Origin of the sequence: Brevundimonas sp. (assembly GCF_032055285.1) — a bacterium.
Lineage (GTDB): Bacteria > Pseudomonadota > Alphaproteobacteria > Caulobacterales > Caulobacteraceae > Brevundimonas.
Genome location: NZ_DAMBRE010000001.1, coordinates 717,544 through 828,419, shown reverse-complemented (window position 1 = coordinate 828,419; position 110,876 = coordinate 717,544). Strand labels below are relative to the sequence as shown.

Sequence of the window (110,876 nt, the reverse complement as noted above, 5' to 3'; positions counted from 1 at the left end):
GCCGCCGCTGCGGAAGCCCAGGCCCGCGCACGCGCGGCCCAGGCCGCCGCTGCTTTGGCCGCCACGCCGCCGCCCGCCGCCGCAGCTCCGGCTGCCCCGCCTGCTAGATGAATCGTCGCGGACCGCGACTGATGTCGTGGTTTTGCCGTCGTTCCTCGCCTATGTTCCGCGCGACATGAGCGACCATTCCGAACTCGGCCACATCCGTCCCTGGCGCCACATCGAGCGCCGCAAGAGCCGCCAGATCATGGTCGGTTCCGTCCCGGTCGGCGGCGACGCCCCGATCAGCGTCCAGTCGATGACCAATACGCCGACGACCGACGCGGCGGCGACGCTGGAGCAGATCCGTCAGCTGGAAGAGGCCGGGGCCGACATCGTCCGCGTCTCCTGCCCCGACGTGGAGTCGACCACCGCCTTCAAGACCATAGCGCGCGAGGCCCGCGTGCCGCTCGTGGCCGACATCCACTTCCACTACAAGCGCGGCGTCGAGGCCGCCCAGGCGGGCGCTGCCTGCCTGCGCATCAACCCCGGCAACATCGGCTCGATCGACCGGGTCAAGGAGGTCGTCCAGGCCGCCCGAGACCACGGCTGCTCCATGCGCATCGGCGTCAACGCCGGGTCGCTGGAGAAGGAACTGCTGGAGAAATACGGCGAGCCCTGCCCCGACGCCATGGTCGAGAGCGCGCTGAACCACGCCCGAATCCTGCAGGATCTGGACTTCCACGAGTTCAAGATCTCGGTGAAGGCGTCCGACCCCTTCCTGACGGTGGCCGCCTATCAGCAGCTGGCCGAGGCCATCGACTGCCCCCTGCACCTGGGCGTGACCGAAGCCGGTCCCTTGCGCACCGGCACCATCAAGTCCGCGATTGGGATGGGAAGTATGCTGTGGGCCGGCATCGGCGACACCATCCGCGTGTCGCTGGCCGCCGACCCGGTTGAGGAGATCAAGGTCGGCTTCGACATCCTCAAGTCCCTGGGCCTGCGTCACCGGGGGGTGAACATCATCGCCTGCCCGTCGTGCGCCCGTCAGGGCTTCAACGTCATCGAGACGGTGGCGATTCTGGAAGAGAAGCTGGCCCATGTCTCGACGGCCATGTCGCTGTCGATCATCGGCTGCGTCGTCAACGGCCCGGGCGAGGCCCTCTATACCGACGTCGGCTTCACCGGCGGCGGGGCGGGCTCGGGCATGCTGTATCTGAACGGCAAGATCGCCCACAAACAGGCCAATGACGGCATGATCGACGAGATCGTCGCCCAGGTCGAAGCCAAGGCCGCCGAACTGGACGCCGCCCGCAAGGCCGCCGAGTAAACATGAAACTCTACATCACCACCCCTTCGCCCTTCGCGCGCAAGGTCCGCATCGTCGCCCGTGAGAAGGGCCTCTCCGACCGCATCGAGGAGATCGCCGTCGATCCCTACGCCAATGCGCCGGAGCTGCTGGCCACCAATCCGGTAGTGCAGGTGCCGACCCTGATCGCCGAGGACGGCCTGCCGCTGACCGACAGCCCGGTCATCGCCGAGTATCTGGACGCCATGGGGGCCGGCCCGCGCCTGTTGCCCGCCGAGGGGCCTGAGCGCCTGCGCGTCAAGCGGCTGGAGACCCTGGCCAACGCCACGCTCGAAATGGGCGTCAAGCTGGTGCTGGAGAAGCGTCGGCCCGAACACGAGCGCTCGCCGTCCTGGATGGAGCGCTGGACCTTCAACATGGGTCGGGCGCTGGACGCGCTGGAAGCGGCCGCGCCGGACGCCGAGGACTTTAACATGGGCGTGCTGAGCGCCGGGATCGTCGTCAGCTGGGTCAGCTTCCGCCACCCCGACTACGACTGGAAGACCGGCCGTCCCAACCTGGTCGCCCTGCAGGCCGCGCTGGAACAGCGACCCAGCTTCCAGGCGACCACGCCGGTCTGACTACGGCGAGGATGTGAAATGAAGGGGCGGGGCGGGCTTGAGCGCGTCCCGCCCTTTGCTATTTGCCGATCAGTCCGGCCAGTTGCGCGCCCTGGAAGGCGGCGAGGATCAGCAGCAGGAAACCGACGGCATAGGCCAGGACCTTGCGGGGCACCTTCTTGACGATCAGTCCGGCGAAGGGTGCGGCGATCAGGCCGCCGACCACCAGACCGGCGACGGCGGCGGCGTGGTTCTCCAGTGCGCCTGCCTCTTCCCAGTGGCCGGTCACCAGGGCCCAGACGAAGGTGGCCGAGATGGCGACCGTCAGGAAGAACTCGGCGGTGTTGACGGTGCCGATGGCCTTGCGCGGATCGTGACCGGCGCCGACCATGGTCGAGGACACCGTCGGCCCCCAGCCGCCGCCGCCGATGGCGTCGAGGAAGCCGCCGACCACGCCGATGGGGGCGGTGATCCAGGCAGGCAGGTGGCGATGGGGGATGTCATGCCCTGCGCGCCACAGGATCCAGACGCCGACCAGGGCCAGATAACCGATGATGAAGGGCTTGATGATATCGCCGTCGATGCCGGTCAGGACATAGGCGCCCAGAACCCCGCCGATCACGCCCGCGATGGCCAGCGGCAGGAACAGCCGCCATTCGACATTGCGGTGCCAGGCATGGCTGCCCGCCGAGGCGGCGGTGGTGAAGACCTCGGCGGCGTGGACGCTGGCCGAGGCCGTGGCCGGCGGCACGCCGAAGGCCAGCAGCACCGAGGACGAGATCACGCCATAGGCCATGCCCAGAGCGCCATCGACTGCCTGGGCCAGGACGCCCACCATCAGGAACAGAAGAAAGGTGTCCATTCAGCCCTCAGCCTTGCTTCGCATCAGGCGCATTGCGCGGCCGTCTTGGCAATGGCCGCGCATCGCTTTTGATCCCGGACGCCGGGGGATCAGGCGGCGGGCTCCAGTCGCGCCAGGGCGTCCAGAACGTCGCGACCCGTATAGGGCTTGATCACCATGGCGGCGGCCAGTTCGGCGTTGGCGGCGGCGGCGCTGACGTCGCCTGACAGGAAGATGACCGGGGTTCCCCACCGCGCCTTCAGGCTGCGGGCCAGATCGACGCCGGTGGCCTCGCCCGACAGGTTGATGTCCAGCAGGGCCGCGTCGATGGGGTGCAGGGCGGTCGCCGCCTCGGCCGCTTCGGCGCTGTGGAAGGGGCCGACGATCCGGTGTCCGGCGGCGTCCAGGGCCTCGGTCAGGGCGGCGGCGGCGTCCGCGTCGTCCTCGACCAGAAGCACGGTCAGGGGCTCGACCTGGGGCGCCGAGGCGGGGGTTTCAGCCGGCGCCTGGCGCACCAGGACGGCGCGCAGATAGGGCCATAGCTCGGCGGCGGGGCGTTCGGCGTCCAGGTCGAAGATCTTGGCCAGGGCTCTCAGCTCGGTCTCGGCCTCGGCGGAAACGCTCGCGTCCGGGGCCTCCAGCAGCCCGTCGTAGAGGGCGCACAGCCGCGCCACATTGGCGTCTGCGCCGGCGGTCGAATCCGCGTTTCCATCGAACATGCCTGTCTCCTGTCAGTTTCAGCCCTGGTGGAGCTAGGGTGTTTGCAGGTGCGAAGAAACTGACCTGACGGGCTTGTGACGGCTGTTCACAATCGCTCCATCTGCGCGTGTTCAGGCCTTTTCATCGACAGGAGGCGGCCCGGCGGGTAAGGCTCCGCCCTCGATTTTCCCTTCAAAGGACGCTCCCTTGCGACTGCCCCAGGCCCGGCTCGATCAGGTGCTCGACCGCTTCCATCAGGTGGAGGCCCGCATGGGCGCGGCGTCGGACGGCGCCGAGATCGTGCGCCTGTCGAAAGAGCATGCCGAGCTTAAGCCGGTGGCCGACGCCGTTCAGACCCTGGCCCGCGCCCGCGCCGAGGCCGAGGACCTGCAGGCCATGGCTTCGGACCCGGAAATGGCCGCCATGGCCGCCGACGAACTGGAGGCCCTGAACGCGCGCCTGCCCGAGCTGGAGCGCGAGGTCGCCCTGCTGCTGGCCCCGCGTGACGCTGATGAAAACGCCTCGGCCGTACTGGAAGTGCGCGCCGGCACCGGCGGGGACGAGGCGGCCATCTTCGCCGGCGACCTGTTCCGCATGTATTCGCGTTACGCCTCCTCGCGCGGCTGGCGGGTCGAGATCGACAGCATCGCCGAGGGTGACGCAGGCGGCTACAAGGAGATCGTGGCCACGGTGACGGGTGACGGGGTGTTCGGCCGCCTGAAGTTCGAGTCCGGCGTTCACCGCGTCCAGCGCGTGCCGGCCACCGAGGCGCAAGGCCGCATCCACACCTCGGCCGCCACCGTCGCCGTCCTGCCCGAGGTCGAGGACGTCGAGATCGAGATCCGCGATCAGGACATCCGCATCGACACCTTCCGCTCGTCGGGCGCGGGCGGCCAGCACGTCAACAAGACCGACTCGGCCGTGCGCATCACCCACCTGCCCACCGGCATTGTGGTGACCTCGTCGGAGAAGTCGCAGCACGTCAACCGCGACAAGGCGATGAAGAACCTGCGCGTGCGCCTCTACGACATGCAGCGCCAGGCCAAGGACGCGGCTCGCTCGGACGCGCGCAAGTCGCAGGTCGGTTCCGGCGACCGGTCGGAGCGCATCCGCACCTACAACTTCCCCCAGGGGCGCGTGACCGATCACCGCATCGGCCTGACCCTGCACAGCCTGCCGCAGATTCTGGAAGGCGACATCGACCCCCTGCTGAACGCCCTGATCGCCGAGGACCAGGCCGCGCGTCTGGCCGATCTGGAAGCCGAGCTCGGCTGACGTAGATTTCTCCCTCCCCATGATGGGGAGGGAGAGGCGTTGCTTTATCTGCGTTTGACGCGCCGCTTCAGCACCCGGTCGCCCAGGGCCTCGGCGTATTTCAGCGTAAAGGCCAGGGCCGCCGGGTTGCCCCGGCGCGGGCCGACCGAATCCGCCATGATCGCCCCGCGCTCGCCGATGGGCCGGGGCGCGCCGGTGGTGGTGTCGATGGCGGTCTGATGCTCGATCTCGGCGTTCAGCCGGGCGCCCATCAGGATCACCTGCACGGAAAACCAGGTCCATAGCAGGAAGCCCATGGCCGCCGCGAGCGGACCATAGGAATCGGTGCGCACGAAGTTGGTCAGGAACCAGCTGAACAGGAAGGACACCAGCAGGCTGAGCGCCGCCGCGAACAGGGCGCCTGGCGTCAGCCAGCGCCAGCGCGCCTGCGCCCGACATGGCCCGATGCGATAGATCAGGGCCAGGGCCGCCACATAGCCGAGATAGAGCAGGGGCCAGCGCAGCGGCGCCAGATGGGCCCATTCCTCTTCCAGCCCGAACACGGACAGGACGACCGGCACGCCGACCACCAGGGCCGAACTGAGCAGCACCGCCAGAAGGCCCGAGACGGTGATCCCCATGCACAGCAGGTTGTAGGTGACGATGTTGCGCCGCTCGACCTCGTGATAGGCGAGGTTGAGGCCGTAGAAGAGGGTCTTCACCCCGCCGTTGGCCGCCATCAGCGACAGGGCCAGGGTCCAGACCAGGGTGAAGGTCAGCTCGCCGGTCGAGCCGCCCGCCAGGCGGGTCATCTCGGCGCCCAGGAACTGGGCCACGTTGGAGGGCAGCACCTCATAGAGGAAGCTCAGCTGGTTCCAGGCGTCGGCCGGATCGGCGAACAGGCCGTAGATGGTGACGAAGGCGCCGAGCGTTGGGAACAGGGCCAGGAGCATGAAGAAGGTCACGCCCCCGGCGACGAAGCCGACCCGGTCGCCGAAATAACCCATGGTCGTGCGCCAGGCGATGTCGATCCAGCCCTTGCGCGGAATGTGCGCCGGATGCTGGGCCAGCCGTCCGCGACCGGGTTCCTTGGCGTCATAGTCCTCTGGCGTGGGGTCGCGCGGGGGCAGGGGTTCGGGCCGCTTGGGGCGCAACTCGACGCCGTACTTGTGGCCTTGGGTATAGAGCAGGTGCGCCGCCGTGGCGCCCGCCGCCAGGCCGCCCGCCGCCGCGCCGAGATAGCGCCAGATCGCACCGCCGTTTCCACGCCGTCGCTCAGGCCGTTTCAGAAGGTTCTGCATCCCCATCCGCCCCACAACGGCCACGCTGACCGCCCGTTCCCGGACCGCTTGCGTCTTGAATTCCCGTGCGGCAATCGCCAATCAGCCTTCATGTCCGAAAACGCCCCCGCCGCCCCGACCCTGCTGACCGCCTGGAAAGGCGCTCAGGCCCGCCTGAAAGCCGCCGGGATCGACAGCCCGTCGATCGACGCCCGCCTGCTGTTGGAGGCCTCGACCGGGGCGGGCCGCGTCGACATTCTGACCGATCCCTACCGCGTCGTCGACGCCGACAAGATCGCCGCTCTGGAGGTCATGATCGAGCGTCGGCTGAAGCGCGAGCCTGTGTCGCGCATCCTGGGCAAGAAGGGCTTCTGGAAGATCATGCTGAACGTCACCCCCGACGTGCTCAGCCCGCGCCCGGACACCGAGACCCTGCTGGACGTCATCGTCCGCGCCTTCCCGCCGCAGCGCGCCTTTGAGATGATCGACCTGGGCACCGGATCGGGCGCCATCCTTCTGGCCACCTTGATGGAGCGCGCCGGGGCGCGCGGCGTCGGCACCGACATCTCGACCGAGGCCATCGCCGTGGCGCGTGAGAACGCCGCTAACCTGGACCTGAACGGCCGCTGCACCTTCATCCGCACGGACTGGGCCGCGGGCTTCGCCGAGGACAGCTTCGACCTGGTGGTGTCCAATCCGCCCTATATCCCGACCGGCGATATTCCCGGCCTGGACCCGGAGGTGCGCGAGCACGATCCGCATCTGGCGCTGGACGGCGGGCCGGACGGCCTGCAGCCCTATCGCGACCTGGCCCCCGAGATCGCCCGCATCCTGCGTCCCGAAGGCGTCTTCGCCGTCGAGATCGGCTGGGACCAGGGCGAGGCGGTCAAGGCCCTGTTCGAGGCGGCGGGCTTCACCGGGGTCAAGGTGGTCAAGGACCTGGGCGACCGGGACCGCGTCGTCACCAACGGGCCGGACCCGCGCGTCGATCCCATTCCCGAAGCCTGATCAGGGCTGCGGGGGGCGCGCAACAAAAGCCTTGGAAACGGCGCCATCGCGCGCTAAGTCGTTTCTTGTCTCCCACTCAAACGCAGTCTTTTCGGGCAGGTTTGCTCGCTCAAGCGCGTCTGGGCCAGTGACGGTCGGGCCGGTCGGTCCGGCGGACCACAGGGCGGCGAACGGTTTTCCGAGCACATCGATACGGGGATTGGCCCCGACCGAACGGAACGACGAACTGGGTCCTGCCCGTCCTTAACCGACGGCGGCCCGCACCAGCACGGTAAGCTCCGATGAGAGATTTCAAGGGCATGAAGCGTCAGCGCGGACGCAACCGGAAGCCCGGCGGCGGCGGCAACAACGCCAATGCGACCAACCCGAACCGGTCATGGGACTCGCAAGGCCCGGAGAACATCAAGGTCCGCGGCAACGCCCAGACCGTCTATGAGCGCTACATGCAGCTGGCGCGCGACGCCGCCGCCGCCGGCGACCGGGTCCTGGCCGAGAACTACACCCAGCACGCCGAACACTATTTCCGCGTCCTGCGCGCCCTGCAGCCGCAACGTCCGGTGAGCGAGATCGCCCAGCGCGAACTGGCCGGCCAGGGCTTCGACATCGACTTCGAGGACGAGTCCGGCGCCCAGGCCGCCGCCATCATCGCCGCCGCCGCCGCTGAGCAGCAGAAGGCGGAGGACGAGGCCCGCCGTCAGGCTGAGCGCGCCGAGCGCGACGCCAACCGCGACCGGGATCGTGACTACAACCGCGATCGCGACAACAACCGCGACCGTGATCGCGAACCGCGCGCCGAACGTGAACCGCGCGCCGACGACCGTGAGCCTCGCGCCGAGGGCGACCGCGAAGGCGGCCGCCGCGAGACCCGCCGCGAACGCTGGGAGCGTCGCCGCGAGGAACGCAACCGTCGCTTCGAGGCTGGCGAGGCCACGCCGGAGGACGAAGCCCGCGCCCTGGCCGAGGCTGAGTACGCTCCCGACGCCGCCGAATCTGTCGTCGGCGAGCCCGCGCCTGTCGCCGGAGAGGGCGAGGCTCGTCCGGCCCGCGCCCCGCGTCGTCCGCGCGCCGAACGTGCCCCGGCCGAAGCGCCCGCCGACGGCGAAGTGAGCGACGGCATGGGCCTGCCCGGCTTCCTGACGCGTCCTTCGACGCCGGCTGCGGATGAGGCCGAGGCTTCGGAGGCCCCCGCGCCCAAACGCCGCGCGCCGCGTCGCAAGGTCGAGCCCGCCGCCGACGAGGGCTGATCGACGGCGCGCAACCTAAGCGCGTATTTTTACATAACAGCAATCTATGGGCGTCATTCTCGAGGCATCGGGAGGACGTGCGATGGAACTCGTTCTGGTGGTGGTGGCCCTGGCCATGTCCGGGTGCTGGGCGGGGTTGCGGCTTGCGGTCAGGGCCAAGGGCGAGGCCGCGGCCTTGCGGCGGCTCAACGCCACCTTGGAAACCCGTGCTGAACTGCGTGCCCAGGAGCTCCGCTCGGCGCTCGCCGCCGCCGAGGGGCAGGCCGCGCAGGTCGAGGCGGCGCATCGCGCCAAGGCCGAGTTCCTGGCCAGCATGAGCCATGAGCTGCGCACGCCGCTGAACGCCGTCATCGGCTTTTCCGACCTGATGCGGATGAATGAGGCGCTGGAGCCTCTGACCCATCGCCAGCATCAGGCGCTGGAGCAGATTCGCGCCGCCGGCGGTCGGTTGCTGACCCTGGTCGACGAGGTGTTGAACCTGGCCGACATCGAGGGCGGGCGTCTGGCCCTGAGCGTCGAGCGGGTCGATCCGCTGCTGATCGCGCGACAGGTCTGCGAGGCTCTTGGTCCCATGGCCGAGGCGGCGGGTATCGCGCTGTGCGCGCCGCCGCCGGTCTCCGGTCTGGCCGCCCTCGCCGACCGCGAGCGCCTTCGTCAGGTGCTGACCGCCCTGATCGCCAACGCCGTCAAATACAACCGCCCCGGCGGCGCCGTGCTGATCGAGGCGCGCCAGTCGGGCGAGGGTGTCAGCCTCAACGTTAGCGACACCGGACCGGGTCTTCCGGTCCATCGCATGGAGGGTCTGTTCCAGCCCTTCAATCGTCTGGGCCGCGAGGCTTCGGAGGTGGCCGGCGCGGGGCTGGGCCTGGCTGTGGCGCGGCGCCTGATCGAGGCCATGGGCGGTGAGTTGAACGCCGAGAGCCGCGAAGGCGAGGGGGCGGTCTTCACCGTCCGCCTGCCGGTCGCGACCGGGACGCCGCGCGCCGTGACGGCCTCGTTCGCGCCGACCATGACCCTGCCCGAGGCGACCCTGCTCTATGTCGAGGACAATCCGTCCAACATCGCCTTGATGCGCCATGTGATCACGGCCCTGGGCGGGATGTCTCTGCATGTCGCCGAGACGGGGCCGCAGGGCCTGGCCCTGGCCCGCGACCTGAGGCCGGACGTCGTCATCCTGGACATCAACCTGCCGGGCATGAACGGGTTCGAGCTCAAGGCGCGGATGGCCGAAGATCCGCTGACGCGCTGCCTGCCGGTTCTGGCCCTGTCGGCCAGCGCCACGCCCGCCGACATGCGCCGCGGGCGCGAGGCGGGCTTCGTCGAATACCTGACCAAGCCGCTGCACATTCCGGCCCTGGCGGCGGCCCTTTCGCGCGCGCTGTCGTCAGCTGCCGCGTCTGCTCCGGCCAGGCCTGTAGCGGCGGCGCCCACGGGGGCGGTCGACGCCGCCTGAGCCGTGTCGTCCCGGTCTGGCGTAACGACGGCGCCGGTCCTCGGGGTTGACGCGGGCCGCCCGGAGGGCTTCCTAGACGGCGAGGGGCTTTTCGACCCTGTGCGAGGGAGAGCCCATGTCACGTTCGTCGGCCAGGATTTTTCGTTTCCAGACGAGCCGTTCTTGCGCCTTGATCCCGAGCGTACTGGCGGCTGTCCTGGCGGGCTGCGCGACCGTGCCGCCGCCGCCGCCAGCCCCCGCCGTCCCCGCCGGCGCGGTCCTGAGCGACTGGCGCGGCGTCATCACCGCCGCCGAACGTGATCGCTATCAACGCCGCGAGGCCGCCTGGACCCTGGCTCTGCAGCAGGCCAGGCGGCAGCCTGGCTCGGGCGACATCTCCTCGCTCGGCGACCTGATCGTGCCGGGCGCGGCTCGTCCGTCAGTGACGCCGCCGGTCGGCGCCTATCGCTGCCGCACGGTCAAGCTGGGGTCGCAGAGCGGCGAGGAGGGGCTGGGCTATGTCGTCTACGGCTGGTTCGCTTGCCGCATCGAGCAGACCCCCGCCGGCCTGAAATTCTCCAAGCTGACGGGCTCTCAGCGGCCCAGCGGTCTGCTGTATCCCGAGAATGACCGCCATATGGTCTTCCTGGGGTCGATGGCCCTGGCCTCCGAGCCCGCCGCCCGCGCCTATGGCCTGCGACCTGAGCGGGACATGGTGGCGGTGGTGGAGCGCATCGGCGAGCAGCGGTGGCGTCTGGTCATCCCTTGGCCCGCGAACGAGTCCAACCTGGATCTGATCGAGCTGGTCCCCGCCGTCCCGACCCGGCGCTGACCGTCGGCCAGCCGGGCTGATACTCCGGGTGTCGGCGCCAGCGCTTGATCAGGATGTTGCCATAGGTGCCCACGGCCGGCATCGGGTCCAGCGGGTCGAAGATGGCGTGGGCGCACTGGACGGCGTCGATGGCGATGCGGGCCAGCCGTCGGGCCGCCTCGGCGGGCCTCGCATGACCGCGTCTCACCTGCTGGCGCAGCAGGGTCAGGTCGCCCTTGGTCCAGACATAGCGCACCCCGCGTCGATAGATCGCCCAGGGATCGGCGGGGGCGACGATCGCTCGGCCCGTCGCCAGTTGCAGACCCCAGACGCTGTGCGGCAGGCCCGCGCATTCCGAAATCCGCCCCAGGCTGACGCGCGGATTGATCTCCATGAAGGTGACCTCGCCCGTCGTCGGACAGACGATGAACTGGGCGCAGCCGGTCGAGGAATAGGCCAGGTGGGCGACCAGCTTCTCTACCCCCTCGCGCACCAGGGGGGTCGGCTCCACCGTCACGCCGAAGGTGGTGTAGCCGGTGCCGTCATATTCGTGGGTGCGCGCCGCCTTGATCTCGACCGCGCCCAGCAGTCGCCCGCGGTCGGCGCTGAAGATGACGCTGTGGCGCGGGCCGGTGACGTATTTCTGAACGATCAGTTCGGGGTGGATGTCCGGCCAGTGCGGCATGGCGACGGCCAGCTGCGTCTCATCGGCGATGATCAGGGCCTTGCGGTCGAACAGTTCGGCGTCGACCACGGCGGGCTTGACGATCAGGGGATAGCCGATGGCGGCGGCGGCCGCGTGAAGCCCTGTCATGTCCTGCACGCGCCGGTGGGGCGCCAGGGCGACGCCCAGGGTTTCGCACAGCTCGAACATCCGGGTCTTGTTCATGCAGGTCTGGACCGTCCCGGCCTCGGGCATGATCAGCCGCGCCCGCGCCTCGAAGGCTGCCCGGTGGCGGGTGATGAGGCGTGATCCGGCTTCGCTGACAGGCTGGACGGCGTCGACGCGGTTCCGGTCCAGCCAGTCCAGGATGACGGGCAGGGCTTCGTCCGTCCCCGGCTCCAACGGCGAGTGGCGGAAGGAGCCGCTGACGTGACGGGACCATTCCAGATAGTTGCTGGACGTCGAGACGCCGGCGAAGACCTCGTGCCCCGCCTGGCTCAGCGCCTTGGCCACGGGGAAGGCCATGCGAGCGTCGCCGACCAGAAGGATACGCAGGGGAAGGTTAGGCGAACGCGGTTCATTAATCATGACGTTCGACTAGACAGGCCGGGCTGGAGCGTAAATCGAATACACCTGCGGCGCGATGTCGCTGAGCTGCGCTTGACCGGCGCTGTCGGCGACGTCCACCCTGAAGCTCGTTTGATGAGGGGAGGCGCGCATGCGCGGCATAGGTTTCACTATCGGTTCGATCATCGCCATCGGCGTCCTGATCGCGATCGTTCTGGTCGGATTCCCGACCTACAATGTCTATTCCAAGCAGATGGCGGGCAAGGCCGCCTATGAAGAGGCGGTGCAGAACCGCCGCATCCGCGTGCTGGAGGCCCAGGCCGCCCTGGATTCGGCCAAGCTGACCGCCGCCGCCGAGATCGAGCGCGCCAAGGGCGCCAACGAGGCCAACCGCATCATGGCCGAGGCGCTCGGCGGCCCCGAGGCCTATCTGCGCTGGTCCTATATCAACATGCTGCAGGAAACCGCCGGCAAGGAAGGCCGCCAGACCATCTACATCCCGACCGAGGCGGGGATGCCCATCCTCGAGGCCGGTCAGCGTCCGGCGGCACGCTAGGCCCCAAAGCCGAGCGACAAAACGAAGAAGGGGCGGCCCGTCGGGACCGCCCCTTTTTGCTGGCCTCAGATCCGCGTCAGCCGCAGGTCCTGATAGTCATAGGAGAAGTCGATGTCGGGCGAGACGCCCTTGAGCATCGCGGTCGCCGGCTTGGCGGTCATGATGTTGAAGGTGATGAAGGCGTCCTCCTCGCGCTTGTCCGGGAAGCGGGTGCGGAAGGTCTCGCCGTCATAGGGCTCCAGCCAGCCCTGCAGCGCCGGGGTGTGGGTGAAGGCCAGCCACAGGCCGGACTTGCGGTTGCGGCCGCGCCCTTCGGTCTTCTGCTCGATGACGATGTCGCCATACCAGGGGTCACGCCAGGTCCCGACATAGGCGTCCAGCGGCATGGAGGGCGGCGCGCCCGCCGCCTGCTTGGCGTCGATCTCGACGGCGGCCTTCAGCGACTTCTCGGTCCCTTCGGCCTCGCGTTTCTTGGAGTCGGCGATCCAGTCGACGTCGACCTGGTTCATGGCGATGTCGGACAGGCCCGAGCGCAGGGCGCGCAGCAGGAAGCTCTCCTCGGCATTGGTGAAGACCGAGAAGCCGATCTTGCGGCCTGGGATCAGGACCGTGGCCGAGATGCCGCCGGGCGAGCCGCCGCCGTGCGTCGCCAGCCGCTCGCCGCGATAGTCCTGCACCTGCAACCCCATGGCGTAGGTCGAGGCCACGGCGCGGTTGGGCAGTTCCGCCGTCGGCCCGTTCGAGGACGAGACGATGATGTTGGGCTTGTACATCTCGCGCGCTGTGGCTTCGGAGAACAGGCGCGTGCCGTCGGCCAGCCTGCCCTCGTTCAGGCGCACGGCGATCCACTTGGCCCAGTCGTGGGCGCTGGCGCAGATGCCGCCCGCCGCCGCCGCTGAATCCCAGTTCCAGACCTCGACGATAGAGTCCGCGATCTGGGTCATCGCCCCCTGATAGCGTAGGGGCGGTCCGACGCGACCGTGAGGCAGGGCGGACTTATTAGGATCGGCCAGACGCGCCAGGGGCACGCTCTCGCCCATGCCCACCTTGTCGAAGATGCGGGTCTGGACGAAGTCCTCCCAGCTCAAGCCCGAAACCTTCTCGATCACCGCGCCCGCGACCACGAACATCAGGTTGCAGTAGTGGTAGTCCTCGCGGAAGCCGTCCTCGATCGGCACGAAGGCGGCCTGGGCCAGGACCTCGGCGCGCGTGCGGTCGCTGTTGGGCCAGAACAGAAGGTCCCCGGCGCCCAGGCCGAAACCGGCGCGGTGGCTGAGGGTGTCGCGCACGGTGATGCGCTCGCCGACCATCGGGTCCGACAGGGTGAAGCCGGGCAGATAGGTCTTGATCGGCTCGTCCCACTTCACCTTGCCCTCATCGACCAGGATGGCCAGGCAAGCGGCGGTGACGTTCTTGGAGTTGGAGGCGATGGCGAACAGGGTGTGTTCGTCGGCCGGTTCGGCCTTGCCCTGACGGCGCTCGCCATAGCCCTTGGCCAGCACCGTCTTGCCGTCGCGCACCAGGGCCAGGGAGACGGCGGGCTGCTCGGGCCATGCGGCCATGCAGCGCTGAACCCAGGCGTCGGCGGCGGCGGCGATCGCCTCATCCGAGCGGGTGTCAGCGCTGGTCTGGGTCCAGCCGGTCGCGGGCAGGGCGATGCCGGTCGTAGCGACGGCGGAGGAAATCAGCGCGGCGCGGCGCGACAGGTGGATGGACATCAAGGACGCTCCCGGAGACTGAACGGCGACGCTAACGCCGCCGCTTCGCCCGGCCAAGGGGCGATCCCCCATTCAGCCCGCTCATCCCGGCGGATGTCGGGATCCAGTGCCTTCAGGCGCGACGGTTTATACCTGCGAACGCGGCTCTTACTGGGCCCCGGCGGCCGCCGGGGTGAGCGGGAACCAGACCGGTCTACGCCGCCAGCCGCCACCGTTGCAGATGCTCCAGCACGTCGGCGACGATCTGGGCGCGGGTGAAGCCGGTCACGTCGCGCGGACGGGCGCCGTCGCCGGTGACGGCGCTCAGCCGCCACTCCAAGGCGCGGCGGCTTTCGGGGGCCTCCAGCGCGGTCAGAGCGGGCAGGGGGCGCGAGCGCGCGCCCAGCCGATACAGGAAGTCCCGCCCGTTGGCATGCTCGACCCGTAGCCAGACGCCGTTGTCGTCGCTCTGGACCTCGCTGTTCTCCAGCCCCTCGGCGGCCACGGCGGCGCGCACCTCTTCCAGCGCTGGGGCGCCGTGACGGGCGATCTGGCGGTCGATGTCGCGACGGCTGGCGGGCGCCAGGATGCGCTTGAGCTGTTCGCGCAGGGGCGGGGCCTCCGTCTCGACCGCCTCGCCCTTCAGGTCGGCGTTCATCTGCCGCGCCAGGCCGAAACAGGCCAGGATCATGATGACCGCAAAGGGCAGGGCCGCCACCAGCGTCGCCGCCTGCAGTGCGCCCAGGCCCCCGGCCAGCAGCAGAAGCGCTGCCGTCAGGCCCTCCATTCCGCACCAGTAGACGCGCTGCCAGCGCGGCGTCTCCTCCGCCCCGCCAGAGGCCAAGGTGTCGATCACCAGGGAGCCGGAGTCCGCCGAGGTGACGAAGAAGACCGCCACCAGGGCGATGGCCAGGACCGAGGTGATCGCCGTGCCGGGCAGGTGTTCGAAGAAGTGGAACAGGGCCGTCGACAGGTCCGCCTGCACGGCGTCTGAAATGGCGCCCGCCGCCACGCCCAGGTCCAGGCTCATGGCCGTATTGCCGAAGACCGTCATCCACAGGAAGGTGAAGCCTGACGGGACCAGCAGCACGCCGATCAGGAATTCCCGCACCGTGCGCCCGCGCGAGATGCGGGCGATGAACATGCCCACGAACGGCGACCACGAAATCCACCATGCCCAGTAGAGCAGGGTCCAGTCCGCCATCCAGGCGCGCGGCTCATAGGCGTAGAGGGTGAAGGTTCGCCCGAAGAAGTGGTCCAGATAGAGACCGAAATTCTGCACATAGGCCCGAAGCAGGAAAAGGGTCGGCCCGACGATCAGCACGAACAGCATCAGGCAGACGGCGATGAACAGGTTCAGTTCCGACAACCGCCGCACCCCCTTGTCCACCCCGGTCAGGACCGAGATCGTCGCCGCGCCCATGACGACGACGATCAGCCCGACCTGCATGATCACGTCGTTGGGCAGGCCGAAGACGTAGTTCAGGCCCGAGGTCATCTGCGCCACGCCGTAGCCCAGGGAGGTGGCGATGCCGAACAGGGTGCCGCAGATGGCGAAGATGTCGACCAGGTCGCCCAGCCAGCCGTTCACCCGCTTGCCCAGCAGGGGATAGAGGCTGGACCGCATGGTCAGGGGCAGGCCCTTCCTGTGCGCGAAATAGGCCAGGCTGAGGCCCACCACGGCGTAGATAGCCCAGGCGTGCACGCCCCAGTGGGTATAGGTGATGACCATGGCCTCGCGGGCGGCGTCTAGCGTGCCGGGCTGCGCCTCGGGCGGGGCGATGTAGTGCTGCACCGGCTCGGCCACGGCGAAGTACATCAGGCCGATGCCCATGCCCGCCGCGAACAGCATGGCCAGCCAGGAGACATAGGGGAAGTCCGGCTCGGCGTCGTCCGGCCCCAGCTTCAGCCGACCCGTCGGCCCGACAGCCAGCGCCGCGACGAACAGCATGAAGCCCGCCACGGAGGCGACGTAGAACCAGCCGAAGGTCTCCACCACCCAGGCCTGGGCGCGCCCGAACAGCAGGTCGGATGTGGCGGGGGCCATCATGGCGAGAAGGAGCAGGGCGCCCGCGATGGCGCTGGCCCCCCAGAAGACGCGGGGGTTCATCTTGGTCGTCAGCATGGGGCCGCAAACGCACGGCGACGCTTGGAGTTCCCTCATCGCCACAGAGCGGCCACAGACGCGCCATTCGGATGAAAAAGATGTAACTGCGGTATACGAGTCCCGGCTGATATGCCGCATCGGTTGAAGGGCGTTGAGGGACGTCCGCACCGGGGACGGACCAATGTCGAAACTCAAGCTTGCGCCGCTGTTCGGCGCTGTTCTGGCCCTGCCCGCTGGCGCCGTTCTGGCCCAGACGCCGCCGCCTGCGGCCGGAACTCAGGCTCCGCCCCAGACTCAGGCGCCTTCGACCCCGCAGGAAGGCAAGGACAAGGACGAGGCTGCGACTGTGAGTGACGTGGTCGTCACCGCGCGCGCCAACGACGTTCGAACCTCGATCGATTCGGTCAGCTATAGCCTGGCTGATGATCTCCAGGCGGCGAACGGCACCCTGGCCGAAGCCCTGCGCAATGTGCCCTCGGTCGATGTCGATCCTCAAGGCAATGTCTCGCTGCGCGGTGACGGCAATGTCACCATCCTGGTCGACGGCCGTCCCTCGGCGATTCTGTCCGGCCCGAACCGCGCCGACGCCGTCCTGCAACTGCCGGGCAGCCGCTATTCGCGGATCGAGGTCATGACCAACCCCTCGGCCGCCTACAGCCCTGAAGGCTCCGGCGGGGTCATCAATCTGATCACCAAGCCGGTTCCGCCGGCCGCCGCCGGGGCGCCCGGCGCGCCGGCGACGACGACCACGACCGGCTCCGTGCGGATGAATGTCGGCGACAACGGCCGCTGGAACGCCGGCGTCAGCGGCTCGCGCCAGCGCGGCAAGCTGACCCTGACCGGCGACGTCAGCTATCGCTATGACGATCAGAACTTCGCCTTCGACCGGCTGCGCGAACAGCTGGACCCGATCACCGGCGCCGTCACCTCCAGGACCACGACGGTTCAGGAGAACGACATGATCCAGAAGGGCGCCTTCGGCCGGGTCGCGGTCGAATACCGCCTGACCGACAAGACGATGCTGACGGGGGAGCTGCGCGCCAACCGTTTCGAGGCCGACGCCGAGGCCGGCGGCCTGTTTGAAACCCGTAACGCATCGGGCGCCCTGACCAGCGCCTACACCCGAGACGGGGTTGGGGGCTTCAGCATGGACGGCTGGGGCGCCACCGCCCGCGTGCTGCACCAGTTCGACGCCTCGGGCCACGAGTGGTCCAACGAGCTGCGCTACGACCGCAACGACAACGAGAACGCCTCGCTGAACGCCAACGTCTTCTCCGTGCCCGTCAGTCCGACGGTCTATGAGGACCAGAAGTTCCTGAACGCGCAGGAAACCATCGGCTTCACCAGCGCCTATACCCGGCCCATGGACGACGGCTCCAAGCTGCGCGCCGGCTATGAGCTGAGCCTCAACCGTCCGGATCAGGACGTCGTCCTGCGTCGGGGCCCGTCCGAAGCCGCCCTGAGCCCCGTGCCCGGTCTGAGCAACCGCTTTGAGGCCGAGCAGACGGTCCACGCCCTCTACGCTACCTATGAGCGCCCGTTCGGTGAGAAGCTGTCGGCCCAGTTCGGCCTGCGCCTGGAACAGGCAGAGGTCGATGTCGAGGACGTCACCAACGCCGTGCGGGCGTCACAGGACTACTTCCGCGCCTATCCGACCGGCCATCTGCAATACAAGCTGACCGACACACAGACGTTGCGCGCCAGCTATTCGCGCCGCATCCAGCGGCCCCAGCCGACCCAGCTGAATCCCTTCGTCTCCTATGGCGACCCGCTGAACCTGCGCTCGGGCAATCCGAACCTGGAGCCGCAAGAGACGGACAGCTTCGAGGCCATGTGGCAGATGCGCCAGGGCCAGAACTTCTATCAGGCCACGGCCTATTATCGCGACACGACCAAGGCCTTCACCGATGTGGCGACGGACGTGGGCGGCGGCGTCCTGCTGACCCGGCCCGAGAACCTGGGCGCGCGGCGTGACCTGGGCGTGGAACTGACCGCCAGCGGCCGTCTGCATTCGACCCTGCGCTACAACGCCAGCGTCAACGCCTTCCGTCAGGAGATCGACGCGTCCGGCATCCCCGGCGCCCGCGACCGCGAGGGCGAGATGGTGACCGGCCGCCTCAGCCTGAACTGGCAGGCCACGCCCAAGGACTTCGTCCAGGTCATGGGCTTCTGGCAGGGCGACCAGCTGCTGGCCCAGGGGACGCGCGAGAGCGGCGGGATGGTCAACCTGGGCTATCGCCGCAAGATCAACGACTCCTGGTCGCTGCAGTTCACCGCCCGCGACATCCTCAACTCCTTCGGCGGCGCCACCACCTATGACACGCCCCTGTTCCGCGAGCGGAGCGATCAGGACATCAATCTGCGCGCCTTCTATCTCGGCCTGACCTGGTCCTTCGGCGGCCCGCGCCGTCAGCCCGAACAGTTCGACTTCTCGACCGGGCCGACCGGCGGCTGATCCTTCGTTAGATTCTGTCCCGACGCCCGTCGCCCTTCATGGCGGCGGGCGTTTTCGCATGTCGGGCGTCTCGGGCACTTGCGTGTCCCATGGGCCACACCCACCTCGTTTGCGACAGCTCAAGGCGTCGCTTCCTGTAAGGGCGCATTGAGTGGAAATCCGCCTTCCGAGGGGACTGCACCGAAATGAATCTCGACCTCTATTCCGACCGCGCCAAACAGGCCGTCCAATCCGCCCAGTCGCTGGCCCTGGCGCGCCGCCACCAGCAGTTCGCGCCCGAGCACCTGCTGAAGGTGCTGCTGGAGGAACGCGACGGCCTCGCCCGCAAGCTGATCGATCAGGCCGGCGGCGATCCATCCGCCGTCGAGCTTGTCACCGAGGGCCTGCTGAAGAAGCGGCCCCAGGTCTCGGGCGGCTCGGGCCAGATCTATCTGGACGGCGACACCGCCCGTGTCTTCAGCGCCGCCGAGGAAGCCTCGAAAAAGGCCGGCGACGCCTTCGTCACGACCGAGCGCCTGCTGGCCGCCATCGCCAAGGAGGGCGGGGCCGCCGCCGAGGCGCTGAAGTCCGCCGGCGTCACGCCCAAAAAGCTGGACGAAGCCGTCGCCGATATGCGCAAGGGCAAGACCGCCGACAACGCCTCGGCTGAGGACAGTTACGACGCCCTGAAACGCTACGCCCGCGACCTGACCGAAGCCGCCCGCGACGGCAAGGTTGACCCCGTCATCGGCCGCGACGAGGAAATTCGCCGCACCATCCAGGTCCTGGCCCGGCGTACCAAGAACAACCCCGTCCTGATCGGCGAACCCGGCGTCGGCAAGACCGCCATCGTAGAAGGTCTGGCCCTGCGCATCGTCAACGGCGACGTGCCGGAAAGCCTGAAGGACAAGAAGGTCCTGTCGCTGGACATGGGCGCCCTGATCGCCGGGGCCAAATACCGCGGCGAGTTCGAGGAGCGCCTGAAGGCGGTGCTCAACGAGGTGGCCCAGGCCGAGGGCGGCATCGTCCTCTTCATCGACGAGATGCACACCCTGGTCGGCGCCGGCAAGGGCGACGGGGCCATGGACGCCTCCAACCTGCTGAAGCCTGCGCTGGCGCGCGGCGAGCTGCACTGCGTCGGCGCCACGACGCTGGACGAGTACCGCAAGCACGTCGAGAAGGACGCGGCCCTGGCCCGTCGCTTCCAGCCGGTCTTCGTCGCCGAACCCACCGTCGAGGACACGGTGTCCATTCTGCGCGGCCTGAAGGAGAAGTACGAGGTCCACCACGGGGTGCGCATCAGCGACAGCGCCATCGTCGCCGCCGCCACCCTGTCGAACCGCTACATCACCGACCGCTTCCTGCCCGACAAGGCCATCGACCTGATCGACGAGGCCGCGTCGCGCGTGCGCATGGCCGTGGATTCCAAGCCCGAGGCGCTGGACGAAATCGACCGCCGTCTGGTCCAGCTCAAGATCGAGCGCGAGGCCCTGAAGAAGGAAAGCGACAGCGCCTCGCAGCAGCGTCTCGAGAAGCTGGAGGACGAGATCGCCGATCTGGAGGGCCAGTCGGACGACATGACCGCCCGCTGGAAATCCGAGAAGGACAAGGTGGGGCAGGGCGCCCAGCTGCGCGAGACCCTGGACCGTCTGCGCGCCGAACTGGCCGCCGCCCAGCGCGCGGGGGACCTCGGTCGCGCCTCCGAGATCGCCTACGGCCAGATCCCGCAACTGGAACGTCAGCTGGCTGAAGCCGAAGCAGCCGAGAAACCGGCGGAAGGGCCCCTGACGCCCGAGGTCGTCGACGCCGAGCAGATCGCCGCCGTCGTCAGCCGCTGGACCGGCGTGCCCGTCGACAAGATGCTGGAAGGCGAGCGCGAGAAGCTGCTCAAGATGGAGGAGGAGCTGGGCCGCCGCGTGGTGGGCCAGAACGAGGCGCTGGAAGCCGTGTCCGACGCCGTGCGCCGCGCCCGCGCCGGTCTGAACGACCCCAACAAGCCGCTGGGCAGCTTCCTCTTCCTCGGCCCGACGGGCGTGGGCAAGACCGAGCTGACCAAGGCCCTGGCCGGCTATCTGTTCGACGACGACAACGCCATCACCCGCATCGACATGTCCGAGTACATGGAGAAGCACTCGGTCAGCCGTCTGATCGGGGCCCCTCCGGGCTATGTCGGCTATGACGAGGGCGGCGCCCTGACCGAGGCCGTGCGGCGCCGTCCCTATCAGGTCGTCCTGTTCGACGAGGTCGAGAAGGCCCACCCCGACGTCTTCAACGTGCTGCTTCAGGTGCTGGACGACGGTCGCCTGACCGACGGTCAGGGCCGCACCATCGACTTCAAGAACACCCTGATCATCATGACCTCCAACCTGGGCAGCCAGTATCTGGCCGACCAGCCCGAGGGCGAGGATGTCGAGGCCGTCCGCCCCCTGGTCATGGAACAGGTCCGCGCCCACTTCCGGCCCGAGTTCCTGAATCGCATCGACGAGATCATCCTGTTCCACCGCCTCGGCCGCGAACAGATGGGCGGCATCGTCCGCATCCAGCTGGCGCGCCTCGAAAAGCTGATGGCCGACCGCCGCCTGACCCTGGCCCTCGACGACAGCGCCCTGACCTGGCTCGCCGACAAGGGCTACGATCCCGTCTACGGCGCCCGCCCCCTGAAACGCGTCATCCAGAAGGAACTGGTCGACCCCATGGCCAGGAAGCTGCTGGCCGGCGAGATCGAGGATGGGTCCGTGGTGGCGGTGTCAGCGGGGCCGGACGGGCTGGAGATCGGGAAGGCGCGGGTGCACTGAGGCGCGCGGACGAGGCTTATGCCCGTCCGCGCTAGGACATCCTCGCAACGTCCTCGAGCGTCTCGAATGGCGACTTCCAGTTGGCTATGGCGTCCAAAAGCGAGGCTAGCGGTGTCTCGGAAAATGACCCGTTAGCCTCGTGTGCATCGATCATATTCATGGCGTTTAGGACTTTGTGCTTGCCGCGTGCCTCGTAGCCATGCGCGCCTTCAAAGTCCTTGCCAAACACGAACCCTAAGGCGATCACGCCATCGCTCCGAGCGGCGGCTATCTCATTCCAGATAGCTTCGTTACGGTCCCAGCCGGCTTGATCCGAGGCGCGATCACCGTGCGTCACGTCTAGATCATGGACGGCGATATACCGCTTGCCGAAATCGCGAAGGACTTTCTGCACCGCGGGCAAACTTGGCTTTCCGCCGCAATCTACAATGTGGACATCAAGGTCATGTTCGCTCAGGCCCTTCGATGCCAACGCATGGGTCAGCGCTGCAAACTCCGTCTCTCCCTCGACTAGAACGACCTTGTTCGCGAATAGACATTCGGCGACGAGGGGGTTGAGCTGATAGATCAACTTGAGCGCGTCCCTCCGCTCCTTGGGCACATTGCTTGTTTCGGACTGGTGGATCACGCTTCCGTTTTCGGTGCGTTCCACCAGCGCGACGGTCTGTTTTGGGCGCGAAAAATCGACCATTACCGGCGAGTGACTGCAGGCCATTACCTGAACCCCATCCTGAGCGGCGAGTTCATAAAGCAGCCCTCGCATGCGGCGTACGGCCGTCGGGCTTAAGAAGAGTTCTGGTTCTTCAATTTGTAGAAGGGTGTGTCCGACAGCTTCTTCGGGCGCTCCTTTTGCTTTGGCGCGTCTAGTAGCGGCAGCTAATTCTGGAACCAGAATGTTGAGCGCGCTGAGAAGGAATGCGCGTTGCGAGCCTTGCCCGTGGCGAGCAACGCTGAGTGCGGGGCTATCGGACAGCGTCAGCTCAATTTCAGCCTGCTTCTCCAGTAGCGGACCAATACCTTTGTCTGATGGAGGGTTGCGGATTTGAACGCCTAGCCCTGGGAAGACGTTGGCAGCAACGACTGAAACTCGGCCAGCTATGCCGGTAATATACTGGTCTTGCTCGATTTCGAGAGAAAGCGCGTGCAGAGCAGATTCAATGATTTTGACGTTTTCTGAGCCTGCAATGTGGCGTTGAATGATCTCCTTGAAGAGCTTTTCGAACTGGCCCTTGAGTTCGTCGGCGGCCATGTGCGGTGCCAAGTGGATCGGCTCGGGTAGGCGATTTTGGAGGATTGAATCGAAGCCTCCAAACCCGCCTTCAACCCACGCGTCTCTGCCCCAATCATAGCTGAGCTTGACCGCCTTTTGGGTTGGCGTCGCCCAAACTTTTCGGACCTTTGCTACGCGACCGTCTGAGTACCACTTGCCCGTCTTGTCATTGGCTAGGTCGTCTTCTTCTCCGGCTTGGAAGCGTAGCTCCATGATGATGGGGTGGCTGGTTTCACATCGGAAGAAATCCTCCCGAGCGGGTGCGAATCCGGACGAACGGAAGTCTCGATATGCTTGCAGAAGGCTAGTCTTTCCGCCGTTATTTTCCCCGACCACCACTATGATGTCGTTGGACATATCCAACCAATGGAAGTCCAAATTTGGATCGGATGGATGAGTGGCGGTGCCTGTTCGGCAAAATCCGCGATAATTTGAGATGCCTAGCTGAAGCAATTTCATGATCGTTCCCCCATTGGAGAACGCTACTCCACCGCCCGCTCCTGCCACAATCATAGATGGCGTATGAGCGGTGCTCTCGCTCGGCTGTAGGGTGTTAAGTTGCCTCACCCCAAGATGGGCATCACCTCCACCCCGTCGCAGGGGAAGGGGTTCATGTGCGGGTGGTTCTCGAACAGGCGGGCGGCCGCCTCGTGGCTGTCGGCGCGGACGACCATGAAGACGGTCAGCAGGTTGACCATGTCCGTCACTTCGCCGTCGTCGCCGATGCGCTTGGTCGGGCCCAGCGGGCCGCCCTGAAAGACGATGGAGTCGCGGTGCGCCGCCTCCCACTCGGCGACGGCGGCCACGCCGAGGCGGGCCGTCTCGGCCTGCTGGGCCTCGCTCATGGCGCGCCAGGCCCGCCATTTGGGGCCGGTCTTGTCGCTGGTGAAGACGGCCAGGTAATGGGTCTCGGCGCTCATCGAAGCCTCCCGTTTGCGGGAGGGTCGCCCCTTTGCGCGTGCCGGGCAAGCGGCGCCGGGCAGGGTGTTCGACGCGGCCCGCTCAACTGCGCTCAGGCAGCGAGCGACCGCGTCGCGAGCGATAGCGCCCTCAGATGTGAATGGCGTGGCCGAGCGCCCGCAGGGACGCCTCGTGGAAGGCTTCGCCCAGGGTCGGGTGGACGTGGATGGTTCCGGCCACGTCTTCCAGCACGGCGCCCATTTCCAGCATCTGGGCGAAGCTGTTGGACAGTTCCGAGACGTGCTGGCCGACGGCCTGGATGCCGAGGATGCGGTGGTCGGTCTTCGACGCGATGACGCGGACGAAGCCGCCGTCCTCGCCCGCCTCGATGGCCAGGGCGCGGCCGATGGCGGCGAAGGGGAAGACGGCCTGGATCACGTCGTCGCGGCCCTTGGCGTCGTCGACGCCGAGGCCCGCCGAGACGATCTCCGGCTCGGTGAAGCAGACGGCGGCGATGGTGACGGGGTCGAAGACGCGGTCATGGCCGGCGATGATCTCGGCGACCACCTCGCCTTGGGCCGAGCCCTTGTGCGCCAGCATGGGTTCGCCGGTCAGGTCGCCGACGGCCCAGACGTTCTTCATGCTGGTGGCGCAGCGCTTGTCGATCTTCACGAACGGGCCGTCCATGGCCACGCCCATGGTCTCCAGACCCCAGCCTTGGGTGCGCGGACGACGGCCGACGGTGACCAGCACCTTGTCGGCATCCAGCTGCATCGGATTGCCGTCCTTGTCGGTGACGTTCAGCTTGCCGTCCCCGAAGCCGCCCGCGCGGGCGCCAAGCAGCAGCTGCACGCCGTGCTTTTCCAGCCACTTGGCGACCGGGTCGGTCAGGGCCTTGTCGTAGAGCGGCAGGATGCGCTCGGCCATCTCGACGATGGCGACTTCGGCGCCCAGCTTGCGGAAGGCTATGCCCAGCTCCAGACCGATATAGCCGCCGCCGACGACGACCAGCTTCCTGGGCACTTCCGGCAGGCTCAGGGCTTCGGTCGAGGAAATGACGTCGCCGCCGAAGGGCAGGAAGGGCAGCTCGACCGGCTCGGACCCCGTGGCCAGGATGACGTGCTCGGCGGTGATGCGGATGTCGCCGTCGTCGGTTTTGACGATGCAGGTCTTGGCGTCCGAGAACTCGGCCCAGCCCTTGATGACCTTGACCTTGGCCTTCTTCAGCAGGGCGGCGACGCCGGCGTTCAGCTTGCTGACGATGCCGTCCTTCCACGCGACCGTCTTGGACAGGTCGATGGCCGGAGCCGAGGCGGTGATGCCCAGGGTGCCGTCGCCGGCGGCCTTGGCCACCGTCTCATACTTGCCCGCCGCGTGGATGATGGCCTTGGACGGGATGCAGCCGACGTTCAGGCAGGTGCCGCCGAGACCCTTTGATGCGTCCACCAGCACGGTCTCCAGCCCCAGCTGGCCGCAACGGATCCCCGCCACATAGCCGCCGGTCCCGGCACCGATGATCAGGACTTTGGTTTTCAGGGTCTGCATGATCCGAACAACTTCCGCTCATCCCCGCGGAGGCGGGGACCCAGGTTTTGGCTAGGCGTTCAACGTCTCGACGAGATCGCGCCAGCCGGGGTTCATTTCTTCAATCAGCCGCAGTTTCCACTGACGGTTCCACTTCTTGATCTGCCGCTCCCGTCGGAACGCCGCCTCGCGGGTTTCGTGGGCCTCGAACCAGACCAGCCGTTTTACGCCGTGCTCGGCGGTGAACTTTGACCCCGCCCCTTCCTTGTGCTGCCAGGCGCGCAGACCGATGTCGTCCGTCGAGCCCGTATAGAGCGTCCCATTCCGTCGGCTGGCCATGATGTAGGTGAAAAAGGCCAAGGGCGGGGTCCGAAGCTAAAGCCTGGGTCCCCGCCTCCGCGGGGATGAGCGGAAGGAAGGTGCTGGGTCTTAGTTCATCCAGAGCGTGGCCGGGTTCTCCAGCAGGCCCTTGATGCGCTGCACGAAGACCGCTGCGTCGTGGCCGTCGACGATGCGGTGATCGAAGCTGGAGGACAGGTTCATCATCTTGCGCACGACCATCTGGCCGTCCTTGACCACCACGCGTTCGGCGATCTTGTTCGGACCGACGATGGCGACCTCGGGGTGGTTGATGATCGGCGTGTGAACCACGCCGCCCAGGGTCCCCAGCGAGGTGATGGTGATGGTCGAGCCGGACAGCTCCTCGCGCTTGGCCGAGCCGTCCTTGGCCGCGCCCGAGACGCGGGCGATTTCCAGGGCGGTGGCGTAGGGGTCCAGCGCCTCGGCGTGGCGGACGACGGGCACCATCAGGCCGTTCGGCGTCTGGGCGGCGATGCCCAGATGGACCGGGGCGTGCTGGGTCAGGACGCCGGCCTCGTCGTCATAGGTGGCGTTGATCTGCGGCTGGTCGCGCAGGGCCACGACGATGGCGCGGGCGATGAAGGGCAGGACGTTCAGCTTGGGCTGGTCCTTGGCCTTGGTGGCGTTCAGGTGGGCGCGCAGCTCTTCCACCGCCGTCATGTCGATTTCCTCGACATAGGTGATGTGCGGGATGCGACGCACGCTCTCGGCCATCTTCTCCGCGATCTTGCGGCGCAGGCCTATGATCTTGACCTCGGTGGTCCCTTCGGCGCGGGCGTAGGTCGAGGACGTGGAACCGCCAGCGGCGGCGGGCAGGCTGCCGCCGCGTGCGACATAGGCGTCGAGGTCGGCGTGCTCGATGCGGCCGGCGGGGCCGCTGCCCGGCACGAAGACCAGGTCGACGCCCAGATCACGGGCGCGGTTGCGCACGGCGGGCGAGGCCAGGGCGCGCTCGCCCGGCTGACGGCCGGTCAGGGCGTGGACGGGCTTGGCGTCGGCCTTGGGCGTAGCGGCGGCTTTGGCGACCGGCGCAGGCGCGGCCTTTTCGGCCTTGGCGGCGACGGGGGTGGGGGCGGCGGCGACATTGCCCTTGCCCTCGACCTTGAAGCTGACCAGCGGCCCGCCGACGGGGACCTGCTGGCCTGCCTCGCCGTGCAGGGCGACGACCACGCCGTTGATCGGGCTGGTGATCTCGACCGTGGCCTTGTCGGTCATGATGTCGGCGAGGATCTGATCTTCCTCGACGGCGTCGCCGACCTTGACGTGCCAGCCGACCAGTTCGGCCTCGGCGGTGCCTTCGCCCACGTCGGGCAGCTTGAAGACGTAGTTGGCGCCGGCGGCGGCCGCCGGGGCGCTGACCGGGGCGGCCTCCACCTTCGGCGCTTCAACGGCGACCGGAGCGGGTTCGGATTTGGCGGCCACAGGCGCCGGGGTCGGCTCGTCGGAGGCATTGCCCGCGCCCTCGACCTCGAACTCGACCAGGGGGCCGCGCACCGGCACCATCTCTCCGGCCTGACCGTGGATGGCCAGAACCTTGCCGCTGACCGGGGCGGTGATTTCCACCGTGGCCTTGTCGGTCATGACGTCGGCGACGATCTGGTCTTCCTCGACCATGTCGCCGACTGCGACGTGCCAGGCGACCAGTTCGGCCTCGGCGGTGCCTTCGCCCACGTCGGGCAGCTTGAAGACGAAACGACCCATCTTAACGAGCCTTTCCTGCTGTTTGGCCAGACATGACGGCTTTCAGGGCGTCGGCCACGCGTTGCGGGCCGGGGAAGTATTCCCACTCGAAGGCGTGCGGGTAGGGGGTGTCCCAGCCGGTCACGCGCGCGATGGGGGCTTCCAGATGATAGAAGCAGCGCTCCTGAACCAGGGCCGACAGCTCGCCGCCGAAGCCCGAGGTCTTGGGCGCTTCATGCACGATGACGCAGCGGCCGGTCTTCTTGACCGAGGCCTCGATGGTCTCAATGTCCAGCGGCACCAGGCTGCGCAGGTCGATGACTTCGGCGTCCACGCCGGCGTGCTCGGCGCCGGCCAGGGCGACCCAGACCATGCTGCCATAGGCCAGGATGGTCACGTCCGAGCCTTCGCGCATGACGCGGGCCTTGCCGATCGGCTCGACATATTTGCCGGTCGGGACCTGGGCCAGCTCCTGCGTCTTCCACGGGCTGACCGGCTTCTCGTGCCAGCCGTCGAAGGGGCCGTTGTACAGGCGCTTGGGCTCGAAGAAGACGACGGGATCGTCGTCCTCGATGGCGGCGGTCAGCAGGCCCTTGGCGTCATAGGGGTTGGACGGAATGACGACCTTCAGGCCCGCGATGTGGGTGAACAGGCTTTCGGGCGACTGGCTGTGCGTCTGGCCGCCGAAGATGCCGCCGCCGTAGGGGCTGCGGATGGTGAGCGGCGAGGTGAACTGGCCGCCCGAGCGGTAGCGCATCTTGGCCGCTTCCGAGACGATCTGGTCGTAGGCCGGATAGATGTAGTCGGCGAACTGGATCTCGACGACCGGGCGCAGGCCGTAGGCGGCCATGCCGATGGCCGTGCCGACGATGCCGGTTTCCGAGATGGGGGCGTCGAAGCTGCGGGTCAGGCCGTGCTTCTGCTGCAACTGGTCGGTGACGCGGAAGACGCCGCCGAAGTAGCCGGCGTCCTCGCCGAACGACAGGACGTTGGGGTCCTCCGCCATCTTGGTGTCGATGGCCGAGTTGAGGGCCTGGATCATGTTCATGGGGGCAGTGGTCATGGTCAGACTCCGACCTCGCGACGTTGCTCGACCAGACGCCAGTCTTCGGTCGCATAGACCTCTTCGAACATGGTCTTCACGCTGGGGCGCGACTGACCCAGGGTGCCGATGGCTTCGGATTCCTTGGCGGCGGCGCGGACCTGTTCGACCGCGTCCTTTTCCGCCGCTTCATGCTGCTCGTCCGACCATTCGCCGATAACGATCAGGTGCTGCTTCAGGCGTTCGAGCGGGTCGCCCAGCGGCCACTTCTCGTGTTCGTCGCCGGGGCGGTAGCGGCTGGGGTCGTCCGAGGTCGAGTGCGGGGCGCCGCGATAGGTGAACAGTTCGATCACCGTCGCGCCCTGATTGGTGCGCGCGCGCTCCTCGGCCCACTGGGTCGCGGCCCAGACGGCCAGGAAGTCGTTGCCGTCGACCCGCAGGGCCGGCAGGCCGTAGCCGATGGCCTTGGAGGCGAAGGTGGTCTCAAGCCCGCCGGCGATGCCCTGGAAGGAGCTGATGGCCCACTGGTTGTTGACGATGTTCAGGATGACCGGTGCGCGATAGACGGAGGCGAAGGTCAGGGCCGAGTGGAAGTCGCTCTCGGCGGTCGAGCCGTCGCCGATCCAGCTGATGGCGATCTTGTCGTCGCCCTTGGCGGCGCTGGCCATGGCCCAGCCCACGGCCTGGACGTACTGGGTGCCCAGGTTGCCCGAGATGGTGAAGAAGCCGTAGTCCTTGGCCGAATACATGATCGGCAGCTGGCGGCCTTTGATCGGGTCGGCGGCGTTCGAGTAGATCTGGTTCATCATCGACGCGAGCGGATAGCCGCGCGAGATCAGCAGGCCCTGCTGGCGATAGGTGGGGAAGCCCATGTCCTCGCGGCTCAGGATCATGCCCTGGGCGACCGCGATGGCCTCCTCGCCGGTGCACTTCATATAGAAGCTGGTCTTGCCCTGGCGGTGAGCGCGGTGCATCCGGTCGTCGAAGGCGCGGGTCAGGATCATGGCCTTCAGGCCGCGACGCATCGTCTCGGGGTCCAGCTTGGGATCCCAGGGTCCGACGGCCTGGCCTTCGTCGTCCAGAACGCGCACCAGCTGGAAGGCGTGGTCGCGCATGTCATAGGGCGTGGTCGACACTTCGGGGCGGGTCACGGCGCCGGCGGCGTCCAGCTTCAGGTGGCTGAAATCAGGCGCATCGCCCGGACGACCCGAGGGCTCCGGCACGCGCAGCGACAGGGTGGGGGTGTTCTTCATCATGCGTCCCGTCCGGTTGATCCGTCCGCGTTTCCTCTATGAAGAGGGCATAGCATGGCGCGTCTCTGTTGGCCTTCCTAAAAATACCCTTGCCAAATGCCGATTTGGGGTATTTTATTGCGTGAAATCCCCTTTTGGAGAAACGCCTTTGGCTGATGAACTTGATCCTATCGACGCCCGCATCCTCGACATCCTGCAGCAGGACGCCGGATTGTCGGTCGCCGAGGTCGCCGATCGCGTCGGCCTGTCGGCCTCGCCGTGCTGGCGCCGGATCAAGAGACTGGAGGATAGCGGCCTGATACGCAAGCGGGTCACGCTTCTGGACGCCGGCCTGCTGGGTCTCGACTTCGAAGTCTACGCCATCGTCAAGCTGAGCCTGCCGTCGCGCGAGAACCTCGACATCTTCGAATCCGCCGTCGCAACCTGGCCGGAAGTGGTGCAGTGCGCCACCATCACGGGCCGCGAAGACTATGTCCTGCGCATCATCACCTCGGACATGCACGCCTTTGACCAGTTCCTGCGCGACAAGCTGCTGACGCTCGGCATCGTCTCGGACTGCGCCAGCCACATCGTCACGCGCGGCGTCAAGAACGTGACCACCCTGCCGCTGGGCATCATCACGCCGCACGTCAGCTAAGAGCCAATCGCTTTCCTCCCCACTCAGTGGGGAGGAAAGCTGTGTCCTGTCAGGCTGTTCTGACCGATCGGCTGGGCAGGCGCACCAGATTGCTCGCCGTCTCTCCCGCACCCTGCACTCGGAATCGACCGACCAGTTGCGTCAGGTCCGAGGCCTCCTGGTTCAAGCCCTGGCTGGCGGTGGTGGACTCTTGAGCCATGGCGGCGTTCTGCTGGGTCAGCTGGTCCATCTGGTTGATGGCGTCGTTGACCTGGGCCAGGCCCGCCGCCTGCTCGCGCGCTGAGGCGGTGATGTCTCCCATCAGGGCGTTGATCTCCATCACCCGCGCCGCGAACCCAGCCAAGGCCTCGCCCGTCTGGCCGACCAGGGCGACCCCGCCCGTGACCTGACGGCTGGAGGCCGAGATCAGCGTCTTGATCTCCTTGGCGGCCTCGGCGGAGCGCTGGGCCAGGGCCCGAACCTCTGACGCCACCACGGCGAAGCCGCGCCCCGCGTCGCCCGCCCGCGCCGCCTCGACCCCGGCGTTCAGGGCCAGCAGATTGGTCTGGAACGCGATCTCGTCGATGACGCCGATGATGTTGCCGATCTGAGTCGAGGACTGTTCGATCTCGCCCATGGCGAGGATGGCGCGCGACACCACCTCGCCGCTGCGTTCGGCCTCGTCATGGGCGGTGCGCACGACCAGACCGGCCTGATCCGCGCCCTCGGCGGATTGGCGCACGGTGGCTGTGATCTGATCCAGGGCCGCAGCCGTCTCCTCCAGGCTGGCGGCCTGGCGCTCGGTGCGCTGCGCCAGGGTCACGGCTGCCGTCGCGACCTGGCCGGCCCCGTCCCACATGGAGGTCGCCACGGCGCCCAGGCTGGTCATCGCCGCCTGCAGTTCGGCCATCGCCCCGTTGAAGTCAGCCTTTAGTCGGCCATAGTCGTCGGGGAAGGCCGCTTCGATGCGATAGGTCAGGTCGCCCTCGGCCAGGGCCGACAGCCCCCGGCCGGTCTCCTCGACGACCAGGGCCTGAACGGCGCGGATCTCGCGGTCGCGCTCAGCGGCGCGCAGGCGTTCTGCGTCGGCCTCGCGCCGGGCGGCCTCGGCGGCCTGATTGGCGGCCACGGCCTCGGCCATGACGGCCTCGGACTCGCGTCGCGCCCTGTCCGAGGTCTCGAACATCCGCACCACGCTGGCTGCGACCCAGATCAGCACCGCCGCTTCGACCAGCAGGACCCCGGCGTGCAGCCCGACCCGGCCCAGGCTGGCCGATCCGGGAAAGACCGCTTCCGGGAGGAAATAGGAAAAGGCCAGATGGTGAACCGCCACGGTCGCCGTCGCCGCCAGGATCACCCGCCAGTCGCAAAAGATGATCAGCACCGCCAGCAGGGCGAAATAGGCCATATGCAGGTCGGTCTGCCACGTATGTCCGCGCACCGAGGCCACCACCAGCGACATCTGCGCCATCAGCAGGACCCCGGACAGAATCCGCCCCAGGTCCCGCTCACCGCTGACCTTCCACAAGATGGTCAGGGCCAGAGCCAAAATCACGGCGGGCGTCAGGGACGCCAGCAGGTCGCCCCCGGTCACGCCCGACAGGATGCCGACGGCCAGGGCCAGAAGCCAGGTGATGGCCAGGACGACCAGAGCGCCCGCGTGCTGCTGGCTTTGCAGGTTTTCAGCCTGGAACATGACGGTCGTCTTCAGGAAAAATCAGCGCCGCAGAGCACTGCGGCTTCAGGGTCAAGGATCAGCCAGGCGCCCGCGCGCCTCAGCCGTTGCGGCAGGTCGGTTCCGCCATGAACCACGGCGATGGCTCCGACGCCGCCATAGGCGCTGATGGCGCCGGTCTCGCCTACGGCGTCGTCCATCCGCTGGCGGCTCCACCAGGGCGGAAAGACCGCGGCGACCTGAAAGGGATGGGCGGGGCGCGTCATCGCCCATGCCGCTGGCGCAAGCGTCGCGGCGATCGTGGCGATCACCACGCTGACGATGACGACAGGGTTCGACTGGCCGGAGCCGCGCATTTCAACACCATCAGGTTGGCCCCCAACCGCGGCGCTTCCTAAGGCCCATCCGTGTGCAGACGATTAACGCCTCCGCGCGCCTCAAAGCCCCCGCAGAAACTCCGCCAGCGCGACATTCACCTCGTCGGCCCGTTCCTGCTGCAGCCAATGCCCCGCCCCCGGCAGGACGACCTGCCCGCGCAGGTCGGTGAGCCAGTCCTTCTGCGCCGCCTCATGCGGGCCGGCGTAGTGGCGGACGGGGTCGCGGTCGCCGACGAGGAAGAACGAAGGCTGCAGGATTTTCTGGCCCTGCAGGAAGGCGGTCAGGGTCCAGTTGCGGTCGAGGCAGCGATACCAGTCCAGCGGTCCCTTGAAGCCTGAGGCGGCGAAGGCGGCGACGTATTCGGCGAAGTGCGCCTGACTCATCCACGGCGGCAGGGTGGCCTGGTCGGAAATGCTGTCTAGCAGGCTGACGCCCTCGGGCATGAAGCCGGTCGACTGATCCGTCGGGACGGTGGCGCCGTCATAGGCCCAGAACATCTTCCTCAAAGCCGTCGCCGGATCGGCGTCCAGCTCGACGTGGGCCTCGGGCGACTGGAAGCGGTTGATGTAGAGGTCGCCCAGACCCGCCCGTCTGGTGATGGCCGCCATCGCCGCGGTCGGCGGTCCCTTGGGCCGGCGCGGTTGGAAGGGCACGGACAGGCCCGCCACGGCCCGGAAGACGTCGGGGCGCATCAGGGCGCAGTGCCAGGCCACCGCCGAACCCCAGTCGTGGCCGACGACCACGGCCTGCGTCTCCCCCAACGCCCGCACCAGATCGACCATGTCCCCGACCAGATGCAGGAGGGTGTGATCCTCCGCATCGGCGGGTCTGTCGGTCCCGCCGTAGCCGCGCATGTCGGGGGCGACCGCGTGGAAACCCGCTTCAGCCAGAGCCTGAACCTGGGCCCGCCAGCTGATCCCCAGCTCGGGAAAGCCGTGCAGCAGCAGGACCAGAGGGCCCTGTCCCGCCTCCAGCACCTGTTGCGTCAGGCCGTCGGTCGCGATGCGGCGGGTCTGCATGGGCGGTCCTCCTTTTGAAGCGAGCCTATCGCGTTTTTGGTCTCTGGCGAGCGCGTTCCCGTTCCGTTTCGCGGCGCGGGGCGCTATGGATCGGGGGTGACCGACGTCTCCGCCCCTGCCAACGTCAAGCCTGCGACCGCGTTCGCGGCGGACCTGCCGCCCGCCCTGGCCACCCCGCCGGGCTCGGGGGCGGTGTGCGACGTGGCGGGCGCCAAAAAGATCGGGCGCGGCGCGGCGGAAGGGGTCTTTCTCGGCGGCGCCGTCATGGTCGCCCACGCCAGCCTGACCGCGCGCCGTCTGGGCCTCAGCCCACCGCCGCGTTCGACCGGCATGCTGGACGTGCTGGAGCTCTACGCCTTTGTGCGGCCCGCGAAATTCTGCGCCCCCTCGCCGACGGGCCTGGCCCTGGCCATGGGGCGCACCGAGCCCCGGGGGGCCGAGGCTCAGGCCCAGGCCCTGCGCGACGCCGCCGTCGACCTGCTGAACGAACTGGCCGATCCCGCCTATCCGGGGCGCGAGGACGCCTTCACCCTGGCCGGGACGCTGGACCGAGCGGGCTGGTCGTGGGGCGCGCGGGTGCTGGCGGCGCTTCAGGCCGGACCCCTGCGCGACCGGCGCGAGCGCGGCACGGGTCTGGACGTCTGGTCGCGGCTGGCTGAGTGGGAGGACGAGGCCCCGCGCGGCGAGGCCGGGTCCGCGCCGGTGGATTCTGAGAGCGCCCGCATCCGTCTGGACAAGCTGTTGCAGGCCTCGGGTCTGGACGAGACGCGCCCTGCCCAGTCCGACTACGCCGCCGAGGCCGCCTACGCCTTTTCGCCGCGCAACGAGGAGGGGCGTCCGCGCGTCCTTCTGGCCGAGGCCGGCACCGGCACGGGCAAGACCCTGGGCTATCTGGCCCCCGCCAGCCTCTGGGCCGAGCGCAATTCGGGGGCGGCCTGGGTCTCGACCTACACCCGGGCCCTGCAACGCCAGATCGACCGCGAAAGCCGCGCCCTGTGGCCCGACGAGGCCGAGCGCCGCAAGAAGACGGTGGTGCGCAAGGGCCGTGAAAACTACCTCTGCCTGCTGAACCTGCAGGACATGATGCAGGCGGCGCAACTGGGCAATGGCGACCTGATCGGCATGGGGCTGGCCGCGCGCTGGGCCGCGCACAGCCGCGACGGCGACATGACCGGCGGCGACTATCCCGGCTGGCTGCCCGGCCTGTTCGTGGCGGCCCCCAGCCATCAGGCCAGCCCGGCCAACCTGGTCGACCGGCGCGGCGAGTGCGTCCACGCCGCCTGTCCGCATTACCGGCTCTGCTTCGTCGAAAAGACCATCCGCGCCAGCCGCCGGGCCGATCTGGTCGTGGCCAACCACGCCCTGGTCATGACCCAGGCCGCCTTCGACGGCGCCCGTTCGGCGCGCGGTCTGAAGCAGGACGGCGAGACGGCGGCGCTGAAGCGCATCGTCTTCGACGAGGGGCACCACCTGTTCGACGCCGCCGACAGCGCCTTCTCCGCCGCCCTGTCGGGTCAGGAAGCCGCCGAGCTGCGTCGCTGGATCCGAGGGCCAGAGGGACGTGGCCGTCGCGGGCGCGGGCTGGAACAGCGGCTGGGCGACCTGTGCGCCGACAACGAGGCCGCCGCCAAGGCCTTGAAGGACGCCATGATCGCCGCCGCCGCCCTGCCGGGCGAGGGCGCATCGGGCCGCATCGCCCCGGCGTCGGGCGAGATCAACCCCATCGGCCCGATCGAGGCCTTTCTGGTGGCCGCCCTGGAACAGCTGCGCGCGCGCAGTCAGGAAAGCGGCGGGACCGAGTTCGGCATGGAGTGCGCCCTGCGCCCGGCCACCGAGCCGGTGCTGGAGGCCGCCCGCGCCGCCGCCCGCGCCATCGCCGCCGTCGAGGCGCCCCTGCTGGCCCTGTCGCGCCACCTTGAGGACATCCTGGACGAGGAGGCCGCCGAGCTGGACGGCGCCGCCCGCGCCCGCATCGAAGGGGCCCTGCGCGGCATGGACCGGCGCGCGCGCATGACCCTGCCGGGCTGGCGCTCCATGCTGGCGGCGCTGGAAGAGGGCGGCGACGAACCCGATCCCGACTTTGTCGACTGGCTCAGCGCCGAGGCCGCATTCGGCCGCATCCATGACGTGGCTCTGCGCCGTCACTGGATCGACCCGACCGTGCCGCTGGAAGCCGCCGTCGTCATGCCCGCCCACGGGGTGCTGGTGACCAGCGCCACCCTGTCGGACCCGGCGGCTGAGGATCCGTTTCAGTTGGCGCGGATGCGCACCGGCGCGGCGCGCCTGATCGAACCGGCGCGGACGCTGAAGGTGGACAGCCCCTTCGACTACGCCGCCAACAGCCGGATCATCGTCGTCAACGACCTGATGAAGGACGATCCGCGCCAGATCGCGGCGGCCATGCGCGAACTGTTTCTGGCGGCGGGCGGCGGAGGGCTGGGCCTGTTCACCGCCATCCGTCGGCTGAAGACCGTCTATGAGCGGCTGGGGCCGGATCTGGCCAAGGCGGGCGTCCCCCTCTACGCCCAGCACGTCGATCCGCTGGAGGTCGGGGCTCTGGTGGACGTCTTCCGCGCCGAACAGGACAGCTGCCTGCTGGGCACCGACGCCGTGCGGGACGGGGTGGATGTGCCGGGGCGGTCCCTGCGCGTCCTCGCCTTCGACCGCGTGCCCTGGCCGCGCCCCGACCTGCTGCACAAGGCCCGGCGCGAGCGCTTCGGCGGCAAGACCTACGACGATGCCCTGGCGCGCGGCCGCATCGCGCAAGCGTTCGGGCGGTTGATCCGTCGGGCCGACGACAGGGGGGTCTTCCTCATGCTGGACGCCGCTTGTCCGACCCGGCTGTTCGCGGGCTTGCCGCCCGGAACAGAAGTCCAGCGCATGGGCCTGGCCGAGGCGGTGGAGCTGACCAAGAGCTTCCTCTCTCTTTCGTCATCCTCCGGCGAGCGGAGCGAGACCGGGGGACCCAGCGGCGCCGAAGGCGATGCCTGATACGGCCGTCGCGCGTGGCTCTTGGCTGCTATGCGCCGCTCTTCGGGTCGCCCTGCGGGCGCCGCTGGGTCCCCCGGTCTGCGCCGCTGCGCGGCTTGCCGGAGGATGACGAAAGATAAGGGGGCGAGGTCAGGAATGACGGCGAGAGGAAAGCTGGGCTAAGCTTGCCGTCATGTCCAAAACCACCCCCGCGACCGTCGCCCTGACCAAGGCCGGGGTCGCGTTCGAGCTCTTCCCCTACGACTACGACCCCGACGCGCCGCGCGTGGGGCTGCAGGCGGCAGAGGCGCTCGGCTGGGCGCCGGAGCAGGTGTTCAAGACCCTGATGACCCTGGTGGACGGCAAGCCCGCCTGCGTCATCGTGCCGTCCGACTGCGAGGTCAGCATGAAGAAGCTGGCGGCGGCCATCGGGGGCAAGTCGGCGCAGATGATGAAGCCCGCCGACGCCGAGCGCCTGACCGGCTACAAGGTCGGCGGCGTCAGCCCCTTCGGCCAGAGGAAGGCCGTGCCGACGGTGATGGACGAGACGGCCATCCTGTTCGACCGCATCCTGATCAACGGCGGTCAGCGCGGCCTGTTGCTGGGCCTGCCGCCGGACGAGGCGGCGCGGGCGGCCAGTGCGACACTGGCCAACCTGACGGCCTGAGCCTTACCCTTCGAAGGTCACCACCACGCTGTCGGCCGAGCGTTCGGCCTCGCCGTGGAAGACCGCCTCGATGTTGTTGCCGTCCGGGTCCAGCAGGAAGGCGGCGTAGTAGCCGGGGTGATAGGGCCGCTCGCCCGGCGCCCCGTTGTCGGTTCCGCCCGCCGCCAGCCCGGCCTTGTGGAAGGCCTCGACCATGGCGCGGTCCTTGGCCTGAAACGCCAGATGGCCGCGCCCGGTCGGACGGCCCGCGGCGGCGATGCTGTCCACCGCCGAGACGAACAGTTCGTCGGCCCAGAAGTAGCGTTCCGCCTCGCCGCCGATCGGCACGCCCAGGGCCTCCAGCACCGCGCCGTAGAAGCGGCGGCTGGCCTCAAGGTCGGGCGTCACCAGTTGCAGATGGTCGATCAGTCGGCCGCGATGCAGCTGTTGGGTTTCCATGGGGCGTGTCTCCAGTCGGGGCTTGAATCGAACGGGCGGCAGACTGGCTCGTTCCTGCTGACAGGGCGTGTCAGCAGACGCGCGGCCTGCTAAACCGCGCCCATGACCGACGCCCACGCCGAACCTGTCCGCCACAGCCGCAAGGGGCTGATCATTCCCTTCGCCATCGTCTTCGTCGGCCTGGCCCTGTGGACCGGTTGGTGGTTTGTCCTGACCCAGCAGATCGAGAAGAAGCTGGAAGGCCGCATAGCCCGGCTGGAGCAGTCGGGCTGGACCGTGAAGCACGCAGGGCTGACCACGACCGGCTGGCCCCTGCGGGCGCGGGTGGCGATGAAGCATGTCGATGTCGTCGCCCCTTCGGGCCATGCCGTCGCCGCGCCCGAGATCGTGGCCGAGGCCAATGCCTATAACCCGACCAAATGGGTCATCGCCGCGCCGGACGGCCTGGTCATGACGCGCGGCGCCAAGGGCAAGACGGCGGTCCGGGCCGAGGCTATTCGCATGAGCATACATGGCCTGACCCAGCGCTGGCCCAACGTGGCCGTCGAGCTGACCAAGCCGGTCTTCACCGCCTTGCCGGACGCCGAGCCCTTCCCGCTGTCGAAGGCGGGTCTGGTCCAGTTCTACATGCGGCCGCACGTGGCGGGATCGAACGCGCCGACGGATGACGTGGATGTCCTGTTCCGTCTGGTCGACGGCGAGGGCCGCCCCAACGGGCCGGTCGAGGGCCTGACCCAGTCCGGCAAGCTGAACGCCCAGGTGGAGGCCGTGATCGAGAAGGCGGGCGCCCTGAAGGGCGCCGACGCGAAGGGCCTGCTGTCGGCCTGGACCGCCGCCGGCGGGCGTTTTGTGGATATGAAGGGCCAGTTGGAGGCGGGCGAAAGCCGCACCTTCCTGTCCAGCCCCGCTCTGTCGGCGGACGACAAGGGACGTCTGGAAGGCGAGGTCTTCCTGCGCGCCGAGAAGCCGCTGGCCGCCATCGTCGGTCTGGCCGGCGCTCAGCAGGGCGGGGCGCTGGATCGCGCCGCCGCCGCCCGCGCCGCCGCCGCCACGCCGCAGGGCGGGACGGGCGAGCAGGGCCAGGCGGTCGATCTGGTGCTGAACTTCAAGGGCGGGCGCACCTATCTGGGCCCCTTCGCCCTGGCCCCGGCGCCCCAGCTGTTCTGATGCTGGTCGAACCGCCCGAGGACGCGGAACGTCTGACCCTGGACCGCGCCCTGATCGCAGCGGCGCGGGCGCGTCTGGCCGCCGGGGCGCGGGGGTCCGCCGACGCCGACGCCATCGCCCTGCGTGAGCTGTTGCGCGACGTTCCGGCGTCTGAGCGCCCCGCTCTGCGCGCCGTCCTCGGCCGGATCGAGGCCGAAACGGGTCCGGCGCTCTCGACCTGCGGGCCGCTGTCGCAGGCCCTCGCCGCCGACCGCTGGGGCCTGATCGGCCGCCCCGTCGCCGAGCCGGAACAGGCGCTCCTGACCGCACGCCAGGGCGGTCGCGCCCTGATCGACCTCGGCGCCCGGCCCTGGTGGGGCAAGCTTTTGGCCCTGCCCATGCTCAAGGTCATCGCCGCCCTGCCGGATGACGCCGCCGGGACGCCCCGCGCCCTTCTGGTCTCGACCGAGGCCCCCGGCCCGACCGGCGACGACCGCACCTTCTGGGTCACGGACAGCACCGCGTCCGACGCTCGCATCGTCGCGGCCCTGGGCGAGGCGGGCCTGATCGCCGGATCCCTGGCGACGGGCGGCGGCTTGAAGCTGTTCGTCCTGACAGGCTATGTGCAGGCCGAGGACGGGCGGCTGACCGACGCCCCCGGCCAGATGAGCGGCGTCATCGGCGCCGCCCCCGTTTACTGACCATAGACTTCGAGGATGACGCCCATGACCGACGCGACCAAAACCGCGCCCGCCCCCAAGCCCGGCATCCTCGATATCGCCCCCTATGTCGGCGGCAAAGGCGCCATCGCCGGCTTCGCCGAGCCGATGAAGCTGTCGTCGAACGAGAACGCCCTGGGCGCCGGCGAGAAGGCGCGCGAGGCCTATGCCGCCGCCCTCAAGAACATCCACGTCTATCCCGACGGCCGCGCGACCAAGCTGCGCGAAGCCGTGGCCGCCCATCACGGCCTGGAGCCTGAGCGCCTGATCTTCGGCAACGGCTCGGACGAGGTCTTCGCCCTGCTGAACCAGACCTATCTGCAGCCCGGCGACAACATCGTCACCGGCCAGTACGGCTTCCTGGCCTACCGCATTTCGGCCAAGGCCTGCAGCGCCGAGGTCAAGCTGGCGCCCGAGCCGAGCATGAAGGCCGAGGTCGAGGCCATCCTCGAACAGGTCGATGAGCGGACCAAGATCGTCTACGTCTCCAACCCGTCCAACCCGACCGGCAGCTGGAACTCGGGCGAGGAAATCCGCCGCCTGCACGCCGCCCTGCCGTCGCATGTCATCCTGGTGGTGGACGAGGCCTATGCCGAGTTCGTGGTCGAGCCGGAGTGGGAGACCGCCTTCGACCTGGCTCGCGAGGCGTCGAACATCGTCGTCACCCGCACCTTCTCCAAGATTCACGGCCTGGGCGGCCTGCGCATCGGCTTCGGCTACGCCCCCCTGGCCATCGAGCAGGCGGTGGACCGCATCCGCCTGCCGTTCAACGTCTCGGTGCCGGGCCTCGACGCCGCCACCGCCGCCCTGTCGGACGAGGCGCACCAAAAGGCCTCGCGCGATCTGGTGCTGGACTGGCGTCCGCGCATGACCCAGGCCATCCGCGGCTTCGGCTTCGAGGTCTTCCCCTCGGCGGGCAACTTCATCCTGATCCGCTTCGCCGACGAAAAGCGCAACGCCGCCGCCGCCAGCGACTATCTGAACTCCAAGGGCATCATCGTGCGTCCGGTCGGCGGTTACGGCCTGCCCGACTGCCTGCGCGTCACCATTGGCACGGAAGACCAGAACCGCGCCGTGATCGACGCCCTCAGCGAGTTCGCCGCCAGCTGATCGGGCCTACTGGCCGCTGTTGAAACGGACGACCCCGATCAGGCCCGCGCGCCAGACGTGGTCGTCCGTCAGCAGGGGGCTGTCCTTGATGTCGCCCAGGCGCTGTTCGTAGTTGACGAAGGCGCCCATGCCGAAGCGGTCGCCGATCGGGATGGCCAGCAGGGCGGCGGCCCCGGCCCCCGCCGCGCCGCCGGACGGCTCATAGGCGCTGAAGCCGCTGCCCGGAACGGCCTCGGGGGCGATGCCGAAGTAGCGCTTGGCCCGCGCGTCGTCGAAGGCGCGGCCATAGGCCATGACCTGCAACAGACCGACCCGCGTCACGCGCTGATGGCCGACCGAGGCCATGACCTCCATGCCCGCATCATCGCCTGTGACGTCGTGCTGGACCCGTCCCCCGACCACCACATTCCCCGGCAGGCGCTTGTAGGCGTAGAGGGCGGCGTCGGCGCCCAGGTCAGGCCGGTCCAGCGTCGAGCCCTCGATGTCGCCCGCGGCGAAACGCGGGCGCAGTTGCGCCCCTGCATGGAAACCGTCGCGCTTGATCGCGTTCCAGCCCAGGCCGTCCAGACCATTGGCGTAAACCACGTCGCGATAGGAGGCGGACCCCCAGGCGGTGACGTTGAACTGATCGCTCTTGGCGCCGGTGGCGCTGAAGCCGCGCACGACGCCGCCGCCGATGTCGACCTTCCATGTCGTCGGGGCCTCGACCTGCTCATAGGGCTGGGCCTGGGCCAGAACGGAGGCGGCGGGCAGGGCGAACAGGGCGGTCGCGACGGCGAGGGCGTGCAGTTTCATGAGGCATCCAGACGATCGCCGGGCGGGGAGGCCCGGTTGCCGGATGCAACAGCCTAGGTTTTGGGCGCCAGCAAGGCGGTGGAGGCGGTTTCGATGCGGCTTTCCAGTTCGGCCATGAACTCGGCGCGTTTCAGACCGGCCGGGATGGGGGGCAGAAACTCAAAGATGATGGCGCCCGGATAGCGTTTGAAACCGTGCGCGGGCCAGTGCACGCCCGAGTTGGTGGCGATGGGCCAGCAAGGGCTGTCCAGATCGCGATAGAGAGCCGCGATGCCAGGCTTGTAATCGGGGACGGCGCCGATCTCGCTGCGCGTGCCCTCGGGGAAGATCAGGATCTGACGGCCTTCGGCGTGGCGGGCGCGGGCTTGGCGGACCATGTCCTTCAAGGCCTTGGAATGGGCCGAGCGGTCCACGGCGATCATCTTGGTCTTCCAGGCGAACCAGCCGAAGAAGGGCAGTGGCATCAGTTCCTTCTTCATGATGAAGCAGGCGTCGTCGAGAAAGGCGAAGGGGGCGATGACGTCCAACATGCCCTGATGCTTGCAGGCCAGCAGGGCGGCGCCGGTCGGGCGGTGCTCCAGTCCGCGCACCTCGACCTTGACCCCGGCGATCCAGCGCAAGCCGAACAGGACGAACCTGGACCAGGCCTTGATGACGCCCATGGCGACGCCGTGCGGCATCAGCAGGGCAGGCGACAGGCCGACGGCGAAGATGACCATCGACAGATAGAGCCACAGGACAAAGGTCAGCGAGCGGATGGTGGTCATGGCGTCAGGCGGCCTCGGTCTGGGTCTGGGGCGCCGATCGTTCCGGATGATGGCCCCGGATACGGTGCATCCCCTCGCGGCCCAGCACGGCCAGGTATTTCATGTATTCCAGCGTCATCCGCCGGGCGGTGACGGCGGCGCGCCACCAACCGGAATTGTCCAGGGACGGCGTCGAGACGGCGTAAGGGGTCAACTCGACCCCAGGGGCGGCGCCCCGGATCTCCAGCAGGCTGCGCGGCATGTGATAGTCGGAGGTGACGACGATCAGGCTGTCATAATGCTTGGACTTGGCCCAGGCGGCGATCTCCTGGGCGTTGCCGACGGTGTTCTCCGCCTCGAAACCCAGGTCGACGCAGCAGTTGAACAGCTTGCTGGAGCCCGGCGTCAGGGCGCGCAGTTCCTTGCGGCGCACTTCGCGGTTGACGCCCGAGATCAGAACCCGGCGGCCCTTGTCCATTTCCAGAAGGCGGATGGCGGCGTTGACGCGCTCGGCCGAGGGGCCGGTCAGGGCGACGATGGCGTCGGCGCGCGCCGGCTCGGGCGCCGGCGTCAGGCCGCGCACGCGCTCGGCGAAGGCGAACAGCCCCACCAGCCACATCAGCGCCACCACGGCGATCAGCGTCAGGAACTTCATGATGCTTAACTAGCCACGCGCGCCCAGCTTCGCCAGAGCCGTGAAGCGGGCGGCCAACAATGCGACGCCGAAGGCCAGGATCGGACAGGCGATCAGAATCAACAGGTCGCTGAAGGCCAGAGGCAGGGCTGGGGTCAGCCCGCCCTCGCCGCCGATCAGGCGCAGCAGGCCTAGCAGGAGGGCGGCTACGCCCGCCCCCATGGTCCCGGCCTGGGCCGCCAGCCCGCCGAAGCGTCGCTGGAACAGGCCGGCGATATAGCCGTCGGATGCGCCGTTCAGGCTCAGGGTCTCGATCACGCTCGCCTGCGCCGCCATGCCCGCGCGGGTGGCGTAGGCGATGACGGCAGCCGTCGCTGCTGCGATCAGCAGGAAGGCGGCGCCCGCCAGGGCCGTGATGGCTCCCGCGGAGCGCTCGACCTCGCCGCGCCACAGGCTGTGGTCGTCGACGCTGGCGTCCAGCCCGGCCTCGGCCAGGGCGCGGCTCAGCGTCGGCGCGCTGGCGGGGGCCTGCGGGTCCAGGCGCACCGTGACCAGATAGGGCAGGGGCAGGTCAGGCAGGGCCGCCTCGCCGACCCAGGGGCGCAGCAGGCTTTCGGCCGCCTTGCGGTCCATGGCCTCGGCCTCGGCCACGCCCTTGACCCCGGCCAGGGTTTCGGCGGCGCGGGCGGCGGCGGTCGGGCCGGTTTCATCCACGCGCGGGCGGACCTGAACCGTGGCCTCGCCACGTAGTTGATGCGCCCAGCCATGGGCCGCGCGGTCGGCGGCCAGAGCCCCGACGGCGGTGATGGAGGCCAGGAAGCACAGGACGGCGACCACCACCATCAGCCAGCGCTCGCCCCCCGCCTCACGCGACAGCAGGGCGGGGCCGCCTCGGAACAGGGCGCGGATCATGCGGTCTCTCCTGCCGGCGCGATCTGGCTCAAATGGCCATTCTCCAGCCGCAGCATGGATGCGCCGACCCGCTCGGCCAGGGCCTCGTCGTGACTGGCGATCAGGACGGTGGCCCCCAGCTTGTTCAACGACTGGAACAGCCGCATCAACTTCTCGCCCATGGCGCGGTCGACGCTGCCGGTCGGCTCGTCGGCAAGGATCAGGCGCGGGCGGGTGATGACGGCGCGGGCGATGGCCAGGCGTTGTTTCTCGCCGCCGGAAAGGGCGGGCGGCAGGGCGTTCATGCGTTCGCCCAGGCCGACCCAGCGCAGCATCTCGGCCACATCGGCGGCCTGGTCCGCCGTCTTGCCCCCCGCCAGGGTCAACGGCAGGGCGGCGTTTTCAAAGGCGGTCAGGTGATCCAGCAGGCGGAAATCCTGAAACACGACCCCCATTCGCCGTCGAAAAGCGGGCACGCCGCCGCGCGGCAGGTCGGTGACCTCGCGTCCGAACAGGCTGATTCGCCCCGTCTGCGGCCGTTCGGCCAGGGTCAGCAGACGTAAAAGCGAAGACTTTCCCGCGCCGGACGGTCCGGTAAGAAAGTGGAAAGAGCCCTGCGGCAAACTAAGGTTAACGTCGCGCAGGACGTCGGGCCTGTCCGCATAACCGAAACCCACGCCCCGAAGGCGGACGGTGTCGGGCGCGGAATCAGGGTCGGCGGCGCGTCGGGTCGAGTTTGGCATTCAGGTTTCGTATTGGACCGGGGCGTTGCGGGCGCCTCGACAGGAGGGGGCGTCGAGCCTCGCAGTCAGCTGACATGATACTGACCTGCCCCGCCTGCGCCACCAGCTATTTTGTTCCCGATGAAGCCATCGGCTCGAACGGCCGTCGCGTACGCTGCAGGTCCTGCGGCCACGACTGGCGCGCGACCCTCGAAGACGAGCCCTTGGAACTGTCCGCCGCTGAGACGCCGGCGACGGTGGAAGGCGGTTTCGGCAAACGTGAGGATGCGCCGGAAAGCCTGGCCGAGACCCCGGCCCCCGAACTGCCGCGCGCCTTCCGCGCCAAGGCCGAGCAGCAGCGGCGAATGCGGCGTGCGGCGACGCAAGGCGCCGCCTGGGCCGCCCTGGCGGCGATCGTTCTGGCCCTGATCGTCGCCGCAGTCGTCTTCCGACTGTCGATCGTTCAGGCCTGGCCCCAGGCCGCGGCCGCCTACAAGCTCGTCGGCGCCCCGGTGAATCTGGCCGGGCTGGAGTTCGAGGCCGTCGGCATCCGCCTGGCTCCCTATGATCCTGGCAAGGTCATCGTCTCGGGCGCTCTGCGCAATATCCGCGACAACGAGGTGGTGGCGCCGCCGGTGCGGGTGGCTCTGGTCGATGCGGCAGGCGTGGAGGTGGGGCATCGGATCGTGCGTCTTGAGACTGCGCCGGTCCTGCCGGGCAAGGTTCAAGGCTTCGCCGTGGTCGTGCCGGACCCTGAACGCAAGGTCGTCAGCGCAGGCTTCGACTTCGTGCTTGAGACCCGGAAAAGGCAGGCGAAGGCGCCGGCCGCTCCGCGCATCGAACAGGCCGCCGCCCGTCCGGCGCGTCGCGTTCCGCCCCCCGCCCCGGAGGAGGGGCTGCGCCGCGCCACCGCCTATGATCTGGCGCCCGTCGACGCCCAGCCTCTCGACAGCCGCCCCGCCTAGGGGGTATCCGCCGGTCATGGCTGATCACGACCCGACGCCCGCCCCGACTGTTCTTCTGCCGCAAGCCGAGATCGAGGCGATCGTCGCTGACCTCGCGCGACGCATCGCCCCCGTCATCGACGACGAGACGGTGGCCGCCGTCCTGCTGACAGGCGGACTGTGGTTCGGGGCCGACCTGACCCGCGCCCTGTCGCGCGAAGGCCGCAATGTTCGCTTCGACGCCCTGTGGCTGGCCTCCTACGGCGACGAAACGACCAGCCGCGGCAAGATCGACGTCTATGCCCCCTACCAGCGGCCCATCGCGGGCAAGCGCGTCCTGATCCTCGACGACGTCTTCGACACCGGCCTGTCGCTGGCCGAGGCGGTGCGGATCACCAAGGAGGCCGGGGCGTCCGAAGTCCTGACCTGCGTCTTCGCCCGCAAGCCCTGGCCCAAGCCCCGCGCGCCCGAACCCGACTTCGTCGGCTGGGAGGCCCCCAACCGCTTCCTCGTCGGCTACGGACTGGACCACAGGGGCGGGATGCGCGGCCTGCCGGACATCTGCGCCTTGGACTAGGCCCTAAAGCCAGTCCGCCATCGGTTCGCGCGCGAACATCTGCTCATAGGTCGGGCGCGGGCGGATGACCGCCTGGCGCTCGCCGTCGACCAGGACCTCGGCGGCCAGGGGGCGGGTGTTGTACTCCCCGCTCATGACGGCCCCGTAGGCCCCCGCGCTCATGAAGACGACCAGATCGCCGGCTTCGAGCGGGGGCAGGTCGCGGTCGCGGGCGAAGGTGTCGCCGGTCTCACAGACGGGGCCGACCACGTCATAGGGGCGCATCTCGCCCGCGCGCGGCCGCACCGGCTTCAGGTCATGGAAGGCGTCGTAGAGGGCGGGACGCATCAGGTCGTTCATCGCCGCGTCCAGCACCAGGAAGCGGCGACCGTCGGTGCGCTCGTTGACCTGGATGACCCGGCTCAGCAGCACGCCGGCATTGGCGGCCATCAGGCGACCCGGCTCGAACGCCGCCTCGACGTTCAGGCCGTCCAGCACGCGTGCGGCCATGGCTGCATAGTCGGCCGGAGAGGCGGTTTCGGCGTCGCCGTAGTAGGGCACGCCCAGACCTCCGCCGAGGTCGAGGCGGGTGACGCTGAGGCCGTCGGCGCGCAGGGTCTCGGTCATCTCGCGCAGGACACGGAAGGCGTTTTCCAGCGGGGTCAGATCGGTGATCTGGCTGCCGATATGGCAGGCCAGGCCCACGGGCGTGACGTGGGGCGAGCTTGAGGCGCGGGCGTAGAGGGCCAGGGCTTCCTCGACCGGGACGCCGAACTTGTCGCCCGCGCCGCCGGTGGTGATCTTGGCGTGCCCGCCGGCGCCGATCTTGGGATTGACCCGGATGGCGATGGCCGGAGAAGCGGATTTTTTGGCCGCGACGACGATCAGCCGCTCCAGTTCCGCCGAGGACTCGACATTGATCTGGCGCACGCCGACGTCGATGGCGAAGGCCAGCTCGGCGTCGGTCTTGCCCACGCCCGAGAAGATGATGCGCTCGCTCGGAACGCCTGCCGCGAGGGCGCGCCGGATCTCGCCCTCCGACACGGTGTCGGCGCCGCAGCCCAGCTGGGCCAGGGTCGCCAGCACCGACAGGTTGGAGTTGGCCTTGACCGCAAAGGCGATCAGGGCCTCGCCCAGCGCATCCTTGTGCGCGTCGCAGGCGTCGCGCAGCAGGCCGTAGTGACGGCGCAGCGTGGCTGAGGAATAGACATAGGTCGGGGTGCCGACCTCCGCCGCCAGCGTCTCCAGCGAGACGCCCTCGGCGTGCAGAACGCCGTCCTTGAGATCGAAATAATGCACGGCGGGGAGTCCGGTCTGGAGAGAGGGAGCCGATCAGGGCGTCGGCGGCTTGCCGAACGGGTCCGAAGCGCCGCTGTCGATGGGATTCTGACGCGGCGACGTATTGATCGTCGCCGGATCGGGCAAGGACTTGGCGTTCTTGTCGCGGGGGGCTCGCTCGGTCTGAACGGCGCCGGGCGCCTCCAGATCGGCCATGCGGCCGCAGCCCGCCAAACCAGCGGCCAGCAGAAGGGCGGCGGCGCCCGCGAGGGTCAGGGTCTTTTTCACAGGCGGCTTCTCCAGTCAGCGATCCGGGCGCGGACCTGTTCCGGCGCCGTCCCGCCGAAGCTCTGGCGGCTGGCGCAGGAGGCTTCGGGCGTCAGGACTTCATACACGGCTTTGGTGATGCCGGAATCCAGAGCTTGCAATTCTTCCAGCGGCAGATCGCCCAGACCGACGCCGAGCGCCTCGGCCCGTTTGACGGCCGCGCCGGTGACATGGTGCGCCTTGCGGAAGGGCAGGTTCAGTTCGCGCACCAGCCAGTCGGCCAGGTCGGTGGCGGTCGAGAAACCGGCACCGGCGGCGGCGGCCATGCGCGGCGTATTGGGGATGATGGCGGCGACCATGGCGGTCATGGCGGTCAGGGCCAGATCGAGCGCGTCGAAGGCTTCGAACACCGGCGGCTTGTCCTCCTGCATGTCCTTGGAATAGGCCAGCGGCAGGCCCTTCATCACCGTGGTCAGAGCGATCAGGGCGCCGTTGATGCGGCCCGTCTTGGCGCGCACCAGCTCGGCGGCGTCGGGGTTGCGCTTCTGCGGCATGATGGACGAGCCGGTGGTCAGGTCGTCGGGCAGGGAGGCGAAGCCGAACATCGGCGTCATCCAGACGACGATCTCCTCGGCCAGGCGCGACAGGTGGCCCGCCGCGATCGAGGCGGCGGCCAGGCTTTCCAGCGCGAAGTCGCGATCCGATACGGCGTCCAGGCTGTTGGCCATCGGCCGGTCGAAGCCGAGGGCCGACGCCGTCATGTGGCGGTCGATGGGGAAGGGCGAACCGGCCAGGGCCGCGGCGCCCAGCGGGTTCTCGTTCATGCGGGCGCGGGCGTCGGCAAAGCGGCTGGCGTCGCGGCCGAACATCTCGACATAGGCCATCAGGTGATGGCCGAAGGTGACCGGCTGGGCCGTCTGCAGATGGGTGAAGCCCGGCATCAGGTCGCCCGCGTGCTGTTCCGCCCGGTCCAGCAGGGCGGCCTGCAGGTCCTTCAGCTGCGCCACGGTGCGGTCGCAGGCGTCGCGCACCCACAGGCGGAAGTCCGTCGCCACCTGGTCATTGCGGCTACGCGCCGTGTGCAGACGCCCCGACGGCTCGCCGATCAGCTCCGACAGGCGGGCCTCGACGTTCATGTGGATGTCTTCATAGGCGTCGCGGAAGGGGAAGGTTCCGCCGCTGATCTCGCCCTCGATGACGTCCAGCCCGCCGAGGATGGCCTCGGCGTCGGCCTGCTGGATGATGCCCTGTTGGGCCAGCATGCGGCAATGCGCCCGCGACCCGGCCAGGTCCTGCGCCCACAGGCGTTTATCGACGCCGATGGAGACGTTGATGGCCTGCATGATGTCGGCGGGCTTGGCGCTGAAGCGTCCGCCCCATAGAGACTGACCTTGAGGGGTGTTGGAAGGCGTGTCGGACATGAGCGGCTCTAAACAGACTTTGGCGGGCGTGGCGACAGTGCTGGCGCTGGCCGTCGTAATCGGCGGCGCGGCGATGCTATACGCCAATCGCGACGGCGGGGGCAAAGAGTCCGCGCCATCGGCCCTGTCCGTCCATGCGAAAGGCTCGCTGTCGAAGCTGTTGACGCCAGCCCCGACGCCCGCGCCCGACTATGTCTTCAAGGACGCCGAGGGCCGCGATGTCCGCTTCAATGACTTCAAGGGCCGTGTGGCGGTGGTCAACCTGTGGGCCACCTGGTGCGCGCCCTGCAAGATCGAGATGCCGACCCTGGCGGCTCTGGCCGAACACTACAAGGATCGCGACGACCTCGCCGTCGTCACCATCAGCATGGACGTGGACAAGGCCGTGCCTGAGGCCCGCGCCTTCATCGCCGAGCACCCGCCGCTGGCCTATTACGCCGACCCCAAGTTCCAGCTGCCGTTCGAGTTTCCCGGCAAGGGGGCCATGCCCCAGACCATCCTGCTGGATCGCCAGGGGCATGTCCGCGCCGTCCTGACCGGCGAAGCCGATTGGGCCAGCGAGGAGGCGAAGGCGCTGATCGACGCCTTGCTGGCGGAATAGGTCCTTCTCCCCTTGAGGGAGAAGGTGTCATGCGCAGCATGACGGATGAGGGGTGTCGGCGCCGAGGCTTCTTGTCGGTCAGACAAAAGGAAAGCGCCGCGATCCTTCGACCGCGGCGCTCACACCCCTCATCCGAGCGCCTTGCGGCGCCCACCTTCTCCCTCAAGGGGAGAAGGGCATTAGCCCCAGGGGCGGAAGTGTTTCGACAGCTTCAGGCCCTGGCTCTGATAGTGGCTGCCGCCTTCGCCATAGAGGCGCGTGGGGCGTTCCGTCAGGGGCTCATAGACCAGGCGGGCGACGATCTGGCCGTGTTCGAGCAGGAAGGGGGTGTCGTGGGTGCGAACCTCCAGCACGCCCTTGGAGCCGGCGCCATGGGCCTCGTCCGTGCCGAAGCCTGGGTCGAAGAAACCGGCGTAGTGGACGCGGAACTCGCCGACCGAGGGGTCGATCGGCGTCATCTCGGCGGCCTGATCGACCGGGATCTCGACGTCGTCCGATGAGGCCAGGATGTAGAACTCGCCCGGATCCAGCAGCAGTTCGCCGCGACGCAGGGTCAGAGGCTCCCAGAAGTCGCGCGGGTCGTGGCCGTCGATGTGGTCCATGTTGACCACCCCGGCGTGGCGACGGCCGCGGAAGCCGACGATGCCGTGATCGCCTGCGCGCAGGTCGACGCCGACGCTGCGGGTCTCAAGTTTCGGCGGCTCGCCGGCCTTGAGGCGCAGCTGGTTCAGGCGGGTGCCCGGCTTGACCAGGATGGAGAAGGTCTGGGGCGCGATCTCGAGATAGAGGGGGCCGTCATAGCCCTCGTCCACGTCGTCGAAGCTGCCGCCCTGATCGGTCAGCAGGCGCACGAAGACGTCGACGCGGCCGGTCGAGCTCTTGGGGTTGGCGCGGGCGTTCAGGCCCTTGGGCAGGCTGAGACGCTCCTGCAGCCGGGCGATGTAGACGCAGCCCTTTTCCAGAACCACGCCGCCCGACAGGTCGATGGCGTGCATCTCCACGTCGTTGATGCGGTCCTCGACCTTGCGCTGGCCGGGCAGGAAGGAGGCGCGCACGCGCCAGGCCTGGTTCGAAAGGCGCAGGTCCAGGCTGGCGGGCTGCACCTGGTCGTGGTCGAAGGGGGTGTCGGACTTGATCGCGTCGACGGCGATCAGGGTCTCGATGCCCTGGAAGGGCAGAATGCCGGGCTGGGCGGGAATCTCGAAGATGCTCATGCCGTCCTGTCTCACACGGATTTTTCCATCTGTCTCGCTTCGGAATGCGACATCCGCAGCGCCAGACGGGTTGAACCCCGAGGTCGGCGGGCTGCATATAGCCTATGCACGCGCCTCCTGCCTATACCGCCGAAACCGAAGGCGTCGTCGTCCGCGTCCGCCCCACCTATCTGGCGGGCCAGTCGGACCCTGAGGGCGGGCGCTGGGTCTGGGCCTATCAGATCGAAATCGTCAACCTGACCGGATCGCCGGTGCAGCTGGTGGCGCGCCGCTGGACCATCACCGACGCCTATGGACATGTGGAGGAAGTGCGCGGTCAGGGCGTGGTCGGCGAGCAGCCGGTGATCGAGGCCGGTGACAGCTATTCCTACGCCTCGGGCTGTCCGCTGTGCGCTTCGTCCGGTTCTATGGTCGGCGCCTACTACATGACCGATGTCGACGGGCGGATGTTCGAGGCGGCCATTCCCGCCTTCAGCCTGGACGTGCCGGACGCGCGAAGGGTGCTGAACTAGCTTCGCTCCGTTGCCGTCGTCATCCTCGGGCTTGACCCGAGGATCGGGCGTAGGGGCTCCCTCGTCCTCGCCAGCGTCGAGCGGGCGGACAACCCGATCCTCGGGTCAAGCCCGAGGATGACGGCTGGTGGAGTGTCGCGCCCAAAGAAAAACCCCCGCCGAGAGGCGAGGGCGTTAGGGCTGCGTCAACCCGGATGAACCGCAGCCCCAGCCTTGTTCCCGTCCGGCGAACCGGACGGGAGAAGGTCGGTCACGCGATGCGCTCAAGCAGCGAGCGACCGCGTCGCGAGCGATAGCGCCCTTAACGCTTAGATATAACGCCGCAGGCTGCGGGCCAGTTCGGTGGCGCCGTCCTTGGACGCGCCCTTGCGGACCTGGGGCTGGTAGGCGACGCGGGCGTGTTCGCCGCAATAGACGCCTTCCGAGGCGCGACGACCGCAGAAGCTGAACTCGCGCGACGACGGGTCGCCGATTGGCCACTTGCACATGTGGGCGCCGAGGGTCAGCACCGTGGCCGTGCCCGGCAGTTCCGGGGTCGGGGCCGGCGCGACCGGCTGGGCGACCATGACCGGACGCGGGGCGGCGGCCTCGATGCGGCGGGGCGCCGAGGGGGCCTGGACTGGAGTGGCCGGGGCGGCCGGACGCGGACGGGTAGCGGCGCGGAAGGTGGTGCGGGCCGGTTGCGACGGCGCGGCGCGGCCCGACAGACCCAGGCGGTGCACCTTGCCGATCACGGCGTTGCGGGTCACGCCGCCGCCGAGGGTCTTGGCGATCTGGCTGGCCGACTGGCCTTCCAGCCAGAGCTTCTTCAACGCGCCGACGCGGTCTTCAGTCCAGCTTGCTGCGGTCATGGCCACCCTCCCGGGGATCGGATTCAATATCTTGGGTCGCCGACGAATTTCCCCGCCTCGACCTGCTACTAATCGTAAAGCAGGCCTTAAAACACGCAAGATGTGGCAATTCGGCTGTCCACAGAAACCAGATGTAGTGTGGTTAATGTCCCGTTTTGACTCAGTTTTAAGTCCGCTCGTCGAACGTCGGGCGCCTTGCGAAACCAGCTTTGCGGGCGCATCTGGGCGCCTATGAAGACCGATCTCGCTGCACATCTCCGTTCTGGTCGCCCCTCCGGGCTGCCCCAGCCGCGTCGTTACGACGGGATCAACTGGGTCGGCCTGCGCACCCTCTACCTGCGCGAGGTGCGCCGTTTCTGGAAGGTGGGCGCCCAGACGGTGGCGGCGCCGGTGGTGACGACCCTGCTCTACATGCTGGTCTTCGTGGTGGCCTTGAAGGGCGCGCGGCCGCCCTTGCACGGCACGCCCTTCGCCGAGTTCGTGGCCCCGGGTCTGATCATGATGGCCGTTCTTCAGAACGCCTTCGCCAACGCCTCGTCCAGCCTGATCCAGGCCAAGATCATGGGCACGGCCACCGACTTCCTGACCCCGCCGCTCAGCCCGCTGGAGCTGACCATCGGCTTTACGCTCGGCGCGGCGACGCGCGGGGTGGCGGTCGGTCTGGTGACGGCCCTGTGCGTCCTGCCCTTCGCCAAGCTGGGCGTGGCCAATGTCCTGCTGATCGTCTGGTTCGGCCTGATCGCATCCCTGCTGATGGGGATGACCGGCGTGCTGGCGGGCCTGTGGTCCGAGAAGTTCGACCACCTGTCGGCGGTGCAGAATTTCGTGGTCATGCCGATGACCTTCCTGTCGGGCACCTTCTACCTGATCGACAGCCTGCCCGAGCCGTTTGCGAGCATCAGCCGCTTCAACCCCTTCTTCTACCTGATCGACGGCTTCCGGGCGGGCTTCATCGGTCACGCCGAGGGCAGTCTGATGATCGGCGTGGTCATGAGCGCCGTTCTGACGGTGCTGATGGGCGCGGCCTGCTGGCTGGTCTTCCGTTCGGGCTGGCGCCTGAAGAGCTGAGCCGTTAGGCAGGGCGGATCGGCTCCGGGGAGAGGGGCCTCAGGGAGGTCCTTCATGCTGTTCCGTTCCGTTCTCGCTTCTGCCGTCGCCGCCGCTGCGCTTCTGTCCACGCCCGTGCTGGCGCAGGACGCAGAGGCTTTGAAGGCCCAGGTCGGCGCCTACGTCCAGCCGTCGAACGCCGAGCGGATGAACGTCCTGGTCAGCCAGCTGCGCGCCGCCGGCTTTACCCCGACCGTCGAGACCTTCGAGGGCGGCGGCCGCGCCGGGCCGATGCAGGGCTCCAACGTCGTCGTGACGATCGGGGATGGTCCCAAGGAAATCCTGCTGACCGCCCACTATGACGCGGTCAAGCTGCGCGACGGGACCATGTCGCAAGGCGTGGTCGACAACGCCGGGTCAGTGGTGGCCCTGATCGAGGCCGCCAAGATCCTCAAGGACAAGCCGCTGACGCACCGCGTCCGCGTCATCTTCTTCGACCAGGAAGAGTTGGGCCTGATTGGCGCCAGGAAGTGGATCGAGGCGCACGGCATCGCCAATGTCGCCGCCGTGGTGAACTCGGACGTCGCCGCCTATGGCGACACCATGATGTACGGCCAGAACAACGGGGCGCAGTCGGCCTTCGTCACCCGCGCGGTTCAGGAGCTGTGCGCCGAGCGCGCCATGCAGTGCGTCGGCTTCCCCGTCTATCCGCCGTCGGATGACCGCGCCTTCTCGGCGGCGGGCGCGCCGGTGGTGTCGCTGGGCTTCCAGGACGAAGTCGGCGCCCACCAGATGTGGCTGGCCTTCAACGGCGGCGAGGACAAGGGGCTGGCCGAGGGTTTCACGCCCAAGGTCTTCCGCGTGATCCACACCAAGGATGACGCCATTGAAGCCGTCGAGGGCGCGACCATCGCCACGGCCGGCGCCACCTACGCCGCCCTGATCCAGAAGCTGGACGCGCAACTGCGCTGACGCGATGACTGTGTTGGCTGTTCAGCCCATCTATGGATGGGGCTGGTGGACCAGAAGCGGGGAGGCTTTTGACGTGCCGGAGCCTTTCGAGTTCGATGCGTCGGTTTTGCCCTGCCACGCTGGCGCGTGGGTGGGGCTCTATCACTCGGATGGGCGGCATCCACTCTCCGGGCTATGGATCGCTTTGTCGCCTCGCAATGGTCAGGACATGAATCTGCTGGCATTGCGGGAGCGGCCTGCCGACACTGGGATTTTCGATCGCGCTGAGGTCGAGGGCGAGGTCGTCGGTTATGCCGAGGCATACGATCTGACGGTGTTGACTAAGGGCAAATAGCGCCCGACAAGTCCCTCACCCTTTTTGAAGCGGTCCCGTCGCTGATGCGTCGGGGCCGTCTCGCTTTATGGAGTCTGCCTGTGTCCGGTCATCTGATGGGTGTCTACAATCGCGCGCCGCTGGAAGTGGAGCGCGGCCAGGGCGTCCGACTATGGTCGACCGACGGGACCGAATACCTGGACTGCGTCTCGGGCATCTCGACCAACGCCCTGGGCCACGCCCACCCCAAGCTGGTGCAAGCGGTCAAGGATCAGGCGGAGAAGCTGTGGCACGTCTCCAACATCTTCAAGATTCCGGGCCAGGACGCCCTGGCTGACGCTCTGTGCGAAAAGTCGTTCGCCGACGTGGTCTTCTTCACCAACTCGGGCACCGAGGCGGTCGAGTGCGCCCTGAAGACGGCGCGCAAGTTCCACTCGGCTAACGGCCAGCCGGAACGCATCGACATCTACGGCTTCGACGGCTCGTTCCACGGCCGCACCTATGGCGCGATCAACGCCGCCGCTAACCCCAGCTACACCGAGGGCTTCGGTCCCAAGATGGAAGGCTTCCATCAACTGACCTGGGGTGACAAGGAAGCCCTGACGGCCGCCTTTGAAAACCCGACCACGGCGGCCATCATTCTGGAGCCGGTGCAGGGCGAGGGCGGCTGCCGCGCCACGCCGGACGCCGACCTGCGCTGGATGCGCGACATGGCCGACCAGTACGGCGTCCTGATCATCTTCGACGAGGTCCAGTGCGGCATGGGCCGGACCGGCAAGCTGTGGGCCCATGAATGGGCGGGCATGACCCCGGACATCATGGCCATCGCCAAGGCTCTCGGCGGCGGCTTCCCCATCGGCGCCTGCCTGGCGACGGCGGAAGCGGCCAAGGGCATGACGGTCGGCGCCCACGGCTCGACCTTCGGCGGCAACCCCCTGGCCATGGCGGTCGGGCAGGCCGCCTTCGCCGAGGTGTCGTCGGACGCGATCATCGCCAACGTCAACGAAGTGGCCGGCTATCTGAAGCAGCAACTGCATGGCCTGGCCGAGCGCTTCCCCGACGTGATCGTCGAGGTGCGCGGCAAGGGTCTGCTGGTGGGCGTCAAGCTGGTCCCCAACAACCGCGAATTCATGGGCTGGGCCCGTGATGAAGCCAAGCTGCTGGTCGCCGGCGGCGGCGACAACCTGGTCCGCATCCTGCCGCCGCTGAACATCACCCTCGAAGAGGCCCGCGAGGCCGTCGAGAAGTTCGAAACGGCCTGCGAGTTCGCCCGGGCGAAGCTGACGGCGTAAGTGCTTTCTCCCTCCCCTTCATGGGGAGGGTGGCCGAGCCCTTCAGGGCGAGGTCGGGTGGGGACGATGTCCCTTCATTCCAGGTTTCCGCAAGGCCGCCCCCACCCGGTCCCTGCGGGACCACCCTCCCCGGAGCGGGGAGGGAGAGGCTCTGTCATGGTCCGTCATTTCCTCGACATTCACCGGCTGGACGCCGCCGACCTGCGCGCCATCCTGGACGACGCCCATGCCCGCAAGCGGGCGCGCAAGGGCTGGCCCCAGGGCCGTCCCGACGCCGATGCGCCGGGCAAGGAGCGTGTCCTGGCCATGATCTTCGAGAAGAACTCGACGCGCACCCGCTTCAGCTTCGATGCGGCCATCCGCCAGCTGGGCGGCTCGGCCATCATCGCCACCGCCTCGGACATGCAACTGGGGCGCGGTGAGCCGGTCGAGGACACAGCCAGGGTCCTGTCGCGCATGGTCGACGCGGTGATGATCCGCGCCAACAATCACGAGGACGTCGAGCGTTTCGCCCGCGTCTCGAGCGTGCCCGTGGTCAACGGCCTGACCGACCGCAGTCACCCGTGCCAGATCCTGGCCGACCTGCTGACGATCGAGGAGCACATGGGTCCGGTCGAAGGCAAGACGATCGCCTGGGTCGGCGACGGCAACAACGTCTGCCACAGCTTCATGCACGCGGCGCCCAAGTTCGGCTTCCGCCTGAACGTCGCCTGCCCGGCCGAGTACCACCCCGACCTGCGCGATCTGGAAAAGGGCGGGGCTCATGTCCACCTCACCTCGGACCCGCGCGAGGCCGTGGTCGGCGCCGACGTGGTCGTCACCGACACCTGGGTGTCCATGGGGGATCAGGACTACGAGGCGCGCCTGGCCGCCTTCGAGCCCTATACCGTCGACGAGGCCCTGATGGAGCGGGCCAACGCCGACGCCGTCTTCCTGCACTGCCTGCCGGCCCACCGCGGCGAAGAGGTGACGGATGCCGTCATCGACGGCCCGCAATCCTTGATCTGGGACGAGGCCGAGAACCGCATCCACGCCCAGAAGGCGGTGCTGGCCTGGTGTTTCTCAGGCGAGTGAAACTCGCCTTTCCTTGAAGAAGGGGCCCTAACGCCTCGCCCGCGGGGCGAGGCTGCTTGAGGGCTTTCTTCCCGTGCGCGGCGAGGTGGCGCGGGCCCCGTCTTAATAGGGCGTCGGGAAGGTGCGGCCGCTCAGCACCGTGGCCAGGTGGATCAGCAGCAGGAAGCTGAGCGCGCCCGCCACCAGCATGATGAACCGCCACGGCATCATGCGCGGCCCCTTCGTCAGGTCCGGCGGCCGCGCCCCGCGCCAGCCGGAAAAGACGGCGACGGCGATCGCGGCGGCCAGCAGGGTCAGGGTCAGCGAAGGGGTCATGGCGAGGGCAGTTGGCGTCTGCGGCGCCGCTTCGCAAGACGGAAATCTGCGAGAAGGCGAATCTAAACGCGACGTTAACCATGCTGGCGTGAAAAGCGCCTGACCGCGTTCAAGCGCTGCCGGTGATTCTGTCGCCTTGGGCGCCAGATATTGCGGTTAACGACACGTTTACACGCTTGATCTGGAGCGGTAGCGTCCCACAAAGACTCGGGAGGCGAATCAGTGAGCGCAGCAGCGCCGTGGAGCGTAAAGGGCATCGACCCCAAGGCTCGCGAGATCGCCAAGGACCTTGCGCGTCGCTCCGGCATGACGCTGGGCGAGTGGCTCAATTCCATGATCATGGACGATCCGGACGAGGACGAGGGCGTCACGCCCCTGCCGCGCCGCACGCCCATCCCCGATCCCTATGACCGCCGCAGCCGCTCGCGCCGGCTGGACGACGTCTATGGCGCCGAGGACGACGGCTTGCGCGTCGGCGCCTCGCTGGAAATCATCGCCGGTCGGTTGGAAGCGGCCGAACGTCGCTCGACCATCGCCATTCAGGGCATTGATCAGGCCGTGGCCGGTCTGGTGCGTCGTCTAGAGAAGCAGGACGAGATCGGGCTGGGCTATGCGCGCCGCATCGACGACATCGCCGATGGACTTCGCGAAGGCCACAAGCGCCTGCGTCGCTTCGAGCAGGAAGTCGGTCCCAGGACCGACGAGGGCCTGGCCAAGCTGGACGCCGCCCTCGGCGCCGTCTCCAGCCGCCTGTTCGATCTCGACGAGCGTCAGCGCACCACCATCGGCGACCTGCGCGCGCGCATGGAGGCGGTCGAGAAGGCCGCCGGTCCCGGTCCCGGCACGGAGGTCCTGGCCCAGGTCGGCGCCCGTCTGGACGAGGCCCAGGATCGCACCTCCGAAGCCCTCAAGGGGCTGGAGCGCTCGTTCGCTGCTCTGGATCAGCGGTTGCGCGACGCCGAGAGCCGGATCGAACCTGAGCATGCTCGCGAGGCCGCCCGCTTCGAGAAGCTGGCCGAGACCCTGACGCGTCAGGTCGAAGGCAGCCGCGTCGAAATGCTGCGTCGCCTCGACGTGGCTGAGACCGAAGGTCGTGTCGATCGTATCGAACGCGCCCTGGCCGCCGTCGGCGACCAGACCCGCGCCGCCGAGCAACGCTCGGCCGACGCGGTCGAGGCCATGGGCCGCGAGGTCCTGCGCATCGCCCAGAACCTGAACACCCGGGTGGAGAAGGCCGAAACCGGCGGGGCGACGGAGCAGGTCGAGGCCCTGGGGCGCGAACTGACCGAGAAGCTCGATCGCGAGATGCAGCGGCACGTCCAGGCTGTGGACCAGCGCATCACCCGCTCCGACGATCAGCACGCCCTGGCGCTGGAGCGTCTGGGCGGCGAGATCACCCGCATTTCGGACCGCCTCAGCGAACGTATCGCCCAATCCGAGCGCCGTTCGGCCCAGGCCCTGGACGACATCGGCCGTCGCCTGTCCGAAAACGCCGACAAGATCGAGCAGCGCCATGAGCGGGCCTCGGGCGAACTGGGCGAGCGCATGCGCCAGAGCGAGGAGCGCACCGCGCGCCTCCTGGCCGAAGCCCGCGAGAGCATGGAACAGCGCGGGACGCGGGCTGGACGCCGCGAGACCCCGCTGGAGAGCCCCGAGCCGACCCCGTGGAGCCCGGCCGAGAGTCCGAGCGGCGACTGGCGCGCCGCCGCATTCGCCGACCGTGAGATCGAGCCTGCGGAAACGCTCTGGTCCGAGGACACCCTGGGCGGCGTTCTGGACGCCGCGCCCTTCCCGACGCCGGTGGTCAGCGACCCTGAACCTGCCTTCGCCGATCCGCTTGACGCCGAGCTTGGCGCTATGGTTGCGGAGCCGCGGGCCGAGGCGGCGCCCAGCGCCCTGTTCGGCTCAACCTCTGAGGGGGCGCGTTTCGGGGCGGTCTCGGCCCAGTTGCGCGACGAGCCCGGCCTGGCGGATTCGCTGTTCGCCGGGACGGGCGCCGACGACTTCGGCGGCGCCGATGTCCGCGATGTTCTGGGCGGCGTCGAGGATGAGAAGTTCGGCGGTCTGCCCCTGCTGGTCGACGGACCCGAGGACGATGACGAGACCGGTTTCTCGGCGGATGTCGATTTCATCGATCCGACGGCGCTGAGAGCCGGCGCCGCTGCGGGCCGGGCGTCGACGCGTGACACCCTGGACGCTGCACGCGCGGCCATGTCCGACGCTGACGAAGCGCCGCGCAAGGGCTTCGGCCTGAAGCGTGGCGGCAAGTCCAAGCTGCAGGAACGCCTGGACAAGCAGGCGGGGCGCGAAGGTTCGACCATGCGCAAGGCCCTGGGGGCTTCTGCGGTCGCGGCCCTGGTCATGGGCGGCGGTTACGCCTCACTGCAACTGGCCGAAGGCTCTGGCCTGATCCTGCCCGACATGGCGACCCTGACGGGCGGCGTAGCCCCGGCGGGAACCCCCGAGGCGCCGATCGCCGCTGTGGCCCTCGACGCCACGCCGACCGAGGCTGTCCCCTCTCCTGATGTAGCGGCGACCGAAGGCGCGGCCCTATACGCTCGCGGCGTGCAACTGATCGACAACGGCGACGACAGCGGCCTGGAGCCTTTGAAGCGCGCGGCGACCTTGGGCTATGGCCCAGCGCAGATGCGTCTGGCGGGCCTCTATCAGGAAGGCGGCGCTGGTCTGGCCCCCGATCCGGTCGAAGCTCGCACCTGGGCGCGGCGCGCGGCCGAGGGCGGTGAGGCCCGGGCCATGCATTACTACGCCATGCAGTTGTACGACGGCGAAGGCGGTGCGCGGAATCGCGCCGAGGCCCTGACCTGGCTCAAGAAGGCTGCTGAGGCGGGCCGCGTCGACAGTCAGTACAATGTCGCCCGTCTGTACGAGAAGGGCGACGAGGGCGTGGCCCCCAATGCGACCGAAGCCTTCAAGTGGTACATGATCGCGGCCCGTCGGGGCGACCAGCAGGCCTTGGCGGCGGTGCAGCGGCTGACGCCCCTGACCCCGGCCGAGACGCGCCGTGTCGCGCGTGAGGCCGCCGACGCCTTTACGGTCGATCCGGTCGCCTAGCCGGGCGTCGAAGAGGCGGGGGGTGGCGGTTCGCCGCGGCCCTCGCTAAGACCAGAAGCCTAGTCGCCTCTCCGGCGCTGTTCTGCGTTCCCTTCCAGCCGAAGGCGCGTGCCGTGGATATTTACCTGCCGATCGCCGAGGTTTCGGTGAACTGGCCGTTCCTGGTTCTGCTGGGCGCGCTGGTGGGCTTTGTCTCGGGCCTGTTCGGCATCGGCGGCGGCTTCCTGATGGCGCCCGTCCTCGTCTTCATGGGCATTCCCCCGACCGTGGCCGTCGCCAGCCAGGCCAGCCACGTCGTGGCCTCCTCGACCTCGGGCGTCATCCGCTATTCGGGCATGAAGGCGGTCGACTATCGCATCGGCGGCATCATGGCTGTGGGCGGAGCCCTGGGCGCCCTCGCGGGGGTCGAGCTGTTCCGCTACCTGCGCCTGCTGGGCCAGGCCGATCTGGTGGTGGCCGTTTCCTACCTGGTCTTCCTCGGCGCCATCGGCAGCATGATGCTGTACGAAAGCCTGACCCAGATCCTGCACCGGGTGCGCGGCGAGACCCCGCCACGGAAAGAGCGCCGTCGTCCCATGTGGCTGTACGGCCTGCCGTTCCGCATGCGCTTCCCCCGCTCGGGTCTCTATATCAGCGCCATTCCGCCGTTTGGCCTCGGCGTCTTCGCGGGCGTCCTGTCGGCCATCATGGGGGTGGGGGGCGGCTTCATCCTGGTCCCCGCCATGCTCTATGTGTTGCGCATGCGGGCTAATGTCGTGGTCGGCACCAGCCTGTTCCAGATCATCATCACCACGGCCATCACCACCATCCTGCAGGCTGGACGCAATCAGACGGTGGACATCGTCCTGTCGACCATCCTGCTGCTGGGCGGGGTCGTGGGGGCCCAGTTCGGGGCGCGGCTGTCGGGCCGCTTCCGGGCCGAGGAGATGCGGGCGGCGCTCGGCCTGATCGTCCTGCTGGTCGGCATCCAGATGGGGCTGGAGCTGTTCGTGCGGCCCAGCGACCTCTTCCTGCTGGCGCCGGGGGTCTCGGACTGATGTTCCAGGCCCTGCCGCCCGAACCCGCGCCCGTCATCGCGCCCGCGCCGCCCGGAACGATCGAGCGCTCGGTCGCCACCGAGGGCGAGGTGCGGGTCGCCGCCGCCCTGACCGACGCCCAGGTGAAGGTCGACTCCAGCTTCCGCGGCGCCTCCATCGTCCTCTATGGCGCGGTCTTCAATCCGAGCGACGTTCCCGCCGACGTGGTGGTGGTGGTGCGCGGTCCCGACGCCCCGGTGCGTCTGGTCAAGAAGACCCGCAACATGGGCGTCTGGCTGAACAGCCGCCCGGTCCTGTTCGAGGGTGCGCCCGGCTTCTACATGACCGCCTCGACCCGGCCGCTGTCGGACGTGGCGGACTTCGGCCAACTGCGCCGTCTGGGCGTCGGCGTCGATCACCTGCGCATCGACGCCCCGCAGGAAAGCCGCACGGTCACCCGCTACGGCGTGCGCGACGTGGTGGTCAGTCGACTGGGCGAGAACTATCTCGATTGGCGCCGCGCCGTGATCCGGCTGAAGGAGGCGGCGGCCCTCTACAACACCGATCCCGACGGCGTGCAGTTCGTCGACAAGGGCCTGTTCCGCGCCGAGGTCGAGCTGCCGACCGTGGCCCCGACCGGCAAGTACTACGCCGAGGTCTGGCTGTTTCAGGAAGGGGCGCCCGTCTCGGTGTCCAACCTGACCCTGACGGTCGAGAAGGTCGGGCTGGAGCGCGACATCTATGAGTTCGCCCATCGGCGACCCTGGTCCTACGGCGTGCTGTGCGTCATCCTGGCGGCCCTGACGGGCTATGCGGCGTCGCGGGTGTTCAGGAGCAGGTAGGGCTTCTTCGGGCGCTATCGCTCGGCCCGCGGGGCCTCGCTGCTTGAGCGCGGTCCTAACCTTATCGCGTCATCCCGGCCGCAGCGCAGCGGAGAGCCGGGACCGCCCAAGGCGCCGACGCTTCCTGCGGTCCCGGATAAGCGCTGCGCGCTTTCCGGGATGACGGGGAGGGCGTGCGCTTAAGCAGCAAGCGACTGCGTCGCGCGCGGTAGCGGCAAACAAAAAGGGCGGCTCTTGCGAGCCGCCCTTTCCGTTTCAGCCAGCCTTGAAGATCAGGCCGCCTTCTTCTCCGGGGCGAAGCGGCCGTAGAAGGTCTCGCCCTTGGCGGCCATCTCGCGCAGCAGTTCCGGGACCTTGAAGCGGTCGCCGTAGGTCGCGGTCAGGCGGTCGGCGGTCTCGACGAAGGCTTTCAAGCCGGTCTGGTCGATCAGGGTGATCGGGCCGCCTGACCAGGGGGCGAAGCCCCAGCCCAGGATGGCGCCCAGGTCGGCTTCGCGCGGGTCGTCGATGACGCCCTCGGCCCAGCAGCGGGCGACCTCGACGGCCTGACGATAGAGCAGGCGCGTCTTCAACTCCTCGACCAGTTCCGGGGTCGAGTCGTCGAACTTGACCGGGGCCAGTTCCGACAGGCCCGCCCACAGGGTCTTGGGCTTGGTGTCGTAATCATAGAAGCCCTTGCCGTTCTTGCGACCGTAACGACCGCCCTCGACCATCTTGGCGACAATGTCGGCGCCCTCGGACGGGACATAGGCGTCGCCCAGATCGATCGCCGTCTGCTTGGCGATCTTGTAGGACAGGTCCAGGGCGACGTCGTCGTGCATCTCCAGCGGGCCGCGCGGCATGCCGGTCATGCGGCCGACGTTGTCGATCAGGGCCGGCGCATAGCCTTCCTCGAGCATGGCCATGCCTTCCATCAGGAAGGTGGAGAAGCAGCGCGAGGTGTAGAAGCCGCGGCTGTCGTTGACGACGATCGGCGTCTTCTTGATCTTCAGGACGTAGTCGATGGCCTTGGCGATGGCGGCCGGGCCGGTCTTCTCGCCGAGGATGATCTCGACCAGCATCATCTTGTCGACGGGCGAGAAGAAGTGGATGCCGATGAAGTCCTCGGGGCGCACCGAGGCCTCGGCCAGTCCGGTGATCGGCAGGGTCGAGGTGTTGGAGCCGAAGACGGCGCCTTCAACCAGTTGCGCCTCGGCGCGCTTGGTCACGTCGGCCTTGATCTCGCGGTTTTCGAACACGGCCTCGATGACCAGGTCCGAACCCTTGATCAGGTCATAGTCGGTGGTGGCGGTGACCAGGGCCAGGGTGGCGTCGAACTTCTCCTGGGTCATCTGGCCGCGCGACAGACGCTTCTTCAGCAGCTCCTCGACGTGGGCCTTGCCCTTGTCGGCGGCTTCCTGGGTCTGGTCGATCAGGACGGTCTCGATGCCGGCCATGACCTGCACATAGGCCACGCCCGCGCCCATCATTCCGGCGCCCAGCACCGTGACCTTTTTCGCGTCCGACTTCGGCACGCCCGCCGGACGCACGGCGCCCTTGTCCAGTTCCTGCTTGGACAGGAAGAGGCTGCGGATCATGGCCTGGGCCTGCGGCGTCATCAGGGTCTTGATGAAGTAGCGGGTCTCGATGCGCAGGGCCGCGTCCATCGGGACCTGGACGCCCTCATAGACGGCCTTCATCAGGTTGGTCGCGGCGGGATAGTTGCCGTAGGTCTGCTTGCGGATCATCGCATTGCCGACCAGGAAGTTCTGGATGCCCGCCGGGTGGTAGGGGCCGCCGCCGGGCAGCTTGAAGGACTTGTCGTCCCACGGCTGCACGGCCTTGCCGCCATTCCTGATCCAGGTCTTGGCGGCCTCGACTGACTGACCCTTTTCCGCGATCTCGTGGACGATGCCCGCGCCCTTGGCGTCGTTGGGACGGAAGGACTTGCCCTCGGTCATGGCCATCATGGCGGCCTGCACGCCGACCAGGCGGGTCAGGCGCTGGGTGCCGCCGCCGCCGGGGAAGAGGCCGACCTTGATCTCGGGCAGGCCCAGCTGGATCCTGTTGTCGTTCTCGACCACGCGATAGTGGCAGGCCAGCGTCAGCTCCAGACCGCCGCCGAGGGCCAGGCCGTTGATGGCCGCAGCCACCGGCTTGCCGCAGGTTTCCAGCGCGCGCAGGGCGCCGTTCATTTTCCAACCCGCGTCATAGGCGTCCTGCAGGCTGGCGCCGCCGATCATGCCGCCGGCGATGTCGCCCAGGTCCGCGCCGGCGCAGAAGCCCGAAGCCTTGCCCGAGGTGATGACCGCGCCCTTGATGGCGTCGTCGGTCTTGATGCGTTCCACCAGCTGCGGAATCTCGGCCATGACGGACGAGGTCAGGGTGTTCATCGAGCGTCCGGGGACGTCGAAGGTGATCAGGGCGACGCCGTCGGCGTCGACGTCGATCTTGAAGTTTTCCATGGTCAGTCGCTCCCGATCAGACGCGTTCGATGACGGTGGCGGTGCCCATGCCGCCGCCGATGCACAGGGTGATGAGGGCGGTTTCCTTGTCCGAGCGTTCCAGCTCGTCCAGCACCACGCCGGTGATCATGGCGCCGGTGGCGCCGAGCGGGTGGCCCATGGCGATGGCGCCGCCGCAGACATTGATCTTGTCGTGCGGGATGTCCAGCGCCTGCATGTAGCGCAGGACGACGGCGGCGAAGGCTTCGTTCAGCTCATAGAGGTCGATGTCGGTGGACTTCATGCCCAGCTTGCCCAGCAGCTTGTTGGTCACGAACTCCGGGCCGGTCAGCATGATCGACGGCTCCGAACCGATCGAGGCGGCGCCGCGGATCCTGGCGCGCGGTTTCAGGCCCAGGGCCTTGCCGGCTTCCAGCGAGCCGATCAGGACGCCCGCCGAACCGTCGACGATGCCCGAGGAGTTGCCGGGGGTGTGGACGTGGTTGACGCGCTCGACCTCGGGGTAGCGCTGGTTGATCACGCTGTCGAAGGCCATCTCGCCCATCATGGCGAAGGACGGGTTCAGCGCGCCGAGCGTCTGCATGTCCGTGGTCGGACGAATGGTTTCGTCGCGGTCGAGGCGCACCAGACCCAGCTGGTCGAGAACCGGCACGACCGACTTGCTGAAGCGGCCCTCGGCCCAGCTCTGGGCCGAACGCTTGTGGCTCTCGACCGAGTAGGCGTCCACGTCGGCGCGGCTGAAGCCCCACTTGGTGGCGATCATGTCGGCCGAGACGCCCTGCGGCACGAAATAGGTCGAAAAGGCGCTGGACGGGTCCACCGGCCAGGCGCCGCCGTCCGAGCCCATCGGCACGCGGCTCATGGCCTCGACGCCGCCGCCGACGGCGAAGTCGGCCTCGCCGGACTTCACTTTCGCGGCCGCCATGTTCACGGCTTCCAGGCCCGAGGCGCAGAAGCGGTTGATCTGGACGCCCGCCGTGGTCTGGGCCCAGCCGGCGTTCAGCACGGCGGTGCGGGCGATGTCGGCGCCCTGCTCGCCCACCGGCGAGACGCAGCCCAGGATGACGTCGTCCACCTTGGAGGTGTCCAGGCCGTTGCGGTCGCGGATCGCCTCCAGCACCTGGGTCGCCAGCGACAGGGCGGTGATCTCGTGCAGGGACCCGTCCTTCTTGCCCTTGCCGCGCGGGGTGCGCACGGCGTCGTAGATGTAGGCGTCGGCCATGAATGTCTCTTTCTTTGGGTCCCTACCGCTCGGCGCGCGGCGCCTCGCTGCTTGAGGGACGTGCGTCGTGTCGGGACGGGTCTGGAATTGAAACTTGGTGCGTAGAAACCCGACGTTTACGTCAACGTCAAGTAACAAGGCGCGTGAGGGCGACGGCGGACGGAGGAAGCGCCTCCGCCCGCCGCGGTTTCTTTATGGCTTGGCCAGCCGCACCAGCTTGCCGTCTTCTTCGTCGGTGATGACCCAGACGGCGCCGTCGGCGGCCACGGCCACGTCGCGGATGCGTTCGTTCAGGCCGGTCAGCAGGCGTTCCTCGCCGACGACGCGGTTGTTCTGCAGCACCAGTCGCGCCAGTTGCTTGCCGCCCAGGCCGGTGACCAGCAGGTTGCCTTGCCAGCCGGGGAACATGGCGCCGCTGTAGAAGGTCATGCCGCCGGGCGCGATGACCGGGTCCCAGTAATAGACCGGCTGCTCCGTGCCTTCGCGCGCCGTCACGGCCTCGGGAATGGCCTGGCCGTTATACTCGATGCCGTAGGCGACGCCGGGCCAGCCGTAGTTCTTGCCGGCCTGATCCAGATTGATCTCGTCGCCGCCGCGCGTGCCGTGTTCGACGGTCCAGATGGCGCCCGTGCCCGGCTGGACGGCGATCCCCTGCATGTTGCGGTGGCCCAGGGACCAGATTTCCGGCCGCGCGCCCGCCTGACCGACGAAGGGGTTGTCGGACGGGACGCTGCCGTCGGCGTTGATGCGGATGGTCTTGCCCATGTGCGAGCCCAGGTCCTGGGCCTGGGGCCGCATCGGCTTGTCGGAGCGTTCGCCGAGGGTGATGAACAGCTTGCCGTCGGGCGCAAAGGCCAGGGACGAGCCGAAATGCTTGTCGCCGTCATAGACGGGCAGGGCGCGGAAGATGACCTGGACGTTCTCGACCTTGGTCAGGTCGTCCGACAGGCGACCGCGCGCGACCGAGGTGGCGTTGCCGCCTTCTCGGGGCTCGGCGTAGCTCCAGTAGATCGTCCGGTCCTGGGTGAAGCTCGGGCCGAGGATGACGTCCAGCAGGCCGCCCTGACCGCGCGCCGAGACCGCGGGCAGGCCGGCGATCGGGGCGCCGACCTGGCCCTGGGCGCTGACCACCCGCATCCGGCCGGGCTTTTCCGTCACCAGCCATTGGCCGTCCGGCAGCAGGGCCAGGCCCCAGGGATGGACCAGGCCCGAGGCGATGGTCTCGTGGCGCAGGGTTCCGGCGGTCTGGACGCCCGGCGCGCGGGTCTGACCCTCGAAGGCCGGCTTCTGATCGGGATTGTTGGCGGGGCGGGTCTCGACGGGGGCGCCTGCCGTGGCGGCGGGCGCATCCTGGCCATTGGCGCCGCAGGCGGCGGCGAGGACGAGAAGCGAGGCGGAAGCGGCGAGGGCGATGGGACGCATGGGGCTCTCCTGAACAGCTGTTGTCGCAATCCAGAATGAAGCCTTGCCGTTCCCTGCGCGAGCCGAAACCGCCCGCGACGGATCGTCCCGCGCGATTTCCCTGCTTAACCGGCTTGAACCGGACCGAAGGCGGCGATATACGCACGCCTCTCGCGCCTCCCGGTCGGTCACGGCCTTGCGCGAGTTCCCGTAAGGGGTTGGGTAGCTCAGATGGTTAGAGCGGTGGATTCATAACCCACAGGTCGGCGGTTCGATCCCGCCTCCAACCACCACGGATCTTCCGTTCAGTTTGAACTCAGCGTCCCGGAATCCGCGTGGCGGGGCCGTTGATCTGGCAGATGTTGTCGGTTTGCGGACGACCGGTCTGGGCGCCTGAAGGCGTGAGGATGCCGCCGCGCGCCGTGCATTCGGCGTCGAGCTTGTCGTACTCCTGCTGATAGGTCGGCAGGGTTCTGCCCGTGGCGCAGGCGCCGAGGGCCAAGGGGGCGATGACGGCGGCGAGGATGACTGCGGCGCGCATGATGGGCTCCTTGCGACTGAAGGCTTAACGGTTGGCCGAAGGCGAGTGTTCCGCCAGTCGCGCGAAGGATGCAAGGCGCGTTAGAGCGCCAGCACGCCCAGGTGCTCCAGCAGGATCTTGAGGCCGAGCGCGATCAGGGCGACGCCGCCGACCAGCTCGACGATCTTGCCCAGACGCGTCCCCGCGGCCTTGCCGATCAGCAGGCCGAGCGTGGCCAGGGTGAAGGTGGTCAGGCCGATGCAGGCGGCGATCAGCCAGATGTTCTCGCCCAGCAGGGCCAGGCCGACGCCGACCGCGCCCGCGTCGATCGAGGTGCCGACGGCGGTGGCGACCAGGGCGATCAGACCGCGCGAAACGGCCTTTCTCGCTTCGGCCTCCTCCTCGGCCTCGTCCTCGGGCTTCAGCGCCTCCCAGATCATCTTGCCGCCGACTGCGCCCAACAGGCCGAAAGCGATCCAATGGTCGATGGCGGCGACGAAGCCGGCGGCGGCGACGCCCAGGGCGAAACCGATCAGGGGCGTGATGGCCTCGATCACCCCGAAGATCAGTCCCGAGCGCAGGGCTTGCGCCACGGTGGGGCGATGCTGGGCTCCGCGCCCGATAGCGGCGGCGAAGGCGTCAGCGGACATGCTGAGCGACAGGATTGTAATGGCGATAGGGGTCATGAAAACATCGGCTCAGCCGGGCGCGTGACAGCACGTCCGGGCGCAGGCCGGCTCGGCCCCCGGATCGTGCTGGTCTCGCTAGGCGGATGTGATCCGCTGATCGCGCCATGCCCCCTGCGGAGGCAAGTATGTTGACGCGATCCCGGCTGATAGGCGCCGGAAGCTACTCCCCAACGCGGCGGGCTTTAGCGGCCAGGGCGGTCAGGATCAACACCCGGGCGGCGCGACAGACTATTTCCGAGCGCGCACAATTTCGGCTCCGGTCGGCTGAAGGCGACAAGTCGCCCCATTTATGATAGATGCTCCCGCCTCCCTTTCCCGCAGGATATCCAGCCTTGAGCATCACGCTCGACCTTTCGCGCGCTTCCGCCCCGGCAAAAGCCCCCGTCAACCTCAGCGGTCTGACGCGCGAGGGCCTGCGCAATGCGCTGATCGAGGCGAACATCTGCCCGCCCGAAAAGGCCAAGATGCGCGCCACCCAGGTCTGGCGCTGGATCCACCACTACGGCGTCACCGACTTCGCCCTGATGAGCGACATCGGCAAGGAGACTCGCGCGGCCCTGGCCGAGGCCTTCACCCTGGCCCGTCCCGAGATCGTCGAGCGTCAGGTGTCGAAGGACGGCACCCGCAAATACCTGATCCGCACCGCGCCGGGCATCGAGATCGAGGCCGTTTATATTCCCGACGTGGGCCGGGCCGGCGCCCTGTGCGTCTCGTCCCAGGTCGGCTGCACCCTGAACTGCACCTTCTGCCACACCGGCACGCAAAAGCTGGTCCGCAACCTGACCGCCGCCGAGATCGTGGCCCAGGTCCAGGTGGCCCGCGACGACCTGGGGGAATGGCCCTCGCCCAAGGAAGACCGCCAGCTGACGAACATTGTCTTCATGGGCATGGGCGAGCCGCTCTACAATCTGGACAATGTCGCCGACGCCATCGACATCATTTCGGACAACGAGGGCATCGCCCTGTCGCGTCGCCGGATCACCGTCTCGACCTCGGGCGTCGTGCCGCAACTTCAGGCCCTGGGCGACCGCACGGCGGCCATGCTGGCGATCAGCCTGCACGCCACCAACGACCCCCTGCGCGACAAGCTGGTGCCGCTGAACAAGAAGTATCCGCTGGACCAGCTGATGGCCGCCATCCGCGCCTATCCAGGCCTGGCCAACACCCGCCGGGTGACGTTCGAATACGTCATGCTGAAGGGCGTCAACGACAGCCCCGAGGAGGCCCGCGCCCTGGTCAAGCTGATCGAGGGCATCCCGTCCAAGGTCAACCTGATCCCGTTCAACCCCTGGCCCGGCACCGACTACGAGTGCTCGGACTGGAAGACCATCGAACGCTTCGCCGCCATCCTGAACAAGGCCGGCTACGCCTCGCCCATCCGCACCCCGCGCGGCCGCGACATCCTGGCCGCCTGCGGCCAGCTGAAGTCGGAGAGCGAGAAGCAGCGGGCGTCGGCGCGGATCAAGGCCGAGCGCGAGGGCGCAGAGGCCGCTTAACTCGGCGGCTTCATCAGTTCGCGGTAGGTGAGGCCGAGGGTCGCTCCCGCTAGCGGCAGGGTGAACGCGAAAACGAGACCCGTAGAACCCAAGGTGCTGCTGAGGACAATCGCGCCGACCAGCGTCGATATAGCTCCACCGAGCAGTCCGATCGGGAGGGCGTGATCAAGCTTCAGACGTGTCAGCCTCCGGGCTGCGGGCGCGCCCAGTATGGCAACGCCCAGGAAGAAGCAGGGAAGCGACAGGTAGAAGCCGGCGCCCGCGATGAGGCATGCGCTCGCTGCCGATCCTTGCGCCCCGAGAAGCTCGCCAACCACCGCGACGACGCCGAATTGGGCTGCGACCGTCAGGGCGGCTAGGACTGAGCTTGCAAAGACGGCGACGATCCAGCGGCCGACGACAGCGAGTTTCACGAGGCGGCCCTCTCCAGGCTGGCGTCTCTCGCCGTCATCGTCTCCGGCGTGCGCACGTTCCAGGCCAGGCCCAGCCGTTCCAGCAGTTGAATGAAGCGGAAGCCCCAATCGCTCTGGCCGGGATAGAGGCCGATCTTGGCTGAGCCGGGATAGGCGTGGTGGTTGTTGTGCCAGGCCTCGCCCATGGTCGGGATGGCGGCCCAGGGCACGTCGTGCGCCTGAACGCCCGCCTCGCGCACCAGCCAGGTCTGGGGGCCGCGCCGGTGGGCCAGATGGCCGACGAACCAGTGGCCGACGACGCTGATCGAGACGCGGGCGCAGACGCCCCAGACGACGAAGCTCCAGCCGCCCATCAGCCACAGCGCCGCCGCGACCGGCGCCTGCTGCAGCATCCAGGTCCGTTCCAGAAGCCGATAGAAGGGGTCGTTTCCGATCCGGCCCAGATCGAAGCGCGGCGGATGGTCCAGCACAAGTCGGCAATGCATCTGCCAGACGGCGTCGACCGCCATCGGCCGCCGATGCGCCAGATAGTCGTGGCAGTCGGTCTGGCGTTGCGCCCAGTCGCGCAGGTCGTGGGTGCGGATCACCCAGAAGGGGCCGCTCATGCCCACCAGCGTCCCGAACCAGACCAGCACCCGCTCCAGCCAAAGCGGACAGTCGAAGCTGGCGTGAATCAGTCGCCGGTGAAACCCGACCGAATGGCCCAGCAGCAGGGTCGCGCCCGTGGTGACGACGAAGACGGCCAGGGCACCGAGGCTGAAGGTCGCCGCGCCAAGGCTCAACGTCGTGGCCAGCATGGCGCCGTTCCACAGCGAATGGACGGGATCCCAGACGACACGGCCGCTGACCGGGCTGCTGTGCGGCGTTTCGATCAGGCTGTTGACCGCGCAGGGATCGTGCTCGCGCATAGGACCGCTTCGACAAGTTATTTAAGCAATAACTTAAACATTGAATTGTCGGTCTGGCAAGCCATTAGCAAATCACTTAAATACCGAACCATGCAGCGCGTCTTTGAAGCCCTCTCCAGCCCTATCCGGCGCAAGATCCTGGCCTATCTGGCCCATGCCGATCTGACGGCCGGCGAGATCGCGGCCAAGTTCGAGATTTCCAAGCCGGCGGTGTCGCAACACCTGTCCGTGCTGGAGGTCGCCGGTCTGGTGACCAGCGAGAAGAAGGGCCAGTTCGTCCACTACAGCCTGGCCCCGGATCATCTGGCCAACACCCTGAACGGCTATGTTCAGGAGGTCTGTCCCGTCTCCAACCCGCTGAAGCGCGAAAGCGCCGAGATCGCCAAGGGGCGACGAACCGACGCATCCTGATTCTTGACGAACGCTGTTTTCCTGTTCGGGTGTGGCGCGGGCGCCCTTGCGGAAGGGGCGGGGGATCGGGCAAGGCTCGTTTTGCTTTCGTTCTGTTTTTCCGCTGGAGGCTGCGGGCTCGCACATCATGGACTCGTCGTCTCTGCCCAGCGTGCTGTCCAGCCCGGAGGTTCAGGCCTTCGCCACCGGTTTTCCGATTCTGGTGCTGCATCTGGTCGTGACCTTCGGCCTGCTGGCGATCGGGGCGACCGTCTATGCTCTGTTGACGCCATGGCGCGAGGTGGCGCTGATCCGTCAGGGCAATCCCGCCGCCGCCGTGGCCTTTGTCGGGGTGCTGGTCGGGCTGGCCATTCCCTTGGCCGTCTCCCTGTCGATCTCGACCTCCATTCGCGACATCGCCATCTGGGGCGTGGCGACGGTGGTGCTGCAACTTCTGGCCTTCCGCGTCGTCGACATGCTGCTGACCGGCCTGCCGCAGCGCATCGAGAAGGGCGAGGTCGCCGCCGCCGTGGTTCTGGCGGGCGCCAAGCTGGCCACGGCGCTGATCCTGGCCGCCGCCCTGACCGGCTGAGGGCGGCGCCGTGATGGGCTTTCCCCGCCTTCCCGACTGGACCATCTATGCGGCGGTGATCGGCGCCCTGCTGATCGTATCCCTGGGACGTCGGGAAAAGGCCGACGCGCCTCATGTGCCTGAGGACGATGAGGCGCACGGCCCCCTGCTGGGGCCGGTCACGCCCTTCGATCCGTCGGTCACCGTCTTCGCCCCCGACATTCCCTTTCAGCCCTCGTCTGGAACGGCCTTCTCCATCGCCGGGGACGGTCGTTGGGTCACCGCGCGCCATGTGGTCGAGGGCTGCCCCCGTCCGGCCCTGGTCATCGGCGGCGGGCGAGCCCTCGCGGCCGATGTGCGGTTGGCCGCACGCGCCGATGTGGCCCTGTTGCTGACCGAGGGCGGGCCGCCGGCCCTGCCGGTCGCGACCCGGACACCGCTGCGCAAGGGTCAGCGCGCCTTCCATCCCGGCTTCCCCCAGGGGCATCCGGGCGAGGTCGCCTCGCGCCTTCTGGGCCGCGAGACGTTGAAAATTCGCGGGCGTGGCGAGCGCGACGAGCCGGTCCTGGCCTGGGCCGAAGCCGGGCGCACCAAGGGTCTGAAGGGGACGCTGTCGGGTCTGTCGGGGGCGCCGGTGCTGGACGGCCGCGGCCGGGTCCTGGGCGTGACCATCGCCGAGGCGCCGCGTCGCGGCCTGATCTACACCACGGCGCCCGACACCTTTGTTCCCGCCATTCGCGGCGAGCAGCGGGCGGATGAAAAAGCCCTGGGCGAGGCGGTCAACACCGACAACTACGGCCAGGTCGCCGACCGTTTGCGCCGGGATCTGCGCGTGGCCCAGGTGGTCTGCCTGACGGCCTAGCTCCCCCGCCGCGAACGACGAGGGAGCCGCAGCGGTCTACTTCAGCGTCGCGCTGTTCAGGTTCAGCTCGGTCAGGGGGATGACCTCGACGTTGGGGTGCTTGGCCCGCAGGCCGTCGATGAACTTGGACGCATCGCCGACGATGACCAGGCTGGCCTGATCGGTGGGCAGGTGTTCGGCGAAGGCGGCCTCGACCTGTTGCGGGGTGACCGAACGGACGCGGCCGGCGTAGTCGGCCAGGTCGCTCATCGGTAGGTCATAGAGGGCCAGGTTGGCGACCAGACCGCCCAGACCGTCCACCGTCTCCAGCGAACGGCCGAAGCCGCCGATCAGCGCGGCGCGGCGCGGCGCCAGTTCGGTCTCGGTCGCCGGTGCCGTCCCCAGCTTGCCGACCTCGGCCAGGATCAGGTCGGCCACCTCGGTCGCCGTCTCGTTCTTGGTCTGGGTCGAGGCGGTGAAGACGCCGACGTCCTGCTGGGCGCCGACCGAGGAGCGGGCGCCGTAGGACAGGCCGCGCTTGATGCGGATTTCCTGATTGAGGCGCGACGAGAAGCCGCCGCCCAGTAGGGTGTTGCCGAGCGTCAGCGGGAAGTAGTCGGCGTCCGCGCGCTTGATGCCGCGGATGGCGGCGGTGACCGCGGCCTGACCCGCGCCCGGCTGGTCGATGACGACGATGCGCGGCGCCAGGGTCTGACCGGCCTTGGCGACCGGGGTGGGGGCGGCGGTCGCCGGGTCGCGCCAGTCGCCGAAGGCGGCCTGGGCGAGTTCGCGGGCCTCGGCCGGGGTCACGGCGCCCGAGAAGACGATCGTGGCCTGCGACGGGCGATAGCGGGCGGCGTGGAAGGCGGCTACGTCGTCGCGGGTGATGGCCGGGACGCTGGTCAGGGTGCCGCCGCCAGGTGCGCCGTAAGGGGCGTCGCCATAGATGACGCGACCGACCGACTGGCCGGCGATCGAGCCGGGCTGGCTGAGGGCCACGCGCAGGCCGTCCAGGGTCTGCGACTGCTGACGCTCCAGCTCCTCGGCGGCGAAGGCCGGGTTGCGCACCAGATCGGCCATCAGGCTCAGGGAGCGGCCGAACACGTCCTTGGGCGCATTGGCGTAGACGTTGGTGAAGTCGGCGCCGGAGCCCGCGCCGATATTGGCGCCCAGCTGTTCGATGGCGGTGGCGATCTCGGGCGCCGATTTCGTCTTCGTGCCCTGGGTCAGCAGGCTGGCGGTCATGGAGGCGACGCCCGGCTTGCCTGCGGGGTCATTGGCCGAACCGGCGTTGAAGTTGAGGCGGGCCGAGACCAAAGGCAGGCCCTCGGTCGGGGCGACCAGAACCCGCATGCCGTTGGCCAGACGGAAGTCGGCGACGGCGGGGGTGGCGGGGGCGACTTCCGCGCCCGGCTGGGGCAGGCGGGCGCGCTCGGCTTCCGGCAGCAGGACGGCGACCGGGCCGGCGGGGGCCAGTTCGGCCACGGTGACGGGGGCGTCGACGTTCATCTTCTGCACGCTGGCCGGATGGGCCTCGTCGGCGGGTAGGTAGTTGATGGTGATCTGGCGCTGCGGCGTCAGATAGCGGCGGGCCACGCGCTGCACGTCGGCGGCGGTGACGGCCTGGATCTCGGCGATCTCGCGGTCGGCGGCGGTCGCGTCGCCGGTCATGATCAGGGTCATGCCGAGCGTCGTGGCGCGGTCGTCGATGCTTTCGCGGCCGCGCAGGGCGTTGGCGACCAGCTCGTTCTTGGCCTCGCTCAGTTCGGCGGCGGTGATCGGGGCGTCGCGCAGGCGGGCGATCTCGGCCTCCAGCGCGGCCTTGCCGGCGTCCACTGTCTGGCCGTCGGCCATGATGGCGTAGGCGGTCAGGTTGCCGGCCTGCTGGGCGAAGTCGGGGTTGGAGCCGATCGAGGCAGCGATCTGCTTGTCATAGACCAGCGAGCGATAGAGGCGGCTGGATTCGCCGGTCGACAGCACCCCGTCCAGCACGGTCAGGGCGGCGCGGTCGGCGTCGCGATAGGCCACGGTGTTCCAGGCCAGGACCACGGCGGGCAGGGGCACGTTGGGCGCGTAATAGGTGGCGGTGCGTGGGCCGGTCGGCTCGGGCTCTTTCACATCATTGACCGGCATGGGCGTCGCCGGGCGCTTCAGCGGGGCGAAGTATTCGTCGACCCAGGCGTCCAACTGGGCCTGATCGAAGTTGCCCGCCACGATCAGCATGGCGTTGTCGGGCCGGTAGTAGGTGGCGTGGAAGCGCAGCACGTCGTCCAGGGTCGAGGCGTTCAGCTCCTCGATCGAGCCGATGCCGGGACGGCGATAGGGGTGGTCCTGATAGATGGTTTCGGGCGTGAACAGGCCGAACAGGCGGCCATAGGGGCTGGCCAGAATGCGCTGGCGGTATTCCTCCTTCACCACGTCGCGCTCGGAGACGAAGGTCGCTTCATCGACCACCAGCGAGCCCATGCGGTCGGCCTCGGCGAAAAGGATGCGCTGCAGGTGGTTGGCCGGAACGACCTCGTAGTAGGCGGTGACGTCGTCGGCGGTGAAGGCGTTGTTCATGCCGCCGACGTCCTCGGTCAGACGGTCGAACGTCTCCGACGGCATGTTCTTCGTCGCCTTGAACAGCAGGTGTTCAAACAGGTGAGCAAAGCCCGAACGGCCGGCCGGATCATCCTTGGACCCGACGCGGTACCAGACCTGGACCGTGACGTTCGAGGTCGAGGCGTCGCGGGCCGTATAGACCTCCATGCCGTTGGCCAGCACGCGCTTGGTGAAGCCGAGCGGCGGCACGGCCACCCCGCCCTGGGCGGCGGTTGCGGTCGCGGGCGCCGCGCTTTCGGCGAAAGCAGTGGCGGGCAGGCCCAGCAGCAGGGCCGAGGCGCAGGCGGTCAGGATCAGGCGGGTCTTCATGGGCGTCAGGTTCCGGTCGCCCTCCAGCCGCGCCGGGGGCAGGTTGACCGGACCCTATCAGCGTCAAATCCCGCCGCGCACCTTACGGTGCTGTAATGAAGCGCGGCGGGTAGGGGCTCAGGTGGGCTGGTCGAAGACCTGAACCCCGATCTCGCCGTCCGTGGTCAGCCAGGCGCGCTTCATGCCCTGGCTGTTGTAGGGCTGGGCGATGTTGCCCTCGCGGTCCAGGGCGATCAGGCCGCCGTCGCCGCCCAGATCGCCGATGCGGTCGATGGTCGCCTGAGCCGAGTCGCTGAGCGACTGACCGGCGGCCACGCCGAAGGCGGTGCGGGCGGCGGCGGCGACGCGGATGAAATATTCGCCCTGGCCAGTGCAGGAGACGGCGGCGCTGTCGTCGGCCCAGGTGCCGGCGGCGGGAATGGGGGTGTCGCCGACGCGGCCCGGCATCTTGCCGAAGACGCCCGCCGTCGAGGTGGCGGCCGCCAGACGACCCTGGCTGTCCAGCACGCAGCAGCCGACGGTGCCGTGGCTGAGGCCGCCGGGCGGATGGTTGTCCTCGCCCTTGCCGGCGCGGGTGAACCAGGCTTCTTCGTCGCCGATCGGCTCCAGCCCCTGATCATGGGCGAACAGGGCGGCGCCTTCGCCGGCCAGCATGACGTGGGGGGTGCGGTCCATGACGGCGCGGGCGGCGACGACCGGGTTGCGGAAGCCTTGCAGGGCGGCGACGGCGCCGGCCTTGCCGCTCGCGCCGTCCATCAGGCTGGCGTCCAGCTCATAGGCCCCCGCCAGATTGGGCGAGGCCCCGCGTCCGGCGACATAGAGACCGGAGTCTTCCAGCATGACCACGGCCTCGACGGCCACGTCCAGGGCCGAGGCCCCGGCGTCCAGCCGCGCCTTCATCGCCTCGACCACCTGGCGCATATGCACGACCTCGGCGTCGTAGTTGCGCTCGCGCCGGGCGCCGGCGCCGCCGTGGAGGATGAGGGCGGTTCGCGCCATGCTTGTCTCCTGAAAGTCTGTTCGGCCTCTTTGCATCGGGCCGCGCGCTGATTAGCGTCGCAAACGTGTCGGCGCCATGGCCCGACGGGGGATCACGGAAGAAACCAGTATGCGCGCAGTCCTGTCCAAGGCCGTCGGCGGCCCTGATAGCCTTGTCGTCGAAGAGGTCATGGACCCCACGCCCAAGGCGGGCGAGGTGGTGATCGAGGTCAAGGCGGTGGGGATCAACTACCCTGACACCCTGATCATTGAAGACAAATACCAGTTCAAACCCGAGCGCCCCTTCTCGCCGGGCGCCGAGGTGGCGGGCGTGGTCGACGCCGTGGGCGAGGGCGTCAAGGGCGTGTTCAAGGGGGATCGCGTCATCGCCGTGCCCGGCTGGGGCGGTCTGGTGGAGCGTCTGGCGGTCCCGGCCTCCAGCCTGATCCCCATGCCCGACGGCATGAGCTTCGACGAAGCCGCCGCCCTGACCATGACCTACGGCACCAGCTACTACGCCTTGAAGGACCGGGCCAACCTGCAGCCTGGCGAGACCCTGCTGGTGCTGGGGGCCGCAGGGGGCGTGGGCGCCGCCGCCGTCGAGCTGGGCAAGGCCATGGGGGCGCGCGTGGTCGCCGCCGCCTCGACCAACGACAAGGTCGAGTTCGCGCTGGAGCTGGGGGCCGACAACGGCCTGATCTATCCCTCCGGCCCGATGGACAAGGCGGCGCAGAAGTCGCTGTCGGGCGAGCTGAAGCTGGCCACCGGCCGCGACGGCGCCGACGTGGTCTATGATGCAGTCGGGGGCGATTACGCCGAGCCTGCGCTGCGGGCCATGGACTGGAACGGCCGCTATCTGGTGGTCGGTTTCCCGGCGGGGATCCCGTCCCTGCCGCTGAACCTGACCCTGCTGAAGTCGGCCTCGGTGATCGGGGTCTTCTGGGGCGCGGCGGTGGCGCGCGATCCCAAGGCTCACGCCGCCAACATGGCCGAGCTGATGCAGCTGTGGAAGGACGGCAAGATCAAGCCGCGCGTCAGCCGCACCTATCCGCTGGAGGACGCTCACGACGCCATCAAGGCCCTGGGCGACCGAACGGCCATGGGCAAGATCGTCGTGACGACCGACGAATGAGCACCGCCCTTCTCGATCCGGCTCTGACACTGGCGGTGGGCGAGGCCGACTTCGCCGCTGCCGCCGAGCGGCTGGCCCGCACCGGCCGCACCCGCGTCCCCGGCCTGTTCGGCGAGGGTGCAGAGACCCTGCACGCGGCGGTCCTGGCGCCCGATCAGCCCTGGGTCCGCACCTTCCTCAACCCCCTGGGGGCCGACATTCCCGTGGCGACGCTGGACGCGTCCTCGCCCGAGGACCAGGCTCATGTGACGCAGCAGGCCTATGCCGGGGCGACGGAGGGGCTGCAGTTCCTGTTCGACCGCCTACGGCTGGGGCCCGCGCGCGAAGCGGGGGCGGCGACGCCGCAGATCCTGTTCGACCTGCTGGACTTCTTTAACACCGAGGCCTTTCTGGATTTCGCCCGGCGTCTGACCGGCGACGACCGCATCGCCTTTTCCGACGGTCAGGTGACCCGCTACCTGCCGGGGCATTTCCTCAACCGGCACAGCGACGCCAATCCGAAGACCGAGCGTCTCTACGCCTATGTGCTGAACCTGTCGCCCGGTTGGCGGGCGGAGTGGGGCGGTCTGCTGCAGTTCCTCGACGAGGGCGGCGACATCACCGAGACCTTCGTCCCCAGCTTCGGCGCCCTGAACGTCTTTGCGGTGCCGCAGATGCACGCGGTCTCGACCGTCGCCCCCTTCGCCGGCGGGCCGCGTTATTCCGTCACCGGCTGGTGGCGGGCCAAGCCGCTGGATCGCTAGTCCTTGGCCTCGTCGCGGACGCGCTTCAGCGCCGCCTCGGCCTGGTCGTGGTGCTTGCGCTTCACATGGGCGCCGAGCGTCGCCAGGACGGCGGCGATCACCGCCGCGTCGTCGGTGAAGCCGATCCCGGCGAAGATGTCGGGAATAGCGTCTACCGGCATGACGAAATAGGCCAGGGCTCCCAGCATCACGCCCTTGGCCGCCATGGGGGTCTTGGGGTCCTGGGTCGCGTACCAGGCCGCCAGGGCCTGACCCGCGAAGGGGATGCGCGAGGCGGTGCTGCGCAGCTTGGGCCAGAAGCCCTTCCTGACGCGCATCTCATTGACCCTCTGCACCGTCGGGACCAGGGCCTTTTCAGGATCGATGGCCTCGGCAGGGGAAGCAGGTTTGGCTTTGGCGGTCATGGCCGCTAAATCCTCGCGCAGACACTCGGTTCACCAGAATATAGGGACGATCTTCATGAAACTCGACGGTTCGATTGCGGCGGTGGTGACGGGCGGGGCTTCGGGCCTCGGCGAAGGCACGGCGCGCGCCCTGGCGGCCAAGGGCGTCAAGGTCGCCCTGTTCGACCTGAACGAGGAACGCGGCGAGGAGATCGCCAGGGAGATTGGCGGCGTCTTCTGCAAGGTGGACGTGACCTCGGACGAGAGCGTCGCCGCCGGCTTCGTCAAGGCCCGCGCCGCCCACGGTCAGGAGCGCCTGACCGTCAACTGCGCCGGCATCGCCACGGGCCAGAAGACCGTCAGCCGCAAGCGCGACACCGGCGAGATCCGCTCGCACGACATGGCCTCGTTCGAGCGCACTGTCTCGATCAACCTGTTCGGCACCTTCCGCGTCCTGTCGCAGTCGGCGCTGGGCATGGTTCAGGCTGAACCGATGGCCGATGGCGAGCGCGGTCTGATCGTCAACACCGCCTCGGTCGCGGCCCAGGACGGGCAGATCGGCCAGGCCGCCTATTCGGCGTCCAAGGGCGGGGTTTACGCCATGACCCTGCCGGTCGCGCGCGATCTGGCCCAGGACGGTGTGCGCGTGAACACCATTCTGCCCGGCATCATGTGGACGCCGATGATGGCCGGCATGGACCAGAAGGTTCAGGACAGCCTGGCCGCCGCCATTCCCTTCCCCAGCCGCCTCGGCACGCCGGCCGACTATGCCTCGCTGGCCCTGCATCTGGCTGAGAACGTCTACATCAACGGCGAATGCATCCGTCTGGACGGCGCCATTCGTCTGGCGCCGCGCTGATCCTCAGCGCGGCTGAGGCCGCTATCGCTCGCCGCGCGGCGGCTCGCTGCTTGAGCGGGTCGGTGCGGAACGATCATTCGTAGCGGTCATTTTGAGCGGCCCCGCAGCCCTCCTTTCGGGGATGCTGCGGGGGCTGTTTGCGTTTGAAATTTCAGGGCTATTCGAAAAAATGCATCGGAAAAGCGGAAAATGAAAAAAGGGGGTTGCGCCTTCTGAGAAGGGTCGGCTAAAAGCCCCTCCTCGACGGGGCGCAGCACACTGTTCCCTACGGAGTGCGGGCGTAGCTCAGGGGTAGAGCACAACCTTGCCAAGGTTGGGGTCGGGCGTTCGAATCGCCTCGCCCGCTCCATGTCGAGACTGGAACACGGGGTCCGATCGCAAGATCGGGCCCCGTTTCGCGTTTCAGGCTCCAGTATTCCCGTGATGATCTGATTTCTACGAAATGACAGTCCCTCCGTTTCGGGAGGATTTGTCGCGTCTCTGTGGTCCGTTCGCAGATTCCTTTTCGTGAAACCGTCGCGGCCGCGTCGCCGCACGTCGTTAGCCAGCCCCTCCCATGGACCGGAGCGTGACGCGCCCCGGTGAACGGGGATGACTGAAATGAAACTTCGCCTTCTGCTGAGCGCCGCTATTCTGCCGCTCACCTTCGCTGTGGCCGCTCAGGCCGCCGATGTCGCGCCCAGCGCCGCGATCGAGCCGGCGGGCGACGGCCTGTTCGGCCGCGTGGTCTCCGCTGACGGCTCGCCCCTGCCGGGCGCCGAGATCATCGTTCGCGGCTCGGGCCGCCGCGCCGTCTCCAACACCCAGGGCGAGTTCAGCCTGCCGGGCCTGACCGGCGACGTGGTGCTGGACGTGCGCTACATCGGCCTGCCGCACGCCAGCCAGTCGGTGGTGCTGACCCCGGGTCGCGCGGCCCAGGTGACGGTGACCCTGGGCGGCGACGACGTGACGACGGTGGCCGACGTGGTGGTGACGGGCGTCATCACCGACGGCGTGGCCCGCTCGCTGAACCAGCAGAAGAACGCCGACGGCACGATCAATGTCCTGTCCGCCGACGCCATCGGCCGTTATCCCGACCCCAACGTCGCCGAGTCGCTTCAGCGCGTCCCCGGCATCGCCATCCAGCGCGACCAGGGCGAGGGCCGTTACATCAACGTGCGCGGCGCGCCTTCGGCCTTCACCGCCGTGTCGGTGGACGGCGTGACTGTCCCGGCCGTCGATCCCGGCACCCGCGCGGTCGACCTGGACACCCTGCCCAGCGACATCGTCTCCAACATCGAGGTCTCCAAGACCCTGCTGCCCAGCCAGGACGCCGACTCCATCGCCGGCGCCGTCAACATCAAGACCCGCTCGCCCTTCGACACGCGCCGTCTGGCCTTCAGCGGCTACGCCGGGGGCAGCTACAACGACTACGGCGGCGACGATGTTCGCGCCGGGGCCACGGTCTCGAACGTCTTCGGTCCGAACCAGACCTTCGGCGCCCTGCTGTCGCTCAGCTACTCCGAGACCAACCGCCGTCCCGAGAACATCGAAAACGCCTGGGTCGAGGAAGACGGCGTCTTCGTGCTCGAGGAGACCCTGTTCAAGCAGTATGAGACCCAGCGCACGCGTCAGGCCCTGACCGGCGCTCTGGAGTGGCGTCCGACCGACCAGACCCGCCTCTATGTCCGCGGCTCCTACGCCGACTTCGAAGACGACGAGTACCGCAACACCCTGATCCTGGGCTACGCCGACGGCGCCCTGCAGCCGGGCGCGACCAACACGACCGCGACCTATACCGGGGCCCGCATCTATCGCGGCCTGCGTCACCGCACCCAGAACAACGAGATCACCACCCTGGTCCTGGGCGGCGAGCACAGCTTTGACAACGGCATGGTCTGGGACGCCGACCTGTCCTGGGCCAACAGCGAGCAGACCTATCCGCACCGCGATGAACTGGTCTATCGCTCCAGCGCGACGACGCTGAGCTACGACACCAGCAACCACTACGCCCCGAGCTACTTCTATGCGCCGGGCAATCCGATCTTCGGCGACACGGCGAGCGGCTTCTTCGCCACGCCCGGCAACTTCTCGTTCCGCGAGAACACCTTCCGCTCGAACACGACCCAGCAGGAAGACGTCGCCTTCCGCACCAATCTGGAAATCCCCAGCCAGTTCGCCGGTCGCGAGGTCGCCTGGAAGTTCGGCCTGAAGTACGCCTCCCGCGAGGTCGACGCCGATGAAGAGCGCCAACGGGACCGCGCCGCTTCGGCCAATCCGGGCACGCTTGCCTCTCTGTGGGGCGACGCGCAGGGGCAGAACTTTGGCTATCGTCTGGGAACGCAGTACGACAAGGGTCTGGTCGACGCCTACCTGGCCGCCGCCAAGGGCTCTTCGCCGCGCCGGATGCCTGACTCGCTGACGGCGGACTACACGGCCCAGGAAGACATCCTGGCCGGCTATGGTCAGGCCCGCTTCGATGTCGGCGCGACCAACATCACCGTCGGTCTGCGTGTCGAACAGACGAACTTCGACGGCTCGGCCCCGACCGTGATCGACGGCGCGCTTTCGACCGCCGCCGTCAGCCGCGACGACACCGACTTCTTCCCCAACCTGACCGTCCGTCACGCCTTCAACGACAACCTGATCGGTCGTGTCGCCCTGACGCGCTCGATCTCGCGCCCGGAGTTCAGTCAGATCGTTCCCCGCCGCGTTGAGGAAACGGACGGCCTGGACGTCTCTTACGAGATCGGCAACCCGGACCTTCAGCCGACCCTGTCGAACAACTTCGACGCCGGTCTGGAGTACTACTTCGCCTCGCTGGGCGTGGTTTCGGCCAATGTCTTCTACAAGGACCTGAACGACTATCGTTACATCCTGAACTACACCGAGGATCTGGCGAGCGGCGGCGAGGCTGACTTCGAGACCCCGATCAACGCGCCCGAGGGCCACCTGATGGGCCTGGAGCTGAACTGGCAGCAGAAGTTCGGCTTCCTGCCGGGCTGGATGTCGGGCTTCGGCGTCTTCGCCAACTTCACGGTCACCGACGCCGAGATCAAGACGGCCCAGAACTATGGCGGTCGCGACACCTTCGCCCTGCCGGGTCAGTCGGACACCAACTACAACGCGGCCCTCTTCTACGAGATGGGCGGCTTCTCGGCCCGTCTGTCCTACACCAAGCGCAGCGACTATCTGGAAGAGATCAACGCCGACACCGCCGACCTCGACCTCTATGTCGAGGGCCGCGAGCAACTGGACTTCACCGCCAGCTACGACTTCGGCAACGGCGTCGAGGTCTTCGGCGAGGCCAAGAACCTGACCGACTCGGCAGGGATCAAGTACTACGGCTCGCGCGAGCGGACCTATGAGTACGAGAAGTTCGGCTACAACGCCTTCGTCGGCGTGCGTTTCAAGTACTGATCGTTCCGGTCAACGAGCCACGGAGGGCCGGGCGGCGACCCCCCGGCCCTTTGCCGTTCTGAACGGGGCGCTGCAGCTTTGGCTTTGGTCGGCATGGCCCCCGGCGCAATCCGGGCCTATATGGAGCCTGGCGGTTGACCCCGCCGGGGTCGGCGCTAGTGTCCGCGCCGCTTCCTTCCCAGCGCCAGACCGATCAGAGGATATCCATGGCCGACGCCGCTCCCCAGACCTACGACGTAGTGATCATCGGCGGCGGGCCGGGTGGCTACAACGCCGCCATTCGCGCCGGCCAGCTGGGCCTGAAGGTCGCCATCATCGAAATGCGCGCCACGCTCGGCGGCACCTGCCTGAACGTCGGCTGCATGCCGTCCAAGGCCCTGCTGCACGCCTCGGAGCTGTATGAGGCCGCCAACACCGAATTCGCCGGCATCGGCATCGAGGTGAAGCCCAAGCTGAACCTGGGCCAGATGCACAAGGCCAAGGACGACAGCGTCGAAGCCCTGACCAAGGGCATCGAGTTCCTGATGAAGAAGAACAAGGTCGTCTGGCTGAAGGGCCGCGGCCGCATCGCCGGACCGAACAAGGTCGAGGTCGAGGCCGCCGACGGCGCCAAGACCACCTATGAGACCAAGAACATCGTCATCGCCACCGGCTCCGAGCCGACCCCGCTGCCGGGCGTCGCCTTCGAGGACGGCAAGGTCATCGACTCGACCGGCGCACTCTTCCTGCCCAAGGTTCCCAAGCACCTGATCGTCATCGGCGCGGGCGTCATCGGTCTGGAGCTGGGGTCGGTCTGGCGTCGTCTGGGCGCGCAGGTGACCGTGGTCGAGTTCCTCGACAAGGTCGGCGCCGGCATGGACGCCGAGGTCGCCACCGCCTTCCAGCGCGGCCTGACCAAGCAGGGCATGACCTTCCGCATGGGCACCAAGGTGACCGGCGCGACCTCGTCCAAGGACGGCGTCGAACTGACGATCGAGCCTTCGGCCGGCGGCGCGGCCGAAACCCTGAAGGGCGACGTGGTTCTGGTGGCCATCGGCCGCCGTCCCTACACCGCCGGTCTGGGCCTGGAGACGGTCGGCATCGAGACCGATAAGCGCGGCGTCATCCCCAACGACCACTTCAAGACCACGGCGCCGGGCGTCTGGGTCATCGGCGACGTCACCTATGGCCCCATGCTGGCGCACAAGGCCGAGGAAGACGCCGTGGCCGTGATCGAACTGATCGCGGGCAAGCCCGGCCACGTCGACTACGACCTGGTCCCCAGCGTCATCTACACCGGCCCGGAAGTGGCCTGGGTCGGCAAGAACGAAGAGCAGCTGAAGGCTGCGGGCGTCGCCTTCAAGAAGGGCAAGTTCCCCTTCGCCGCCAACAGCCGCGCCAAGATCAACCATGAGACCGAGGGCTTCGTGAAGGTCCTGGCCGACGCGACGACCGACAAGGTTCTGGGCGTGCACATCTACGGCCCGCAGGCCGGCGAGCTGATCGGCGAAGCCTGCATGACCATGGCCTTCGGCGGTTCGTCGGAAGACATCGCCCGCACCTGCCACTCCCACCCGACCCGCTCGGAAGCGGTCCGCCAGGCGGCCATGGCCGTCGAAGGCTGGGCCATGCAGGCTTAAAGCTAGGCCCTCAGCCCGAACGCATCACGGCGCGCTCCGCAAGGGGCGCGCCGTTTTTGTTGGGGGCTGAGGGGTCAAAGCGATCGTGACCTTTGTCTGCCAAGGGTGGTTAGCGGACGCTAGGTGGAAACTTATCTGACCACGCTTTCATCCGCTTCCGCATCCAGCCTGCGAGGATGATGAAGGCAGCAGAAGCCAAGGTCATGGTCGCGCAGAATAGCGAAGCAATCCTGTCACCATCGCGCAGGAAGGCGACCGTTAGAAAAGCCGCCCCCGCAAGCACCAGGGCTCCCAAAAGCTGAAAAATGCGGGCGGTGACCGAGTAGATGCTTAGCATGACCGCAGCCAAGGCGATTCAGTCAACGTCTGCAATGGGGCGATTTGCGGTCATCGGTTCCAACGCCGACAACGGACATTGGCTTCGGGCTCCGTTCGACAGCGAGTTTTCCCGAGTCAGTCTCGTAATCGGTGGCGCGAGTGACCATGTGCCGCTTCGACCCCTCTTCACGGCATGGGACACCGACATGGATCTTCAACTCACCGGCAAGCGCGCCCTGATCTGCGGCGGCTCCAGCGGCCTGGGACGGGCCGTGGCGACCGCGCTTGTGGCCGAGGGAGCGCATGTGGCCCTGTTGTCGCGCGATGCGGTCAAGCTTCAGGCCGTGGCCGACGAACTGAACGCCATGGGGCCGGGCAGGGCGGTGATCGCCCCCGCCGATCTGGCCGATCACGAGGGGCTGCTGACGGCGGTGGATGTGGCCGAGGCGGCCCTGGGCGGGCCGATCCAGATCCTGCTGAACAATACCGGCGGGCCGCCGCCGTCAGGCGTCAACGGGCTGGACCCGGCCCTGTGGCGCGAGCAGTTCGAGGCCATGGTGCTGTCGGTCTTCCGCCTGACGGACCGGGTCATGCCGGGGATGCGGTCGATGGGCTGGGGCCGGGTGCTGAACGTCGCCTCGACCAGCGTGATCGAGCCGATCGGGACGCTGGGCGTGTCCAACACCCTGCGCGCCTCGGTGGCGGCCTGGGCCAAGACCCTGGCGGGCGAGGTCGCGGCCAATGGCGTGACGGTCAACACCCTGCTGCCGGGCCGCATCGACACCCCGCGCATCGAGCGGCTGGACGCGGCCCGCGCCGCGGCCACCGGCGTCGAACCCGCCGAGGCGCGCGCGGAATCGGTCAAGACCATCCCGGCGGGTCGCATCGGCACGACCGAGGAGTTCGGCGCCGTCGCCGCCTTCCTGGCGAGTCCGCTGGCGGGCTATGTGACCGGATCCCTGATCCGTATCGACGGCGGCGCCGTCAGGGCGATCTGACCTCCGGTTGCGGCGCGGGCGGGCGTCGGATCAGACCCCCGAAGGCGATGCGCGACTGGCCGTAGTCCAGGGTGATGCGGCTGAACCGGGTCAGGATGTCGGCCCCCAGCAACAGGGCGGGGCGTTCGCTCAGCCCCAGAACCCGGAAGGCGTGCAGGTCGCCGAACAGCAGGGGTGTGGCCCCCATTTCCCGTCGCGCCAGCCTCAGGCTGGAGACGGCGCCGGAATCCACCATCAGAGACTGGCCGATGACGCCGTAGACGCGCACGGCCTGACGCGCGGACGGGCCGATGCGGGCGTCGATGGATCGCATCAGGGCCTGGTTGGCGATGGAGTACTGGGCCCCGCTGTCGATGAAGGCGACGGCCTCGACGCCATCGACCTGGACGCTGGTCAGGATCAACTGGCCAAAGCGCGCGCGGCGGGTATCGGTGATGTCGTTGCGCACCCGGCTGGCGCGGCCGAAGGCGATCCCGCGCTCCACCACGTCCGGGCCTGACGGCGCCATCATGACCCGGCGCTGCCGCAGTTCCAGCGTCAGACGAAAGCGCGACAGGACGTCCAGTCCCAGCAGCCCCTCGGCGCCCAGCACCTCATAGGGAAAGCCCGGCGGCGTCAGATGGGCGAAGCGGCGCCCGGAAAAGTCCAGTCGTGGCAGTTCGACCGTCCGCACGACTTCGGCCGCCGTGATGCCGTGCACCAGGACCGGCGGGCCGGGCCGCAGATTCAGCTCCGCCGCCAGGCGGTCGGATATGGCCGTGCGCTCCGCCCCGGTGTCGATGACGAACAGGGGATCGCGCAGACTTCCGACATTCACCTTGACGGCCATGCGCGTCAGCAGGTTCTCCAGAAGGCGCGCCGTGGCGTCGGGTTCGGCCGGCCCGGGCGGTTGCGCTGCGATCTGGGCTGCCGCCGGAAGGGCGAGCGTCAGGGCGCCGCCGGCGGTCAGGGCGAGCGCAGACCGGCGCGAGGGATGGCAGACGGACTCTGGTCCAGACAACGGCTGACCTCCACGCCGCATTCATCCCCGTGCGGAGAATAGGCGCCGTTCGCGGCCGCTGAACAGTTAACTTCTGGGATGGGCCTCGGCGTAGGCGGCCAGCAGGCGGGCGGCGTCGACCTGGGTGTATTTCTGGGTGGTGGACAGGCTGGCGTGGCCCAGCAGTTCCTGGATCGAGCGCAGGTCGGCGCCGGCCCCCAGCAGGTGGGTGGCGAAGCTGTGGCGCAGGGCGTGGGGCGTGGCCGAGGCGGGCAGGCCGAGACGCCCGCGCAGGCGCTGGACGGTGGCCTGGACGTGACGCGGGCTGAGCGCCCCGCCGCGTGTGGCGCGGAACAGGGGCTGGTCGGCGTCGAGGACGAAGGGCTGCTGGGCCAGATAGGCCTCCACCGCCTCGCGCACCTGGGGCAGGACCGGGGCCAGCCGCATCTTGCCGCCCTTGCCCGTGATCCGCAGGGCGTCGGGCAGGGGGGCGTCGGAACGTTTTAGCGACAGGGCCTCCGAGATGCGAAGCCCGCAGCCGTAGAGCAGGGTCAGGACGGCGCGGTCGCGCGCGGCCTCCCACGGCTCCATGTCAGGATCGGCCTCGGGTTCTTGCAGCAGGCCCTTTGCCTGATCCTCGGTGACGGGGCGAGGCAGGGACGGCTTGACGCGCGGGCCGCGCACCAGGGCCAACTGCGGCGCCGGCGTCCCGCAGCGCCGGTCGAGGAAGGCGTGGAAGCCCCGAATGGCGGCCAGGGTCTGGCTGAGCGAGCGGGCGTTCAGGGGGCGCTCGCCGCTGCGCCGTTCGGCCAGATGGGCGCGCACCTCGGCGGCGGTGACGGCGCCGAGGTCGGCCAGGGTCTGCGGCCCGCCGCGATGGCGATCGAGAAAGGCGACGTAGAGCCGCCCGATGTGGCCATAGGCCTCCAGCGTGCGCGGCGACAGGCGCCGCTCGTGCGCCAGATGCTCGAGCCAGGCGAGGAGGGCCTCTGAGGCTGTCAGGCCTGCGTCGGCCATCGCTCGGCCATGCGTTCGACCACGCGGGTGATGAAGGCCACCAGTTCGCAGCCCATGGCCGGGGTGAAGCCGTCGTCCTCATGCGAGCCGAAGGCGCACAGGGCCGGGCGAGCGCCGTCCGAACCGGGCAGATGCAAGCTCATGCGCACCAGAGCCACCGACTTCACCTCGCCCTCGGCGGGGCCGAACAGGTCCAGGCCGGTGAAGTTGGGTCCCAGCCATTCCAGACCATCGTCGCCCAGCAGGGCGTCGACGCGGCCCGGCTCCAGCGCCTTCCAGCCGAAGGGCGTGACGCCGGGTTTTTCGATGGCGATGGCACCGCCGGCCAGGCCAAAGCGGGCCTGGGCCGTGGCGTCCAGCTGACGCGACAGCTCGGCGTGGCTGGTCGCCTCCATCAGGTCCAGGGCCGAGACGTGGGTCTGGGTCTGGGCGGCGAAGTTGGCGCGGGCGATCTCTTCGATCTGCTTGCGGGCGCCGGCCTCGCGCTGGACCACGGCCTCCAGCCGGGTCAGGGCCGCGCGGCCGAAATCGACCACGTTGCGGCCGGTGGCGCGCAGGCCCAGTTCTTCCAGAAGGGTGCGGTCGTCCAGCAGACGATCCGGGTGGGCGTTCAGCCAGGCCCGCACCTCGGGCCAGTGAAGGCCCTCGGCGGGGTCAGAAGAGAGGTCCAGGGAAGTGCTCAAGCGGACCTCTTTTGCGGGTCGGGATTTACAGGATGGACTGACCAGTCTTGCCCCAGTCCGCCAGGAAGGCATCAAGCCCCTTGTCGGTTAACGGGTGCTTTACCAAGGCCTTGAAAGTGTCCGCCGGCAGGGTGGCCGCGTCGGCGCCGGCGATGGCGGCGGCGGTGACGTGGTCAGGATTGCGCAAGGACGCGGCCAGGATCTCGGTGTCGAAATCATGGATGTCGTAGAGGGCGCGGATTTCGTCCAGCAGGCCCACGCCGTCGGCGCCGACGTCCTCAAGACGACCGACGAAGGGCGAGATGAAGGTGGCGCCCGCCTTGGCCGCCAGCATGGCCTGTGCGGCCGAGAAGCAGAGGGTGACGTTGGTCTTGATCCCCTTGTCGGCGAAGGCGCGCGTGGCGCGCAGGCCGTCCCAGGTCAGGGGCAGCTTGACGACCACGTTGGGAGCGATGGAGGCCAGCTTGTCGCCCTCCTTGACCATGGTCTCGAAATCGGTCGCCACGGCCTCGGCGGAAATCGGCCCCTCGACGAGGGCGCAAATCTCAGCGATGACCTCGGCGATGTTCCGACCCGACTTGGCGATCAGCGACGGATTGGTGGTGACGCCGTCCACCATCCCGGTGGGCAGCATGTCCTTGATGACGGCGACGTCGGCGGTGTCGAGAAAGAGTTTCATGCTTGGGATGCTAGCCCTTTGGGACGCGCGGTGAAAGTCGCCTCCGTCCTCATTCCTCTGCCGGTGCCCGAGGCCTTTGATTACGAGGTCCCGGAGGGGCTGACGGCTGTGCGCGGCGATCAGGTCAACGTGCCGCTGGGGCCGCGCCTGATCCGGGGCGTGGTGGCCGAGGTGTTCGAGACGACGGGTTCGAACCGGCGGCTGAAGGCGATCGATCAGGTGGTGAGCGAGCATCGCCTGCCGGAACGGACTCTGACCTTTGTCGAATGGGCGGCGCGCTGGACTCTGAGCCCGCCGGGCGAGATGGCGGCCACGGCCCTGAAGGGATTGCGCGCGCCGCGTCCCCGGCCCGAGCGGCGGGTCAAGCGGGTCGAGGGCCGTAGCCCGGCCCGCCCCACGGCGACGCGGACGGCGGTGCTGGAGGCCCTGGGGCAGCGCTCGATGACGGCGGCGGACCTGGCGCGGGAGGCCAGTGTCTCGGCAGGCGTGATCAAGGGGCTGGTCGACGAGGGGGTGCTGACGGTCATCGAGATCGAGGCGGTCGCCGCCTTCGACGCCCCCGATCCCGACCATGCCCCGGCCAGCCTGAACCCGGATCAGGCTGCCTCGGCGACAGCCATCGCCGACGCCGTGGCCAGGGGCGGCTTCGCTCCCTTCCTGCTGGACGGGGTGACGGGGTCGGGCAAGACCGAGGCCTATCTGGACGCTGCGGCGCGGACGCTGCGGCATGATCCGACGGCGCAGATCCTGATCCTGCTGCCGGAAATCGCCCTGACCCAGGCGGTGATCGAACGCATCGCCGCCCGTTTCGGCGTCACGCCCGCCGAATGGCATTCGGGCGTCGCCCCGCCCAAGCGCCGTCAGGTCTGGGAGGCGGTGGTCGCCGGGCGCTGCAACATCGTGGTCGGGGCGCGCTCGGCGTTGTTCCTGCCCTACGCCAACCTGCGGCTGGTGGTGGTGGACGAGGAGCACGACGGCTCGTTCAAGCAGGAAGAGGGTCTGGTCTATCACGGCCGCGACCTGGCGGTGGCCCGCAGCCGGATCGAGGGGGCTACCGTGGTTCTGGCCTCGGCCACCCCGTCGCTGGAGACGTTGTGGAACGCGCGCCAAGGCCGCTACGGCTGGCTGAAGCTGGCGGCGCGGCACGGGGCGGCGGTGCTGCCGGACATCGAACTGGTGGATCTGCGGACCTGTCCGCCCGACCCGCAGACCTGGCTGTCGCAGCCGCTGCGCGACGCCATCGGCGAGACCTTCGCCAGGGGGGAGCAGAGCCTGCTCTTCCTGAACCGGCGCGGCTACGCTCCGGTAGTCCTGTGCCGCGCCTGCGGGCATCGACTGACCGCGCCGGACACGGATTCATGGCTGGTCGAGCATCGCTACACCGGGCGGCTGGTCTGCCACCTGACCGGCTTCTCCATGGCCAAGCCCAAGCTTTGCCCGTCGTGCGGGGCCGAGGATTCCTTGGTGCCGGTGGGGCCGGGCGTCGAGCGGGTCGAGGAGGAGGTGCGCCGTCTTTTCCCCGAGGCCCGCACCGCCATCTTCAGCTCCGACACCGTGCCGGACGGCCAGTCGGCCCGCGCCCTGATCCAGTCGATGGCCGAGGGCGAGATCGATATTCTGGTGGCGACGCAGGCGGCCGCGAAAGGCCACAACTTCCCCCGCTTGACCCTGGTCGGGGTGGTGGACGCGGACCTCGGCCTGCGCGGCGGCGACCTGAGGGCGGCGGAGCGCACCTATCAGCTTTTGGCCCAGGCCACGGGGCGGGCGGGGCGGGCGGACAAGCCGGGCCGCGCCCTGCTGCAGACCTGGACCCCGGAACACCCGGTGCTGGAGGCCCTGGCGGCGGGCGACCGCGACGCCTTCGTCGAGGCCGAGATGGGCGAGCGCGAGGCGGCGTCGCTGCCGCCGCACGGGCGCCTGGCGGCGATCATCCTGTCCAGCGAGAACGCCATGGCGGTCGAAAAGGTCGCCCGCGATCTGGCCGAGGCCATCCCCAACGCCGAGCGGCTGGAGGTCTATGGCCCCGCTGACGCGCCGTTGGCTTTGGTGCGAGGGCGCCGCCGCAAGCGGTTGCTGGTCCGGGCCGATCGGGATGTGAACCTGCAGGCCTTCCTGCGCGCCTGGCTGGGTCGGGTGAAGGTCCCGGCCTCGGTAAGGCTGACGGTGGACGTGGACCCCTACAGTTTCCTTTGAAAGTCTTCCCTTCTCCCGATGGGAGAAGGTGGCGCGAAGCGCCGGATGAGGGTCGAGGTTATCCGTCGGCGCAAGCCGCCGCGCCGGGCGATGAAACGGCTTGCGCCGAAGGTCAGGTCAGCCCCTCACCCTTTCGCGCAGCCGCGCGCTACGCTTGCGGGCGCTCAAGCCCTCTCCCGCCGGGGAAGGTCAGCGCGGCCCGGTCAGCCTGATCTCGAACAGGCTGGGCCAGTTCTTGCCGGTGACGAACAGCCGGCGATTCGCGGCGTCCCAGGCGATGCCGTTCAGGACGTCGTCGGCGGGGTCCTTCACCTGATCGGCCGGCAAGAGGCCCTTCAGGTCGATGACGCCGACCACATGGCCGGACGTCGGATTAATGCGCACGATGTAGTTGGTCTGCCAGACATTGGCCCAGACCTCGCCGTCGATCCATTCCAGCTCATTCAGCTGGCGCACGGGGCGGCCGTTCAGGGTGACCGCGACGCGGCCGGTTTCGGCGAAGGTCTCGGGATCGAAGAAGCGCAGGCTGGCCGAGCCGTCGGACAGGATCAGCCGCGTCCCGTCGTGGGTCAGGCCCCAGCCCTCGCCTTCATAGGTGAAGCGCGAGACGGGGCTCAGGTCGGCGGCCTTCCAGACGAAGCCGACGCCGTTGTTCCAGGTCAGGGTGACGATGCGGCCGTCGATCTCGGTCAGGCCTTCGCCGAAATACTCGGGGGCGAGTTCGTGCTTCTGCAGCACGACCCCGTCTTCCAGCCGCACGCGACGGACGCTGGACGGGGCGCGACCCGTGCTTTCCAGCAGGACGCCGTCGCGGACGACCAGGCCTTGCGTGAAGGCGGTCGGGTCATGGGGGAGGGTCCGCACCACCTCATAGCCATAGACCGGCGGTCGGGCGGCGGGGGCGGGCGGGGAAGAAGGGGCGGCCGGCCCCGAGGACTGCTCCACCGCCGACGCGGGGAGCGCCAGCAGGAGCATCGTCAGGACCGGCCACAGACGCATCAGACGCCGGGCTCGGCGGTTTCGGCCCTGTTCAGCGCGGCTTGCGCGGCTTCCTTGGCCCGGTCCTTTTTGATCTGCGCATTGCGCGACCACATGTTCAGACCCTCGACCAGGGCCGAGAAGGCCATGGCGGCGTAGATATAGCCCTTGGGCACGTGGACGCCGAAGCCGTCGGCGATCAGGACGGCGCCGATCATCAGCAGGAAGCCCAGGGCCAGCATGACCACGGTCGGGTTCTTGTCGATGAAGTTGGCCAGCGGGTCCGAGGCCAGCAGCATGACGACGACGGCCACGACGACCGCGACCATCATGATCGGCACGTGATCGGTCATGCCGACGGCGGTCAGGATCGAGTCGATCGAGAAGACCAGGTCCAGCATGATGATCTGGATGATGGCCGAGCCGACGTTGTTGATGACGACGTCCTTCTTGTCCTTCTCCAGCATGTCGTTCGACGGGGTGGTGTCGACGGCGTGGTGGATCTCCTTAGTGGCTTTCCACACGAGGAAGAGACCGCCGGCGATCAGGATCAGGTCGCGCCAGCTGAAGGCGGTGTCGAAGGTCTCGCCGTGGAAGCCCAGGTCGAAGACGGGGGCGGTCAGGCCGACGATCCAGCCGATCGTGGCCAGCAGGCCCAGACGCATGATCAGGGCCAGGCCGATGCCGATACGGCGGGTGCGTTGGCGATGCTCGGGCGGCAGCTTGTTCGACAGGATCGAGATGAAGATCAGGTTGTCGATGCCGAGGACGACTTCCATGACCACCAGGGTCACAAGAGCCGCCCAGGCGGCAGGATCGCTCAGCAGGGGAGTTATGCTTTCAAGCATCGGTGTTCCAGAATGTGATGATAGCCATAAGCGGTAACGGGACCGTGAGGTTGCAGCAAGCGTCTGGAGGCGGCCTTGTCGTCGCACCCGGCCCCGTCGCATGGGTCTGGATTCCGGCAAAAGAGCGCAGGTGCGACCTTATCGTTCCGTTCCCGTCGGTTGCGAGCGAGGACCTTGCATGCTATCAGCCGCGCGGCTTTAGCGAAGGATGCATCGAAAGATGTGTCCCAAGCGTGCTTTCCATAAGCAAATCAAGCCCTTGTCTGGCGCGAGCGATCGCAGCCGGACTCGACCCAAACGCTTCAAATCGCGGACCTTTATTACGTGGCGGACGATTTCAGAACGACGGAAGTCGGCGAACGGTATGCTCAGGCGCTGTTCGACCTCTCGCAAGAGACGGGGGCGCTCGACGCCGTGCGCGGCGATCTCGCCTCGCTGAAGGCCGCCTGGCTGGAGAGCGCGGACCTGCGCCGTCTGGCACAGTCGCCGGTCATTTCGGCCGAGGACCAGGCCAAGGGCCTGTCGGCCATCGCCGACAAGGCGAAGTTCAACGCCACGACCAAGAAGTTCCTCGGCCTGCTGGCCCAGAACGGCCGCGCGCGTGACCTGCCCGGCGTGATCGCCGGCTTCCAGGCCCTGTACGCCAAGGCGACCGGCGTCGTGGCCGCCGAGGTCGTCTCGGCCCTGCCGCTGTCGGCGGCCCAGACCAAGAGCATTCAGTCGGCCCTGCGCGCGTCGCTGGGCCGCGATCCCGAACTGACCGCCCGCGTCGATCCGTCGATCCTGGGCGGGCTGAAGGTCAAGGTGGGCTCGAAGCTGTTCGACGCCTCGCTGAAGACCAAGCTCGACCAGATGAAGTTCGCGCTGAAACGCGCCTAAGCCCCGAATTCCAAGTTCAAGCCGGGCCAGCGGGCCCGCACCGAAGACGAAAGCCAGAGAGCCCACCATGGACATCCGCGCCGCCGAAATCTCGGCCATCCTCAAGTCGCAGATCGCCAACTTCGGCGTTGAAGCCGACGTTTCCGACGTCGGCCAAGTGCTGTCGGTCGGCGACGGCATCGCCCGCATCCACGGTCTGGACAACGTCCAGGCCGGTGAAATGGTCGAGTTCCCCAAGGCCGGCGTGAAGGGCATGGCCCTGAACCTCGAGCGCGACAACGTCGGCGCCGTGATCTTCGGCGCGGACGCCGCCATCGCCGAGGGCGATGAAGTCCGCCGCCTGGGCGAGATCGTGGACGTGCCGGTCGGCAAGGGCCTGCTGGGCCGCGTCGTCAACCCGCTGGGCGAGCCGATCGACGGCAAGGGCCCGATCCAGTTCACCGAGCGTCGCCGCGTCGACGTCAAGGCTCCGGGCATCATCCCCCGCAAGTCGGTTCACGAGCCGATGCAGACCGGCCAGAAGGCGATCGACACCCTGATCCCCGTCGGCCGCGGCCAGCGCGAGCTGATCATCGGCGACCGTCAGGTCGGCAAGACCGCCATCGCCATCGACACCATCCTGAACCAGAAGAACGTCAACAAGTCGGAAGACGAGTCGGCGAAGCTCTACTGCATCTACGTCGCCATCGGCCAGAAGCGCTCGACGGTGGCCCAGATCGTGAAGACGCTCGAGGAATCGGGCGCTCTGGAGTACACCATCGTCGTGGCCGCCACGGCTTCGGAACCGGCCCCGCTGCAGTTCCTGGCTCCGTTCGCCGGCACCGCCATGGGCGAGTTCTTCCGCGACAACGGCATGCACGCCCTGATCGTCTATGACGACCTGTCGAAGCAGGCTGTGGCCTATCGTCAGATGTCGCTGCTGCTGCGCCGTCCGCCGGGACGTGAAGCCTACCCGGGCGACGTCTTCTACCTGCACAGCCGCCTGCTGGAGCGTTCGGCCAAGCTGAACGAAGACAACGGTTCGGGCTCCATGACGGCTCTGCCGATCATCGAAACCCAGGCCAACGACGTCTCGGCCTACATTCCGACCAACGTGATCTCGATCACCGACGGCCAGATCTTCCTGGAATCGGACCTCTTCTACCAGGGCATCCGTCCGGCCGTGAACGTCGGCATCTCGGTGTCGCGCGTGGGCTCCTCGGCCCAGATCAAGGCCATGAAGCAGGTCGCCGGTTCGATTAAGGGCGAACTGGCCCAGTATCGTGAAATGGCCGCCTTCGCGAAGTTCGGCTCGGACCTGGACGTCTCGACCCAGAAGCTGCTGGCGCGCGGCGCCCGCCTGACCGAGCTGCTGAAGCAGCCGCAGTACTCGCCGCTGGCCGTCGAAGAGCAGGTCGTGTCGATCTACGCCGGCACGCGCGGCTACCTGGACAACGTGGCGGTGTCGGACATCGGCCGCTTCGAGAGCGAGCTGCTGGCCCGCGTCCACTCGAACCACGCTTCGCTGCTGGAAGGCATCCGCACCAAGAAGGCCCTGACGCCGGAACTGGAAGCCGAGCTCAAGGACGTCCTGGCCGCCTTCGCCAAGACCTTCGCCTAAGATCTGACCAGAGAGCGAGAGTAGCGCCGGATGGCCAGCCTTAAGGAAATGCGCAATCGGATCGGAAGCGTCAAAGCGACGCAGAAGATCACGAAAGCCATGCAGATGGTCGCCGCGGCCAAGCTGAAGCGCGCCCAGGAGCAGGCCGAGAACGCCCGCCCCTATGCGACGCGGATGGCCTCGGTCATCGCCAACCTGGCCGCCGGCGTCTCGGGCGACGGCGCGCCGAAGCTGCTGGCCGGCACGGGCGCCGACCAGCGTCACCTGATCGTGGTCGCCACGGCGGACAAGGGTCTGGCGGGGGGCTTCTCGTCCAACGTCGTCCGCGCCGCTCGCGACCGGATCAACAGCCTGATCGCCCAGGGCAAGGACGTTCGCGTCATCGCCGTCGGCAAGAAGTCGCGCGATCCCCTGACCCGCCTCTTCGGCGACAAGGTGGTCAAGTCCTTCGAGCTGAGCGAGCACAAGGTCCTGGGTCTGCCGGCCGCACAGCCGATCGCCGAACTGATCGCCGAGAGCTTTGAAGGCGGGCAGGCCGACGTGGTCACCCTCTTCTACAGCCAGTTCAAGTCGGTGATCTCGCAGGTGCCGACCGCTAGCCAGCTGATCCCGGCCGTCGTCGAAGGCGACGCCGAACCGATCGACCTGAACGGCGCGGTCTATGAGTATGAGCCCTCGGAAGAGGAAATCCTCGAGACCCTGCTGCCGCGCAACCTGACGACGCAGATCCTGGCCGCTCTCTACGAGAACCAGGCCGGCTTCTTCGGCGCGCAGATGGCCGCGATGGACAACGCCACGCGCAACGCGGGCGACCTCATCAACAGCCTGACCCTGCAGTACAACCGTAAACGCCAGGCCCAGATCACCACCGAGCTGATCGAGATCATCGCCGGCGCTGAAGCGCTCTGATCCCGACCGACACGACATTCCGAACCGGACGCACCCCATGACCGACGCCACCGCCACCAAGAAACCCGCCGCCAAGAAGCCGGCCGCCCCCAAGAAGGCCGCCGCTCCGAAGGCCGCCGCCGCCGTTGCTGGCTCGGGCCGTATCGCCCAGGTCATCGGCGCCGTCGTCGACGTTGAGTTCGACGGCGCCCTGCCGGCCATCCTGAGCGCCCTGGAGACGCAGAACGTCGACCAGAAGACGGGCGAGCCCTTCACCCTGGTTCTGGAAGTCGCCCAGCACCTCGGCGAGAACATGGTCCGCGCCATCTCGATGGACACGACCGAAGGTCTCACGCGCGGCCAGCCCGTCGTCGACACCGGCAAGTCGATCATGGCGCCGGTCGGTCCCGGCACCCTGGGCCGCATCATGAACGTCGTCGGTCAGCCGATCGACGAAGCCGGTCCGATCCAGACCACCGAATACCGCCCGATCCACAAGGAAGCCCCGACCTTCGACGAACAGTCGACCTCGGCGGAAATCCTGGTCACGGGCATCAAGGTCATCGACCTGATCTGCCCCTACACCAAGGGCGGCAAGACCGGCCTGTTCGGCGGCGCCGGCGTGGGCAAGACCGTGACCATGCAGGAACTGATCAACAACATCGCCAAGGCTTACGGCGGTTACTCGGTTCTGGCCGGCGTGGGTGAACGCACCCGCGAAGGCAACGACCTGTATCACGAGATGATCGAGTCCAACGTGAACGTGGACCCGGCCAAGAACAACGGCTCGACCGAAGGCTCCAAGTGCGCCCTGGTTTACGGCCAGATGAACGAGCCGCCCGGCGCCCGCGCCCGCGTCGCCCTGACCGGCCTGTCGATCGCCGAGTACTTCCGCGACGAAGAAGGCAAGGACGTGCTGCTGTTCGTCGACAACATCTTCCGCTTCACCCAAGCCGGTTCGGAAGTGTCGGCTCTGCTGGGCCGCATCCCCTCGGCCGTGGGCTATCAGCCGACGCTGGCCACCGAGATGGGCAACCTGCAAGAGCGCATCACCTCGACCAAGAAGGGCTCGATCACCTCGGTCCAGGCCATCTACGTTCCCGCCGACGACCTGACCGACCCGGCACCCGCCGCCTCGTTCGCTCACTTGGACGCGACGACCGTTCTGAACCGCGACATCGCCGCCCAGGCCATCTTCCCGGCCGTGGACCCACTGGACTCGACCTCGCGCATCATGGACCCGCTGGTCATCGGTGAAGAACACTACACCGTCGCCCGTCGCGTTCAGGAAATCCTGCAGCAGTACAAGGCGCTGAAGGACATCATCGCCATCCTGGGCATGGACGAGCTGTCGGAAGACGACAAGCTGGTCGTTTCGCGCGCCCGCAAGATCCAGCGCTTCCTGTCGCAGCCCTTCTTCGTGGCCGAGCAGTTCACCAACTCGCCGGGCAAGTTCGTCGAGCTGAAGGACACCATCCGCTCGTTCAAGGCCATCTGCGACGGCGAATACGACCACCTGCCGGAAGCCGCCTTCTACATGGTCGGCGCCATCGAGGAAGTCGTCGAGAAGGCCGCCAAGATGGCTTCGGAAGCCTAAGTCATGGCCGGTAAGCTGAACTTCTCCCTCGTCGCCCCGGAACGCGAAATCTTCGCCGGTTCGGTCGATCAGGTCGATGCGCCGGGCGTCGAGGGCGACTTCGGCGTCCTGCCGGGCCACGCGCCCTTCATGACCACCCTGCGCGAGGGCGTGGTCGTGATCTATGACGGCGCCCAGCGTCGTCGCTTCACGGTCAAGGGCGGCTTCGCCGACATCAACGCTCAGGGTCTCAGCATCCTGGCCGAAGAAGCCTCGGAGATCGTCGAGGGCTAAGCCTTCTGCGACGCGAACAAGATCAGGGGCCCCTCGCTTCGGCGGGGGGCCTTTTTCTTTGGGGCCGCGCGGCGTCAGCTCTTCGGCAGGTCCTCGAAGGCCGCCACCACCTGCTGATAGACCTCGCGCTTGAACGGCACGATCAGGTCCGGCGCCTCATCCAGCGCGCCCCAGCGCCAGGCGTCGAACTCCGGCTCGCCGTGGGCGGCCAGATCGAACTCGCTGTCGTCGCCGGTGAAGCGGAAGGCGAACCAGACCTGCTTCTGGCCTTTGAAGCCCTTCCAGGCCTTCGGCCCGCCCATGCCCTCGGGAAAGTCATAGACGATCCAGCCCCCGGTGCGGCCCAGCAGCTCGACCGAGCGCACGCCGGTTTCTTCCTGCAGTTCGCGCAGCGCCGCCGCCTCCAGATCCTCGCCCTCATCGACGCCGCCTTGCGGGAACTGCCAGTTCCACGGCTCGGGCGTCCTCGCGCGGCGGCCCAGCCAGACCAGACCGGCGGTGTTGAACAGCACCACCCCGACATTGGGACGATAGGCGGAAAGATCGATCTGGCTCATCCGTCCCGATTACGCCTCGACCGCGCGGCCCGCCAGCCGTAACCGGGCCTTAAGCGGACCGGCGGTAGGGAAGGGCATGGATCGTCGCGCACTGATCGGCCTTGCGGCCCTGAGCACTGGATTGGGTACTGCTCTCGTCGCCGCCGAGGCCGAAGCCTCGGGCAAGAGCGAAGGCGGGGGCGCGCCCGCCAACGCCTACATCCCCTTGCCCACTGCCACGGCCACCATCCTGCGCCGTGATGGCCGCCGGGGCGTGATGACGGTCGAGGTCGGGGTCGACGTGGCCGATCCGGCCCTACGCCTGCGCGCCGACCAGTCGAAACCGCGCCTCAGCGCCGCCTTCAACGAGGTGGTGCGGCTGGCGGGCGAGCGCCTCCTGCCCGGCGCCCCGCCGGATGTGGAATGGCTCAGTCGCGCCCTGCAGGCGGCCACCGACCGGGTGCTCGGCAAGCCGGGGGCGAAGATGCTGCTCGGGACGGTGATGGTGGTTTAGATTCTCCGCCGCAAGCAGGGGAGGATAGGCGGTCGTCAGTCCTGCGTCGGGCTGGGTCGGCTGGCGTCGCCGTAGGTCATGGCCAGGAAGACGTCTTCCAGATCCGGGTCCTCGGTGGCGATGTCCTTGATGGTCACGCCCGCGGCGCGCACCGCCGCCAGCACCTGTTCGACGCTGGACTCGCCCGTTCGGTAGGTGACGACGAAGGCGCCGTGCGGGCGTGCGCCGACCGTAAAGCCGTTCAGCGTGGGCAGGACGTCTTGAGGTGTCTCGGGCGTGACCACCACATTGCGGGTGTCCAGACGCTTCAACAGGGTCTGCGTCGGCTCGCAGGCCACGACCTCGCCCCGGTTGATGATGGCGATGGTGTCGCACAGCTCCTGGGCTTCTTCCAGGTAGTGGGTGGTCAGGATGACGGTGACGCCTTCCTCGTTGATCTTGCGCACATAGTCCCACAGCTGACGTCGCAGCTCGACGTCCACGCCCGCCGTCGGCTCGTCCAGGATCAGGACGGGCGGGTTGTGGACCAGGGCCTTGGCCACCATCAGGCGGCGTTTCATGCCGCCGGACAGGGCGCGGACATAGGCGTTGGCCTTGTCCGACAGGCCCAGCGCGGCCAGCAGCTCGTCCGAGCGGCGCTCGTCGGCGGGCACGCCGTAGAAGCCGGCCTGGACCTCCAGGGCCTCGCGCGGGGTGAAGAAGACGTCGGCGACGATCTCCTGCGGCACGACGCCGAGGGCCGCGCGGGCGTCGCGCGCCTCGTGGTCGATATCGCGGTCCCAGATGCGGACCGTGCCCTCGGACTTGTTCACCACCCCGGCGATGATGTTGATCAGGGTCGACTTGCCCGCGCCGTTGGGGCCGAGAAGCCCGAACATCGAGCCGCGCGGCACCGTCAGGTCGACGCCGCGCAGGGCGGTCTTGGCCGGCGACTTCTTGGTGCCCGCATAGGTCTTCTTCAGGCCCCGCACCTCGATGGCGTTGACGGGCAGGGCAGGGGTCTCGGTCATGCGGACGTTCACTCAGGCGGCGGAAGCGTGCGGCATAGGTAGGGGGCGAAGCGCGGTTCGCCAAGGCGCTGTAAAGCCTCGATCAGACAAGCTTGCGCGTCTTTGTGTAAATGGTGCTTGACGTCACTTCTGAGCGTGTCTAGGTTCCTTGTCATAAAGACAACCTACCTTGATGGAGAGACGCTCATGACCGCCCTGCCAGTCCAGACGAAAAAGCCTTTGACCAAGACCCGCCTGATCGGTTTCGCCGCCCTGGGCGTCTGCGCCGTCGGCTATACCGGAATGGGTCTGGCTCTGCTGGCGGGCAAGCTGGACTATCTGGACATGACCCATGCGGCCCTGCTGGCCGCCGTCGCCGCTCTGATCGGCGAGATCGGCCTGTGGGTCGGCGCCGGCTGCCTGGGCCTGACCCTGTTCAAGAAGCGCAAGGCCATGCTGGACAAGCTGTTCCGCCGCCAGCCGCGCCCTTCGGAGGTTTGACCTGGAGGGCCGGTCCGCCTAGGAACGGCGCGAGCCTTCCAGACCCGGACCGGACCCATGCCTCCCCGCCATACCGACGCTGTCATTCCCGCCCCCGAAGAGATCGTGGTCTTGTCCAAGCGCGTCGCCTGCGACGGCGGCGGCGTCCTCGGTCACCCGCTGGTCTATCTGGAGATGGGCGAGGACGACTTCGTCGAGTGCGGCTATTGCGACCGCCGCTTCGTCCTGTCGGACCATCCGCATCCGGAGAGCGAATACCTGGACCCGGCGGCCCGTCCGCCCGAGGCCCACTGAGGCATGCGCTATCTGCACACCATGGTCCGTGTGAAGGACCTGGAGGCGTCGCTGCACTTCTATCGCGACCTGCTGGGTCTGGTGCAGACGCGCAGGATGGACAGCGAGGCCGGCCGCTTCAGCCTGATCTATCTGGCCGCGCCGCAGGACACGGCGCGCGCCGAGGCCGAGAAGTCGCCCGAGGTCGAGCTGACCTTCAACTGGGACCCCGAGGATTATCAGGGCGGCCGCAATTTCGGTCACCTGGCCTTCGAGGTCGAGGACATCTACGCCGCCTGCCAGCGTCTGATGGACGGGGGCGTGACGATCAACCGTCCGCCGCGCGACGGCCACATGGCCTTCATCCGCTCGCCCGACGGCATCTCGATCGAGCTGCTGCAGGGCGGCGAGCGTCTGGCCCCGGCCGAGCCCTGGGCCACTATGCCCAACGTCGGAGCCTGGTGACTTGACGAGCGCGCGCCTGATCGTCCTGTTCGCGGCGACGGCTGTGCTGGCCGGTTGCGCCTCGGTCACCGAGACCAATCCGGCGCGGACGGCCACCGACATGCTGCTCGTCAACCGCGCCGCCGACCGCGCGGTCGAGGGTCTGACCCTGCCGATCCCGCAGGGCGCGCGGGTCTTTATCGACGAGACCTATTTCCAGGCCGAGAACGCTCGATACGCCCTGAGCGCCATCCGAGCCGCCCTGTCGGATGCCGGCTATGCCATCAGCCGCGACCGCGACAGCGCCGACGCCATCTTCGAGGTTCGGGCCGGCGCCCTGTCGCTGGAGCAGATGCGCCGGGTTTTCGGCATCCCCGACATGCGGGTGCCGATCAATGAGACGCTGAACGTCGTCTCCATCCCCGAACTGTCGATCTATTCCAACCGCGACCGCATGGGCGTGGCCGAGTTTTCCGGCTTCCTCTACGACGGCCGCACCGGTCTGCCGCTGGGCGCCGTGGCCCCGATGATCGGCCAGTACAAGATCCGCAGCCACAAGGCCTTCATGGTCGTGACCTGGGGTCAGCAACTGGCCCAGCCGGGCGAGCGTGATCCGGGCTCGAGCTGGAAAGAGTTCTGAGACTTTCGTCCGTCCGCTGACGCGAGACAGAGCCGTCGCGGCGTGTTAGGGCGCGGGTGAGCATAAGTCCGCCCTCTCGTCGTCGCCGCCAAAGAGCCGCCCTTGTCCTTCTTCCACGCCGGTCCCGCGCCGAAAGGCCTCGGCCCTCGACCGGGCGCCCTGCGCGACGGTCTGGGGCTGCAGCCCGGCATGAAGGTCGGCCTGTTCGGCGGCTCCTTCAATCCGGCCCACGACGGCCACGCCCATGTGGCCGAGACGGCGATGCGTCGCCTGGACCTGGACCGGGTGGTCTGGCTGGTCTCGCCGCAGAACCCGCTCAAGTCGAACCACGAGACGGCGCCGCTGGCGGAGCGCATGGCCTCGGCGCGCGGCGTCGCCCAGACGGTCGGTCCGGCCATGATCGTCTCGGATTTCGAGACCCGGGCGGGGACCCAATGGACGGTGGACACCCTGCGTGTGCTCAAGGCCCGCTATCCCGGCGTCCAGTTCGTCTGGCTGATGGGGTCGGACAATCTGGCCAGCTTCCATCGCTGGAGGGGCTGGACCGACATCATGCATCTGATGCCGATGGCGGTGATCGCCCGGCCAGGCAGCCAGCTGGACAGTCGCACGGCGCCCGCCGCCTCGCGCTACGCCCGCTTCCGCATTCCGGCGCCTCGCGCGGGTCTGCTGCCCAGCTTGCAGGCGCCAGCCTGGACCTATCTGACGGCGCCGCTAAATCCGCGCTCGTCCACCGCCATCCGCGCCACGCGCACGGCGCGATGAGGGCGCGCGCGATCGGCTCGGCGCGCCCCGAAGTTTGACCTTGCTCAGCTTGAACCCATGGCCCCGCTCATCGCCGAAATGGCGTCGTCGATGGTGAAGGTGTTGGGTTTCTGGACCGGGGGGAAGTCCTTGAAGCTGTCGGCGAAGGCCGTGGCTCCCGCCTGCGCGCCGTACAGCAGGAAGGTGTTCTTCAACACCCAGTCGTAATAGGTGTTGGAGGTGATGTCGGCGAACTCGTAGGGGTCCGTCCGCAGGTTAAACAGCTTGGGGATGCGTAGCCTTGTGAAGGGTTCGCCCCACACCTTCATCGTCCCTTGGCAGCGTTGTTCCAAGAAGACGCACTTCCAGTTGTCATAGCGCAGAGCCAGGATGTCGCCGTCGTCGCTGATGTAGAAGAAGGAGGTGCGGGGGCTGTTTTCGTCCTTGCCCGTGATGTGGTTAACGAGGCTGACGCCGTCGATGTGGTTCTTGTAGGTCCGACCGATGGCCTTGTAGCCCTTCTTCACCTTCTCGACGATGTCGGGTTCGCCCGCGATTTCCAGGAAGGTCGGCAGCCAGTCGTGATGCTGGACGATGCCGTTGGACACGGCACCCGCCGGCACCTTGCCCGGCCAGCGCACCATCATCGGAATGCGGAAGGCGCCTTCCCAGTTGGTGTTCTTCTCGCTGCGGAAGGGGGTCGTGCCGCTGTCCGGCCAGGAGTTCCGGTGCGGCCCGTTGTCGGTCGAATACTGGACGAAGGTGTCCTCGGCGATGCCCAACTCGTCCAGCAGGTCCAGCAGCTGGCCGACGTTCTTGTCATGGTCGATCATGGTGTCGTGATAGGCTGACTGCCAGCGACCGGCCTGGCCCTTGCTTGACGCCTTGCTGTGGGTGAACATGTGCATGTGGGTGGTATTGACCCACACGAACCAGGGCTTGCCGTCGGCTTCGGCCTTCTTGATGAAGGCGGAGGCGCGTTCGACGAAGTCGTCGTCGCAGGTCTCCATCCGTTTGGCGGTCAGCGGGCCGGTGTCCTCGATCTTTTGTTTGCCTACCTTGCCCCAGCGCGGCATCTCGGTGGGGTCGTCCGTATCCGTCGCCCAGGAATGGATCACGCCACGGGGGCCGAACCGCTCCTTGAAGTTCGGCATGTCGGGTTCGTTGAGCGGATAGTTCTCCATCTCCGGCTCTTCCTCCGCATTCAGGTGGTAGAGGTTGCCGTAGAACTCGTCGAAGCCGTGATTGGTCGGCAGCATATGGTTCAGGTCGCCCAGGTGGTTCTTGCCGAACTGTCCCGTGGCGTAGCCCTGCTCCTTCAGCAGGGCGGCGATGGTGACCAGCTTGTCGGTCATCCCCACCGGGGCGCCCGGAATGCCGACTTTCGACAGCCCGGTCCGCAGGACGCTTTGACCGGTGATGAAGGACGAACGCCCGGCGGTGCAGCTCTGCTCGCCATAGCTGTCGGTGAACTTCATCCCCTCCTTGGCGATCCGGTCGATGTTCGGCGTGCGATAGCCCATGACGCCGTCGGTGTAGCAACTGAGGTTCGAGATCCCGATGTCGTCGCCCCAGATGACCAGGATGTTCGGTTTCTTGTCGGCCATGACGCTTTCCTGCGGTGATGGTGGAGCGCCCAATTCATCGGAGACTTGGAACTCTTCCATCCGTCGAAACCCCTAGGCGCCCCGGTCGGATTTCTTCGCGCCGTTTGCCATCAGCCGTGCGTACTGTGGACGAGGTATTCCGGCTGATTCGCCGCATGCGCCCGGACGGGATGACCTTTCGGAGGGAACGTGCTAGGTTGGCCCTTTAGTAATCTCCCCTGGAGCCCTCCGCTGACCCCCTCGCCCGCGCACGATGCGCAAGACGCCGCCGTTTCCAACGCGGCCCATGAAATGGACCCGATGGATTCCGTCCATTCCGAAGATGGTCAGGCCGAAGGCCCCAGTACCGGTGATCAAGCCCCGCTTCCGGTCGGGCTGACGGACCTGGAACGCGCCATCATCGCCAAGCTCGACGAAGACAAGGCCCAGGACATGGTCCTGATCGACCTGCGCGGCAAAAGCCCGATGTCCGACGCCATGATCGTGGCTTCGGGCCGGTCGCACCGCCACGTCGGCGCCCTGGCCGACCACCTGCTGCGCCTGTTCAAGGACCTGGGCCTGGGCAAGGTCAAGGTCGAGGGCCTGCCACACTGTGACTGGGTGCTGCTGGATGCGGGCGACGTGATCGTCCACCTGTTCCGCCCCGAAGTGCGCACCTTCTACAATATCGAGAAGATCTGGGCGATCGACAGCGCCCACCGCGGCGCCGGCGCCGCCTGATCTTCGGACTGAGCTGACCCCATGAAGCTGGCGATCGCGGCCATCGGCAAGCCGGGCCGCGGTCCCGAGGCCGCCCTGGCCGACGACTACGCCCGGCGGGCGACCCTGGCGGGTCGGCCGCTGGGACTGGGGCCGCTCGAGCTTCTGGATCTGGAACCCCGCAAGTCCGGCAAGGCCCCGGAGGCCGAACTGATCCTGGCCGCCGCCGAGGGCGCCCACCTGATCGCCTGCGACGAACGGGGCAAGACCTATTCGTCCCGCGCCTTCGCCGACCACGTGGCGACCCTGCGCGATCAGGGCGAGCGGCGTCTGGTCTTCGCCATCGGCGGAGCGGACGGGCTGGACGAGAGCGTGCGCCGCGCCGCGCGTTCGACCCTGGCCTTCGGACCCCAGACCTGGCCCCACGCCCTGGCCCGCGCCATGCTGGCCGAGCAGCTCTATCGCGCCGTGACCATCCTGTCCGGCTCGCCCTATCATCGCGACTGATGCGCCGGGGGGCGGGGCTTCTTCTGTTGACGTCGGGCCTGGCGCTGGTGCTGGCGGGTCCGGCGTCCAGCCAGCGCGCGGCCGCGCCCAATCCTGAACTGACCCGGCTTCAGGCCGAGTATCGCGACGAGACGGCCCGCGCGCGGCGCTTGCGCGCCGAGGCCGCCGCCGCCGGCGACGAGGTGGTCGATCTGGACCGGCAGCTGGCCGAGTTGCGTCGGGCCGAGGCCGCGGACGACGTGCAGATGGAATCCCAGCGCGCCCGCCTCAAGGAACTGGGCGACCGCGAGGCGGCTCTGGTGGCCTCGCTGTCGCGTGAGCGGGCAGGGCAGGGGCGTCTGTTGTCGGCCCTGCAGATGATGAGCCGCAAGCCGCCGCCGCCCCTGCTGATCCCGGCGGACAAGGCGGTGGACACGGTGCGGGCCTCCATCCTGATCCGCGCCATGACGCCCGAGCTCCAGGCGCGCGCCAAGGGTCTGGTCGAACGTCAGGCCGAGGTCATCCGCATCCGCCGTCTGGCCGCCCTGTCCAGCGAGCGCCTGTTCACCGTCGAGAGCGCCCAGGGCGACCGTCGCGCCGAGATCGAGAGCCTGTCGGCGCGCAAGCTGGCCCTGCGCGCCGTGCTGCGCGCCGAGGCCGCTCGCGCCGAGCGCGCCACTCGGTCGCTGGAGGCCCGCATCCGCGAACTGGGCGGACAGGCGCCGCTTATCACCGACGCCGTGGTCGAGGCCCCCGCCGCCCGCCTGCCCGCCGGCCGCAGCCGCCTGACCGCGCCGGTGCAGGGCGCGCCGTCGCAGCGCTTCGGCGGCGGCTCCAGCGGCTGGCGCTGGCGTTCCAGCCACGAAGTCATCGCCGCCCCGGCCCCCGCCCGCGTCGCCTACGCCGGACCGCTGAAGGAATGGGGCGAGGTGGTCATCCTGGATCTCGGACCCGGCTGGCGCGTCGTTGTGGCGGGTCTGGATCAGCTGTCGGTCGACACCGGACAAAGGGTCGCCGACGGCCAGGCTCTGGGCCGCACCGGCGAGGACGGCGAGGCCTATTTCGAGCTGCGCCGCGATGAACGTCCCATCGACCCCGCGCCCTGGCTGCAGTAGCGGCGGCAATCGCGCGAAAGTCCTTTCAAATCCGCGCCGAGGCTGATTGTATCGCCCTATCTGACGTCGGCGTCTGACGCCTGCGCCTCCCTGGACGACCGGAGCCCGCGCGGGTCCGATGGAAAGACACCGAATGCGTAAACTGCTTCTCATCGGCTGCGCCGCCCTGGCCCTGGGCGGATCGGCGGCGGCTGTGGCCAGCCAGACCCCGCGCAACGAGACCTTCCGCATGCTGCAGATGTTCGGCGACGTCCTGGGCATCGTCGAGCAGGCCTATGTGGTTCCGGTCGACAACAAGAAGCTGATCGAGGCGGCGCTGTCGGGGATGATGACGGCGCTCGACCCGCATTCCAACTACCTGCCGCCCAAGTCCTATGGCGACCTGCGCGAACGGACGACGGGCGAGTATTCGGGCGTCGGCCTGACCATCACCTCCGAGGGCGGTCTGGTGAAGGTCATCTCGCCGATGGACGAGAGCCCGGCCGGTCGCGCGGGCGTCCAGGCGGGCGACGTCATCAGCGCCATCGACGGCCAGAACGCCGCAGGCCTGACGGTGTCGGAAGTGTCGGACAAGCTGCGCGGCGCCATGGGCACCAGCGTCACCGTCACCTTCCTGCGTGACGGCGAGGAACCGCGCGAGGTGGTTCTCACCCGCGAGGTCATCAAGGTCGAATCCGTCACCGGCCGTCTGGAAGGCGACTTCGGCTACCTGCGCATCTCGACCTTCAACGAGAACACCGGCCGCGAACTGACCGAAACCATCGAGCGTCTGAAGCGCGAGAAGCCCGGCATCAAGGGCTATGTCCTGGATCTGCGTAACAACGGCGGGGGGTTGCTGAACGCCGCCATCGACGTGTCCGATGCCTTCCTGGAACGCGGCGAGATCGTCAGTCAGCGTGGCCGCAAGCCGACCGACATCGAACGCTACGCCGCCAAGCCGGGCGACCTGACCGGCGGTCTGCCGGTCGTGGTGCTGATCAACTACGGCTCGGCTTCAGCATCGGAGATCGTGGCGGGAGCGCTCAAGGATCAGGAGCGGGCCACGGTCGTCGGCCTGACCAGCTTCGGCAAGGGTTCGGTGCAGACGGTCATCCCGCTGCGCGGCGGGGCTGACGGGGCGCTGTCGATCACCACGGCGCGCTACTACACGCCGTCGGGCCGCTCGATCCAGAAGATCGGCATCGAGCCGGACCTCGAGGTCGCCCGTTCGGAGGCCGAGGCGCGCATCGTCTCGCGCTCCAGCTTCATCTATTCCGAGGCGGCCTACGCCACGGCGCTGGATTCCTCCATCGGAGCCGAGCGCAAGGGGCCGCACGTCCCGCACGAGGCGCCGGGCGAGGGCTTCGACAAGACCAAGGACTATCAGCTGCAACGGGCGCTGGACGTGCTGCGCGCCGGCGGCGACCTCGCCCGGCTGGCCGCTGCGCCGGACACGGTCGTGGTCACCGCGCCGGGCGCCAAGCCCGTCGAGACAGCCGAGGCGTCGATCACGGAGGCGCCCTCCGACCGCCCGGCGCGTGGTCCCGAGGTCACGCCGGGCAATGAGCCGAAGAAGGACTGATCCTTCTCCATCAACGTGGTGAACGGTGCGTTAGGGTTTCTTAACCGGCGCTGGGGATAAGTGAGGATCGAGGAGGACCGCGCCGTGCGGTTCTCCAGTCCCGTCCCCTGTCGTTCGAGCGCCGCCCTGTCCATGTTCGCCAAGCGCCAGTCCGCTCTCGCCGCCGCCGCCGGCGCGCCGCCGGAAGCCCGGTCGCGCGGGGGGCTGGACGCCGTCGTGGCCGCCCTGAAGAAGCCGCCGGTCGCCGTCGGCGCGGCGGGGGCTTTTCTGCTGATCGCGGGCGGGCTGTTCATCGCCGTTCTCGGTGATCCGCGCGCCGGAGCGCCGTCGGCCCGGGCCTCACTGCAGCGGCCCGAGGCCGTGTCGACCGCCCCGAGCGGCGTCGACGCCTTCGCCATGAGCGGGCTGGACCTCTATCAGGACATGGCCGGCGGCGACCCGGCCCTGCTCGACCCCAACGGCGCCGCCGGAAACGAGGCCCTGATCACCCTGCCGGACGGGGCCAGCGTGGCGGGCGGAGCGGCCATCGCCGCCCCGGTGCGCGCGCCCTCGAACCCCCTGCCCAAGGCGCCGATCGCGGGCCTGTTTTCGCCCGGTCCGAACGGCCCCCTGCCGCGCATCGCGCCCGACGGCCGCGTCCCGGCCCAGGCCTATGCCCGGCCCTTCCGCTCCAATGGAAAGCCCATGGTGGCGCTGGTCGTCGGCGGCCTGGGCCTGAACGCCGTCACCACCCGTGCGGCCATCGATCGCCTGCCCGCCGAGGTCACGCTCAGCTTCGTCCCCTACGCCGAGGGGCTGCAGGCCTGGATCGACATGGCCCGCGCCCAGGGCCACGAGGTGATGATCGAGCTACCGATGGAGCCGACCGGCTATCCCGACAACGATCCTGGTCCCTACACCCTGCTGTCCAGCGGCGGCGCCGACGACGTCGAGGCCAAGCTGGACTGGCTGCTGGGCCGCGCCACCGGCTATTTCGGCGTGACCAACTATCTGGGCGACCGCTTCGCGACCTCGGACGAGGGTATGGGCGCCATGCTGGGCGTGCTGCGTCAGCGCGGCGTGGCCTTCCTCGACGACGGCTCGATGCGCAGGAAGCCCGGCGCCTTCGCCCGCGCCAGCGCCGACCGCATCATCGACGAGCAGCAGAGCCCTGCCGCCATCATGGGCCAACTCACCGCCCTGGAAGCCGCCGCCAAGACCCGCGGCGCCGCCCTGGGAACCGGCTTCTCCTACCCCGTCACCGTCGAAGCCGCCGCCCGCTGGACGGCTGGGCTGGAAGCCCGCGGCCTGCAACTGGCCCCGGCGTCCGCCATGACGCGTCGTCCGGGGCGCTAGGCGGCTGCCTTGCAGGGCGTGACCCGATCAACTGCGGTCGTCGCCCTGATGCTGATCGCCGGCTTGAGCGCCTGCCGTTCATCGTCGGTGCAGCCGGTGATCGTAGCCAGCGCCGCGCCCGATTGCCGACCCATGGTCGCCTCGGTCTATCTGATCTGCTGGTACGGCGGCCGCGACGCGCCCTTGTCTCAGTGCGAAGTCGGCCTGGAAGACCCCGTCGGCTGCGGGCTCGGGCCCAAGGCGGTGGCGCTCTTCAATGGCGGGGTGGATGTGTCTGGCGCCTTCTCCACTCCGGGTAGGCCTGAGCGGCCTCGATGGGTTCAGATCCGCGCCTATCAGGACGCCGCCGGACGCATCGGGCGGAAATGGTATCCTCGGGGCGGAGAGGAAAAGGACGCCTTCATTCTGGATGAAAAGCGGTTTCAACCGCCGCCTGCCGGTCAGGACTAGGCGATTCGGGGCTTGAAGCTCCGTCCCCGACTGTGATCATCTCTGTCCATGACAATCGTCTCCATCATCATGGCGGTGGGTTTTGTCGCCGTCTTGGCCGCCATGTCGGTCTGGTCGGCCAAGGGCTTGGCGCGTGACCAGCGGTTGCCGATGCAGTGGGGCTTCGACGGACGCGCGACCTGGCGGGCGCCCCGTGACGCCGCACTGGCCTTCACCCCCGTCCTGGCGGCCTTGACCCTGATTCCCACGGCTCTGGCGAGCCTTCTGGGTCCGCTCGAAGGGGCGGGCGCGCGGCTCTATCTCGGCGTCCTGACCGGCATGGGTCTGGCCTGGGTCGGCGCCCACGCCCTGCACCTGTGGCTGATGGCGCGCTGGCGCCGGGCCGAAGGCGTCTAGGCCCGCGCTTCGACCTTCAGCGGCATGGGCTTGAGGTCCAGAAGGGCGAACAGCCTGGCGTCGTCGTCCTCTTCCGGGTTGGGCGTGGTCAGCAGCTTGCCGCCGACGAAGATGGAGTTGGCGCCGGCCAGGAAGCACAGGGCCTGCATTTCCGGCGTCATGCCTTCACGACCGGCCGACAGGCGGACCATGGACTTGGGGCAGACCAGACGGGCGACGGCCACGGTGCGGACGAACTCGATGGGGTCGATCTCGCCCTCTTTCAGCACCCGTTCGCCCAGGGGCGTGCCGCCGACCGGGACCAGGGCGTTGACCGG

Annotated in this window: 107 protein-coding genes, 2 tRNA genes and 1 riboswitch (2 of these 110 only partly in view); of the genes, 60 read left to right on the top strand and 49 right to left on the bottom strand. The window is 68.3% G+C overall.

Going from position 1 to position 110,876, the window contains the following annotated elements:
• The 3 genes from RTY13_RS04145 to RTY13_RS04135 form a co-directional block, all read left to right on the top strand.
• Positions 1-111 carry the final stretch of a helix-turn-helix domain-containing protein gene (locus RTY13_RS04145; protein WP_312781334.1) on the top strand. It extends 945 nt beyond the left edge of the window, so 111 of the gene's 1,056 nt are visible here — the last part of the coding sequence; the start codon falls outside the window, past its left edge; the stop codon is at positions 109-111.
• A gap of 64 nt (positions 112-175) precedes the next feature.
• Positions 176-1,309 carry a flavodoxin-dependent (E)-4-hydroxy-3-methylbut-2-enyl-diphosphate synthase gene (ispG, locus tag RTY13_RS04140; RefSeq protein ID WP_312781791.1) on the top strand — a complete coding sequence of 378 codons (1,134 nt, stop codon included), beginning with the start codon at positions 176-178 and terminating at the stop codon, positions 1,307-1,309.
• A 2-nt stretch (positions 1,310-1,311) separates the two neighbouring features.
• Entirely contained in the window at positions 1,312-1,908 is a 597-nt protein-coding gene (locus RTY13_RS04135) for a glutathione S-transferase N-terminal domain-containing protein (protein WP_312781332.1), read from the top strand.
• Positions 1,909-1,966: 58 nt separating this feature from the next.
• Here RTY13_RS04135 and RTY13_RS04130 read toward each other — a convergent pair whose 3' ends face one another.
• Positions 1,967-2,749, bottom strand: a complete 783-nt coding sequence (locus tag RTY13_RS04130) for a sulfite exporter TauE/SafE family protein (protein ID WP_312781330.1) — start codon at positions 2,747-2,749, stop codon at positions 1,967-1,969.
• Between the two features lie 89 nt (positions 2,750-2,838).
• Positions 2,839-3,447 (bottom strand): response regulator, encoded by a 609-nt coding sequence (locus RTY13_RS04125; protein WP_312781329.1) that lies wholly within the window; start codon positions 3,445-3,447, stop codon positions 2,839-2,841.
• A 187-nt stretch (positions 3,448-3,634) separates the two neighbouring features.
• Here RTY13_RS04125 and prfA point away from each other — a divergent pair, with 187 nt between their 5' ends.
• Positions 3,635-4,702 (top strand): peptide chain release factor 1, encoded by a 1,068-nt coding sequence (gene prfA, locus RTY13_RS04120; protein WP_312781328.1) that lies wholly within the window; start codon positions 3,635-3,637, stop codon positions 4,700-4,702.
• 44 nt (positions 4,703-4,746) lie between these two features.
• On the opposite strand, the gene RTY13_RS04115 is transcribed toward prfA, so the two are convergent.
• Positions 4,747-6,063, bottom strand: a complete 1,317-nt coding sequence (locus tag RTY13_RS04115; protein ID WP_312781327.1) for a YihY/virulence factor BrkB family protein — start codon at positions 6,061-6,063, stop codon at positions 4,747-4,749.
• Between the two features lie 9 nt (positions 6,064-6,072).
• On the opposite strand from RTY13_RS04115, the gene prmC reads away from it, so the two are divergent.
• The 4 genes from prmC (at position 6,073) to RTY13_RS04095 (ending at position 10,477) form a co-directional block, all read left to right on the top strand.
• Positions 6,073-6,969, top strand: a complete 897-nt coding sequence (gene prmC, locus RTY13_RS04110; RefSeq protein ID WP_312781326.1) for a peptide chain release factor N(5)-glutamine methyltransferase — start codon at positions 6,073-6,075, stop codon at positions 6,967-6,969.
• Positions 6,970-7,250: 281 nt separating this feature from the next.
• On the top strand, positions 7,251-8,213 hold the full coding sequence (locus tag RTY13_RS04105; RefSeq protein WP_312781325.1) for a DUF4167 domain-containing protein: 963 nt from the start codon (positions 7,251-7,253) through the stop codon (positions 8,211-8,213).
• Positions 8,214-8,295: 82 nt separating this feature from the next.
• Positions 8,296-9,666 (top strand): ATP-binding protein, encoded by a 1,371-nt coding sequence (locus tag RTY13_RS04100; RefSeq protein ID WP_312781324.1) that lies wholly within the window; start codon positions 8,296-8,298, stop codon positions 9,664-9,666.
• Positions 9,667-9,835: 169 nt separating this feature from the next.
• Positions 9,836-10,477, top strand: coding sequence for a DUF4893 domain-containing protein (locus RTY13_RS04095; protein ID WP_312781323.1), 642 nt, complete (start codon positions 9,836-9,838; stop codon positions 10,475-10,477).
• Here the strand turns inward: RTY13_RS04095 and RTY13_RS04090 are convergent.
• Positions 10,404-11,708 (bottom strand): hypothetical protein, encoded by a 1,305-nt coding sequence (locus tag RTY13_RS04090; RefSeq protein ID WP_312781322.1) that lies wholly within the window; start codon positions 11,706-11,708, stop codon positions 10,404-10,406. The genes RTY13_RS04095 and RTY13_RS04090 overlap by 74 nt on opposite strands.
• Positions 11,709-11,838: 130 nt before the next feature.
• Between RTY13_RS04090 and RTY13_RS04085 the strand changes: the two genes are divergently transcribed.
• Positions 11,839-12,243: a hypothetical protein gene (locus tag RTY13_RS04085; RefSeq protein ID WP_312781321.1), complete on the top strand. Its 405-nt coding sequence runs from the start codon at positions 11,839-11,841 to the stop codon at positions 12,241-12,243.
• Positions 12,244-12,308: 65 nt separating this feature from the next.
• Here RTY13_RS04085 and RTY13_RS04080 read toward each other — a convergent pair whose 3' ends face one another.
• Together RTY13_RS04080 and RTY13_RS04075 are read right to left on the bottom strand one after the other, a co-directional pair.
• On the bottom strand, positions 12,309-13,961 hold the full coding sequence (locus RTY13_RS04080; RefSeq protein ID WP_312781320.1) for a serine hydrolase: 1,653 nt from the start codon (positions 13,959-13,961) through the stop codon (positions 12,309-12,311).
• Between the two features lie 193 nt (positions 13,962-14,154).
• A complete protein-coding gene (locus RTY13_RS04075) occupies positions 14,155-16,065 on the bottom strand; it encodes a BCCT family transporter (protein WP_312781319.1) in 1,911 nt (636 codons plus the stop codon).
• A 163-nt stretch (positions 16,066-16,228) separates the two neighbouring features.
• Between RTY13_RS04075 and RTY13_RS04070 the strand changes: the two genes are divergently transcribed.
• On the top strand, positions 16,229-18,502 hold the full coding sequence (locus RTY13_RS04070) for a TonB-dependent receptor domain-containing protein (RefSeq protein ID WP_312781317.1): 2,274 nt from the start codon (positions 16,229-16,231) through the stop codon (positions 18,500-18,502).
• Positions 18,503-18,687: 185 nt separating this feature from the next.
• The gene (clpB, locus tag RTY13_RS04065) at positions 18,688-21,276 is read left to right on the top strand and encodes an ATP-dependent chaperone ClpB (protein WP_312781315.1); all 2,589 of its coding nucleotides are present in this window, start codon (positions 18,688-18,690) and stop codon (positions 21,274-21,276) included.
• A 31-nt stretch (positions 21,277-21,307) separates the two neighbouring features.
• Here the strand turns inward: clpB and RTY13_RS04060 are convergent, their stop codons facing one another.
• The 7 genes from RTY13_RS04060 to RTY13_RS04030 form a co-directional block, all read right to left on the bottom strand.
• The gene (locus RTY13_RS04060) at positions 21,308-23,005 is read right to left on the bottom strand and encodes an AAA family ATPase (protein WP_312781313.1); all 1,698 of its coding nucleotides are present in this window, start codon (positions 23,003-23,005) and stop codon (positions 21,308-21,310) included.
• A gap of 104 nt (positions 23,006-23,109) precedes the next feature.
• The gene (locus RTY13_RS04055; RefSeq protein WP_312781311.1) at positions 23,110-23,466 is read right to left on the bottom strand and encodes a hypothetical protein; all 357 of its coding nucleotides are present in this window, start codon (positions 23,464-23,466) and stop codon (positions 23,110-23,112) included.
• A gap of 130 nt (positions 23,467-23,596) precedes the next feature.
• The gene (gene lpdA, locus RTY13_RS04050) at positions 23,597-24,991 is read right to left on the bottom strand and encodes a dihydrolipoyl dehydrogenase (protein ID WP_312781309.1); all 1,395 of its coding nucleotides are present in this window, start codon (positions 24,989-24,991) and stop codon (positions 23,597-23,599) included.
• A gap of 51 nt (positions 24,992-25,042) precedes the next feature.
• Complete coding sequence (locus tag RTY13_RS04045; protein WP_312781306.1) at positions 25,043-25,330, bottom strand: GIY-YIG nuclease family protein; 288 nt, start codon at positions 25,328-25,330, stop codon at positions 25,043-25,045.
• A gap of 69 nt (positions 25,331-25,399) precedes the next feature.
• Complete coding sequence (locus RTY13_RS04040; RefSeq protein ID WP_312781305.1) at positions 25,400-27,031, bottom strand: 2-oxo acid dehydrogenase subunit E2; 1,632 nt, start codon at positions 27,029-27,031, stop codon at positions 25,400-25,402.
• A 1-nt stretch (position 27,032) separates the two neighbouring features.
• Positions 27,033-28,073: an alpha-ketoacid dehydrogenase subunit beta gene (locus tag RTY13_RS04035; RefSeq protein WP_312781304.1), complete on the bottom strand. Its 1,041-nt coding sequence runs from the start codon at positions 28,071-28,073 to the stop codon at positions 27,033-27,035.
• Between the two features lie 2 nt (positions 28,074-28,075).
• Positions 28,076-29,308: a 3-methyl-2-oxobutanoate dehydrogenase (2-methylpropanoyl-transferring) subunit alpha gene (locus tag RTY13_RS04030; RefSeq protein WP_312781303.1), complete on the bottom strand. Its 1,233-nt coding sequence runs from the start codon at positions 29,306-29,308 to the stop codon at positions 28,076-28,078.
• Positions 29,309-29,453: 145 nt separating this feature from the next.
• On the opposite strand from RTY13_RS04030, the gene RTY13_RS04025 reads away from it, so the two are divergent.
• Positions 29,454-29,942 (top strand): Lrp/AsnC family transcriptional regulator, encoded by a 489-nt coding sequence (locus tag RTY13_RS04025; RefSeq protein WP_114817542.1) that lies wholly within the window; start codon positions 29,454-29,456, stop codon positions 29,940-29,942.
• A 49-nt stretch (positions 29,943-29,991) separates the two neighbouring features.
• Here RTY13_RS04025 and RTY13_RS04020 read toward each other — a convergent pair whose 3' ends face one another.
• The 3 genes from RTY13_RS04020 to RTY13_RS04010 form a co-directional block, all read right to left on the bottom strand.
• Positions 29,992-31,617 carry a methyl-accepting chemotaxis protein gene (locus RTY13_RS04020; protein WP_312781299.1) on the bottom strand — a complete coding sequence of 542 codons (1,626 nt, stop codon included), beginning with the start codon at positions 31,615-31,617 and terminating at the stop codon, positions 29,992-29,994.
• Positions 31,618-31,628: 11 nt separating this feature from the next.
• Complete coding sequence (locus RTY13_RS04015) at positions 31,629-31,952, bottom strand: hypothetical protein (RefSeq protein ID WP_312781298.1); 324 nt, start codon at positions 31,950-31,952, stop codon at positions 31,629-31,631.
• 81 nt (positions 31,953-32,033) lie between these two features.
• Positions 32,034-32,993 carry an alpha/beta hydrolase gene (locus tag RTY13_RS04010; RefSeq protein ID WP_312781297.1) on the bottom strand — a complete coding sequence of 320 codons (960 nt, stop codon included), beginning with the start codon at positions 32,991-32,993 and terminating at the stop codon, positions 32,034-32,036.
• A gap of 264 nt (positions 32,994-33,257) precedes the next feature.
• On the opposite strand from RTY13_RS04010, the gene RTY13_RS04005 reads away from it, so the two are divergent.
• Together RTY13_RS04005 and ybaK are read left to right on the top strand one after the other, a co-directional pair.
• Complete coding sequence (locus RTY13_RS04005) at positions 33,258-35,984, top strand: ATP-dependent DNA helicase (protein WP_312781788.1); 2,727 nt, start codon at positions 33,258-33,260, stop codon at positions 35,982-35,984.
• Positions 35,985-36,156: 172 nt separating this feature from the next.
• Positions 36,157-36,630, top strand: coding sequence for a Cys-tRNA(Pro) deacylase (gene ybaK, locus RTY13_RS04000; protein ID WP_312781296.1), 474 nt, complete (start codon positions 36,157-36,159; stop codon positions 36,628-36,630).
• A gap of 3 nt (positions 36,631-36,633) precedes the next feature.
• On the opposite strand, the gene RTY13_RS03995 is transcribed toward ybaK, so the two are convergent.
• Positions 36,634-37,068 (bottom strand): VOC family protein, encoded by a 435-nt coding sequence (locus RTY13_RS03995; protein ID WP_312781295.1) that lies wholly within the window; start codon positions 37,066-37,068, stop codon positions 36,634-36,636.
• Between the two features lie 102 nt (positions 37,069-37,170).
• Between RTY13_RS03995 and RTY13_RS03990 the strand changes: the two genes are divergently transcribed.
• Genes RTY13_RS03990 through hisC form a run of 3 tightly spaced genes read left to right on the top strand, consistent with a single transcriptional unit; the run spans position 37,171 to position 40,043 of the window.
• Positions 37,171-38,235 (top strand): DUF2125 domain-containing protein, encoded by a 1,065-nt coding sequence (locus RTY13_RS03990; RefSeq protein ID WP_312781294.1) that lies wholly within the window; start codon positions 37,171-37,173, stop codon positions 38,233-38,235.
• A complete protein-coding gene (locus RTY13_RS03985) occupies positions 38,235-38,915 on the top strand; it encodes a hypothetical protein (protein WP_312781293.1) in 681 nt (226 codons plus the stop codon). Before RTY13_RS03990 ends, RTY13_RS03985 begins: the two co-directional genes overlap by 1 nt.
• A gap of 24 nt (positions 38,916-38,939) precedes the next feature.
• Positions 38,940-40,043, top strand: a complete 1,104-nt coding sequence (gene hisC / locus RTY13_RS03980; protein ID WP_312781292.1) for a histidinol-phosphate transaminase — start codon at positions 38,940-38,942, stop codon at positions 40,041-40,043.
• 6 nt (positions 40,044-40,049) lie between these two features.
• On the opposite strand, the gene RTY13_RS03975 is transcribed toward hisC, so the two are convergent.
• From RTY13_RS03975 to RTY13_RS03955, 5 genes are read right to left on the bottom strand one after another with little or no spacing between them, the layout of a single operon-like run.
• Complete coding sequence (locus tag RTY13_RS03975) at positions 40,050-40,838, bottom strand: MipA/OmpV family protein (RefSeq protein WP_312781291.1); 789 nt, start codon at positions 40,836-40,838, stop codon at positions 40,050-40,052.
• A 53-nt stretch (positions 40,839-40,891) separates the two neighbouring features.
• Positions 40,892-41,605 (bottom strand): lysophospholipid acyltransferase family protein, encoded by a 714-nt coding sequence (locus RTY13_RS03970; protein WP_312781290.1) that lies wholly within the window; start codon positions 41,603-41,605, stop codon positions 40,892-40,894.
• Between the two features lie 4 nt (positions 41,606-41,609).
• A complete protein-coding gene (locus RTY13_RS03965; RefSeq protein WP_312781288.1) occupies positions 41,610-42,239 on the bottom strand; it encodes a YdcF family protein in 630 nt (209 codons plus the stop codon).
• Positions 42,240-42,248: 9 nt separating this feature from the next.
• Complete coding sequence (locus RTY13_RS03960; RefSeq protein WP_312781286.1) at positions 42,249-43,130, bottom strand: ABC transporter permease; 882 nt, start codon at positions 43,128-43,130, stop codon at positions 42,249-42,251.
• A complete protein-coding gene (locus tag RTY13_RS03955; RefSeq protein ID WP_312781284.1) occupies positions 43,127-43,852 on the bottom strand; it encodes an ATP-binding cassette domain-containing protein in 726 nt (241 codons plus the stop codon). The genes RTY13_RS03960 and RTY13_RS03955 overlap by 4 nt, the downstream gene beginning before the upstream one ends.
• Positions 43,853-43,926: 74 nt before the next feature.
• On the opposite strand from RTY13_RS03955, the gene RTY13_RS03950 reads away from it, so the two are divergent.
• Positions 43,927-44,796 (top strand): DUF3426 domain-containing protein, encoded by an 870-nt coding sequence (locus RTY13_RS03950; protein ID WP_312781282.1) that lies wholly within the window; start codon positions 43,927-43,929, stop codon positions 44,794-44,796.
• 16 nt (positions 44,797-44,812) lie between these two features.
• Positions 44,813-45,352: a phosphoribosyltransferase gene (locus RTY13_RS03945; protein ID WP_312781280.1), complete on the top strand. Its 540-nt coding sequence runs from the start codon at positions 44,813-44,815 to the stop codon at positions 45,350-45,352.
• 3 nt (positions 45,353-45,355) lie between these two features.
• Here the strand turns inward: RTY13_RS03945 and lysA are convergent, their stop codons facing one another.
• Genes lysA through argH form a run of 3 tightly spaced genes read right to left on the bottom strand, consistent with a single transcriptional unit; the run spans position 45,356 to position 48,297 of the window.
• Positions 45,356-46,630, bottom strand: coding sequence for a diaminopimelate decarboxylase (gene lysA / locus RTY13_RS03940; RefSeq protein ID WP_312781278.1), 1,275 nt, complete (start codon positions 46,628-46,630; stop codon positions 45,356-45,358).
• Between the two features lie 33 nt (positions 46,631-46,663).
• Positions 46,664-46,897 carry a hypothetical protein gene (locus tag RTY13_RS03935; protein WP_312781277.1) on the bottom strand — a complete coding sequence of 78 codons (234 nt, stop codon included), beginning with the start codon at positions 46,895-46,897 and terminating at the stop codon, positions 46,664-46,666.
• Positions 46,894-48,297, bottom strand: coding sequence for an argininosuccinate lyase (argH, locus tag RTY13_RS03930; RefSeq protein ID WP_312781276.1), 1,404 nt, complete (start codon positions 48,295-48,297; stop codon positions 46,894-46,896). Before argH ends, RTY13_RS03935 begins: the two co-directional genes overlap by 4 nt.
• Between argH and RTY13_RS03925 the strand changes: the two genes are divergently transcribed.
• Entirely contained in the window at positions 48,296-48,898 is a 603-nt protein-coding gene (locus RTY13_RS03925) for a TlpA disulfide reductase family protein (RefSeq protein ID WP_312781274.1), read from the top strand. The two genes, argH and RTY13_RS03925, sit on opposite strands and share 2 nt — an antisense overlap.
• 179 nt (positions 48,899-49,077) lie before the next feature.
• Here RTY13_RS03925 and RTY13_RS03920 read toward each other — a convergent pair whose 3' ends face one another.
• Positions 49,078-50,112, bottom strand: coding sequence for a 2'-deoxycytidine 5'-triphosphate deaminase (locus tag RTY13_RS03920; RefSeq protein WP_312781272.1), 1,035 nt, complete (start codon positions 50,110-50,112; stop codon positions 49,078-49,080).
• 104 nt (positions 50,113-50,216) lie between these two features.
• Here RTY13_RS03920 and apaG point away from each other — a divergent pair, with 104 nt between their 5' ends.
• Complete coding sequence (apaG, locus tag RTY13_RS03915; protein ID WP_312781270.1) at positions 50,217-50,624, top strand: Co2+/Mg2+ efflux protein ApaG; 408 nt, start codon at positions 50,217-50,219, stop codon at positions 50,622-50,624.
• Between the two features lie 308 nt (positions 50,625-50,932).
• On the opposite strand, the gene RTY13_RS03910 is transcribed toward apaG, so the two are convergent.
• A complete protein-coding gene (locus RTY13_RS03910; protein ID WP_312781268.1) occupies positions 50,933-51,475 on the bottom strand; it encodes a GcrA family cell cycle regulator in 543 nt (180 codons plus the stop codon).
• Between the two features lie 231 nt (positions 51,476-51,706).
• On the opposite strand from RTY13_RS03910, the gene RTY13_RS03905 reads away from it, so the two are divergent.
• The 5 genes from RTY13_RS03905 (at position 51,707) to argF (ending at position 56,173) form a co-directional block, all read left to right on the top strand.
• Positions 51,707-52,543 carry an ABC transporter permease gene (locus RTY13_RS03905; protein ID WP_312781266.1) on the top strand — a complete coding sequence of 279 codons (837 nt, stop codon included), beginning with the start codon at positions 51,707-51,709 and terminating at the stop codon, positions 52,541-52,543.
• Between the two features lie 54 nt (positions 52,544-52,597).
• A complete protein-coding gene (locus tag RTY13_RS03900; RefSeq protein ID WP_312781264.1) occupies positions 52,598-53,494 on the top strand; it encodes a M20/M25/M40 family metallo-hydrolase in 897 nt (298 codons plus the stop codon).
• Positions 53,495-53,507: 13 nt separating this feature from the next.
• The gene (locus RTY13_RS03895) at positions 53,508-53,828 is read left to right on the top strand and encodes a hypothetical protein (RefSeq protein ID WP_312781262.1); all 321 of its coding nucleotides are present in this window, start codon (positions 53,508-53,510) and stop codon (positions 53,826-53,828) included.
• Positions 53,829-53,923: 95 nt separating this feature from the next.
• Positions 53,924-55,099, top strand: a complete 1,176-nt coding sequence (locus tag RTY13_RS03890; RefSeq protein ID WP_312781786.1) for an aspartate aminotransferase family protein — start codon at positions 53,924-53,926, stop codon at positions 55,097-55,099.
• 156 nt (positions 55,100-55,255) lie between these two features.
• On the top strand, positions 55,256-56,173 hold the full coding sequence (argF, locus tag RTY13_RS03885; protein WP_312781260.1) for an ornithine carbamoyltransferase: 918 nt from the start codon (positions 55,256-55,258) through the stop codon (positions 56,171-56,173).
• A 102-nt stretch (positions 56,174-56,275) separates the two neighbouring features.
• On the opposite strand, the gene RTY13_RS03880 is transcribed toward argF, so the two are convergent.
• Complete coding sequence (locus tag RTY13_RS03880; protein WP_312781258.1) at positions 56,276-56,488, bottom strand: hypothetical protein; 213 nt, start codon at positions 56,486-56,488, stop codon at positions 56,276-56,278.
• Positions 56,489-56,710: 222 nt separating this feature from the next.
• Here RTY13_RS03880 and RTY13_RS03875 point away from each other — a divergent pair, with 222 nt between their 5' ends.
• From RTY13_RS03875 to RTY13_RS03865, 3 genes are all read left to right on the top strand, one after another.
• Positions 56,711-59,560, top strand: a complete 2,850-nt coding sequence (locus tag RTY13_RS03875; RefSeq protein ID WP_312781256.1) for a hypothetical protein — start codon at positions 56,711-56,713, stop codon at positions 59,558-59,560.
• 113 nt (positions 59,561-59,673) lie between these two features.
• Positions 59,674-60,597: a sulfite exporter TauE/SafE family protein gene (locus RTY13_RS03870; RefSeq protein ID WP_312781254.1), complete on the top strand. Its 924-nt coding sequence runs from the start codon at positions 59,674-59,676 to the stop codon at positions 60,595-60,597.
• Positions 60,597-61,418: a TIGR02186 family protein gene (locus RTY13_RS03865; protein ID WP_312781252.1), complete on the top strand. Its 822-nt coding sequence runs from the start codon at positions 60,597-60,599 to the stop codon at positions 61,416-61,418. The genes RTY13_RS03870 and RTY13_RS03865 overlap by 1 nt, the downstream gene beginning before the upstream one ends.
• A gap of 272 nt (positions 61,419-61,690) precedes the next feature.
• Here RTY13_RS03865 and RTY13_RS03860 read toward each other — a convergent pair whose 3' ends face one another.
• The 3 genes from RTY13_RS03860 to RTY13_RS03850 form a co-directional block, all read right to left on the bottom strand.
• Positions 61,691-63,862: a 3-hydroxyacyl-CoA dehydrogenase NAD-binding domain-containing protein gene (locus RTY13_RS03860; protein WP_312781250.1), complete on the bottom strand. Its 2,172-nt coding sequence runs from the start codon at positions 63,860-63,862 to the stop codon at positions 61,691-61,693.
• 16 nt (positions 63,863-63,878) lie between these two features.
• Positions 63,879-65,084, bottom strand: a complete 1,206-nt coding sequence (locus tag RTY13_RS03855) for an acetyl-CoA C-acetyltransferase (protein ID WP_312781248.1) — start codon at positions 65,082-65,084, stop codon at positions 63,879-63,881.
• Between the two features lie 192 nt (positions 65,085-65,276).
• Positions 65,277-66,506 (bottom strand): PQQ-dependent sugar dehydrogenase, encoded by a 1,230-nt coding sequence (locus RTY13_RS03850; protein ID WP_312781246.1) that lies wholly within the window; start codon positions 66,504-66,506, stop codon positions 65,277-65,279.
• 195 nt (positions 66,507-66,701) lie between these two features.
• Here RTY13_RS03850 and RTY13_RS03845 point away from each other — a divergent pair.
• Positions 66,702-66,778 (top strand) — tRNA-Met (locus RTY13_RS03845).
• Between the two features lie 23 nt (positions 66,779-66,801).
• Here RTY13_RS03845 and RTY13_RS03840 read toward each other — a convergent pair.
• Together RTY13_RS03840 and RTY13_RS03835 are read right to left on the bottom strand one after the other, a co-directional pair.
• Positions 66,802-67,026, bottom strand: a complete 225-nt coding sequence (locus RTY13_RS03840; protein WP_312781244.1) for a hypothetical protein — start codon at positions 67,024-67,026, stop codon at positions 66,802-66,804.
• Positions 67,027-67,106: 80 nt separating this feature from the next.
• On the bottom strand, positions 67,107-67,691 hold the full coding sequence (locus RTY13_RS03835; protein ID WP_312781243.1) for a manganese efflux pump MntP family protein: 585 nt from the start codon (positions 67,689-67,691) through the stop codon (positions 67,107-67,109).
• A gap of 29 nt (positions 67,692-67,720) precedes the next feature.
• A riboswitch (yybP-ykoY riboswitch) is annotated at positions 67,721-67,865 on the bottom strand.
• 161 nt (positions 67,866-68,026) lie between these two features.
• On the opposite strand from RTY13_RS03835, the gene rlmN reads away from it, so the two are divergent.
• Positions 68,027-69,190 carry a 23S rRNA (adenine(2503)-C(2))-methyltransferase RlmN gene (rlmN, locus tag RTY13_RS03830; protein ID WP_312781242.1) on the top strand — a complete coding sequence of 388 codons (1,164 nt, stop codon included), beginning with the start codon at positions 68,027-68,029 and terminating at the stop codon, positions 69,188-69,190.
• Here rlmN and RTY13_RS03825 read toward each other — a convergent pair.
• A complete protein-coding gene (locus RTY13_RS03825) occupies positions 69,187-69,603 on the bottom strand; it encodes a hypothetical protein (protein ID WP_312781241.1) in 417 nt (138 codons plus the stop codon). The genes rlmN and RTY13_RS03825 overlap by 4 nt on opposite strands.
• Positions 69,600-70,511: an acyl-CoA desaturase gene (locus RTY13_RS03820; protein ID WP_312781238.1), complete on the bottom strand. Its 912-nt coding sequence runs from the start codon at positions 70,509-70,511 to the stop codon at positions 69,600-69,602. Before RTY13_RS03820 ends, RTY13_RS03825 begins: the two co-directional genes overlap by 4 nt.
• 90 nt (positions 70,512-70,601) lie before the next feature.
• Between RTY13_RS03820 and RTY13_RS03815 the strand changes: the two genes are divergently transcribed.
• The 3 genes from RTY13_RS03815 (at position 70,602) to RTY13_RS03805 (ending at position 72,334) form a co-directional block, all read left to right on the top strand.
• A complete protein-coding gene (locus RTY13_RS03815) occupies positions 70,602-70,922 on the top strand; it encodes a metalloregulator ArsR/SmtB family transcription factor (protein ID WP_312781236.1) in 321 nt (106 codons plus the stop codon).
• A gap of 127 nt (positions 70,923-71,049) precedes the next feature.
• Entirely contained in the window at positions 71,050-71,493 is a 444-nt protein-coding gene (locus tag RTY13_RS03810; RefSeq protein WP_312781235.1) for a DUF350 domain-containing protein, read from the top strand.
• 13 nt (positions 71,494-71,506) lie between these two features.
• Positions 71,507-72,334 (top strand): serine protease, encoded by an 828-nt coding sequence (locus tag RTY13_RS03805; protein WP_312781784.1) that lies wholly within the window; start codon positions 71,507-71,509, stop codon positions 72,332-72,334.
• A 36-nt stretch (positions 72,335-72,370) separates the two neighbouring features.
• Here the strand turns inward: RTY13_RS03805 and RTY13_RS03800 are convergent, their stop codons facing one another.
• Positions 72,371-75,226 carry a pitrilysin family protein gene (locus RTY13_RS03800; RefSeq protein WP_312781234.1) on the bottom strand — a complete coding sequence of 952 codons (2,856 nt, stop codon included), beginning with the start codon at positions 75,224-75,226 and terminating at the stop codon, positions 72,371-72,373.
• Positions 75,227-75,343: 117 nt separating this feature from the next.
• Positions 75,344-76,225, bottom strand: a complete 882-nt coding sequence (locus RTY13_RS03795) for an isoaspartyl peptidase/L-asparaginase (RefSeq protein WP_312781233.1) — start codon at positions 76,223-76,225, stop codon at positions 75,344-75,346.
• A 109-nt stretch (positions 76,226-76,334) separates the two neighbouring features.
• Between RTY13_RS03795 and RTY13_RS03790 the strand changes: the two genes are divergently transcribed.
• Positions 76,335-77,336, top strand: coding sequence for an NADPH:quinone oxidoreductase family protein (locus RTY13_RS03790; protein WP_312781232.1), 1,002 nt, complete (start codon positions 76,335-76,337; stop codon positions 77,334-77,336).
• The gene (locus tag RTY13_RS03785) at positions 77,333-78,079 is read left to right on the top strand and encodes a 2OG-Fe(II) oxygenase family protein (protein ID WP_312781230.1); all 747 of its coding nucleotides are present in this window, start codon (positions 77,333-77,335) and stop codon (positions 78,077-78,079) included. Before RTY13_RS03790 ends, RTY13_RS03785 begins: the two co-directional genes overlap by 4 nt.
• On the opposite strand, the gene RTY13_RS03780 is transcribed toward RTY13_RS03785, so the two are convergent.
• Positions 78,076-78,483, bottom strand: coding sequence for a YkvA family protein (locus RTY13_RS03780; protein WP_312781228.1), 408 nt, complete (start codon positions 78,481-78,483; stop codon positions 78,076-78,078). The two genes, RTY13_RS03785 and RTY13_RS03780, sit on opposite strands and share 4 nt — an antisense overlap.
• Positions 78,484-78,538: 55 nt before the next feature.
• Between RTY13_RS03780 and RTY13_RS03775 the strand changes: the two genes are divergently transcribed.
• The 4 genes from RTY13_RS03775 (at position 78,539) to lpdA (RTY13_RS03760) (ending at position 84,339) form a co-directional block, all read left to right on the top strand.
• Positions 78,539-79,321, top strand: coding sequence for an SDR family oxidoreductase (locus tag RTY13_RS03775; protein WP_312781226.1), 783 nt, complete (start codon positions 78,539-78,541; stop codon positions 79,319-79,321).
• A 274-nt stretch (positions 79,322-79,595) separates the two neighbouring features.
• Positions 79,596-79,670, top strand: a tRNA-Gly gene (locus RTY13_RS03770).
• Between the two features lie 251 nt (positions 79,671-79,921).
• Positions 79,922-82,720 carry a TonB-dependent receptor gene (locus RTY13_RS03765; protein WP_312781225.1) on the top strand — a complete coding sequence of 933 codons (2,799 nt, stop codon included), beginning with the start codon at positions 79,922-79,924 and terminating at the stop codon, positions 82,718-82,720.
• Between the two features lie 206 nt (positions 82,721-82,926).
• The gene (gene lpdA / locus RTY13_RS03760) at positions 82,927-84,339 is read left to right on the top strand and encodes a dihydrolipoyl dehydrogenase (protein ID WP_312781224.1); all 1,413 of its coding nucleotides are present in this window, start codon (positions 82,927-82,929) and stop codon (positions 84,337-84,339) included.
• A gap of 109 nt (positions 84,340-84,448) precedes the next feature.
• Here lpdA (RTY13_RS03760) and RTY13_RS03755 read toward each other — a convergent pair whose 3' ends face one another.
• Positions 84,449-84,676: a hypothetical protein gene (locus RTY13_RS03755; RefSeq protein WP_312781223.1), complete on the bottom strand. Its 228-nt coding sequence runs from the start codon at positions 84,674-84,676 to the stop codon at positions 84,449-84,451.
• A 187-nt stretch (positions 84,677-84,863) separates the two neighbouring features.
• Here RTY13_RS03755 and RTY13_RS03750 point away from each other — a divergent pair, with 187 nt between their 5' ends.
• On the top strand, positions 84,864-85,655 hold the full coding sequence (locus RTY13_RS03750; protein ID WP_312781222.1) for an SDR family oxidoreductase: 792 nt from the start codon (positions 84,864-84,866) through the stop codon (positions 85,653-85,655).
• Here RTY13_RS03750 and RTY13_RS03745 read toward each other — a convergent pair.
• From RTY13_RS03745 to fsa, 4 genes are all read right to left on the bottom strand, one after another.
• Positions 85,642-86,655: an aspartyl protease family protein gene (locus tag RTY13_RS03745; protein ID WP_312781221.1), complete on the bottom strand. Its 1,014-nt coding sequence runs from the start codon at positions 86,653-86,655 to the stop codon at positions 85,642-85,644. The two genes, RTY13_RS03750 and RTY13_RS03745, sit on opposite strands and share 14 nt — an antisense overlap.
• Before the next feature lie 66 nt (positions 86,656-86,721).
• Positions 86,722-87,651: a tyrosine recombinase XerC gene (locus tag RTY13_RS03740; protein ID WP_312781219.1), complete on the bottom strand. Its 930-nt coding sequence runs from the start codon at positions 87,649-87,651 to the stop codon at positions 86,722-86,724.
• Entirely contained in the window at positions 87,633-88,334 is a 702-nt protein-coding gene (locus tag RTY13_RS03735; protein ID WP_312781218.1) for a DUF484 family protein, read from the bottom strand. Before RTY13_RS03735 ends, RTY13_RS03740 begins: the two co-directional genes overlap by 19 nt.
• Positions 88,335-88,359: 25 nt before the next feature.
• Positions 88,360-89,013: a fructose-6-phosphate aldolase gene (gene fsa, locus RTY13_RS03730; RefSeq protein ID WP_312781217.1), complete on the bottom strand. Its 654-nt coding sequence runs from the start codon at positions 89,011-89,013 to the stop codon at positions 88,360-88,362.
• 30 nt (positions 89,014-89,043) lie between these two features.
• Here fsa and RTY13_RS03725 point away from each other — a divergent pair, with 30 nt between their 5' ends.
• Positions 89,044-91,206 (top strand): primosomal protein N', encoded by a 2,163-nt coding sequence (locus RTY13_RS03725; protein ID WP_312781216.1) that lies wholly within the window; start codon positions 89,044-89,046, stop codon positions 91,204-91,206.
• A 189-nt stretch (positions 91,207-91,395) separates the two neighbouring features.
• Here RTY13_RS03725 and RTY13_RS03720 read toward each other — a convergent pair whose 3' ends face one another.
• Together RTY13_RS03720 and RTY13_RS03715 are read right to left on the bottom strand one after the other, a co-directional pair.
• A complete protein-coding gene (locus tag RTY13_RS03720; RefSeq protein ID WP_312781215.1) occupies positions 91,396-92,205 on the bottom strand; it encodes a glutaminyl-peptide cyclotransferase in 810 nt (269 codons plus the stop codon).
• Complete coding sequence (locus RTY13_RS03715) at positions 92,205-93,032, bottom strand: TerC family protein (RefSeq protein WP_312781214.1); 828 nt, start codon at positions 93,030-93,032, stop codon at positions 92,205-92,207. The genes RTY13_RS03720 and RTY13_RS03715 overlap by 1 nt, the downstream gene beginning before the upstream one ends.
• 324 nt (positions 93,033-93,356) lie before the next feature.
• On the opposite strand from RTY13_RS03715, the gene RTY13_RS03710 reads away from it, so the two are divergent.
• From RTY13_RS03710 to RTY13_RS03690, 5 genes are all read left to right on the top strand, one after another.
• Positions 93,357-93,911: a F0F1 ATP synthase subunit delta gene (locus tag RTY13_RS03710; protein ID WP_312781213.1), complete on the top strand. Its 555-nt coding sequence runs from the start codon at positions 93,357-93,359 to the stop codon at positions 93,909-93,911.
• A gap of 67 nt (positions 93,912-93,978) precedes the next feature.
• Entirely contained in the window at positions 93,979-95,511 is a 1,533-nt protein-coding gene (gene atpA / locus RTY13_RS03705) for a F0F1 ATP synthase subunit alpha (protein WP_105563148.1), read from the top strand.
• Positions 95,512-95,541: 30 nt separating this feature from the next.
• Positions 95,542-96,420: a F0F1 ATP synthase subunit gamma gene (locus RTY13_RS03700; protein ID WP_312781212.1), complete on the top strand. Its 879-nt coding sequence runs from the start codon at positions 95,542-95,544 to the stop codon at positions 96,418-96,420.
• Between the two features lie 37 nt (positions 96,421-96,457).
• Positions 96,458-97,996, top strand: coding sequence for a F0F1 ATP synthase subunit beta (atpD, locus tag RTY13_RS03695; protein WP_312781210.1), 1,539 nt, complete (start codon positions 96,458-96,460; stop codon positions 97,994-97,996).
• Positions 97,997-97,999: 3 nt separating this feature from the next.
• On the top strand, positions 98,000-98,269 hold the full coding sequence (locus RTY13_RS03690; protein WP_312781208.1) for an ATP synthase F1 subunit epsilon: 270 nt from the start codon (positions 98,000-98,002) through the stop codon (positions 98,267-98,269).
• A 74-nt stretch (positions 98,270-98,343) separates the two neighbouring features.
• Here RTY13_RS03690 and RTY13_RS03685 read toward each other — a convergent pair whose 3' ends face one another.
• Positions 98,344-98,826: an RNA pyrophosphohydrolase gene (locus RTY13_RS03685; RefSeq protein WP_312781206.1), complete on the bottom strand. Its 483-nt coding sequence runs from the start codon at positions 98,824-98,826 to the stop codon at positions 98,344-98,346.
• Positions 98,827-98,902: 76 nt separating this feature from the next.
• Between RTY13_RS03685 and RTY13_RS03680 the strand changes: the two genes are divergently transcribed.
• A complete protein-coding gene (locus RTY13_RS03680; RefSeq protein WP_312781204.1) occupies positions 98,903-99,319 on the top strand; it encodes a Tat pathway signal protein in 417 nt (138 codons plus the stop codon).
• Positions 99,320-99,354: 35 nt separating this feature from the next.
• On the opposite strand, the gene RTY13_RS03675 is transcribed toward RTY13_RS03680, so the two are convergent.
• Complete coding sequence (locus tag RTY13_RS03675) at positions 99,355-100,329, bottom strand: ABC transporter ATP-binding protein (protein WP_312781203.1); 975 nt, start codon at positions 100,327-100,329, stop codon at positions 99,355-99,357.
• Between the two features lie 186 nt (positions 100,330-100,515).
• Here RTY13_RS03675 and RTY13_RS03670 point away from each other — a divergent pair, with 186 nt between their 5' ends.
• From RTY13_RS03670 to RTY13_RS03650, 5 genes are all read left to right on the top strand, one after another.
• Positions 100,516-100,809, top strand: coding sequence for a hypothetical protein (locus RTY13_RS03670; RefSeq protein ID WP_312781202.1), 294 nt, complete (start codon positions 100,516-100,518; stop codon positions 100,807-100,809).
• Between the two features lie 57 nt (positions 100,810-100,866).
• Positions 100,867-101,103: a zinc-finger domain-containing protein gene (locus RTY13_RS03665; protein WP_312781201.1), complete on the top strand. Its 237-nt coding sequence runs from the start codon at positions 100,867-100,869 to the stop codon at positions 101,101-101,103.
• Between the two features lie 3 nt (positions 101,104-101,106).
• Positions 101,107-101,547, top strand: coding sequence for a VOC family protein (locus RTY13_RS03660; protein WP_312781200.1), 441 nt, complete (start codon positions 101,107-101,109; stop codon positions 101,545-101,547).
• A gap of 1 nt (position 101,548) precedes the next feature.
• Complete coding sequence (locus RTY13_RS03655; protein ID WP_312781199.1) at positions 101,549-102,166, top strand: DUF6655 family protein; 618 nt, start codon at positions 101,549-101,551, stop codon at positions 102,164-102,166.
• 102 nt (positions 102,167-102,268) lie between these two features.
• Entirely contained in the window at positions 102,269-102,931 is a 663-nt protein-coding gene (locus RTY13_RS03650) for a nicotinate-nucleotide adenylyltransferase (RefSeq protein ID WP_312781198.1), read from the top strand.
• Between the two features lie 44 nt (positions 102,932-102,975).
• On the opposite strand, the gene RTY13_RS03645 is transcribed toward RTY13_RS03650, so the two are convergent.
• Positions 102,976-104,517, bottom strand: a complete 1,542-nt coding sequence (locus RTY13_RS03645) for an arylsulfatase (protein ID WP_312781197.1) — start codon at positions 104,515-104,517, stop codon at positions 102,976-102,978.
• A 291-nt stretch (positions 104,518-104,808) separates the two neighbouring features.
• On the opposite strand from RTY13_RS03645, the gene rsfS reads away from it, so the two are divergent.
• The 7 genes from rsfS (at position 104,809) to RTY13_RS03610 (ending at position 110,559) form a co-directional block, all read left to right on the top strand.
• On the top strand, positions 104,809-105,237 hold the full coding sequence (gene rsfS, locus RTY13_RS03640; RefSeq protein ID WP_312781196.1) for a ribosome silencing factor: 429 nt from the start codon (positions 104,809-104,811) through the stop codon (positions 105,235-105,237).
• Between the two features lie 21 nt (positions 105,238-105,258).
• Entirely contained in the window at positions 105,259-105,723 is a 465-nt protein-coding gene (rlmH, locus tag RTY13_RS03635) for a 23S rRNA (pseudouridine(1915)-N(3))-methyltransferase RlmH (protein WP_312781195.1), read from the top strand.
• Between the two features lie 26 nt (positions 105,724-105,749).
• On the top strand, positions 105,750-106,817 hold the full coding sequence (locus tag RTY13_RS03630; protein WP_312781194.1) for a peptidoglycan DD-metalloendopeptidase family protein: 1,068 nt from the start codon (positions 105,750-105,752) through the stop codon (positions 106,815-106,817).
• Positions 106,818-106,950: 133 nt separating this feature from the next.
• The gene (locus RTY13_RS03625; RefSeq protein WP_312781193.1) at positions 106,951-108,378 is read left to right on the top strand and encodes a S41 family peptidase; all 1,428 of its coding nucleotides are present in this window, start codon (positions 106,951-106,953) and stop codon (positions 108,376-108,378) included.
• Between the two features lie 132 nt (positions 108,379-108,510).
• Positions 108,511-109,713 (top strand): divergent polysaccharide deacetylase family protein, encoded by a 1,203-nt coding sequence (locus RTY13_RS03620; protein ID WP_312781782.1) that lies wholly within the window; start codon positions 108,511-108,513, stop codon positions 109,711-109,713.
• Positions 109,714-109,731: 18 nt separating this feature from the next.
• Complete coding sequence (locus tag RTY13_RS03615) at positions 109,732-110,163, top strand: hypothetical protein (protein ID WP_312781192.1); 432 nt, start codon at positions 109,732-109,734, stop codon at positions 110,161-110,163.
• 48 nt (positions 110,164-110,211) lie between these two features.
• The gene (locus RTY13_RS03610; protein WP_312781191.1) at positions 110,212-110,559 is read left to right on the top strand and encodes a hypothetical protein; all 348 of its coding nucleotides are present in this window, start codon (positions 110,212-110,214) and stop codon (positions 110,557-110,559) included.
• On the opposite strand, the gene bioB is transcribed toward RTY13_RS03610, so the two are convergent.
• On the bottom strand, positions 110,556-110,876 hold the end of the coding sequence (gene bioB, locus RTY13_RS03605; protein WP_312781190.1) for a biotin synthase BioB. The gene runs 696 nt beyond the window's last position; 321 of the gene's 1,017 nt are visible here — the last part of the coding sequence; the start codon falls outside the window, past its right edge — the gene reads right to left on this strand; its stop codon occupies positions 110,556-110,558. The genes RTY13_RS03610 and bioB overlap by 4 nt on opposite strands.

What these genes read in the sequence shown, in the direction of transcription:
- ispG (WP_312781791.1), top strand. Translation starts at nt 176, where the DNA reads ATGAGCGACCATTCCGAACTCGGCCACATCCGTCCCTGGCGCCACATC.
- RTY13_RS04135 (WP_312781332.1), top strand. Translation starts at nt 1,312, where the DNA reads ATGAAACTCTACATCACCACCCCTTCGCCCTTCGCGCGCAAGGTCCGC.
- RTY13_RS04130 (WP_312781330.1), bottom strand. Translation starts at nt 2,749, where the DNA reads ATGGACACCTTTCTTCTGTTCCTGATGGTGGGCGTCCTGGCCCAGGCA.
- RTY13_RS04125 (WP_312781329.1), bottom strand. Translation starts at nt 3,447, where the DNA reads ATGTTCGATGGAAACGCGGATTCGACCGCCGGCGCAGACGCCAATGTG.
- prmC (WP_312781326.1), top strand. Translation starts at nt 6,073, where the DNA reads ATGTCCGAAAACGCCCCCGCCGCCCCGACCCTGCTGACCGCCTGGAAA.
- RTY13_RS04105 (WP_312781325.1), top strand. Translation starts at nt 7,251, where the DNA reads ATGAGAGATTTCAAGGGCATGAAGCGTCAGCGCGGACGCAACCGGAAG.
- RTY13_RS04100 (WP_312781324.1), top strand. Translation starts at nt 8,296, where the DNA reads ATGGAACTCGTTCTGGTGGTGGTGGCCCTGGCCATGTCCGGGTGCTGG.
- RTY13_RS04090 (WP_312781322.1), bottom strand. Translation starts at nt 11,708, where the DNA reads ATGATTAATGAACCGCGTTCGCCTAACCTTCCCCTGCGTATCCTTCTG.
- RTY13_RS04085 (WP_312781321.1), top strand. Translation starts at nt 11,839, where the DNA reads ATGCGCGGCATAGGTTTCACTATCGGTTCGATCATCGCCATCGGCGTC.
- RTY13_RS04080 (WP_312781320.1), bottom strand. Translation starts at nt 13,961, where the DNA reads ATGTCCATCCACCTGTCGCGCCGCGCCGCGCTGATTTCCTCCGCCGTC.
- RTY13_RS04075 (WP_312781319.1), bottom strand. Translation starts at nt 16,065, where the DNA reads ATGCTGACGACCAAGATGAACCCCCGCGTCTTCTGGGGGGCCAGCGCC.
- RTY13_RS04070 (WP_312781317.1), top strand. Translation starts at nt 16,229, where the DNA reads ATGTCGAAACTCAAGCTTGCGCCGCTGTTCGGCGCTGTTCTGGCCCTG.
- clpB (WP_312781315.1), top strand. Translation starts at nt 18,688, where the DNA reads ATGAATCTCGACCTCTATTCCGACCGCGCCAAACAGGCCGTCCAATCC.
- RTY13_RS04060 (WP_312781313.1), bottom strand. Translation starts at nt 23,005, where the DNA reads ATGAAATTGCTTCAGCTAGGCATCTCAAATTATCGCGGATTTTGCCGA.
- RTY13_RS04055 (WP_312781311.1), bottom strand. Translation starts at nt 23,466, where the DNA reads ATGAGCGCCGAGACCCATTACCTGGCCGTCTTCACCAGCGACAAGACC.
- lpdA (WP_312781309.1), bottom strand. Translation starts at nt 24,991, where the DNA reads ATGCAGACCCTGAAAACCAAAGTCCTGATCATCGGTGCCGGGACCGGC.
- RTY13_RS04040 (WP_312781305.1), bottom strand. Translation starts at nt 27,031, where the DNA reads ATGGGTCGTTTCGTCTTCAAGCTGCCCGACGTGGGCGAAGGCACCGCC.
- RTY13_RS04035 (WP_312781304.1), bottom strand. Translation starts at nt 28,073, where the DNA reads ATGACCACTGCCCCCATGAACATGATCCAGGCCCTCAACTCGGCCATC.
- RTY13_RS04030 (WP_312781303.1), bottom strand. Translation starts at nt 29,308, where the DNA reads ATGATGAAGAACACCCCCACCCTGTCGCTGCGCGTGCCGGAGCCCTCG.
- RTY13_RS04020 (WP_312781299.1), bottom strand. Translation starts at nt 31,617, where the DNA reads ATGTTCCAGGCTGAAAACCTGCAAAGCCAGCAGCACGCGGGCGCTCTG.
- RTY13_RS04015 (WP_312781298.1), bottom strand. Translation starts at nt 31,952, where the DNA reads ATGCGCGGCTCCGGCCAGTCGAACCCTGTCGTCATCGTCAGCGTGGTG.
- RTY13_RS04010 (WP_312781297.1), bottom strand. Translation starts at nt 32,993, where the DNA reads ATGCAGACCCGCCGCATCGCGACCGACGGCCTGACGCAACAGGTGCTG.
- RTY13_RS04005 (WP_312781788.1), top strand. Translation starts at nt 33,258, where the DNA reads ATGGTCGCCCACGCCAGCCTGACCGCGCGCCGTCTGGGCCTCAGCCCA.
- ybaK (WP_312781296.1), top strand. Translation starts at nt 36,157, where the DNA reads ATGTCCAAAACCACCCCCGCGACCGTCGCCCTGACCAAGGCCGGGGTC.
- RTY13_RS03995 (WP_312781295.1), bottom strand. Translation starts at nt 37,068, where the DNA reads ATGGAAACCCAACAGCTGCATCGCGGCCGACTGATCGACCATCTGCAA.
- RTY13_RS03990 (WP_312781294.1), top strand. Translation starts at nt 37,171, where the DNA reads ATGACCGACGCCCACGCCGAACCTGTCCGCCACAGCCGCAAGGGGCTG.
- RTY13_RS03985 (WP_312781293.1), top strand. Translation starts at nt 38,235, where the DNA reads ATGCTGGTCGAACCGCCCGAGGACGCGGAACGTCTGACCCTGGACCGC.
- hisC (WP_312781292.1), top strand. Translation starts at nt 38,940, where the DNA reads ATGACCGACGCGACCAAAACCGCGCCCGCCCCCAAGCCCGGCATCCTC.
- RTY13_RS03975 (WP_312781291.1), bottom strand. Translation starts at nt 40,838, where the DNA reads ATGAAACTGCACGCCCTCGCCGTCGCGACCGCCCTGTTCGCCCTGCCC.
- RTY13_RS03970 (WP_312781290.1), bottom strand. Translation starts at nt 41,605, where the DNA reads ATGACCACCATCCGCTCGCTGACCTTTGTCCTGTGGCTCTATCTGTCG.
- RTY13_RS03965 (WP_312781288.1), bottom strand. Translation starts at nt 42,239, where the DNA reads ATGAAGTTCCTGACGCTGATCGCCGTGGTGGCGCTGATGTGGCTGGTG.
- RTY13_RS03960 (WP_312781286.1), bottom strand. Translation starts at nt 43,130, where the DNA reads ATGATCCGCGCCCTGTTCCGAGGCGGCCCCGCCCTGCTGTCGCGTGAG.
- RTY13_RS03955 (WP_312781284.1), bottom strand. Translation starts at nt 43,852, where the DNA reads ATGCCAAACTCGACCCGACGCGCCGCCGACCCTGATTCCGCGCCCGAC.
- RTY13_RS03950 (WP_312781282.1), top strand. Translation starts at nt 43,927, where the DNA reads ATGATACTGACCTGCCCCGCCTGCGCCACCAGCTATTTTGTTCCCGAT.
- RTY13_RS03945 (WP_312781280.1), top strand. Translation starts at nt 44,813, where the DNA reads ATGGCTGATCACGACCCGACGCCCGCCCCGACTGTTCTTCTGCCGCAA.
- RTY13_RS03925 (WP_312781274.1), top strand. Translation starts at nt 48,296, where the DNA reads ATGAGCGGCTCTAAACAGACTTTGGCGGGCGTGGCGACAGTGCTGGCG.
- argH (WP_312781276.1), bottom strand. Translation starts at nt 48,297, where the DNA reads ATGTCCGACACGCCTTCCAACACCCCTCAAGGTCAGTCTCTATGGGGC.
- RTY13_RS03920 (WP_312781272.1), bottom strand. Translation starts at nt 50,112, where the DNA reads ATGAGCATCTTCGAGATTCCCGCCCAGCCCGGCATTCTGCCCTTCCAG.
- apaG (WP_312781270.1), top strand. Translation starts at nt 50,217, where the DNA reads ATGCACGCGCCTCCTGCCTATACCGCCGAAACCGAAGGCGTCGTCGTC.
- RTY13_RS03910 (WP_312781268.1), bottom strand. Translation starts at nt 51,475, where the DNA reads ATGACCGCAGCAAGCTGGACTGAAGACCGCGTCGGCGCGTTGAAGAAG.
- RTY13_RS03905 (WP_312781266.1), top strand. Translation starts at nt 51,707, where the DNA reads ATGAAGACCGATCTCGCTGCACATCTCCGTTCTGGTCGCCCCTCCGGG.
- RTY13_RS03900 (WP_312781264.1), top strand. Translation starts at nt 52,598, where the DNA reads ATGCTGTTCCGTTCCGTTCTCGCTTCTGCCGTCGCCGCCGCTGCGCTT.
- RTY13_RS03890 (WP_312781786.1), top strand. Translation starts at nt 53,924, where the DNA reads ATGGGTGTCTACAATCGCGCGCCGCTGGAAGTGGAGCGCGGCCAGGGC.
- argF (WP_312781260.1), top strand. Translation starts at nt 55,256, where the DNA reads ATGGTCCGTCATTTCCTCGACATTCACCGGCTGGACGCCGCCGACCTG.
- RTY13_RS03880 (WP_312781258.1), bottom strand. Translation starts at nt 56,488, where the DNA reads ATGACCCCTTCGCTGACCCTGACCCTGCTGGCCGCCGCGATCGCCGTC.
- RTY13_RS03865 (WP_312781252.1), top strand. Translation starts at nt 60,597, where the DNA reads ATGTTCCAGGCCCTGCCGCCCGAACCCGCGCCCGTCATCGCGCCCGCG.
- RTY13_RS03860 (WP_312781250.1), bottom strand. Translation starts at nt 63,862, where the DNA reads ATGGAAAACTTCAAGATCGACGTCGACGCCGACGGCGTCGCCCTGATC.
- RTY13_RS03855 (WP_312781248.1), bottom strand. Translation starts at nt 65,084, where the DNA reads ATGGCCGACGCCTACATCTACGACGCCGTGCGCACCCCGCGCGGCAAG.
- RTY13_RS03850 (WP_312781246.1), bottom strand. Translation starts at nt 66,506, where the DNA reads ATGCGTCCCATCGCCCTCGCCGCTTCCGCCTCGCTTCTCGTCCTCGCC.
- RTY13_RS03840 (WP_312781244.1), bottom strand. Translation starts at nt 67,026, where the DNA reads ATGCGCGCCGCAGTCATCCTCGCCGCCGTCATCGCCCCCTTGGCCCTC.
- RTY13_RS03835 (WP_312781243.1), bottom strand. Translation starts at nt 67,691, where the DNA reads ATGACCCCTATCGCCATTACAATCCTGTCGCTCAGCATGTCCGCTGAC.
- RTY13_RS03820 (WP_312781238.1), bottom strand. Translation starts at nt 70,511, where the DNA reads ATGCGCGAGCACGATCCCTGCGCGGTCAACAGCCTGATCGAAACGCCG.
- RTY13_RS03815 (WP_312781236.1), top strand. Translation starts at nt 70,602, where the DNA reads ATGCAGCGCGTCTTTGAAGCCCTCTCCAGCCCTATCCGGCGCAAGATC.
- RTY13_RS03810 (WP_312781235.1), top strand. Translation starts at nt 71,050, where the DNA reads ATGGACTCGTCGTCTCTGCCCAGCGTGCTGTCCAGCCCGGAGGTTCAG.
- RTY13_RS03805 (WP_312781784.1), top strand. Translation starts at nt 71,507, where the DNA reads ATGGGCTTTCCCCGCCTTCCCGACTGGACCATCTATGCGGCGGTGATC.
- RTY13_RS03800 (WP_312781234.1), bottom strand. Translation starts at nt 75,226, where the DNA reads ATGAAGACCCGCCTGATCCTGACCGCCTGCGCCTCGGCCCTGCTGCTG.
- RTY13_RS03795 (WP_312781233.1), bottom strand. Translation starts at nt 76,225, where the DNA reads ATGGCGCGAACCGCCCTCATCCTCCACGGCGGCGCCGGCGCCCGGCGC.
- RTY13_RS03790 (WP_312781232.1), top strand. Translation starts at nt 76,335, where the DNA reads ATGCGCGCAGTCCTGTCCAAGGCCGTCGGCGGCCCTGATAGCCTTGTC.
- RTY13_RS03785 (WP_312781230.1), top strand. Translation starts at nt 77,333, where the DNA reads ATGAGCACCGCCCTTCTCGATCCGGCTCTGACACTGGCGGTGGGCGAG.
- RTY13_RS03780 (WP_312781228.1), bottom strand. Translation starts at nt 78,483, where the DNA reads ATGACCGCCAAAGCCAAACCTGCTTCCCCTGCCGAGGCCATCGATCCT.
- RTY13_RS03775 (WP_312781226.1), top strand. Translation starts at nt 78,539, where the DNA reads ATGAAACTCGACGGTTCGATTGCGGCGGTGGTGACGGGCGGGGCTTCG.
- RTY13_RS03765 (WP_312781225.1), top strand. Translation starts at nt 79,922, where the DNA reads ATGAAACTTCGCCTTCTGCTGAGCGCCGCTATTCTGCCGCTCACCTTC.
- lpdA (WP_312781224.1), top strand. Translation starts at nt 82,927, where the DNA reads ATGGCCGACGCCGCTCCCCAGACCTACGACGTAGTGATCATCGGCGGC.
- RTY13_RS03755 (WP_312781223.1), bottom strand. Translation starts at nt 84,676, where the DNA reads ATGCTAAGCATCTACTCGGTCACCGCCCGCATTTTTCAGCTTTTGGGA.
- RTY13_RS03750 (WP_312781222.1), top strand. Translation starts at nt 84,864, where the DNA reads ATGGATCTTCAACTCACCGGCAAGCGCGCCCTGATCTGCGGCGGCTCC.
- RTY13_RS03740 (WP_312781219.1), bottom strand. Translation starts at nt 87,651, where the DNA reads ATGGCCGACGCAGGCCTGACAGCCTCAGAGGCCCTCCTCGCCTGGCTC.
- fsa (WP_312781217.1), bottom strand. Translation starts at nt 89,013, where the DNA reads ATGAAACTCTTTCTCGACACCGCCGACGTCGCCGTCATCAAGGACATG.
- RTY13_RS03720 (WP_312781215.1), bottom strand. Translation starts at nt 92,205, where the DNA reads ATGCGTCTGTGGCCGGTCCTGACGATGCTCCTGCTGGCGCTCCCCGCG.
- RTY13_RS03715 (WP_312781214.1), bottom strand. Translation starts at nt 93,032, where the DNA reads ATGCTTGAAAGCATAACTCCCCTGCTGAGCGATCCTGCCGCCTGGGCG.
- atpA (WP_105563148.1), top strand. Translation starts at nt 93,979, where the DNA reads ATGGACATCCGCGCCGCCGAAATCTCGGCCATCCTCAAGTCGCAGATC.
- RTY13_RS03700 (WP_312781212.1), top strand. Translation starts at nt 95,542, where the DNA reads ATGGCCAGCCTTAAGGAAATGCGCAATCGGATCGGAAGCGTCAAAGCG.
- atpD (WP_312781210.1), top strand. Translation starts at nt 96,458, where the DNA reads ATGACCGACGCCACCGCCACCAAGAAACCCGCCGCCAAGAAGCCGGCC.
- RTY13_RS03690 (WP_312781208.1), top strand. Translation starts at nt 98,000, where the DNA reads ATGGCCGGTAAGCTGAACTTCTCCCTCGTCGCCCCGGAACGCGAAATC.
- RTY13_RS03685 (WP_312781206.1), bottom strand. Translation starts at nt 98,826, where the DNA reads ATGAGCCAGATCGATCTTTCCGCCTATCGTCCCAATGTCGGGGTGGTG.
- RTY13_RS03680 (WP_312781204.1), top strand. Translation starts at nt 98,903, where the DNA reads ATGGATCGTCGCGCACTGATCGGCCTTGCGGCCCTGAGCACTGGATTG.
- RTY13_RS03675 (WP_312781203.1), bottom strand. Translation starts at nt 100,329, where the DNA reads ATGACCGAGACCCCTGCCCTGCCCGTCAACGCCATCGAGGTGCGGGGC.
- RTY13_RS03670 (WP_312781202.1), top strand. Translation starts at nt 100,516, where the DNA reads ATGACCGCCCTGCCAGTCCAGACGAAAAAGCCTTTGACCAAGACCCGC.
- RTY13_RS03665 (WP_312781201.1), top strand. Translation starts at nt 100,867, where the DNA reads ATGCCTCCCCGCCATACCGACGCTGTCATTCCCGCCCCCGAAGAGATC.
- RTY13_RS03660 (WP_312781200.1), top strand. Translation starts at nt 101,107, where the DNA reads ATGCGCTATCTGCACACCATGGTCCGTGTGAAGGACCTGGAGGCGTCG.
- RTY13_RS03645 (WP_312781197.1), bottom strand. Translation starts at nt 104,517, where the DNA reads ATGGCCGACAAGAAACCGAACATCCTGGTCATCTGGGGCGACGACATC.
- rsfS (WP_312781196.1), top strand. Translation starts at nt 104,809, where the DNA reads ATGGACCCGATGGATTCCGTCCATTCCGAAGATGGTCAGGCCGAAGGC.
- rlmH (WP_312781195.1), top strand. Translation starts at nt 105,259, where the DNA reads ATGAAGCTGGCGATCGCGGCCATCGGCAAGCCGGGCCGCGGTCCCGAG.
- RTY13_RS03625 (WP_312781193.1), top strand. Translation starts at nt 106,951, where the DNA reads ATGCGTAAACTGCTTCTCATCGGCTGCGCCGCCCTGGCCCTGGGCGGA.
- RTY13_RS03620 (WP_312781782.1), top strand. Translation starts at nt 108,511, where the DNA reads ATGTTCGCCAAGCGCCAGTCCGCTCTCGCCGCCGCCGCCGGCGCGCCG.
- RTY13_RS03610 (WP_312781191.1), top strand. Translation starts at nt 110,212, where the DNA reads ATGACAATCGTCTCCATCATCATGGCGGTGGGTTTTGTCGCCGTCTTG.